This window comes from Agrobacterium sp. 10MFCol1.1, from assembly GCF_000381165.1.
GTDB classification, from domain to species: domain Bacteria; phylum Pseudomonadota; class Alphaproteobacteria; order Rhizobiales; family Rhizobiaceae; genus Agrobacterium; species Agrobacterium tumefaciens.
On sequence record NZ_KB906072.1, the window covers coordinates 166,714 to 278,909 of the forward strand.

Sequence of the window (112,196 nt, forward strand, 5' to 3'; positions counted from 1 at the left end):
GCATGGCGATGACATTGATAGTAAGCCCGGCCACCGAAAACGGCTTGTAGACGCCGGTGATCGAGATCAACCGCCCGGCCGACAGGGAACCCATGACGATGCCGCCGGTGACGGCGATGAAGAACAGGCCAGCATGGGATGGGGAAAGCCCGGTCGTGGTCTGCAGGAACAGAGCGTAATAATTGACCATGCCGATGCCAATGCCGCCGCTGGTCAATGAAACGATCATCAACAGCGGAAAGGTGCTGTCCTTGAAGAGCCTAAGCGGCACCACGGGTTCCGGCGCGCGACGTTCCACTTGCACCCAGAGGAATGCGGCGATGACGGCGAAAGCGATAATACCGAGGCTGGGACCGGCGATGAGCGAACCGAACAATTCGCTGCTGTCGGCCCAGAAGACGACGCTTGCGATGGTCGCTGCCAGCAAGACGGCGCCGAGATAGTCGATCTTCGGCTGACGCGCGGGACGGCGGTAGGGCAGCAGGAAAATCAGGCCGGTGATGACGATAAGCCCGAGTGGCAGGTTGATTAGGAAGATCGACCGCCAGCCGAACAGATCGCTCATCGTGCCGCCGAGAATGGGCCCGACGCTGCCCGACGCCATGATGGTGAGGCTGGAATAGCTCTGGTAACGGGCTCTTTCACGCGGTTCGAACAGATCGGCATTGACGGAGAAGATCGAAACCATGATGCCGCCGCCGCCAAGGCCCTGAAGCACGCGGGCCGCGATCAGGCTATCCATTGACCAGGCCAGCCCGCAGGCGAGCGAGCCGAGCGTGAAGATGATAACCGCCGCGATCATCACGTATTTTCGCCCGAACAGGTCTCCGAGCTTGCCATAAACAGGCATGACCGCGCTGGTGGCCAGAAGATAGGCCGAACCGATCCAGCCGAAACGCTCTAGCGCGCCGAACTCGCCGACGATGGTGGGCAGCGCTGTCGAGACGATCTGGTTGTCGAGGGTAGCCATGAACATGGCCAGCATCAGAAACAGGAAAACGATGAGCCTACGCCGGTGATCCGACACAAGCGGCGCCACGGGGGCAACGGACATATCCATGAAAAATCTCGTTGAGTTTCGGCAATTTTGCTGCGACAATTTGTGTGCTATTAGCATATATATGTCAATGGCAAGTTTTTGACATCCATGATATTGGCGCTAAATGTGATCGCAAATCGGGATTGAAAGGAACGGCTGAGCGTGTCGACTGAGGAAGACTGGAACGAGGATCTGCCCGAAGACATCAAGCGCATCGGCAATACGATGACGCGTATGCGCATCATGATCGGACGGCGCATCATCGGGCGCATGGCGCTTGCCAAGGTGGCTCCGGGTCTGGAACTCTCCCATATCGACGTTCTCGATATATTGCGCCGCGCGGACGGCGATGTCACCGTTGGTGCGATTGCCGAGGGCATGCGTATCGACCCCTCGCGCGGTAGCCGGGTGGTGGCGGATATGGTCGGGCGCGGCCTGTTGAAACGCGGCGTCTCGCAGGAAGATGCCCGCCGCAGCATCGTCGAGATCACACCACTTGGCACCAGTCTGCTTCAGGAAATGCGCCGGACCAAGATGAGCGTCATCCAGGACGTGATGGATGGATGGCCGGAGGAGGATGTCGAGACATTCGCCCGGCTTTTCGATCGGTTCATCGACCGTTTCGAGGCCCGGCTGTCACCGGATACGGACCTCCTGACGGATCAGAAAAAATCATAGTTGACCCTGACATCCACAACTTCACTTTAAAAGGACGAGACCTTAACGTGCCGCCATCGAAAAGGTAAAAGGGTGACTTCGATGTTGACGATCTATGGTGTCTACCGTTCCCGCGCCACGCGCACGCTCTGGCTTGCCGGGGAACTGGGCATGGAATTCAAGCACGTGCCTGTCGTGCAGGCCCGCCGCGTTGCCGATCCCCTGGCCGCAGACGCGCCGCTCAACACGCTGTCCCCCGCGTTTCTGGCCATCAATCCGATGGGCACCATCCCCTGCATCGAAGATGACGGCATGGTGCTTTATGAATCCATGGCCATCAACCTTTATCTCGTCCGCAAATATGGCGGACCGCTCGCACCGGTCGACCTGAAGGAAGATGCGGCGATGCTGCAATGGTCGTTCTTTGCCGCGACCGAAATCGAGACCAATTCGCTGAAGATTTCCTCCGCCATCGCCGAAGGGCTTTCGGAAAGCGATGCCGGCAAAGCGGTGATCGATGTCGCCGCGCGCCTCTTGAGGCGGCCCTTCCGGGTGCTGGAGCAACATCTTGCCAGCCACGATTATCTGGTAGGCGACCGTTTCACCGTCGCCGATCTCAACGTGGCGGAAATCGTCCGTTACGCGCAGGGCCACCAGCCGCTGTTTGACGCCCATCCGGCGCTGAAAGCCTGGCTGGAGCGCTGCCAGGCCCGCACGGCATTCAAGTCCATGTGGGACAGCCGGGCCGCCGAGGCGGCGTGAACGAAGGCACTAGCTAGGGGATAGTTGGCAGACCTCTCTTCGCACTCGACGTCATCCTCGGGACAAGCACGAGGATGACGAAGCAAGCTTTTTAGCACATCACCCCTTCTCACCCGCCAGCGCCCGCTGCACGGCCGGGCGCTCGTTCATGCGCCTGAAGTGATCATGCACCTTCGGGAAGCGGGCGATATCCACGCCGTCGCTTTCCAGCCAGCCGGACATGACGAATAGATAGGGATCGGAGACCGAATAGGCGGTGCCCAAGACCCACGGGCCGTGCAGCATGCCGTGCTCGATCAGTTCGAAACAATCGGTCATGGTCTGCGACACCTTCGCTTTCATATCCGCCAGGGAACTATCCTCGCTCGCCCAGCGGCTGCCGCGCCGGCCATGCGCATGGGCGACATGCACCATGGAGGAAATGAAGGCGTTGAAGGCTTGCATCAGGGCGAATTCGAAGGGATCGTCGAGTGGGGCGAGTTTCTTCTCCGGAGCCATCTGCGCAATGAAGACGAGGATGGCAGGCGTTTCCGTCAGCACCCCGCTTGCCGTTGCCAGCGCTGGCACGCGGCCTTTCGGGTTGATCTTCAGGAATGCCTCGGAGCGCTGCTCGCCCTCGGCGAAGTTGACGCGATGGGCCGTGTAAGGCAGGCCGGATTCCTCAAGCACGATATGGCTGGCGCGGGAGCAGGAACCGGGGGAGAAAAACAGTGTGAACATGGATATGCAACCTCCAGGGCAATGAGGGGCGCCCACCTCCTCGCGGGCAGACGCCAGCCCCTGCGGCGGCGATCTGGCAGACCATCACATGCAAGGGCAAACCATCATCCTGCCGGCAGCGGGCCGCGTCAAAGGTTATTTCTGAAGCGTGTCGCGTTTAACCGAAGGCATACCGCGCGCCTTATTTTTTGTCTTAAGCCGCTGCGCAGTTTTACAGGAGATGCCTCTAGAGGCCGACAACCCGGATATCGCCGACGTGGATGCCGTTCCAGTTGCGCATCTGCCGGTTTGCCATGGCAAGCAGCGCCTCGTTCTCGGCGCCATCGAAATATTTCGCCAGCATTGCGGCAATCATCGCTTCCGCCGCACGCGTCGTGCCGTCTTCGCATTTCACCGCCATGGCGATGCCCTTTTCCGGCAGTGCGGCCACGAACACGCCTTCCGCGCCGGTCTTGGCGAAAATCCTGCCCGGCGCGATCTGCATCAGCCTGGTGCAGGTGCGACCGGTGCCCGCCACATAAAAGGGTTCCGCCATGCAGGCGTCAAAGAGCCGGCGGGAGGCTTGCGCGCGCCCGGCCTCCAGCCCCCTGCCCGTCGCCATCTTGGCAAAACCATGCGCCAGACCCTTGAGCGGCACGGCATAAGTGGGGATCGAGCAGCCGTCCACGCCGCAATTGTCATGGCCAAGCGTCGCACCCGTCAGGCTTTCCATCGTCGCGCGGATTTCCCGCTGCAGGGGGTGGTCGTAACCGACATAGCCCTTGGGGTCGGTGCCTGTATGGCAGCAGGCGCAGATGAAGCCGGAGTGCTTGCCGGAGCAGTTATTGTGAAGCGCCGTCGGCTTTTCCAGCGTGCGGGCCTGATGGATGATGGTCTTCTGGTCGGAAGACCAGTGCGCGCCGCATTCCAGCGTATCCACATCCCTGCCTGCCCTTGCGAGCATGGAGGCGGCGAGCGCCGCGTGTTCGTCCTCGCCGGAATGGGAAGAGCAGGCAAGCGCCAGCTCGCGATTGCCAAATCCATAGGCATCCGCCGCGCCGCTTTCCACCAGCGGCAGCGCCTGCATGGCCTTGCAGGCAGAACGCGGGAAAACGCCACGCTCGACATCACCAGCTGAAAACACGACGCCACCATCGCCATCCACCACCACCGCAAGACCCTGGTGGCGGCTTTCGACCAGACTGCCCCTGAGGACTTCGACGGTAACGGAATTGTTCATTTTTGCGGCCTCAAAAAGTTCTGATTTTATGTCGTTGATAGCGCAATTGATTTTTCGATGCACGAGGCTATCAGTGAAATTTGCAAAACGTCTGCTGCTGGCGATTGCCATCATCTATCTGCTGCCAGCTCTGGCATCGGCGGGGTTGTGGGCCATGAGGGATCACCCGCAGGGCTGGCGTGACGCGCGCTGGTCTTCCTCCGGCACCCTGCCGCAAGCAGGTGCCGACCGGCAGGCGGCGGTTTACGTTTTTTCCGCCATGACCGGTGGCTTTAAAGGCTCCGTCGCCAGCCATGCCTGGATCGTGCTGAAAAAGCCGGGCGCGACGGCCTACGATCGCTACGACAAGGTGGGCTGGGGAATGCCGATACGCCACAATGGCTATCCGGCGGATGCCTATTGGTATTCCAACACGCCGCGTCAGGTGGTGGCCATTCATGGGGCGGCAGCGGAAAAACTGATCCCGAAGATCGAACAGGCGATTGCCGACTATCCCTATGGCAAACCGGGCGGCTATCGTATCTATCCCGGTCCCAACTCCAACACTTTCGTTGCCCATGTGCTGCGCAGCGTGCCGGAGCTCGGTGTGGTTCTGCCATCAGACGCGGTGGGCCGCGACTATCTGCCCAACGGCGCGTTTTACCACGTCGCCGACGACTGGAAGGATGCTAGCCTCTCGCTTGGCGGGTTGTTCGGTATTTCGGCGGGCGCACGCAGTGGCTTCGAGGTCAATTTCCTCGGCCTGGTCGCGGGCTTCGATTTCAGCCGGCCCGGTGTGAAGATACCGGGACTTGGCTATTTCGGAGTGGCGGGTATCCGCGCGTAAAGTCGGGTCAGGTCTCAGCGGCGTGTGCTGCGCGTTTGGCGCGGATGCTCTGGGCAATAAAAACACGCGACAGGCCGTGATAGAGCGGCTCCCGGGAGAAAAGCCGGGAGGTTAGATATCCCAGCATCGATGCCACCATGATGGGGATGACGCCGTCATGATTGCCGGTCATTTCGAGGATGATCACGAAAGCCGTCATGGGGGCCTGCACCACGCCCGCGAAATATCCCGCCATGCCGACAATGGCGCCAAGGCCGATGCTCGTACCCAGCAAAGTCGCCATCGTACTGCCAAAGCCCGCGCCAACGGACAGCGACGGCGCGAATATACCGCCCGGAATGCCCGACATCATCGCCAGAAACGTGGCCGCCAGCTTTTCGATGAAGAAGAAGGCCGGTGCGGCCTGGCCCTCGATTGCGGCGCGCGCCTGTTCGTAACCCGTTCCGAAGGTCGCGCCATCAGTTGCAATACCGATGACGGCGGAGGCAAGGCCGCAGGCGGCGGCAACCGCCAGCATCCGCCTTGACGGCATGGCCTGGGCGAAGCGCCGGATGCGCGCGGACAGGCGCAGCGCGCCCGCGCTGAACAGCGCGCCGAACGCACCGCCGCCAATGCCGCAGACCAGTACAAGCAGCCAGTCCATCATGGTTTTCGCCATGACGGAACTGGTGCCAAAGTAAGTATAGCTGCCGACCAGCGCCAGCGAGGCAAGGCCGGACAGGATGACGGCGGTAAGGACGAGGCCGTTTGCCCGGGATTCGTAGGTCTTGCTCATTTCCTCGATGGCAAACACGATGCCGGCCAGCGGTGTGTTGAACGCTGCGGCAATACCCGCCGCTGATCCGGCAAGAATAAGACCCTTTGCCTGTGCCATGCCGCCCCAGCGCGCCGCCTGAAGCATGATCGAGGCCCCGACCTGCACGGTTGGCCCCTCTCTCCCGATTGACGCACCGGACAAAAGCCCGACGACCGTCAGCAAGACCTTGCCGAAAGCGAGTTTCAGCGACAGGAGCCGCGAACGATCCGCGTCGTCACGCAGGTGCCGCGCGGCGATGGCCTGGGGAATGCCGCTGCCGCCGGCATTGGGAAAAACCGTCAGCGCCAGCCAGGCGCACAGCGTGAAACCGAGCGGCGTGATAATGAGCGGCAGCAGAAACGCCCATTCGCCGGCAGATGTTGCCGCAAAGAAAAGATGCTGGGCGCGATCCGCCGCCCAGGCAAACCCGACGCTGATGATGCCGACTGCAAGCGCGCCGATCCAGAAAACCGCCCTCGGCTTCCACACCCGCCATGAACCCCACACAACACGGGAACGGCGGAGCATCTTCAGCTTTTTGTAGTCGACGGGCATGGGGATCCAGATCGGTGGTTTCAGTTATTGTCGGGCGGGAGGCCCTTTTATCGGCCTGCCAGCCGGCGATTGCAAGTTTTGCATTTGACTCGTTGCGACAGATGGCAGAAGCTGCGCATCGCAAATGCAACGCATGGAGAGAAAAGATGAAAACCGCAACTTTGCCTTCGCTGCGTGTAACGGCGGATTTCCGCGAGGCGGCAGAAAGCGTTCTGAAAGACGGCGAGACGCTATCGTCATTTGTCGAGGATTCGGTCCGCAGGCAGGTGGAAATCCGCAAATCGCAGGCGGAATTCATTGCGCGCGGGCTGGCGTCGCTCGAACAAGCGGAGCGCACCGGTGTCTATTATAGCACCGACGATGTTCTTTCGATGATGCAAAGAAAACTCGATGCTGCGAAAGCCGCGAAACGGAAATGACATATCAGCTTCGTTATACCGAAGAAGCACTGGCGGATTTCGATCGCATCTATGATTTTCTGATCGCATACGACATCAATGTGGCCGAGAAGGCCATTCACGCCATAAGAGCAGGATTAGACATTCTCAGCGAATTTCCCTTCAGTTGCCGTAAGGCATCTTCTGAAAACGGGCTGATACGTGAACTCCTCGTGCCGTTCGGGTCTTCCGGCTATATCGTGCTGTTCCGCATCGACGGCCCGGAAACAGTCACCATTGCCGCCGTTCGCCACCAGCGTGAGGATGATTACCATTGACCCTCACCGGTCGCTGACAGCCGAGCGCGGGTTTACCCACGGCTCCTGATTGGAGCGCGGCAGCGGGGTTTTGCCAAGGATGTGGTCCGCCGCCTTTTCGCCCGTCATGATCGACGGGCCATTCAGATTACCATAGGTCACATGCGGGAAGATCGAGCTGTCGGCGACCCGCAGCCCCTCCACGCCGATCACCCGGCATTCGGGATCAACGACCGCCATGGGGTCGTTCCTGTCGCCCATCCGGCAGGTGCCGCAGGGGTGATAGGCGCTTTCCAGATGTTCGCGCAGGAAGGCGTCGATCTGGTCGTCCGTCTCCACCTTTTCGCCCGGTTGGATTTCCGGCCCGCGAAAATCGTCGAAGGCTTTCTGGCCGAAAATCTCGCGCGTGAGGCGCACGCAATGGCGGAATTTTTCCCAGTCTTCCGGGTGGCTCATATAGTTGAAGCGGATGACCGGGTCGTCATGCGGATCGGCGGAACGCAGCGTGACATTGCCGCGCGACTTCGACAGGTTGTAGCCAACATGTGCCTGAAAACCATGGCTTTTCGCAGCAGCCTTGCCATCATAGGAGATGGCTACGGGCAGAAAATGGTACTGGATGTCAGGCTGTTTCAGGCCAGGCGCTGAACGCAGGAAGGCGCAGGCCTCGAACTGGTTGGAGGCCCCTAACCCGCCTTTCGACAGCAGCCATTGCGCACCCGCGACCCCCTGCCAGAACCAGGGTAGCCAGGAGTAAAGCGACACCGGCTTGGTGGAGACCTGCTGGAAATAAAACTCCATATGGTCCTGAAGGTTTGCACCCACACCCGGCCGATCCGCCTTAACCTCTATGCCCATGTCCTTCAGATGAGCGGCAGGCCCGATGCCCGAAAGCATCAGCAATTTCGGCGAATTGAAAGACGATGCCGAGACGATGACCTCACGATCGGCCCTGATGGTTTCCACCCCGCCCCTACGCTCGATTTCGACGCCGACGGCACGGCCGCTCTCGATGACGACCTTGCGAGCGAAGCCGTTGACCAGCGTGACATTACCGCGCTTCAGCGCCGGCTTCAGATAGGCATTGGCGGCGGACCAGCGGCGGCCATTATGGATGGTCTGCTCCATCAGGCCGAAACCTTCCTGTTTGGAGCCGTTATAGTCGTCTGTCAGCTCGAAGCCTGCCTGCGCACCAGCCTGAATGAAGGCGTGGAACAGCGGATTGCTGACCGGCCCGCGCTGAACATGCAGCGGCCCATCCGTGCCGCGCCACCCCTCTTCGCCGCCATGGCTGTGTTCCATGCGTTTGAAATAAGGCAGCACATCCGCATAGGCCCAGCCATGCGCGCCCAATTCCTCCCAGCGGTTGAAATCCTCGGCATGGCCGCGCACGTAAACAAGGCCGTTAATGGAGGACGAACCGCCGATGACCTTGCCGCGTGGGGCGGTGATGCGGCGATTGTCGAGGTTCGGTTCGGGTTCGGAGAGATAGCCCCAATTGTAGCGCTTCATACTCATCGGCCAGGCGAGTGCGGCCGGCATCTGGATGAAAGGCCCGAAATCCGAGCCGCCAGCCTCAATGACAATCACCGAATAACGGCCGTCTTCCGACAGGCGATAGGCGATGGCGGAGCCTGCGGAACCGGAACCGACGATGACGTAATCTGCGTGCATGATTTGCTCTCTCTTCAATGAGCGTTGGTTCCGATTGACGGGCTGAGGGTGGGGTCCCCCCACCAAATCTCAATAAGGCGCGTCCACCTTGCCCGTGCTCACATAAACCGTCTTCAGCTCGCTATAATGCTCCAGCGCCGCCGCCGAATTCTCGCGCCCGAAACCAGACTGCTTGGAGCCGCCGAATGGGATTTCCACCGGGCAGAGATTGTAGGTATTGATCCACAGCGTGCCCGCCTCCAGCTGGTCGACCACGCGATGAGCGCGGGCCAGATCGGCGGTGAAGACGCCGCCGGCAAGGCCGAATTCGGTGGCGTTGGCGCGGGCCAGAACCTCATCCTCATCATCGAAATCCAGCACGCACATGACCGGGCCGAAGATTTCCTCGCGCGCGATGGTCATGTCATCGGTCACATCGGCAAACACGGTCGGCTGCACATAGGCGCCCTCGCCTGCAACATTGTTGGGAATGCCGCCGCCGGTTACTAGCGTCGCACCCTCCGCCTTGCCCTTTTCGATATAGCCAAGCACCTTTTCCTGCTGGGCTTTGGAGACCAGCGGGCCGAGATGGGTGGCGTAATCCAGGGGGTCGCCGAGGATCATCGCCTCAGTGCGGCGCTTCAGGTTTTCGAGGAAGCGGTCCTTTGCCTTTTTCTGCACGAAAACGCGGGTACCGTTGGAGCAGACCTGACCGGAAGAATAGAAATTGCCGAGCATCGCCCCGCCCACAGCGCTTTCGATATCGGCATCGTCAAACACGATCAGCGGCGATTTTCCACCGAGTTCCATCGTCACATGCTTGAGATGCCCGGCGGCGGCGGCGGCCACCTTGCGACCGGTGGGCACCGAGCCGGTGAGCGAGACCTTGGCGACATCCGGGTGGTTGACCAGAAGCGGGCCGGTATCGCGATCACCCTGAATGACGTTGAACAGGCCCTTGGGCAGCCCTGCCTCGATCAGGATTTCGGCGATCTTCAAAGCGCCGAGCGGGGTGTTTTCCGATGGCTTGAAGACCATGGCGTTGCCGGCAACGAGCGCCGGGGCCGCCTTCCAGCAGGCGATCTGCTGTGGATAGTTCCATGCGCCGATGCCGACACAGACGCCGAGCGGCACGCGCTTGGTATAGGCGAAATCGCCGCCGAGCGGGATGTAGTTGCCGTTCAGCGCGGAAGGCGCGATACCGCCGAAAAATTCGAAGGCATCGGCACCTGAGGTCGGATCGGCGACAATGGTTTCCTGGATCGGCTTGCCGGTATCCAGCGTCTCGAGCAAGGAGAGCGCCTCGTTGCGTTCACGCATGATATCGGCGGCGCGTTTCAATATACGCCCGCGCGCCATGGGGCTCATTGCCGCCCATTCCTTCTGGGCGCGTTTGGCCGATGCAATGGCGCGCTCGACAATCGCGGGCGTTGCCGCATGCAGCCTTGCAATGACTTCGCCGGTGGCCGGAAAGACGCTTTCGAAAAGCGTGCCGGCATTGTCTTCGACATAGTCGCCGTCAATGAAATGCGAGGCTTTGGGCTGCGCCCTGAGAGACGTCGCGATAGTCATGTCGAATACTCCTAGAGAATGCGGACGGACGGCTTCGGGCGCTGTCCATCAGGATATGGTTTGAGCTGCAAGTCGAAATAGTCTTCGACAAGGGCCGGCGCGGAGGCGAGCCCAAGCGGGGCCGAACGCAGGCTGTGCCTGATATACAGCCCGTCGATAAGGGCTGCCGCACCTTCCGCAATCCGCGCGGCGTCATCGGGCGGGCATAGCCGGTTTAGGCTTGCCATGAGGTTCGAGCGCAGGCGACGGGAATAGAGCACCAGCAGGCGGCGGGTTTCTTCCGAGCGCTGCGCCTCCACATAAAAGGCAAGCCATGCCGCCACCGTCTCGGGCGTGAACTGGTCGCTCTGGAAAGAGACGTGAACGATGGCGCTCAGCCGTTCGCGCGGGCCATTGGCGCGGGTCAGCGCCGCCACCGCATCGCGCCTCAGATCCCGCAGCAGGCTGCGGATGGTTTCCAGAAGAAGCTGCTGCTTGCTGCCGAAATAATGATGCGCAAGCGCCGGCGATACGCCCGCTTCCCGGGCAATATCCGACATTGTCACATTCAGCGAACCATGGTGGCCTATGGTGCGTAACGCCGCATCCACAAGCGCCTTGCGGCGCAAAGGCTCCATTCCGATCTTGGGCATAAGGGTCTCCTTGATGGCGGGCAAAATATACTTGATTGATCAATCAATCAATAAAAAACGCGCCATTTCATGTCGCTGATTTGCCATGGATCAAAGAAAACCGGGCAAGGCCGGATAAGACTAGCCGCTCCCATGCTGAGGAGCCGCTCACAGGGGAAAAACTAAACCGTGATATACTGCAAATTGGGAATGGAACACGTTTCGTGCTAATATGCAGAGTGATACAAATTTCGCTGGAAGCGGCGCCAGACGAAAACTGAAAAAACGCCCGCAAGACCGCGATCCCCATGAGGTCCCGACACGGACCGGAGATGCCTTCGCAACGGTTGAACAAGGGAGTGATATCATGCCAATGGTGACAGTATCGATTTCCCCGGAACAGGCAGCAAGAATGCGCGAGGCCGTGAATAGCGGCGCCTACGCATCCGGCAGCGAGGTCGTAAGGGCCGCGCTGAGACTATGGGCGGCCTCTGCTGCCGCAACCGGCGCAGATACAGAGGCTGCAGCACCTGTCGAGGCGGATCGTGAACGCCTGAATGTCGCGGAACTTTACGCCGCTCACACCGGCCATGTGCGCCGGGCCTGAGGGCCTGCTGGATACCCCTGGCTATTGAGGGGCCCGTGATAAAACCTTCATTAAAGCTTCACAGTCGTGAAAGCTTTTGTTGACCTGTAATCTGCGATTGTCTGCTGAAAAGAGACAAGTTCCCGTGTGTGCATTTGACTTGTCATGCCACCAACGGGGAACTGGCAATAGCGGAGAACAGAAATGCCGGCCGTAACGCTGGAGAACGATGTCATAAGGCGGTTTGCCTCCGGGCACATGTTTCCCATGGCGAAGCTTGTGCTTGAAACCGCATTTCAGCCGATCGTCGAGGCGACGACGGGCACGATTTTCGGATATGAATCACTGATGCGCGGCCATGACCGGCTTGGGTTTTCCAATCCGCTCGCGCTTCTCGACCAGGCTGCCGAGGATGGCGAGCTGAAGGCCTTCGAGCAGATGCTGGCGAGCCGGGCGCTCGCTAAATTCTCCACCCTGGCGGATTTTTCCACCACCACCCTCTTTCTCAATCTCGATGTAAGGCTTATCCCGCACGGGGACGCCATTCTCGACAAGCTCGTTGGCCATCTGGCGCGGGCGGGCATTCCGGCCTCCTCCATATGCTTTGAACTTTCCGAACGTTTCGACAATACCAGCGTGCCGGAGTTCAAGGCGCTGATCGCCCGCATGCGCAAGGAAGGTTTCAAGCTGGCGATCGACGATTTCGGCGCCGGTCACGGCGAGATGAAGCTTTTATGCGACTATCCGCTTGATTACCTGAAGATCGACCGGCATTTCATCAGCGGTGTCGATCATCTTCCGCGCAAGCAGCATCTCGTGCGCAACATCGTCAACATCGCTCATGTTCTCGGCGTCCGGGTCATTGCGGAAGGCATCGAGACCGAAGCGGAATTTCTCACCTGCCGCGAATATGGCGTCGATCTGGTGCAGGGCTGGCTGATCGCCAGGCCGACGGTTTTCACCAGCGAACTTCCCGAGAGCTTTCCGCACCTCAACCGCGTGGGCGTGGCGCGGCGCAACAGCCAGTCGCTGGACGAAATCCTCATCCGTCGCGAAATAGAGCGTCTTCCCACCGTCTATGAGCATGACAGCGTCGACAGCGTCTTCGAATTGTTCCGCAGAAACCCGCAGCAGGCGTTTTTCCCGGTGCTCAACGCCAATGGCGAACCGCGCGGCGTCATCAACGAATATCACCTCAAGGAATACATCTACCGGCCTTTCGGGCGCGATCTCCTCAAGAACAAGATCTACGAGCGCACCATTTCCCACTTCGTCGATCCTGCGCCGATCGTGGGTCTCGACGCCGATGCCGATCAACTGATGAACATGTTCGCCAGCATGGGCGGCAGCGCCTGCATCATCCTGACCGAAAACATGCGTTACGCCGGCATCGTCTCAGCCGCATCGCTCATCAAGGTCATCAATGAAAAACAGCTCAAGATGGCGCAGGACCAGAACCCGCTGACGGCGCTGCCGGGCAACCGCGCCATCGGCGGCTTCATCGCCGACAGCTGCGGCGATGGCGATGAGACCCGTTTCTTCTGCTATTGCGATTTCGACAATTTCAAACCCTTCAACGATAAATACGGCTTCAATGCCGGCGACCACGCCATCACTCTGTTTTCCGCACTGATGCGTCGCTACTTTTTCGCCGGCGACTGCTTTCTCGGCCATATCGGCGGCGACGACTTCTTCGTCGGCGTGCGTGACTGGGCGGTGGAGGAACTGACGGAAATCCTCGAGCGGCTGCTCAGCGATTTTCACGGTGAAGTGGCCGAACTCTATTCGCCAGAGGACCGTCAGGCTGGTCGCATGGTCGGGCTGGACCGTCGCGGCAATGAGCGGGATTTTGCCCTGCTGCGTTGCTCCATCGGCGTTCTCACATTGCCAAAAGGTTTGATCATCGCCAATCCCGAGCGCATCGGCAGCGAGATCGCCGGCATCAAGACAGCCGCGAAAGAAAACGAAGGCGGCCTCGTCATCCGGGTGTTCGGGGAGACAAAATGACATCAGCGACAAAGGGCCTCCTTCCCTAAGCGGTACATCTGTCCTAAATCTTCAGGTAACGCCGACAAATGAGGAATTGCCCCTGGCCATGCCCGAAAATGTGACCCTGCCCAAAAAAATGCGCTTCATCGACCTTCCCTCCCATGGTGGACCGGAGGTGATGCAGCTTTCGCAAGCACCTTTGCCAACCCCCGCCAGAGGCGAAATCCTGGTGAGGGTCGAGGCGGCCGGCGTCAACCGCCCCGATGTCGCGCAGAGACAGGGCGCCTATCCGCCGCCGAAGGACGCAAGCCCGATCCTCGGCCTCGAAATTGCCGGAGAAGTGGTGGCGCTCGGCGAAGGCGTCAGCGAATTCAAACCTGGCGACAAGGTCTGCGCGCTCGCCAATGGCGGCGGTTATGCGCAATACTGCACCGTGCCGGCCGGTCAGGCCCTGCCCTTCCCCAAGGGGTACGACGCCGTCAAGGCCGCCGCGCTGCCGGAAACATTCTTCACCGTCTGGGCCAACCTCTTCCAGATGGCGGGCCTGACCGAAGGTGAAAGCGTGCTCATCCACGGCGGCACCAGCGGTATCGGCACAACCGCCATCCAGCTCGCCAAAGCCTTCGGCGCTGATGTCTATGCGACGGCGGGTTCTGCGGAAAAATGCGAGGCCTGCGTCAAGCTTGGTGCCAAACGGGCCATCAATTACCGCGACGAGGATTTCACCGCCGTCATCAAGGCCGAGACCGATGGCAAGGGTGTCGATGTGGTTCTCGACATGATCGGTGCGGCCTATTTCGAAAAGAACATTGCCGCACTCGCCAAGGATGGCTGTCTGTCCATCATCGCCTTTCTGGGCGGCGCCGTGGCTGAAAAGGTTGATCTGCGGCCAATCATGGTCAAACGCCTGACCGTCACCGGCTCCACCATGCGGCCACGTACCGCTGACGAGAAACGCGCCATCCGTGATGAGCTTATCGAACAGGTCTGGCCGCTCATCGAAAGCGGCAAGGTTGCGCCTGTCATCAACAAGGTCTTCACGCTGGACGAAGTTGTGGAGGCCCACCGGCTGATGGAAACCAGCAATCATATTGGCAAGATCGTGATGCGGGTGTCCTGATCAGACCTCTTGCATTAATGACGAATCGTACTACCTTCTAGTTATGTTCAACGTATCGGAAGGAGGTGATCCAATGTCTAATGAGATTTCGGTCTCTGATGCAGGCAATGGAAAGGGTGGGTTTTCGACGGGGCAGCCCTCGGCGTAAAAACCTCTTGCCTTCGGAACGTTGAGAAACAGTCCCGGGTCTGTAAACAGGACCAAGCTCATGGAAGGGTCGCCTCTGGCGACCCTTTTCCGTTTCTGGGGTGATCGGCGCGTTTACCCGGTTCCCTCATCTCTGTGCTTTTCACAGAGATCCAGCCAGACCAAGTCTTTGGGCTGAATGGAGTTTCACCGCCGCGCAGACGCGCGCCGGCTGGCAACCTGTGACGATCACAGGAATGACGGTGTGTACGCTAGCGTTGCAGACATCTTATACATCCGTCGGACGCGCGTCTGCGCGGCGGAAAGGTTCTTTTCAACCTACGGAGTTGGGTTGGCTGGATACCGGCTCAAGGCCAGTATGACCGGGAACCGCCAGCTGCCAATCGCAGCCGCATCTCCCCTACTTCTTGCCAAACACCTTCCACCGGGTCGGGCGAAACCGCAGTTCGGCACCTACCGCCACGGCGGCGTTGAGGGGCACCTCGATTTCTAGGTGATAGGGGTCATGGCCGTTATTGGCGATGTCGATTTCGGCGATACGGGTGCCGGCGAGGCGGCGACAGGTGGTAACCTTGCCGTAAAGCGCGTTTTTCTCGTCGGTCAGCACCACATCTTCCGGACGGAAGAACAGCTCGCCCTCACCTGCGCCACTTTCGGCGACGCCGATGCTCTCGCCCTGAAACACCACCTGGCCGTCGCGGATTGTCACCGGCAGGCTGGAGGATTCGCCGATGAAGGAGAAGACGAACGGGGAATTGGGCGTGTCGTAGACGTCATCCGCCGTGCCGACCTGTTCTATCTTGCCCTGGCTCATGACAACGACGCGGTCGGCCAGTTCCAGTGCTTCTTCCTGATCGTGGGTAACGAAGACGGTGGTGTGGCCCGTGCGGTCGTGGAATTCGCGCAGCCAGCGGCGCAGTTCCTTGCGCACCTTGGCATCGAGTGCGCCGAAGGGTTCATCGAGCAGCAGCACTTTCGGCTCGATGGCAACTGCGCGAGCCAGCGCCACGCGCTGGCGCTGGCCGCCGGAAAGCTGGGTCGGGTAGCGCTTTTCGAGGCCGGTCAGATGCACCATGTCCAGAAGCTCCGAAACTCGCCTGCGGATTTCCGCTTTCGGCGGGCGGGAGGCGGAAGGGCGCACCTTCAGGCCGAAGGCGATGTTGTCGGCAACCGTCATGTGGCGGAACAGGGCGTAGTGCTGAAACACAAAACCGACATTGCGCTCCTGCACCGAGCGGTGCGAGGCATCCTCATCGCCGAAGAAGATGCGGCCTTGGGTCGGCTGCTCCAGGCCGGCGATGAGGCGCAGCAGCGTCGTCTTGCCGGAACCGGAGGGACCGAGCAGCGCGATCAGCTCGCCGGAACGAATGTCGAGCGACACGTCGTTCAGCGCCGGAAAGCGATCAAACTGCTTGGTGATGCCGGAAACTTTCACTTCCATGAATATGCCTTTCAATGCTTACCGGCTGCGTTGCCCGCGCCAAAGCGTATTTCGAGAATGGTTTTGAGAACGAGCGTCACGAGCGCCAGAGCAGCCAGCAGCGTCGCCACCGCGAAGGCCGCGCCGATATTGTACTCATTATAGAGTATCTCGACATGCAGCGGCATGGTGTTGGTCTCGCCGCGAATATGGCCTGATACGACAGAGACGGCGCCGAACTCGCCCATGGCGCGGGCATTGCAGAGCAGCACCCCGTAGAGCAGTCCCCATTTGATATTCGGCAGTGTGACATACCAGAAGGTCTGCCAGCCGGTTGCGCCAAGCGAGATCGCCGCCTCCTCATCGCCATTGCCCTGCTCCTGCATCAGCGGGATCAGTTCACGCGCGACGAAGGGAAAGGTGACGAAGATGGTGGCAAGCACGATGCCCGGAACAGCAAAGAGGATTTCGATGCCATAACTCTTCAGCCATGGCCCGAGCACGCTGTGCGAAGAGAACAAGATGACATAGACCAGACCCGATATGACCGGCGAGATCGAGAACGGCAGGTCGATCAGCGTTATCAGGAATGCCTTGCCCTTGAACTCGAATTTCGCAATCGCCCAGGCGGCAGCGACACCGAAGATAAGGTTGAGCGGCACCGAAATGGCAGCGACAAGCAGTGTCAGACGGATGGCAGAGAGAGCATCCGGCTCGACGATCGCTTCCCAGAAGGCATCGGCGCCTTTGCGAAATGCCTCGAAGAACACCGATACCAGCGGCAGCACGAGGAAAGCCGCAAGGAACAGGAAAGCAATGGCAATCAGCACCAGCCGGGCAGGCAGGCTCTCGCTGGCGGGATCGCGGAACGGTCGGGACGAGGTGCGGGAAGCATCAGACATAACCGTACCTCTTGCGGCTCCAGGCCTGAATGAGATTGATGAGGAACAGCATGGCGAAGGAAATGATCAGCATGATGGTAGCGATGGCCGTCGCGCCCGCATAATTGAACTCCTCCAGCCGGATGACGATGAGGAGCGGTGCGATTTCCGAGACGTAGGGAATATTGCCGGCGATGAAGATGACCGAGCCGTACTCTCCGATACCGCGCGCGAAGGCGAGTGCGAAGCCCGTCAGGATGGCGGGCGTGAGGCTTGGCAGCAGCACCCGGCTGATGGTCTGGAAACGGTTGGCGCCGAGCGTTGCCGCCACCTCCTCCACCTGCCGGTCTATTTCTTCCATGACCGGCTGCACGGTGCGGACCACGAATGGCAGGCCGATGAAGATCAGCGCGATGACGATACCGGTCGGCGTAAACGCGATCTTGATGCCGAAGGGTTCGAATAGCGAGCCAACCCAGCCGCGATTGGCATAAAGCGTGGTGAGCGCGATGCCGGCAACCGCCGTCGGCAGGGCAAAGGGCAGATCCACGATGGCATCAACGAAACGCCGGCCGGGAAAACGATACCGCGTGAGAACCCAGGCGACGATGACGCCAAAAACAGCGTTCACCAGTGCGGCGATGAAGGCGGTGCCGAAACTGACGCGCAGCGCATTCAGTGTACGGCTATCGACAGCGATCGCAATAAAATCTGCAAAACCAAGTTTCGCCGTGGACCAGATGAGGCCGCCGAGCGGAATAAGAATGATGAGAAACAGATAGGCGACCGTGTAACCGAACGTCAGGCCGAAGCCTGGTATCACGCTCGATTGACGCCACTTCCACCTGTTTCCGGATGTATTATTGCTCATCAACGCTCCGGATAATCTTTAGTTTGGCACATTTCCGGACAGAAAACCGGGGTCCACTTTTCCTGGAAATGCTCTCTGGGAGCCGGTGTTCCCCGGCCTCGTTATAAAGGATCGACCGGCACGGTGTCCGGTCGATCGATTTGTCGTTTTTCAAGTTCCCTTAAGCGGGGTGGGCGGATTTGTCTTCAGCCCATCATCCGCTTACTTGGCGGGCTTGTAAATCTGGTCGAAGATGCCGCCGTCACCGAAATGTTCAGGCTGCGCCTTGGCCCAACCGCCAAACTGCGGATCGTCGATGGTGACGAGCTTGATGTCGGGCAGCTGCTTCAGCAGATCCTTGGAGACAACTGCGGGGTTCGAAGGACGATAGAAGTGCTTCGCCGCAATGTTCTGACCTTCGTCGGAATAGAGATATTGCAGATAGGCTTCCGCCGCCTTGCGGGTGCCCTTGGCGTCGACGTTCGCGTCAACCACGGCGACCGGCGGCTCGGCGAGGATCGAGATCGGCGGCACGATAATGTCGAAGGCATCCGCGCCGAATTCCTGACCGGCCAGATAGGCTTCGTTTTCCCAGGCCAGCAGCACGTCGCCGATCTGGCGCTGCGCAAATGTGACCGTGGAGCCGCGGGCACCGGTATCGAGCACCGGAGCGCGCTTGTAGAGTTCGCCGACATAGGCCTTGATCTTGTCCTGATCGCCCTTGAACTCTTCATTCGCCCACGCCCAGGCGGCAAGGTAATTCCAGCGTGCGCCACCAGAGGTCTTGGGGTTCGGGGTAACGATCTGCACGTCGCCCTTTACCAGATCGCCCCAGTTATGGATGCCCTTCGGGTTGCCCTTGCGGACGAGGAACACGATGGTGGAGGTGTAGGGCGAGGAATTATGCGGCAGGCGGCCGCGCCAGTCCTTGTTGATCTTGCCGGAATTCTGGACGATGGCATCGATATCGCTCTGCAGCGCCAGCGTCACCACATCGGCTTCCAGACCGTCGATGACCGAGCGAGCCTGCTTGCCGGAGCCGCCATGCGACTGCTGGATCGTGACATCCTCACCGGTATCGGCCTTCCACTTCTTGGCGAAGGCTTCGTTGAAATCCTTGTAGAGTTCGCGGGTCGGATCATAGGACACGTTAAGCAGCTTGGTCTGCGCGGCAGCCGAGCCGACACCTCCCAGAGCCAGCGATAGACCGAGAGCGAAAACGCTCAAACCGGACAGAAGCTTGGACATCGGTATTCCCTCCTGATGAAGATGGCTTAACTCTACTGGACCGGTAGAGTTGGTCAATGAGGCCGAATACGATCGAAAAAGTGTTTCCCGAGAGCGTTTCCACGGGCAACAAATACAGCGCAGCATAGGCGAAAGGCGCAACAAGCGTCGTGTAAAACTTTGCTGAATGCAAAACCGTTTCACATTTTTGACGATTTTTTAGCGTTACGGCGAAAAATATTCAGGGGTTTTAGACGATTTTTTCGTCAGGCCGTCAAAAGTTCGGGCACTTCCACACCTGAAACGGCATCCGCAACGGTGGTGTTGAAAAGGATATTGCGGGTGGCATCGGCCACGCGGGCGAAGACGTGGCGTATCTCGCACTGCTTTTCGCCATCGCAATCCTCGCACCGGCGATAGGCGGTCTGCGACAGGCAGGGCAAGGGAGCCAGCGGCCCGTCGATGAGGCGCAGCACCTCGCCGAAGGTGATATCGGCAGCCGGGCGCGCCAGCAAATAACCGCCCTGCTTGCCGCGCCTGCTTTCGACGATGCGTTCCTTCTTCATTTCGAGAAGGATCTGTTCAAGGAATTTTTTCGGAATGGCCTGTTCGCGGGCAATATCGGAAATTTGCACAGGACAGCCGCCGTCGGCCTTTGCCAGCGAAAGAAGCGCCCTCAGCGCATATTTTGCCTTCTGCGAAATCATCGTGAAACCAGTAGAACACAAGCCCGGATACCCGGCAATTCCGGCTTAGCGCAGAAGTTGTCACAATTCAAATCCAAGCTGCAAAGAAGGTGAACGGGCATCTTTTGCTCATAGATCGTGCGCGTGAGGCATTTTTGCTCTGAAGTGCAGCGCACAAAGACTGTCATTTCTGTTCCAGAGGCCCGATTTCAACAATAATCGGCCATGGAAATCCCGGACGTGACAATGACGATCAATTCAGCAAATGCCTCTGCCGATACCGCATCCCTCGACGCCACGCTTGCCGGGCTCGATCTTGCGGGACGACTTTCCTTTATCGCCGGTCTTGGCGGCCGTGCCGTCTTCACCACCAGCCTCGGCATCGAGGACCAGGTCATCACGGCGGCCATCGGCACCCACCGGTTGCCGATCGACGTCGTGACGCTGGAAACCGGCCGGCTCTTCAAGGAAACCGTCGATCTCATCGAGGAAACCGAGGAGCGCTTCGGCATCGACATCCGTCGCTTCCGGCCCGAACAGGACGATATCGACGCCTATGCCGAAAAATACGGCCTCAACGGTTTTTACGAAAGCATCGAGGCCCGTCACGCCTGCTGTCATGTCAGAAAGCTGATCCCGCTCGGCAAGGCGCTGGAAGGTGCCACCTTCTGGATCACCGGGCTCCGCCGCGGCCAGTCGGGCAATCGTGCGACCACACCTTTTGCCGAGTTCGACGCTGAGCGTAATCTGATCAAGGTCAATGCCTTGGCGGACTGGGACATCGACCAGATCAAGGCCTATGTCGCTTCTGAAAACATTCCCGTCAATCCGTTGCATGCGCGTGGTTACCCCTCCATCGGCTGCGAGCCGTGTACACGCGCTATCAAGCCCGGCGAGCCTGAGCGCGCCGGACGATGGTGGTGGGAAAACGACGAGAAGCGCGAATGCGGTCTTCACGTCGCCGGTGCGGACCAGACATCCGCCATTTCCGCCATCCCACAACGATAATCATTCAGACCAGTTCCGGAGTTTAAAATGTCCAACGCAGTCCACGAGACGGACAGCAAGAATACTGTCGCATCCAAGCCGCCGCTCGATCCGCATCTGAAGGCGCTTGAAAACGAAGCCATTCATATCTTCCGTGAAGTCGCCGCCGAATTCGACAATCCCGTGATGCTCTATTCCATCGGCAAGGATTCATCCGTGCTGCTGCATTTGGCGCGCAAGGCATTCTTCCCAGGCCGCGTGCCCTTCCCGCTGCTGCACGTCAATACGGGCTGGAAATTCAAGGAAATGATCGAATTCCGCGACAAGATCGTCAAGGAATATGACCTCGATCTCATCTCCTATACAAACCCGCGCGGCGCGAGCGAAAACGTGACGCCCTTCACCCACGGTTCGGCGCTCTACACCGACATCATGAAGACGGAAGCGCTGCGCCAGGCGCTGGACGCCGGTCAGTTCGATGCCGCCTTCGGCGGTGCGCGCCGCGACGAGGAAGCAAGCCGCGCCAAGGAGCGCATCTATTCCTTCCGCACGCCGGACCACAAATGGGACCCGCGCAACCAGCGCCCTGAGCTGTGGAACATCTATAACGGCATGGTCCGCAAGGGCGAAAGCGTGCGCGCCTTCCCGCTCTCCAACTGGACCGAAGTCGATATCTGGCGTTACATCGAGGCGGAAAATATTCCGCTGGTGCCGCTCTATTATGCTGCCGAACGCCCCTATATCGAGCGTGACGGCATGATGATCCTTGCCGAAGACGAGCGGCTGGAGCTGCTGCCCGGCGAAGAGATCCAGCACGGCTCGATCCGCTTCCGCACGCTCGGCTGCTTCCCGCTGACCGGCGCGATCCACTCCGAGGCGGCGACGCTTCAGGAGGTCATCGCCGAGCTGGAAATCGCCACCGTTTCCGAGCGGCAGGGCCGCGCCATCGATCGAGACCAGTCCGGCTCGATGGAGAAGAAGAAGCGCGAGGGCTATTTCTGATGACCGCCGCTGCTACCAACACCGCCTCCACGGCCACCATTCTGCCCTTTGCCGAACATTCGAAGGCGACGCGTGATACGCGCCCGCTTCGTCTCATCACCTGCGGCAGCGTGGATGATGGCAAATCGACCCTGATCGGCCGTCTCCTGTGGGACACCAAGGCCGTCAAGGAAGATCAGGCCGCCACCCTGCACCGCGATAGCGGCAAGCAGAACGATCTCGGCCTGCCCGATTTCGCGCTGCTGCTCGACGGGTTGCAGGCAGAGCGCGAACAGGGCATCACCATCGATGTCGCTTATCGCTATTTCTCGACCGACCGGCGCGCCTTCATCGTGGCCGACACGCCCGGCCATGAGCAGTATACCCGCAACATGGCGACCGGCGCTTCCACGGCCGATCTCGCCGTGCTTTTGGTCGACGCGCGCACCGGTATTCTGGAACAGACACGCCGACACGCCACCATCGCGGCGCTGATGGGCATCCGGCAATTCGTGCTGGCCATCAACAAGATCGACCTGACGAATTACGACAAGGCAGGTTTTGAGCTGATCGCCCACGAATTCCGCGATTTCGCCTCCGACCTCGGCATCAAGCAGATCACAGCCATTCCAATGTCGGCGCTGAAGGGCGAAAACGTCGTGCTATCAGGCAAGGCCTCCATGCCCTGGTATGAAGGCCCGACGCTGGTCGAAACGCTGGAGCTTGCCACGGTGCGCTCGGCGCAATCGGGTGGTTTCCGCTTCCCTGTACAGCGCGTGTCGCGCCCCGGCGAAAGTTTCCGCGGTTATCAGGGCACGGTTGCCGGCGGCTCGGTCAAGCCGGGCGATAGCGTTGTCGTGCTGCCGTCGGGCATGGTCGCGAATGTCAAGCAGATCGTCACTTTCGATCTGGTGCGTAACGCCGCCGTTGCTGGTGACGCGGTCACGCTCGTTCTCGACCGTCAGGTGGACGTCTCGCGCGGCGACATGATCGTGTCCATCGAGGCACAACCGCAGACAGGGCTTGCCTTCGACGCGCAGATCGTGGCGTTGCAGCCGGGTGGCATCGAGGCTGGCAAACGTTACTGGCTGAAAAGCGGCAGCCGCCGCCAGCGCGTCAGCGTGCAGCCAGTCAGCCAGCTCAACCTGAAAGAAGGCGAATGGCAGGCGCACGAGACATCGCTGCCGATGAACGCCATCGGCAAGGTGCGGCTCTCCTTCGACGAGACGGCGATCTTCGATGCCTATGAGCAGAACCGGGCAACCGGCTCCTTCATCCTGATCGACCCCGACACCAACAACACGGTGGCGGGTGGCATGATTGCCGGCAAACGCAGCGTTGGCGCAACGGAAGAACAGGGTGACCGCGTCATTCTCTCCCTGCCCGCCCATCTGGCCGAGAAGCTTCTGGCAAGCGAACTGCTGGCCAAGCACCGCGACGAGATCGACATCCGCCGCACGGATGGCGCGACAGCCTCACGGCTGATCAGCGATCTGGACTGACAGACACGCGCACACAACAAAAAGGCGACCGCCCAAGCGGTCGCCTTTTTGTTTGAAAGCCTTTGGATCAGGCCTCGTTTAAAACACGAACATGTAAAGCAGGATGATCACAAAAATCGGAACACCCATCGCCCACAGTGCAATACCTTTTAGCATGTTATCCTCCATCGTTGTTGTGGTGGGATAACGGTTGAGGCGTGGTTGCGTTCCCTGCGACTGCGCTGACGACGGGTTCATCGCAGTCGATAACGTCAAACGCATCAAGTTTTCGACGCTTGGCAGAGCCCAGAAGATGGCCAGCGTCATGGCGCCGTGTTCAGGCCCGGTTAATGACCGACACCTCACTCTCTCAGCAATGGAACTGCGTGGTTCAGCGCACGTTAGTGTCCGTCATTGGGAGATGAAGATTATGAAAATTCTGACTGCAGCGATCTGCCTGGTTTCGGTGGGCATCCTAAGCGGCTGTGTCGATGATCGGGGCTACCGTAGCGGCGGATATTATACGACAGGCGTGTACTACCGCACCTATGAACGCGATCGCCACTACCGTGACTATGACCGTCGTGACTGGCGCGACCGGAGGGATTGGCGTGATCGTCGCGACTGGCGCGGTGATTACCGCTACCGATGATCGACTGGACCTACATTCAAGACCATTGGGATTGGGCGGGGCACATTCTAGAGGCCGTCATCATGGCGGCGGTTGTCGCCGTTCTGTTTCGCCTGCTCGTTAGCTGGCGGATCGCGTGGATAATCGGGCTGGCCTTCGCCGCCGGTCATTTTCATGGCCGGGAAAAGCGGGACTACGAGGTGTCCGTAGAAATGCCTCCTCCCCATCTGGAAGGTTATTACTTCTGGAATTGGTCCTGGGATGGTTTAACCGACTTCTGGCCGACGGCTCTTGTTTGCGTTTTGCTCATTCTCCCGTTGGCGAGGAGGAGAAATTGACCTTCCGTGCAATCACCAAAGTCGTGATTTGCAGCCGCGGACGCCGAATGCGTTTACCCGTCCGGTTTTAAACGGTCAGGTCTCCGTACGATGCCTTGATCCAAGGATCTTCAGAAGTGTTGGGATCATTTGAAAGCCCCGGGAAATATTGGGCTTAAGCTGGTCGGAGTGAGAGGATTCGAACCTCCGACCCCGTCGTCCCGAACGACGTGCGCTACCAGACTGCGCTACACTCCGTGACCAGCGGCGCTTCTATAGACCAGCCTCCAGCATTCGACAAGCGGCATATTGCATTTTTTGTGACAAGTTTTCAACGCGCTGCCAAGGGCGGCAGCCAAGTGCCTGCCGCACCGGGCGGCGTGTGGGAAAACGTTACAAAAAAGCAATTGTGGCAGGAAATTTTCGTCAAGCGGCACAGCTCCCCTGCCCGTCGCCGCCAAATCTGCTAGGGGAACGTAATGACCGGCGGGAAGCCGGACACGGCACAAAGGACATTTCACCATGCTATTTCGCAGCGTAACGCTCGCAGGGCTCGCCATTGCGCTCTCCGCCTGCACGACATCGACGGGCTCTGCCCCTTCCTTCACCCAGAAGAGCCCCGTTGAAACGCGGTGGGTCGGTCAGTCCGCAGGTATTTTCTTTGCAAAATTCGGCCCGCCGCTGAGCGACACGGAAACCGGCAGCTCGACCATCTATAACTGGCGCGGCGGTTACAAAAAGGCCACCATTCCGGCCAAGTTCGAAGAAGGCAAGGACGGCAAGAAGGGTCGCCAGATTTCGCCCGCCCGCACCGCCTCGCTCTCCTGCACGGTTCAGCTCACCGTCTCCAGCGACTACACGATCACTTCGGTACGCACGGTTTCCGACCGCCCCGGCGTCAACGGCCCGAGCTATTGCGCGGAATTCCTCGCCGCAAACTGAGTTTTCGTCCAGCAGACGAAACGAGCCAAGGCCTGCCCTAACCGGCGGGCCTTTTCACTTTTTTGCGATTATTGTCATTTTTCCTGAATTTTTTTCACACGGATCAGCGCAACCTGATCCGCCAAGCGCGGCAAACGCCGAATTGACGGCGTTTTCGCGATATTCGCGCTTGAGACACTTTCAACCGTTTGAAAGCACCGTCTAATCCTCGCAACCACAAAAATGACAATCCGCAAAATGGCAAAAACTGCCAATGCGACCTTATGTCCCGGCAAAATCCCCGCAAAAGCGCTTGAACTGGAGTGAATAGGTCAGGGTTGTGCCGGTTTCGGCTTTGCTGTAACGGGGCGGCTGGGAGGAGTGTTTTTAACACAAAACAAGAATCAGGTATGGCCGTGACTCCCATCGATCAAGACAAATCCCAGCTCACTGATCTTTCCTCAGACGCGCTTCCCTCCCATGCGCTTCCAATGAACCGCAGACAGGTTCTCGGCACTGCGCTCGCAGGGCTTGCAGCGACAGCGCTGCCGACATCCTCGCTTCTCGCCAATACGGCTACCAAGAAGGTCGACGTGCTTCTGATCGGTGGCGGCATCATGAGCGCGACGCTCGGCGTGTGGCTGCGTGAACTAGAACCAACCTGGTCGATGCAGATGCTCGAGCGGCTGGACGGCGTGGCGCTTGAAAGCTCCAACGGCTGGAACAATGCCGGCACCGGCCATTCCGCGCTTGCCGAGCTGAACTACACGCCGGAAGACGACAACGGCAACATCAAGATCAGCCAAGCCGTCAACATCAACGAATCCTTCCAGATTTCCCGGCAGTTCTGGGCATGGCAGGTGCGTAACGGCGTTTTGAAGAACCCGCGCTCCTTCATCAACCACACGCCGCATATGAGTTTCGTCTGGGGCGATGAAAACATCGCCTATCTCGAAAAGCGCTACGAGGCGCTGAAGGCAAGCCCGCTTTTTGCCGGCATGGAATATTCCAGCGACCCCGAGCAGCTTAAGAAATGGGTGCCGCTGATGATGGAAGGCCGCGATCCTTCCCAGAAGATCGGCGCGACCTGGTCGCCGCTCGGCACCGACATGGAATTCGGCGAGATCACCCGCCAGTTCGTTTCGCATCTGCAAAGCGACCGAAATTTCGACCTGCAAGTCAACAGCGAGGTTTCCGATATCCAGCGCAATGCCGATGGCAGCTGGCGCGTGACCTATAGCAACCTGAAGACCGATGCTGAGCAGACCGTGGATGCGAAATTCGTGTTCATCGGCGCCGGCGGCGGTGCGCTGCATCTGTTGCAGATGTCTGGTATTCCGGAAGGCGACAATTACGCCGGTTTCCCGGTTGGTGGCTCGTTCCTGATCAACGACAATCCTGACGTGACGATGCAGCATCTGGCCAAGGCCTACGGCAAGGCCTCGGTCGGCTCGCCGCCCATGTCGGTTCCACACCTGGATACCCGCGTGCTTGGTGGCAAGCGCGTCATCCTGTTTGGACCATTCGCCACCTTCTCCACCAAGTTCCTGAAGGAAGGCTCCTATTTCGATCTCGTCTCCTCCGTCACGACAAGCAATGCCTGGCCGATGGTGCGCGTCGGCATCGATGAATATCCGCTGGTGGAATATCTCGCCGGCCAGCTGATGATGTCGGACGACGACCGATTTGCCGCGTTGAAGGAATATTTCCCGAACGCGAAGCAGGGCGAATGGCGCCTGTGGCAGGCGGGCCAGCGCGTGCAGATCATCAAGCGCGACGAGGAAAAGGGCGGTGTACTCAGGCTCGGCACGGAAATCGTTGCCGCGCAGGATGGCAGCGTCGCCGGTCTGCTCGGCGCCTCCCCTGGCGCCTCCACGGCCGCACCGATCATGCTGAGCGTTCTGGAAAAGGTCTTCAAGGACAAGGTGGCAACACCGGAATGGCAGGCCAAGATCCGCCAGATCGTTCCGAGCTACGGCACCAAGCTCAATGACGACCCGGAAAAAGTGCAGCAGGAATGGGCCTATACGGCCGAGCACCTGCAATTGCCGACCCCGCCGCAGATCGATCTTGGCGTGCTGAAGGGCGCGGGAGCGGCACCTGCTGGCGCGCCGGTGAAGAAGGTTCCGGATATCGCGCTTTAAGGCTTAGCCGCGATTTTAAGTTTGGACGCCGCGTGTCTTTGGATGCGCGGCGTTTCTGTTTAAGCAGGCCTTTAACACACACGCGTCATCCTGGCCTCTTCGCGAGGATCCATGGATTTCAACGGCTTGTGGATCCTCGGGTCAAGGCTGATGATGACGGAGGACAGATTTTCGCGCGTTACAACATCCGGGATCGCAGCGAAATGGTACTGCTGATAGATGCACGCCGGCACCTGTGCACGCTGTTCTGATTTTGGAAGTGATGGCTGGGGCGCCAGGATTCGAACCTGGGAATGCCGGTACCAAAAACCGGTGCCTTACCGCTTGGCGACGCCCCAACAGGGCAGCTTGGGCGAAACGCCGCTGCCTGAACCGGGCCTGATTAGCAAAGCCTGCCCGACGCGGCAATGACCTGACGGCTTATTTTTTCACAAAATCCAAGCTTTTTGGATGCCGTGCCTGACATGGCATGTTAGGGCTTGGCGATTGCGCGGCTGAGGCTGCGGCTCTGCGTGGCATGGCATATTTCAGGAGGCCTTGATGGCGGACCCGGCATTCGATCTCGATTTCAGGCCGGCCTATGGCGAGGCGGTTCCCGTTGCCCCGCTCATCCAGCGCATCACCGTCAACAATCCTTCCGCGTTTACCTTCCATGGCACCAACTCCTATATCGTCGGCGACCGGTCCGTTGCCGTCATCGATCCCGGCCCGGAGGATGAGGGGCATTTTCAGGCGCTGATGGCGGCGCTTGATGGACGCGAGGTCACCCATATCTTCGTCAGCCACACCCATCGCGATCACTCGCCGCTTGCGCAGCGGCTGCGGCAGGCGACCGGCGCTATCACGGTTGCGGAAGGCCCGCACCGCGCCGCCCGGCCACTGCATGTGGGTGAGACCAATCCCTTTGCCGAAAGTTCCGATACGGCTTTCGTGCCGGATGTGGCACTTGGCGACGGGCAGAGCCTTTCCGGCGACGGCTGGGCGCTGACGGCGCTGCACACGCCGGGGCACACCGCCAACCACGCCGCTTTCGCACTGGAAGGCAGCGGCATCGTCTTTTCCGCCGATCACGTCATGGCCTGGGCCACCACCATCGTCGCACCGCCTGATGGGTCGATGAGCGATTACATGGCCTCGCTGGAGCGCCTGCTCGCCCGCGACGACCGGCTGTTCCTGCCCGGCCATGGCGGCCCGGTCAACGATCCCGCAGCCTTCATGCGCGGGCTTCGCGCCCACCGCCGCATGCGGGAACGGGCGGTTCTGAAGCGCATCCGGGAAGGCGACCGGCGGATCGCCGATATGGTGAAGGTGATCTATGCCAGCACCGACAAACGCCTGCACGGGGCTGCGGCACTTTCCGTACTGGCCCATATCGAAGACCTGATCGAAAAGGGCGAGGTGCGGACCGAGGGTGCGCCTTCGTTGCTGGGGGAATATTTTCCGGCGTGAGGCAGGCGTCTGGGCGCAACGCTCATATCGGCGTCATCATATCCGGTTCAAACATTTCAACCACCGTCGCATTTTCCCCGTCGTTCCGGCATTGAGCCGGAATGACGAAGAAGGAAACTAAGCCTCAATTGTCGTTCAGGCCCTGCATTTCCGCGTCCAGCGCATCGAGATAGGCTTCTGCGATTGCTGCACCCATGCCGAGATCGTGCGGGCCGTAACGGGAGGCAACGCGCACATCGACGATCGTGGTTTCCGCCTCCTCTTTCAGGCGGATGAGGATGTCGAAACGCAGGCCCCAGATGCGCGTGCGCTTTTCGCCCTGCATCAGCACCACGCCGCTGCCGTTAAAGAAGGTGGGCTGCGGTGCCTCGACCGGCCGTGCCATGGGAACCGGCACGATGGAGGGGAGGTCCTCTACCGGCGCTTCCTCGGTGGGCTGCGACTTGTCCTGTTCGGGAACGCCGACGGAGGGCGGCTCCACCGTGCCGATGACGCCTTTGGTATGGGTGATGCGGATGCTCTGGGCGGCGGCCATTTTTTTGGCGGCGGTGTAGATGCGGTCTATCGCACCTTCATAACGGCGTCCGGCAAGGCTTGCATAGGCCACGGCCTGCGCGTCCCGGTCCGCTTTTGCAACAGTGGCCGGTCTTGCCAGCCATTGCTGATTGGCAACGGGCGGCACCAGCCATTCCGGCGCATCGGCAAGATCGGTGGAGATGTCGTAAATCTTTGGCTGCTGCCAGTACAGAAATGCGCCGTAACCGACGACGCCGAGCGGCAACGCCGACAACAGCAGCGCGGCAAGCGCAGAAAGGCCGCCGCGCGCACCCGTGGTCCATAGCCGTTCAAGACCAACCAACGCCAGAAGCATCGCCACCAAAGCGATTCCAGCGGCTATCATCAGCAGGCCGACGAGATCGGGCGTCGTCAACGGTCCGAAACGGTGGATGCCGGCGGCGACAAGAAAAAGCGCCAGCGCCGCCATACCGAGATAGCGGGAAAGATAGGCTGCAACTGAAAAAGGCCGGACGAAACGCACAGTCATGGAAGCGGATATCCGTTAGATCGCATTGGCGTAAAAGCGTTGCACCCGAAATCTGGCAAGGGAATCACCTGCATATGATGTCATAGACCGGATTTGCGGTTAGGAAAACAAGGACGGGTCTGATCTGCGGGTAAAGTGCGTAAACCCGCCTTTGTCGCGCCGGACTTGATCCGGCATCCAGCCACGGTGCGTCTGCATGGTGAAAGAAGCCTCCCACGATCAAGGACTTGATCGCAATGGACCCCGGATCTGGTCCGGGGTGACGGAGTGGGAACGCAACGGCCTCAGCAAACGCAAACGCTCTTCAAGCCTCCGACATCGTTTTGAGCGCGTGAAAGGCCACGTCCACGATAGAGCGGAATATTTTTCCGCATTATCTCCCTTTAAGAGAATAATGCATCGGCAGTGCAACAAATACGCAAGCTCATCCCTTATTTGCTGAGGAAATCGGCGTATTCTTCGTCCCTTCCTTCGAGAATGCGTGTAAAAAGTGCATTATCCTCGTTTTCTTGCATAAAAAAGAGACAAGCCATGTCACAGGCAACGACGCCAGCCCGCTCATCCGGGTCAAAACCCTTTTATCGCAACTTCGGCTTTCAGGTTCTGATCGCCATGGTCATCGGCCTGCTGCTCGGGCTCGTTGCGCGCAATATCGGTCCTGATGCCGCCGGCAGCCCGAACTGGCTTTCCGTGACGTTGCAGACCATCGGCAGCATTTTCGTGCAGCTGTTGCGCGCGCTGGTGCCGCCGCTGATTTTCACGGCCATCGTCGCCTCCATCGCCAATCTCAAGAACCTCTCCAATGCGGCAAAGCTCGTCTGGCAGACGCTTCTGTGGTTCGCCATCACGGCGCTGATCGCCGTGGTCATTGGCATCGTCCTTGGCCTCGTCATTCAGCCGGGCGTGAACACCGCGATTGCCAATACCGCAGCGGCAGCACCCTCCTCCACCGGTTCCTGGCTCGACTTCCTGAAGGGTCTCGTCCCTGCCAACGTGTTCGGCCTCGAGGCCTCGACCAAGGTCAATAACGGTTCCGCCAGCACCTCGCTGAACTTCAACGTGTTGCAGCTGCTCGTGGTGTCGATTGCCTTTGGTGTCGCGGCGCTGAAAGCGGGCAAGGCGGCGGAGCCGTTCCTTGCCTTCAACCAGTCGCTGCTTGCCATCGTGCGCAAGATCCTGTGGTGGGTCATCCGCCTCACGCCCATTGGCACCATCGGCCTGCTCGGTCGCGCCGTTGACCAATATGGCTGGACGACGCTTTCGCAGCTTGGCTGGTATGCGGCGGCCGTTTATATCGGTCTGGCGCTGGTTCTCTTCGTGGTCTATCCGGCGCTGCTTCTCGCCCATGGCCTGAAGCCATCACGCTTCTTTGCAGGCGCATGGCCAGCAATCCAGCTCGCCTTCGTGTCGCGCTCCTCTATCGGCACCCTGCCCGTCACCGAAACCGTGACGGAAAAAAGCCTCGGCGTGCCGCGCGAATATGCCGCCTTCGCCGTGCCGCTCGGCGCCACCACCAAGATGGACGGCTGCGCCGCCATCTATCCGGCGATTTCGGCGATCTTCATCGCCCAGTTCTTCCAGGTGCCGCTCGGCATTCAGGACTATGTGCTGATCGTGTTCGTCTCGGTGCTTGGCTCGGCCGCAACGGCGGGCCTGACGGGTGCCGTGGTGATGCTGACGCTGACGCTCTCCACGCTCGGTCTCCCGCTCGAAGGTGTTGGCCTGCTGCTCGCCATCGACCCGATCCTCGACATGGGCCGCACGGCCGTCAACGTCGCCGGTCAGGCGCTGGTGCCCACCATCGTCGCCAAACGTGAAGGCATTCTGGACGAGGCAGTCTATAACAACGCCAAGGACATCGAGGCACTCGATGACCGCGACGCGGTTCCTGCCTGAACAAAGAACGACTGAAAGTGGTGCCGCCGGGGTGGTACCTTCATATCTCAATGATGGGCGTCGCTATCACTTTAGCGACGCCCAAATTGACAATAATCCCAAAAATATTGAAGTATAAATTTGCGAATCATCAATTTTAACTGCAATTATCCTAATATAATTATGGGAAACAAAATTGCACCGAGAAAAATATGAAAAAATCGTTTATAATTCTCCTGAGTATTTTCTCCTTCATTGCATTCCCTAATTTGACCGCAGCAGCGGGAACAACTGTTGATTCCGTATCCTATTCGTGCGCCAACAACGAAGTCCTACGTGTAGTTTACGTCAGCGGCGCCGATGGAAAAAGCTTCGCGATCCTGCAGCAGATGGAAGAAATGATACCTATGGCGGAAACAATATCGGCGTCCGGAGCGGTTTATAACGCAATCGACCCGAACTATAGCTACACTTTGCGCACGAAAGGCAGCAACGCCTCGCTTGAAGATAGCAGGGGCACGATACTGGACGGCTGCTCAGAGTAATAATGCAAAACAAGAACGGGTGGCGGCCGCGGACATCCCTGGCGTGAAAAGAAGATTGCGGCATCAGGCAATAGACGATGCAACTTTCCAGTCTTCACCCGCTTTTCCCGATCATGAATCAGGCGTATCAATCGCGGCAATAAAAGTGCCGCCCGGCTGTCATGTTCTAGGGAGAAACAAAATGCGCGTTTCCATCGTCTTAGGTTCGCTCGCCGCTCTACTGGCGCTCACCGCCTGCCAGACGCTGACGCCGGAAGAGCGCCGGGCGCGGGATGAGGCGACATGCCGGGGTTATGGTTTCCGCCCCGGCACCGACCCCATGGCGGGTTGCCTTCTCGATCTGGAAATGGATCGTCGCGCCGACAACCGCGCCTGGCAGGCGCAGATGAACCGCGACATGTTCTATCGTCCGGTGGTGGTGGAGCGGCGGATCATCGTCCAACCAAACCCCTGACCGGAATGAAGGCGACATTGCTGGCGGTTTCACCCTGCCTTGCCCTTGCGGCAAGTGTCGCCTGCGCGGCGGCAAGACGCGCGATGGGCACGCGGAAGGGCGAGCAGGACACGTAGTCGAGATCCGCATCCTCGCAGAAATGGATCGAGGCCGGGTCGCCGCCATGTTCGCCGCAGATGCCGAGTTTCAGCTCCGGACGCGTCTGGCGGCCGCGCTCGGCGGCAATGCGGATCAGCTCTCCCACACCGTCGAAATCGAGCGAGATGAACGGATCGCGTTCAATAATACCCTTGCGCTGATAGGTATTGATGAAACGTGCCGCGTCGTCACGGGAAATGCCGAAGGTCGTCTGCGTCAGATCGTTGGTGCCGAAGGAGAAGAACTCCGCAGCTTCCGCAATCACATGCGCGCGCAGCGCCGCACGCGGCAACTCGATCATGGTGCCGGTCAGATATTCGAGCGTCATGCCGGTCTCTTCCGCCACCTCGGCGGCCACAGTGTCGATGACGGCCTTGACGTAATCGAGTTCGGACCGGAGGCCGACCAGCGGCACCATGATCTCAGGCACGACAGGCGCACCGGTGATGCGCGCCGCCGCAACCGCAGCCTCAAAAATGGCGCGCGCCTGCATTTCGGCAATTTCGGGATAGGAAATGGCAAGCCGGCAGCCGCGATGGCCGAGCATGGGGTTGAATTCGTGCAGCGCATCCAGCCGCTGGCGGAATACGGTCTGCGGCATGCCCATGGCGGCGGCAACCTCTACGATCTCGCCATCGCTCTTCGGCAGGAATTCGTGCAGCGGCGGATCAAGCAGGCGGATCGTCACCGGCAGGCCGTGCATGATCTGGAAAAGCTCGGTGAAATCCGAACGCTGCATCGGCAAAAGCCGGTCAAGCGCTGCCCGCCTGCCCTTTTCGCTTTCGGCGAGAATCATCTCGCGCATCACATGAATGCGGTCGCCTTCAAAGAACATATGCTCGGTGCGGCAAAGACCTATACCTTCTGCACCGAAGGCACGCGCGGCGCGGGCATCGGCCGGTGTATCAGCATTGGTGCGCACTGTCATACGGCGCAGATTATCGGCCCATTGCATCAGCTTCCCGAAGTCGCCTGACAGTTCAGGCTGCATCATCGGCACTTCACCTTTCATCACCCGGCCGGAAGAGCCGTCGATGGTGATGACATCGCCGCGTTTCAGCATGCAGCCAACGCCGATCAGCACCTTGTTGCGCATATCGACGCGCATCGAACCCGCACCGGTAACGCAGGGAATGCCCATGCCGCGCGCTACCACGGCGGCGTGGCTGGTCATGCCGCCGCGCGTGGTCAGAATGCCCTCGGCGGCATGCATGCCGTGAATATCTTCCGGACTGGTTTCGATGCGGACCAGAATGACGCTTCGGCCTTCAGCTTCCGCAGCGACCGCTTCTTCCGAGGTAAAGACGATCTCGCCGGTTGCCGCACCCGGGGAGGCAGGCAGGCCGGAGCCGATGATGGGCCGGGAAATACCGGGATCGATGGTGGGGTGCAGCAATTGGTCGAGCGATGACGGCTCGATGCGGCAGACGGCTTCTTCCTGCGAAATCAGCCCATCCTCGACCATATCGACGGCGATCTTCATGGCGGCGCGTGTGGTGCGCTTGCCGGAACGGGTCTGGAGCATCCAGAGCTTGCCGCGCTCGATGGTAAATTCCAGATCCTGCATGTCGCGATAGTGGGTCTCCAGCCGCTTGCAGATCACCATGAACTCGGCGAAAGCCTCCGGCATCAGCTTTTCCATGGAGGGTTTGTCGGAACCCGACGCCAGCCTCGCAGCCTCGGTGATGGATTGCGGCGTGCGGATGCCCGCAACCACGTCTTCGCCTTGAGCATTGACGAGGAACTCACCGTAAAGCTCCGCCTCTCCGGTGGAGGGATTGCGGGTGAAGGCAACGCCGGTTGCCGATGACGAGCCGAGATTACCAAAGACCATGGCCTGGACGTTGACCGCCGTGCCCCAATCGCCGGGAATATTGTGCAGGTGCCGGTAGGTCACGGCGCGATGGTTCGTCCAGCTGGCAAAGACTGCACCGATCGCGCCCCAGAGCTGAACATGGCAATCCTGCGGGAAAGCCTCTCCCAACTCGTCCTCGATCAGTTGCTTGTAAAGCGCAACGACATGCTGCCACTCGACCGCCGACATATCGGTATCGTATTCATGGCCGAGCCGGCCTTTCTCGTCTTCGAGAATTTCCTCGAACAGCTCATGGTCGAGACCCATGACGACATCGGCATACATCTGGATGAAGCGGCGATAGCTGTCCCAGGCGAAACGGGCGTCGCCCGCATCGTGGCCCAGCGCCTGCACCGTGCGGTCGTTGAGGCCGAGATTGAGCACCGTGTCCATCATGCCCGGCATGGAGGCACGCGCGCCTGATCGGACCGACAACAGCAGCGGCGTCTGGCTGCCGCCGAATGTCTTGCCGGTCACGGCTTCCATGCCGTGAAGGCCGGCCATGACCTGCAGCTTCAGCTCTTCGGGGAGATCGCGGCCGTTCTTGTGATAAAGGGCGCAGGCATCGGTTATGATGGTGAGGCCGGGGGGAACGGGAAGGCCGAGACTTGCCATTTCGGCAAGGTTTGCACCCTTGCCGCCCAATATAGCAACGTCACCTGCCCGGCCTTCGGCAGCACCGTTGCCGAAGGTATAAACCCACTTTTTCATTCCACGCTCTCCACCCAGAAGCGTTGTCATTTTTCTATCATCTACAGCATTGGCAGCATGTTGGAAACGCCACAACGTCCAGTTTACATCGCAGTGCAGCATAATTGCGGCGAATTGCGCGCCAGAATTGCCGCAAAAGCAAAATAACAGCGTTACTGACGCATTCGTGTAGTGCGCAGAAACGGAGTGTTCCCTAAGCCATCCACATCGCCCAAAAAGAGATTATTCATGCAATTTACTCGCCGCCACACGTTGAAATTTGCCGGAATTTCTTGCGCCGCCACCGCCCTTGCCGGTGCTCTTAGAGCAGAAGGCGACCCACCCGCAGCAAGTGCAGGCACCGCCCTTCCCTTTGCGCTGACCACGCCGATGCATGTCAGTCAGGCGGCGCTTCGGGTGCGCGATCTCGATCCGATGATCGATTATTACCGTTCCGTGCTCGGGTTGAATGAGGTTGCGCGCAACGCACGGGGCGTGACGCTCGGCGCCGGCAACGTTCCCCTGCTTGATCTCGTTCACAAGCCAACGGCGGATTATGAAAGCCCCACCTCAGCCGGCCTGTTCCACATCGCCTACCTGATGCCCACCCGCAAGGATCTGGCGCGGTGGCTGGTACATGCGGCCTTGAGGCAGGTGCCGCTCACGGGCTTTGCCGACCATAATGTCAGTGAAGCGGTCTATCTCAACGATCCCGAAGGCAACGGCATCGAGGTTTACAGCGACCGGCCGAAGGACACATGGGTCTGGAGCGGCAGCGTGGTTAAAATGGGGACCGAACCGCTCGATGTCGATGATCTCGTAACGCTGACCGACACCAAAAAGAGCGATTACGAGGCCGCACCTTCCGGCATGCGCATCGGGCATATCCACCTGCGGGTCGGCGAGATTGCCACCGCACGCGCCTTTTACGAGGAATCCGTTGGTCTCAAACCGACGCAGGATGCCCGTTCGGATGCCTCCTTCCTGTCATCGGGCGGATATCACCACCATCTGGCCGTCAACACATGGAACAGCCGGGGGGCGAAAGAGCGCAACGCCACCGAAACCGGCCTCGACTGGTTCTCTCTTGCCATCAAAAATCCCACGGACCTTGAAGCGCAGAAAACGCGGCTGCGGGCGGCCGGGTATGTGCTGGTGGAGATGGAAAACAAGGTTGTGGAAGCGATTGATCCGTGGGGCACGCGGCTGCGGTTGGTGCCGGTGTAAGAGGGCGGCAAGTCGGCTGGTTTCCTGTGACTGGTACAGGAACGAGGGACGCGAGGCACAACACCAAAAAAAAGCCTTGCGAGGCCACGGCAGCGACCTCGCAAGGCTTTCCATCCGGTACAGGAAACCGGATGGGGGGTCTGGAAAGAGCCCGAATTCCTTTCAAAAAGACATAGCAAAATGCCGCGCATTGTCGCCCACCCGAATGGGTGATGCGGCCAGATAAATTCGCGATGGACAAGGCTTAAGGGGCAGACCCGGAACGGGAAACTCAGACGGCTTCGCGCAGTTGCTCGGCAGTCTGCAAATCCACGGAAACCAGTTGCGACACGCCCTGTTCGGCCATGGTGACGCCGAAGAGGCGGTTCATGCGCGCCATGGTGATGGGATTGTGGGTGATGATGACGAAACGCGTTTCGGTGGAGGCAACCATTTCGTCCATCAGATTGCAGTAACGCTCGACATTATGGTCGTCGAGCGGCGCGTCCACCTCGTCCAGCACGCAGATCGGTGCGGGATTGGTGAGGAAGACCGCAAAGATCAGCGCCATGGCCGTCAGCGCCTGTTCACCGCCTGAAAGCAGCGTCATGGTCTGTGGCTTCTTGCCCGGAGGACGGGCGAGAATTTCCAGGCCGGCTTCCAGCGGATCGTCGGATTCGATCAGCTGCAATTCCGCCGTGCCGCCACCAAACAGATGGGTGAAAAGCCGCTGGAACTGCGAATTGACCACATCGAAGGCCGCAATCAACCGTTCACGGCCTTCGCGGTTGAGGTTCTGGATACCGGCGCGCAGCTTGCGCACCGCGTCGATGATATCGTCGCGTTCCTTGATGAGGGCCGCGAGCTTGGCGGAAAGCTCCGCCTGCTCTTCCTCGGCACGCAGGTTGACGGCGCCCAGTCTTTCACGCTCTATCTTCAGCCGGTCGAGATCGCGCTCGACATCGCGAATATCGGGCTTCGGCTGGTCGGGACCAAGGCCGGTCAGGCGCAACGCCATATGCGGCTCGGTATTCAGCGTTTCGCGGATGCGATGTTCGGTTTCCTGCCGCTTCTCGCGGGCGGAAACAAGCCGCTCTTCGGCGCGGCCGCGCTTTTCACGGGCTTCTGCCAGTTCGGAAAGGGCGGTGGTGGCAACGCGGTCGGCGGCGCGTTGCAGGTTTTCCGCCTCAGCCAGCCGGTCCGCGGCCAAGCGGCGGGCGTCTTCGGTTTTCTGAAGCTCGGTCAGGAGGTTGCGGCGTTTCTCGTCGAACTCTTCCGGCGCAATGTCCAGTTCGGCGATTTCCTCGCGCGCCTCTTCCTCACGCTCGCGCAGGGTGGCGATGTGATCGGCGGCACTGGCGGCCCGCGATGCCCAGGTGGACCGCTCCTGCGCGATTGCCTGAAGCCGGCGCTGGCGGCTTTCCGCCTCGCGGCTCACCCCCTCGTGGCGGGCGCGCGCTTCTGCCAGCAGGCCACGGTCAGTGGCGACTTCCAGCTGGCTTTCACGCAGGCGCAGATCAAGGGCGGAAAGATCCGGTGCATCTTCCATTTCGATGCGAGCGTTTTCTTCCTGAACGACGATCTCGTCGATCTGCGCGCCGATCTGATTCAGCGCTTCCGAGACGATATCCCGGCGGCGCAGAAGATCGCCAGAGGCGCGTTCGGCTGATGTCAGCGCCTCTCGTGCCTCGGCAAGATGACGCGTCACCAGCCGGCTTCTGTCGCGCACTTCCGAAAGCCGCAACTCGGCGCTTCTGATGTCGTCGGTCCTGATGGAGAGCTGTTCTTCGGCCTCCTCCAGACTGAAACGGGCCTCTTCCAGTTCCGTCTCGATTTCGGCAAGCCGGTTCTTTTGTGCCAGACGAAGGGCGGCGGCTCCCGGCGCATCAGCGCTGGCGATGTGGCCATCCCAGCGAAACAGCGCGCCCTCGCGCGTCACCAGCCGCTGACCGGCCTTCAGCGACGGCATCAGGCGCAAGGCTTCCGCAGTGTCGGCTGCAACGCCGATCTGGGCGAGACCGCGCCTTAATGCGTCCGGCGCCTGCGCATAGTTCAAAAGCGGCTTGACGCCCTGCGGCAAAGCAGGATCGCCCGCACCATCGCCGTTGCCGGCCCAATAGGCGGGAGCAGCGGGATCAAGGGCACTTTCGAGGTCGTCGCCAAGGGCTGCACCAAGCGCTGCCTCAAAACCACGTTCCACCGTCATTTCTTCCGCCACCGGCGTGAAGCTGCCATTGGCGGCAGCACTGGCCGCCAGGATTTTGGTGATGGTGCGCGCTTCCGTATCCAGAGCGTTCAGCCGGTTTCTCGCCGTTTCCAGCGGGCCGCGCGCCAGCGCTTCGGCGGACCGCGCCTCGGCAACGGCGGCTTCGGCTTCCTCTGCCACGATCAGAGCATCTTCCACCGCGATCTCGGCTGCCTCGACCGCCTCGCGGCGCTCCGAAGGATCGGGAAGGCCGGAGAGTTTTTCATCGACGGCATCGATCTCGGAGGATGCCTCCTGCGACTGGCGTTCCAGCCGGAGTTTACGATCGGAAAGCTCGCGGATCGCCCGTTCCAGCTGCTGGCGCCCGGCGGCGGCCTCGGCGCGCTCGGCGGTGATGGCAGTGAAAACGGTTTCGCTTTCAGTCAGTTTAGCGGCAGCTGCCTCAAAGGCTTCGCGCATCTCTTCGGCATGGCGGCCGGAATCAGCGAGGATTTCGAGAAGGTCTGCTTCTTCCTCATCGAGCCGCGCAAGGATCTGGGCGTTATCAGAGACAAGCCGTTCTTCGCGAACGATGTCTTCGCCAAGCTGCGACAAACGGCGCGCCAGCTCATCACGGCGGCGCAGCAGGCGGTTCGCCTCGTCATCCAGCTGGGTGCGGGCAATCTGCACACGTTGCAGGGCGGCAGCGACACGCGCTTCATCCTCGCGCAATTCCGGCAGCTTCAGGCTGGCAATGCCCTGCTGTTTGGCCGCCTCCATCTGCGCCTGCGCCTTTTCGGCAACGATGTTCGTGGCCTGATTAAGCGCGCTTTCCGCTTCGCCTTCGGCTTCCTTGGCTTCTACCCAGCGGATATGCAGCAGGGTCGCCTCGCGGGCGCGGATATCCGCCGACAGCATCTTGAAACGGTTGGCCTGCCGCGCCTGGCGTTTCAGGCTTTCGATCTGGCTTTCAAGCTGGGCGGTCACATCCTCCAGCCGCTCCAGATTGGTTTCGGCAGCGCGCAGGCGAAGCTCCGCTTCATGGCGGCGGGAATGCAGGCCGGAAATGCCGGCCGCCTCTTCCAGAAGCTGGCGGCGGGCCTGCGGCTTGGCATTGATGAGTTCACCGATACGCCCCTGCCCCACCATCGAGGGCGAACGCGCGCCGGTGGAGGCATCGGCAAACAGAAGCTGCACATCCTTGGCGCGCGCTTCCTTGCCGTTGATGCGATAGACCGAGCCGTTTTCGCGCTCGATGCGGCGCGTCACCTGAATTTCATCGGCATCGTTGAAGGCGGCGGGCGCGGTGCGATCGGAATTGTCGAGATAAAGGCCGACCTCGGCGGTGTTGCGGGCCGGGCGATTGCCGGAACCGGAGAAGATGACGTCATCCATGCCGGATGCGCGCATGTTCTTATAGGAGTTTTCGCCCATCACCCAGCGAAGCGCTTCGACCAGATTGGACTTGCCGCAACCATTGGGACCGACGACACCGGTCAGACCCGGCTCGATGATGAATTCCGAGGGTTCAACGAAGGATTTGAAACCGACGACGCGGAGCTTGTTGAACTTCATGCCGCTCCGCTCCGCCTGAAATAACGGCAATAAAAAACGGGCGAACGGAAATATCCGCCGCCCGTTCCTTTAAGGGTTCGGCGATCAGAGCAGCTTGTCGATGACAGCCGACATGGTTTCAACCGACATGTCTCCCGCGTATTTCTTGCCGTTGATGATGAAAGTCGGCGTGGAGTTGACGCCGAATTCCGTCGCACCGCGTTGCATCGTTGCGTTCACATCATCCAGAAGCTTCTGGTTCGTCAAGCAGGCCTCGAAAGACTCCTGTGAGAAACCGGCCATTTTCGACAATTGCAGCAGCGCCGCACGGGCATCCTGGGCTGTTGCCCAGCTCTGCTGCTGCTTGAACAGCATGGAAACGAACGGGAAATACTGTCCTTCCGGTGCGCAGCGCGCCAGCATGAAGGCAGCGGCGGCACGCGGATCGAACGGGAATTCGCGGATGACGAAATAGGCCTTGCCGGTATCGATGTATTTCTTCTTGATCTCGTCAAAGGTCTTGTTGTGGAAATTGGCGCAATGCGGGCAGGTCATCGACATATATTCGACGATCTTGACGGGAGCGTTCGCATCGCCGAGCGCCGCTTCCGGCAGCGGACCGGGCTTCAACACCGCAGCCATATCCACGTCACCGGTGGATTCAGGCAATTCCTGCGCCTGGGCAACGCCCGGCGTGAAGGCAAACGGCAGGGCCGTGGCAAGGGCAGCAAGTGCAACGCCGCCGAGAAGGCTGCGACGGGAAATGGTCAGTTCGGAAAAATGCATGAAAGCACCTGTTGGTAATAGACTCTATTGTCTGTTGATTCCGATATAGCGACGGCCTGTTCATCACAAGCGGGGTTTTGAACTCTTCTTGTCAAAGAATTGTGACCAGTCAAGGACCGTGCGCGACATCAAATCGTCCCGCCCCGCGGCTTCTTCTTCTGCATCACCGCCGTGCCGAGCCTTTCCACTGCCTTGCGCAGCGCTTCGCTCTCTATGCCGTCCATCATGTCGTCGAGACGTTTTGCCGCATCACCGCGCAGCGGCGGCGGCTTTCGCCGGCGGGGAACGGGCTGCGATACCGGCTTCTGCACGATCCTGATCTGGCGTACCGCCGGAAAGCCAAAAAAGCCGTTGATGCGGGCGATGAGCTCGCCCTGTGCGTGGGTGAGGAACAGAGCCCGCGCGCCTTCGCAGGCAATCGTCAGCACGCCCGGCTGGTAGCCGCCGCGATCCGGCCCTTCGTCGCGACGCGGCCAGGTAATCTTTTCCGGCCGCGTGCAATCGGCGAAGTCATCGCCGGCGATCTCGTCCCACGAGCCGAGCAGCGCCGTGTTGATGCCCGCCCGTTTCGACAGGAGGGGATCCATGATGCCATTGGCTATTTCGGCAATCTGGATGACGCCTTTGCGTGGATATCGCATTTTTCACTCGGGTTTCAGGACCGGACAGTCCGGAGCTTCTTGATAGGTCGGTATGAATGGCCCAACTATAGGCCGAATCGAAGAGAAACGGCAAACCATGCTTCAAAAAACCGCCCCGTCATCGCACGCGCAGATGCTGCTCGCATGGTACGACCGCCACCATCGCGAGTTGCCTTGGCGCACCTCGCCGGCCATGGCGGCACAAGGAAAACGTGCCGATCCCTATCATGTCTGGCTTTCCGAAGTGATGTTGCAGCAGACGACGGTGCAGGCGGTTAAACCCTATTTCCTGAAGTTCCTCGCAACGTGGCCTCATGTCAGCGATCTGGCGGCGGCACCGGTTGAGGATGTGATGGCTGCATGGGCGGGACTTGGTTATTACGCCCGCGCCCGCAACCTGAAAAAATGTGCGGAAGCCGTGGCGAAAGACCATGGCGGCGTCTTTCCCGATACCGAAGAGGGCCTGAAGAAGCTGCCCGGCATCGGCGACTATACATCTGCTGCCGTGGCGGCCATTGCGTTCAACCGGCAGGCGGCGGTGATGGACGGTAATGTGGAGCGCGTCATCTCCCGCCTTTTCGCCATAGATGCACCCCTGCCCGGCTCGAAACCCGCCATGAAGGCGAAGGTGGCGGAGCTTACGCCTTCCGACCGGCCGGGCGATTTTGCGCAGGCGATGATGGATCTCGGTGCGACGATCTGCACGCCGAAGCGCCCTGCCTGCGCGCTCTGTCCGTTCAATGGCGGCTGTCTGGCGCTTGCCCACGACGAGCCGGAGCGGTTTCCGGTCAAGGCCGCGAAAAAGGCAAAACCGGTGCGGCTGGGAGCCGCCTTCGTGGCGGTGAATGCAAGCGGCGAAATTCTGCTGCGGCGGCGCATAGAAAGCGGCCTTCTCGGTGGCATGACGGAGGTGCCGACAACGGCATGGACCGCCCGCGTGGATGGCGGCACCGACACGAGCCACGCGCCTTTTGCCGCGTCTTGGCAAGCGGCGGGCGTCATCGTGCATGTCTTCACACATTTCGAGCTGCGGCTCACCGTCTATCGGGCACAGGTGCCGGATGGGCTTGAAACTGGCGCGGATGACGGATGGTGGGAGCCGGTTACAAATCTTGACGCGCAAGCCTTGCCGACGGTGATGAAAAAAGTCATCGCACAGGCTATTCCATCCGCATTCGATGAAAGCAGGAAGTTTCGATGACCAAGATTGAGCATATCGTATTCGACATCGGCAAGGTACTGATCCACTACGATCCGCATATTCCCTATAGCCGCCTCATTCCCGATGCCGACGAGCGCAAATGGTTCTTCGAGAATGTCTGCACCCATGACTGGAACCTCGAACAGGATCGCGGACGCGGCTGGGAAGACGCCGAGGCGCTGCTGATGGAGCAGTTTCCCGAGCGGGAAGAGCATATCCGCGCCTTCCGCAAGTTCTGGCATGAGATGGTCTCGCATTCCTATGACGACAGCGTCGCGATCATGACCGGCCTGATCGACAACGGCCACGACGTGACGATGCTGACCAACTTCGCCTCCGATACCTTCCGCGAAGCGCAGAAGATGTTCCCCTTCCTCGCCCTGCCGCGCGGCGTGACGGTTTCTGGCGATGTGAAGCTGCTGAAACCGGATGTGGCGATCTACGAGCTGCACGCGAAGGAATTTGGCCTCGACCCTGCCGCAAGCATCTTCATTGACGATACGCTTGTGAATGTCGAAGGCGCCAAGGCCGCCGGCTGGCAGGCGGTGCATTTTACCGGAGCGGAAAAGCTGAAGCAGGATCTGCAATCCTACGGCGTGGATGTCTGACAGACCATCAGATCCAAAAAGAAAATTGGCGCAGGCGGAAATGGCGGTCTCCTGCCTGCGCCAGTCCTGCCGCAAGCGGCATGGGACAGCAATGTTTTCGTGAACTTTCCGAACCGGATTTTCACAACCATTGCTTTGCGTAGGACACTATGACCGTTCTCTTGCGCGAAACTTGTCTGGCTAAATTTAGATATTCAAAAATACCAACGCCCGACACCGAAGTGCCGGGCGTTGGTCGTTCTCCATCCGGGACTGAAGGTACTAAACCGGACGGAGACGTATGCTAAAAATGGCGGGCGGTGGATCGTTGCCTTCAGCCTTTTGGGCTTTAGACTGTCAGGCCTTTGCCAGTTCACTGCGGATGATTGTTCTCAGATCATCGATAGGCTTCAGCTGGTCGCCATCCTCGAAGTGCCAGAACGTCCATCCGTTGCATGCGTCGAGACCCTGCACCTTTGCACCAAGACGGTGAATGGAGCCGGCAGTCCCGCCGGATGCAATCGTACCATCGGCACGAATAATGGCGCTATAACGGCGCTTTGCATCGGTCAGCACCTGGCCGGGACGGACGAGACCGCTTTCCACCAGGGTGTTGAAGGCGACACGCGGTTCGGCCCTCTTGCCGGTCATGACGGTCAGCTCCGCCTTGCCGAGCGGCTCGACGGCAGCGATGCGGGCAGAGGCCGCGTCGATGTAATCCTGTTCGCGCTCGATACCAACGAAGTGGCGGCCGAGACGTTTTGCAACCGCACCCGTGGTGCCGGAGCCGAAGAACGGGTCGAGCACGATGTCGCCAGGCTTGGTGGAGGCCATGATGATGCGTGCGAGCAATGCTTCCGGCTTCTGGGTCGGATGCACCTTCTTGCCGTCGTCACCTTTCAGCCGCTCATGACCGCTGCAAATCGGGAACAGCCAGTCGGAGCGCATCTGCACGTCGTCGTTGGAGGCCTTCAGCGCTTCGTAATTGAAGGTATAGCCCTTGGCTTTCGGATCGCGGCTCGCCCAGATCATGGTCTCATGGGCGTTCTGGAAACGGCGGCCCTTGAAGTTGGGCATGGGATTGGTCTTGCGCCAGACGATATCGTTCAGGATCCAGAAATCGAGGTTCTGGAGCATGGAACCGACGCGGAAGATGTTGTGGTAGGAGCCGATGACCCAGATGGTACCATTCGGCTTCAGCACGCGGCGGCAGGCCAGCAGCCAGGCGCGGGTGAAGGCATCATAGGCCTCGAAGGAGGAGAACTGGTCCCACTCGTCATCGACCGCATCAACCAGCGACTGATCTGGCCGGTGAAGCGTACCGCCAAGCTGGAGGTTGTAGGGCGGATCGGCGAAAATCGCATCCACCGACTGGCTCGGGAGGGCATCCAAGGCAGCGACACAATCACCTTTGATTATGCTGTCTTTCCAGGCGTCACTCTCGCCCGCACGATCAAAACCGGCACGCCGAAAATCGGCCAGCGGAAAAACTGCTGCCATTGGTACTCGCTCCATACGCTTACTCTCTACTGATGCTTATGGTTACCGAAGATGGTTATCAAAGCCTGAACAAGTCACGGAAAATGCGAAATAAATGGCTGTTGCGGCCGACACGCGCAATTTGCTGGCGCGGGCGGGGAACCCGAAGTGGCGTAAAAACGTTGTGCACAACGGGTTGTCCTGTTCCGCATGTCGGTGCTGGCAATACCGGCAACTCAGGGGGTAATCCGCAATGACGTCCGTAACGCGAGTGGCTTCTTTTTCAGTGCATGCCTTTTCCGCGGCTCTTCTTCTGGCGGCGCTGCCGTCAAGCTTGGGGGCGCAGGAGCCGGCACCGCTATACAACGTCGTCACCGACGCTGTGCTGTTCGATGGCGGCCCCTCGCTCGGCAACAGCGACAGGGTGCGGTGGGATTTTTACAAGGCTGACCGGGCCGGCGTGCGCAGTGACGTCAATGCCGGCGGCTCCTACGACGCCACCTTCGAAGCGAAGCTGCCGGCGGGCAAATATGTCGGCGTGGTAGCGCTGGGCAACATCCGTCGCGAAATACCCTTCGAGGTGAAGGAGGGAAGCCTAACGAGGCCAAAGGCGAATTTCGACGCGGCAGAACTGACGGTGGTGCCAAAACGCAGCCCCGGCGGCGATGTGGAAAGCCAGGCGAAAACCGAAATCACCAAAGACGATTTCAAGGACAGCGTCTACGGGCAGAACACGACCTTCGTGCCGGCGGGCGAACTCCTCCTCACCGGCAGCATCGGCCCTGCGCGTGCGCAGGAAACGCTTGCCATCAAGGCGGGCGAGACGATCAGCCACGACCTTGTCATCCCGAGCGGCGTGGTCGTTGCCAAAGCGGCCTATACGGACGGTGGCAAGGCTGTGGAAACGGACGATATCCGTTTCGAAGCGCTTTCAGCCAAGGAGACGCTTGATGGCACGCGCCAGACCATCAACGGTGTTTACGGCACCGGCAAAACCATGGAAATGCCTGCCGGCGATTTCGTGATGCGCGCGCGTCTTGGCAAGGTCACGGTGGAACAGCCCTTCACCGTAACTGCAGGAAAACGCATCGAGATCAACCTCAACCTCGATGCAGGTGTTCTGGCAATCACGGCACCGGGTGCGGAGCGGATCGACATCGTCGAAACGACCAAGGATCTCCAGGGCACGCAAAAGGAAATTTCCGGCCGTTACGGCAACCGGCATCAGGAGACCCTGCATCCCGGCGATTATTCGGTGAAGGTGAGCTACGACAAGAAATCCGGGCGCGAGCCGAAGGAGATCAAGGCGACGGTCAAGGCCGCCGAGAGAACCGAGACGAATGTGCCGGAGTAGCAGTAAGCCGCTGCCCGGCCGGGTGCGGCGGCGGCTCGCCAATCTTCACGCCGGTAAATCCTGATGCCGCGATGCGATCGCACAGCCTAATCCACTGGCAGCCGCGACAGGCCTCTCGGATGTCTCCGGCGGCAAAGGCCAGACGCATTTTCTCCAGCATCTCCGGCGTTGCCCGCAGCCGCTTTCCGGCGGTAATTGTCTCGTTCAAAAGCGTTGAAACCGAAAGCCGGGCCGCCTCGTCCCTCTGGACCACGCCCTCGTTGAAACAGTGGGCATGGCTTTCGCACAACAGGCCAACGCAGATATCGTCCGGCCCATCGACCAGCTCGATATCCTCTTCGCCGGCGTTCAGCCGAGCGGCGACACGGTCGTAGTTTTCGACAAAACCGGAGGTATATCCCTTCCCCACATAGGTCAGCATGCAGAGAAGGTGATGGGGACGAAGGCGGACCGTCACAGGGCACGTTTCCGATCAAGGAAAAAGATCGGCGGACAAAGGAAAAATCCGCTCCGTGATTTCGCCGTATCAGCAGCCATACATGCTCCCTTCACGCACCGCGGATCGTCATCGCGGGCGGATATCGATAACCGACTTTTCCGGCGGAGTCCAAACGAGCGCAGCCAATCGTTTCCGGCCTATCCGACGATGGCGAAGGCGTCGTGCACCGAGCCTGAAGGGGTGCGGATTGCCTTGCGACCGATCCATTGCACGTGCCCGTCGAGAATTCGCACCGCCTCCTCGGCACGGCCGCCGCGCAATGCGTCGAGGATTGCGCGGTGATCGGTATCGGTGCGGCGCTCCCATCCTGCCCGCCAGGCGGAAAACAGGAACCGGGCGCTCGCGGCATGCAGGCCGTCGATCGCCTCCATCAGGCGCGGCATGTTGCAAGGCGCCGTGATGAGGCGGTGGAAGCGGCGATTGGCCTCTTCCCAATGCTGCACATCGACCGCGCTATCGCCTTCGAGCGTGGCGGCCTCCGCCTGGTCGAGAATGGCTGAAGTCATGTTTGGAATGGCGTGGCGCAGCGCCAGAACCTCAAGCGCGGCGCGCATTTCCGCGACTTCGCGCACATCGGCGAGGCCGAAATCCGCGACCCGCACGCCGCGGCGCGGAATGCTGGCGGCCAAGCCCTGCGCCTCCAGCCTGCGGAACGCTTCGCGCACCGGCACATGCGATGCGCCGAATTCGGCGGCAATGTGATCCTGCCTCAGACGTTCACCCGGCGACAGCTCACCGCGCACGATGCGGTCAGCCAGAGTGCGGCTGATGCGTGCGGCAATGGTATCTTCGGGTCTGGTTTTCGCTGTCTTGGGCATAACATCCCATAACGCATCCGGCGCTGATCTGTGTAGCGGTTTTTGCACGCAGGAAACGCGCAAAGCCAAATCCCAGCTATGAGCCGGGCGCGACCGACCCTTGCGGGCCAGCCGGTTGAGCTTGACGCGGACTTGGTCTAAAAGCCCGGGCATCACTTTTTTCCAAGGCAAATCCGATACAGGGAGCGCCCATGAGCGGCTTCGACCTCATTATTTTCGACTGTGACGGCGTTCTGGTCGATTCCGAAATCATCGCCGCACAGGTGGAGTCCCGCCTTCTGACCGAGGCCGGGTATCCGATCTCCGTCGAGGAAATGGGCGAGCGTTTCGCCGGCATGACCTGGAAGAACATCCTCCTGCAGGTGGAAAGCGAAGCCAGCATCCCGTTTTCCGCATCGCTGCTCGACAAGTCGGAAAAGCTGCTCGACGCGCGGCTGGAACGCGACGTGAAGATCATCGAGGGCGTCAAGTTCGCTCTGTCGCGCCTGACGACACCGCGTTGCATCTGCTCGAATTCCTCCAGCCACCGCCTCGACATGATGCTGACGAAGGTGGGCCTGAAGCCCTATTTCGCACCGCATATCTACTCCGCCAAGGATCTCGGAGCCGACCGCGTCAAGCCGAAGCCGGATATCTTCCTGCATGGCGCAGCCCAGTTCGGCGTTTCACCGGATCGCGCCGTGGTAATCGAGGATTCCGTGCACGGCGTGCATGGTGCAAAGGCAGCCGGCATGCGCGTCATCGGCTTCACCGGCGCATCCCACACCTATTCGAGCCATGCCGACCGGTTGACGGATGCGGGCGCGGAAACGGTGATTTCACGCATGCAGGACCTGCCCGCCGTTATTGCAGCGATGGCGGAATGGGAAGGCGCTTTTTAATCTCTGGCTTTGTCACAAACGCCACTTCGTCATGCTCGGGCCTGTCCCGAGCATCTGCAACGACTTGATTCCACGATACGTGTTCGGATCCTCGGGACAGGCCCGAGGATGACGTTGCGTATGAACCGTGGTTTGTTTGCGATCTGCCCGAAAGCCCGCAGAAGCAGCCTCCGGTTTTTACATTTCGCCCGTCAAATCACCGGCGCTTGGTCTTGGCCTTTGCGCCCTGCTCGGCAAAACCGATATAGACACTGACCGACCTCGGTGCGCCGCCCGGTCCGTTGGGAATGGCGACATGATCGTTGTTGAAGATGAACTGCGTGCCGGCACCGCCTGCAGCAACGTCGATGGCGAAATTGGTCGTTTCGCCGTAAATCTCGCCGTCGCCGTCCTTAACGGTGACGCGGATCGGTACGGTCACGCGGCCGGGCTTCGACATCGGGCCGGGAACGAGACGGCCCTGGGCCAGCACGTTTACCGTCAGGGTGGTTTCGTTCGCGGTGCAAGAGCGCGTCGTGTCTGACAGCGAAACCTGATAGGCGAGTTTCTGCGGATCGTCCTTTGCGCCACCGGCATAGACGCGGTGGACGGCATTGGCATCGAGAACCGTGACCGTCGGGCAGTTGGCCTGCACCACCGGAGCAACGGCATTTGCCTGCGCCGCCGGAGGGTTGACGGCAAGCGAATCTGACGGATTGGAGGAATTGCATCCTGCAACAACGGCCAGAAGCGACATCGCGGCGGACAAACGCAAGAAATTCCCTGACACTCTTCTAATTCCCTCTCCATTGTCCCGGAACCGAACCGGAGACGCTGTTTATTGACCTTTCACGCAGGTTGGCGATGGTCTATAGCAGCGACGCCGGAAAAAATCGATTGGCATGTTTGGTTTTGCTTGAATTTTCAAAAAAGCCCTTCATTACCTCGCCAATCGCCTCATTCCGGCGGGATGCTGCTGATAAAGAGCCGGTAACGGCAACGGACAGACCGGTAAACGACAAGGGACTATCTCGTGAAATATGTATCGACCAGGGGTGCGGCCCCTTCGCTTGGTTTCTGCGACGCGCTTCTGGCGGGCCTTGGCCGTGATGGCGGGCTTTACGTGCCGCGCGAATGGCCCTCCATGTCGAAAAAGGAAATCCGCAACCTGCGCGGCAAGTCCTATCAGGACATCGCGTTTGAGGTTCTCTACCGTTTCACCGGCGGTGAAATTCCGGCCGACAAGTTCAGGGCGATGATCGACGACGCCTATGCGACATTCCGCCATCCGGCCGTAGCACCCCTGACGCAGACCGGGCCGAACACCTTCGTGCTGGAGCTTTTCCACGGCACCACGCTTGCCTTCAAGGACGTGGCGATGCAGCTTCTCGCCCGCCTGATGGATTATACGCTGGCTGAGCGCGGCGAGCGCGCCACCATCGTCGGCGCCACCTCCGGCGACACGGGCGGCGCAGCCATCGACGCCTTTGCCGGGCGCGAGCGCACCGACATCTTCATCCTTTTCCCCAATGGCAAGGTCTCTCCGGTGCAGCAGCGCCAGATGACGACCTCCACCGCCTCCAACGTGCATGCGCTGGCGATCAACGGCAATTTCGACGATTGCCAGAACCTCGTCAAAGAAATGTTCAACGACGCGAAGTTCCGCGACGGCGTCAAGCTTTCGGGCGTCAACTCCATCAACTGGGCGCGCATCATGGCGCAGGTGGTCTATTATTTCACGGCGTCCCTGTCGCTCGGCGGTCCCGACCGGAAGATTTCCTTCACCGTTCCAACGGGCAATTTCGGTGATATCTTCGCCGGTTACGTCGCCAAGAAGATGGGCCTGCCGATCGACAAGCTTGTCATCGCCACCAACGACAACGACATTCTGGCGCGCACGCTGAAGACAGGCCGTTACGAGATGCGCGGCGTCACGCCCACCACCTCGCCCTCGATGGACATCCAGATCTCATCCAATTTCGAGCGGCTGCTGTTTGAAGCCTATGGCCGCGATTCCGCTGCGGTAAAGGCATCGATGGATGGCCTCAAGCAATCCGGCGCGTTTGAAATCCCGCCGCATGCGCTGAAATTCATCAAGAAGGATTTCCGCGCCGGCCGTGCCACCGAAAAGCAGGTGGCGGCGACGATCCGCAATACGCTTGAGAAAACCGGTTACCTGATCGATCCGCATACGGCGACCGGCGTTTTTGTGGCGGAAAAACACGAAAAGGCATCAAGCCCGATGGTGGTCCTGTCCACTGCCCATCCGGCTAAATTCCCGGCCGCCGTAAAATCCGCTTGCGCAATCGACCCGGCGCTTCCAGTATGGCTAGCTGACATTATGAACCGGGAGGAGCGTTTCGACATTCTGGACGCAGAGCTGAAGACGGTGGAAACCTTCATCGGCAGCCACGCACGCGCCGGCAAATAGAGACGCGGAAAGACTTGATATGAGAGTTAATGTGACCCGGCTTTCGTCCGGGTTGACCGTTGTCACGGAAAGAATGCCGCATCTCGAAAGCGTTGCTCTTGGGGTGTGGATCAAATCCGGGTCCCGCAACGAGACGACTGCCGAGCACGGCATCGCCCATCTTCTCGAGCATATGGCCTTCAAGGGTACGGCGCGCCGCACCGCCCGGCAGATCGCCGAAGAGATCGAAAATGTCGGCGGCGAAGTCAACGCCGCGACATCGACGGAAACAACTTCATACTACGCCCGCGTCCTGAAAGACCACGTTCCGCTCGCCGTCGATATTCTTGCAGACATTCTGACGGAGTCGCTGTTCGACGAAGACGAGCTGGAGCGGGAGAAAAACGTCATCCTCCAGGAAATCGGTGCCGCCACCGATACGCCTGACGATGTGATTTTCGACAATTTTTCCGGCGTCGCCTATCGCGACCAGACCATCGGCCGCCCGATCCTCGGCACTCCGGAAACCGTGCAATCCTTCACCAGCGCCCAGATCAGGCATTATCTCGCCCGCAACTATACGACGGATCGCATCTTCGTCGTTGCAGCGGGTGCTGTCGACCACCAGAGCTTCGTGAAGCAGGTGGAAGAACGCTTTGCCTCGCTGCCGCAGCTGCCGGTCACCACGCCGGTTCTCGAAAAGGCGATCTATACCGGCGGGGAAATCCGCGAGACCCGTGACCTCATGGACGCGCAGGTGCTTCTCGGCTTCGAGGGCAAGGCCTATCACGCCCGCGATTTCTACTGTTCGCAAATTCTCGCCAATATTCTTGGGGGCGGCATGTCATCGCGCCTGTTCCAGGAAGTGCGAGAGTCCCGCGGCCTTTGTTATTCCGTTTATGCCTTCCATTGGGGTTTTTCCGACACCGGCATTTTCGGCGTGCATGCGGCGACCGGCGGCAACGACCTGCCGGAACTGATGCCCGTCATCGTCGACGAGTTGCGCAAATCTTCCCAGACCATTCATCAGGAAGAAATCGACCGCGCCCGCGCACAAATCCGCGCGCAACTGCTGATGGGTCAGGAAAGCCCGGCAGCCCGTGCCGGCCAGATGGCACGGCAGATGATGCTTTACGGCCGGCCTATCCCCAATGAGGAGATGATGGAGCGCCTGAACGACATCACGCGGGAACGCCTGACCGATCTTGCAGGACGGCTGTTTTTCGATACAGTTCCGACATTGTCTGCAATTGGCCCGCTCGAACAGCTGCCGCCTCTTTCAGACATTACTGCCGCGCTTTCCGCGCAGCAGCCCGCAAGGATAAAGGCGAACGGCTGAGGGTTGCGGTTTCTTTCCGTACAGGGATGGTGAATGCTGCGTTTTCTTTCCCGACATAACGACACCCCGGAACTGCGCAGCGCCAACCATCTTCTCAGACTGCCGCGCTATGGCGATTTCAAGCAGTGGCACGTTCTGCGCTCGGAAAGCCGTCAGTTTCTCCAGCCATGGGAACCCACCTGGCGCCCGGACGAACTGACGGAAGGCTCCTTCCGCACGCGTGTGGTGCGCAACGGCCAGGAGTTTTCCTCCGGCACCGCCGTGTCGTTTCTGCTATTCGAGAAGGAGACGTTGCTCGTTGGCGGCATCACCATCGGTTATATCAGGAGGGGTGCTGCACAAAGCTGCATGATTGGATATTGGGTGGGCGAACGCTACGCCGCGCAAGGCCATATGTCTGCCGCATTAAAATTGGTAATACCCTATATCTTCAACGGACTTCAGTTGCACCGTATCGAGGCAGCCTGTATTCCGGAAAACTTCAAAAGCATCCGGCTTCTCGAAAATGCCGGGTTCCAGCGGGAAGGCCTCTTGCGGGAATATCTGAAAATCAACGGCCAATGGCGGGATCATACGATGTTTTCCCTTCTTGCCGACAAGCAAAGCTCCAGTGGAACGAAGTACGATACATGACTTACACTCACTCTGCGCCGTGCCTGTCGAAACGTCTGGCGGCAATTGCACTGGCTGCGCCGTTCTTCCTGTTTTTCCTGCTTTTTTCGTCTCTTTCCTACGCCTTCGAGCCGGTGAAGATTTCCCGTGACGATACGGCGCTCGATCTCACCGCGACAACCGATATCTATGCCAATCAGGGTGAAGCCTTTCAGGTCTCGACCGCGCCCGGTCCGGATGGCATCCGCCGCCGTATCGAGGTGCGCGCCAGCTCCACCGACCATCAGGGCGACTGGGCCGTCTTCGCGCTCGCCAACGTCTCGGAAGAGCAGCTGGAGCGCGTTATCGTCGCACCGCATTTCCGTCTGGTGAATTCCAAGCTGTTCTGGCCCGATCTCGGCTCGCAGCGCATCATCGCGATCACACCGAGCGAAGGCTTTGCGCTTGACCGGCAGCCAAGCCCGGATGCCGACGTCTTCCGCATCACGCTCAATCCCGGCTCCGTCATCACCTTCGTCGCCGAGCTGTCGACCCCGCAATTGCCGCAGATCTATCTGTGGGAACCGGAAGCCTACAAGGATACGATCAACGCCTTCACGCTCTATCGCGGCATCGTTCTCGGCATTGCCGGCCTGCTGGCCGTGCTCCTGACCATCCTGTTCGTCGTCAAGGGAACCTCGGTTCTGCCGGCGTCGGCAGCGCTCGCCTGGGCGGTGCTCGCCTATATCTGCGTCGATTTCGGCTTCCTTGAAAAACTCATCACCGTCACATCCAGCGATCAGCGAATATGGAGGGCGGGCGCAGAAGTGGCTCTCGCCTCCAGCTTCGTGGTCTTCCTGTTCACCTATCTCAATCTAAACCGCTGGCACGCGCATCTGGGTTATGCGACCTTTGCCTGGGTGGTGGGGCTGGCGCTGCTGTTCGGCGTCGCGATTTACGATCCTTCGGTCGCCTCCGGTATCGCGCGCGTCTCCTTCGCGCTGACGGCGACGGCCGGCATCGCACTCATCATCTATCTTGGCTTCAACCGTTACGACCGGGCGATTTTGCTCGTTCCGTCCTGGGCGCTCATCCTCGTCTGGCTGTTCGGCAGCTGGCTGACGGTGACCGGACAATTGGACAACGACATCGTGCAGCCGGCGCTTGGCGGCGGGCTGGTGCTGATCGTGCTTCTGATCGGCTTCACAGTCATCCAGCACGCCTTTGCCGGCAGCGCCTATCAGCAGGGCCTGTTTTCCGATCTCGAACGGCAATCTCTCGCACTGACGGGCAGCGGCGATACCGTGTGGGACTGGGACGTGACGCGCGACCGCATCGTCACCACACCTGATATTTCCAACCGTCTGGGGCTGGAGCCCGGCACGATGCATGGTGCTGCGCGCAACTGGCTGCCGCGCCTGCATCCTGACGATCGCGACCGGTTCAAGGCAACGCTCGACGTGCTGCTCGACCATCGCAAGGGCCGCCTCAATCACGAATTCCGCATTCGCGCTGAAGACGGACATTTCCATTGGCTGCAAATCCGCGCCCGCCCGGTTCTCGGCTCCAACGGCGAAATCATCCGCTGCGTCGGCACCATCACCGACATCACCGAGCAGAAGAACTCGGTGGAGCGGCTGTTGCAGGATGCGATGAATGACAATCTGACCGGGCTACCAAACCGGCAGGTCTTCCTCGACCGCCTGCAATCGATCCTCAACCTCTCTCCTGAAAGCGACGGCGTGCGCCCGACGGTGATGGCGATCGATATCGACCGTTACAAGCTGGTCAACGATACGCTCGGCATTGCTGCAGGCGACAATATTCTCATCGCGCTGACACGGCGTCTGCGCCGCCTGTTGAAACCGCAGGATACGCTGGCGCGTCTCGGCGGCGATGAATTCGGCCTGATCCTGACCTCGGAGCGCGATCCGCAGCGGGTGGCCGATTTCGCCGATGCGGTGAACAAGGCAATCATGGTGCCGATCAATTTCGCCAATCGCGAAATCATCCTCACCGCCTCCATCGGCCTCGTTTCATGGATCGACCAGCAGGAAAGTGCCGCAGGTCTCTTGAGCGATGCGGAACTGGCGATGTACCGCGCCAAGCGCGCTGGCGGAAACCGCGTCGAGCCGTTCCGTCCCGCTTTCCGCACGTCCGGCACCGACCGCCTGCAAATGGAAAGCGATCTTCGCCGCGCCATCGAGCGCAAGGAGCTGTCGCTCGCCTATCAGCCCATCGTCAAGCTTGACGATGGCGCGCTGGCCGGTTTCGAGGCGCTGATGCGGTGGGAACACCCCAAGCGCGGCAACATTCCGCCAAGCGAATTCATACCCATCGCGGAAGCCTCCGGTCTGATCGAACCGCTCGGCATGTTCGCGCTGGAAAGGGCAGCGACCGACCTGATGGACTGGCAGCATTCCATCGAGAAGATGCCGATCTTCATCTCCGTCAATATTTCCAGCGCGCAATTGCTGAATAACGAACTGTATAACGACGTGCGCGGCATGCTGACGCGAACGCGCTGTAATCCGCAGCAGCTGAAGCTGGAGCTGACGGAATCCGTGGTGATGGAAAACCCGGAACAGGCGCGGCTGGTGCTTTCCAAGCTGAAGGAAACGGGCATCAGCCTCGCCATGGACGATTTCGGCACCGGCTATTCGTCACTTGCCTATCTCACCCGCTTCCCCTTCGACACGATCAAGCTCGACAAGGCACTGGTGGCAAATACCAGCGACAAGCGCAACGTGCTGCTGCGCTCCGTTATCGCCATGGCGCGCGCTCTCGATATGCAGGTGGTGGCGGAAGGCATTGAAACGCCTGAGGATGCGGCGGAACTCTCACGCATGAACTGCCATTTCGGCCAGAGCTTCCTGTTTGGCACACCGGTTTCCGGCGATGCGGCGCTGAAGCTTCTGCGGGAGCGGTTCCAGCCGACGAAGCGAGCTTCGTAAGAGGTATTGGAATATGGGTGGTAAAGGGCTACTCCATCCACCGCCGTCATTCCGGCATTGAGCCGGAATGACGGGAGAAGGAAACGGCGCGTTTCCTGACTATGACTTCTCGTGTCTCGTATTCACTGCGCCATCGAGAACTGCTGCATCTGCTGTTGAGGCATCGCGTCGATCCTGCCGTGTAGCAGGTCGTGGATGAATTCCATCTTGCTCACAACAGGCGGGGCCAGCACGAAGGGATAAAGGTCCGCCTCCCCCATGCTGCGCTGGATCGAGTTGATGGCGACGCTGAGCGGAATCCAGGCCTTGACCAGTTGTGCGGCGCTACGGGCATTATAGGGATCGAAAGTGACCTCCGCCGCCATTTCCTCATGTCCGTCGGGGTCTATCGCCACACCAAAGGCGCGCGCGGTTTCCAGCGTATCGACGATGTGAAGATAATGCGCGAAACACTCGGCAAAATCCTCCCAGGGATGCACGGAGGCATAGGCGCTTATGAAGGTTTCCTGCCAGTTGGGGCGCGGCCCCTGCTCGTAATTGCGCTGTAGGGCCGCGGCATAGTCTTCGCGCTCATCGCCAAATACCGCGCGGCAGGCCTCCAGCCGGTTCTCATCACGAACCAGCTTGTTCCAGATGAAATGCCCAACCTCATGGCGGAAATGGCCAAGCATGGTGCGATACGGCTCGTTCATGTTGGTGCGCACCTGCTCGCGCGTCGCATCATCCACCTCTGCCGCGCGAATGGCGATCAGGCCCTCGTCGTGGCCGGTCATGGCGGGAATGACGGATCCGTCAGGTGCGACCTCGTCGACCAGAAAGTCGAAGACTAGCCCGCCGACAGGATCGGCATCGCGGTTGGGATGCGGCAGGCCGAGACGCAATATCGAATAGAACAAATGCCGCTGCGCCTGGCTGATGCCGCGCCATTGTTCGATACCCTCATCCGTCGCGATATTTGGCACGAGACGGTTATGGCTGCAGGCCGGGCAAAAGGCGTTCTGGCTTTCCGCCGGCACGGACCAGTTGCAGATGTCGTTCACCTCATTGGCGCAGAACCGCACCTGTCTTTCCGGCTGGGCCACGAGTTGCCAGTTCGGCTCACCCGCAGGCGCCATCGCTTCCATGGAAAGGCGCTCCGGCACGAAGGCCAGACGATGGCCGCAAGAGACGCAGAAACGATTGTCGAAGTGGACCGGCTGGCCACAGGAAGCGCAGGAAAAAAGCTTCATTCATGAAACCCTTGCGGTGGATGAATTGGGTGAAGGCGAATATATGAGACCAAGGTGAAAGGCGTAACACACCCGCCCTTCAAGCCTCCAGACGACAAGAGCGCATGTGCGATAACACATGCGCTCCAAAGCACCGCATCAAAGACACGGGAGCCCGTCAGGTGGCATTACATACGATCAACGACACCCTTGACCGCATCCTTGGCTTTGCCGACGTTCTTCTGTACCTTGCCTTCGGTTTCCTGAGCGGCACCCTTGGCGCGCAGCTCGTTGTTGCCGGTTGCTTCGCCGACGTTTTTCTTGACCTTGCCAGCAACTTCCTTGGCTGTACCGGCGATCTTGTCTGATGTGCTACCCATGTTACTGCTCCCTAGTTGAGCCGTACTGTCTGTGCGGCTTTCGGGATTGTTAACGTCAGGGATTGGGATTGGTTCCAGCAGTCGACAAAAGGAGCATCACGAAAAAATCAGGCGTGGCCGGCTTCCGCAGAAAGCATGCGAGCATCCACACCCATAAGCGCAAGCGCCCGCTCGTATTTGTTGTCCAGTCCACGGTCGAAAATCAGCTCTTCCGCCGCCGGGCAATTCAACCATCCATTATTGGCGATCTCGTTTTCCAGCTGACCCGGACCCCAGCCGGCATAACCGAGCATCATGGTGGCCTTTTGCGGGCCGCGACCATTGGAAATGGCGCGCACGATATCCAGCGTCGCCGTCAAGGAAATATCGTCGCTGACCGGAATGCTCGATTCACTTAAATAATCATCGGAATGCAGCACGAAACCCCGGCCGGATTCGACCGGGCCGCCGCACTGGATCGGAAATTCCCGGGTGCGGTTGGGCAGCATGATGGCGTCGTTGCTGTCCACCAGCTTCAGATGCAGCAGAATATCCGTGAAGGTGATCTGTTGCGGCCGGTTGATGATGAAACCCATGGCTCCGGCATCCGAATGGGCGCAGATATAGACCACCGAACGGGCAAAATTGCCATTGTCCAGCCCCGGCATCGCAATGAGGAACTGGCTGTCAAAAAAGCCACGTTCGCGTTTGTCCATCAGGGTTGAAAAGCTCACCGGCGCCTCCAGCTTGCCGAATTCCATCATTGAACGGGAAAGCGGCGTTCGCACTTCGACAAAGCACAGGATGCGGCATCGCGCCCGATCAATCAACCGAAAATGATGAACCGCACGAATTCGTAACTGGTCCATCAGGCGATGTTGGGTTAGACGGAAAGAATGAGCGTCAGGACATTCTTTCGATTTTCACATCTTCGCCTCGCCGTTGCCTTCGCCGCCCTTCTCGGTGGCGGGCAAGTAGCGCAGGCTGAAATTACCGACTGGGCGAGAAGTGAAGGCGGCCAGATGCGTGTGGCAAGCCTTGCCATGGATGCGGACGGCGTGGTGCGCGGCGTGTTGCAGATCGAGCCTAAAGACGGCTGGATAACCTATTGGCGCGAACCAGGCGAAGCTGGAATACCGCCCAAGATCACGCTTGATCCGGCAAGCGGTGTAAGCCTGACATCGATGGCCTATCCTGTTCCCAAGCTCATCGAGAACGGCGATATCACCGATATCGGCTACGATCACGCCGTCAGCATTCCCTTTCAGTTGAAAGCCGTGGACGCCAAAGCGGGAGGCAATATCGACCTCACCGCCTTCATCGGCGTCTGCCAGAATATCTGCATTCCCTTTGAGGCGACGTTTTCGATCAGCCGCGGCAATGCGGGCGATGACGACCACGAAGAGCGGCGATTGCTGGAAGAGGCGCGCGAGACGCTGCCAGAGGCTGCCTCCGACGATTTCAAGGTTGTCGATTTCCACATCACGCCCGACAAGACCATGCTTGGCGTGCAATTGCAGCTGCCGGAAAACGCGCCGAAGGAGACCGAGATATTCATCGCCGGCCCCTCCGGTTTTGCCTATTATGAGCCGCAGAACCTGGTGCGAGACAAGCGCAAGCTCTCCTTCTACATGAACATCAAGGGCTTGCCAAAAACCTATCAGGTGCAGGGCAACAGCTGGCCCATTCTTGTCAAATCCGGCGATCGGACCATGGAGACCATGCTCAATTTTCCAAAGCCCTGACCGTTCAGGCGGCATATCCCGAACGGCTGTCTCAGCCATGTAATTTCCCGCGAAAACCGTATGACAGTTTTCTTTTCCTTGCTCTATAGTCGCGCGAACCAAACGGCCATAGGAGCATGGACATGACTATCAAGATCGGCGAAAAACTGCCTTCCGCAACCTTCAAGGAAAAGACCGCCGATGGCCCGGTGGAAACCACCACCGATGCGCTTTTTGGCGGCAAGACGGTGGTTCTTTTCGCCGTACCCGGCGCTTTCACTCCCACCTGCTCGCTGAACCACCTGCCGGGCTACCTCGAAAACCGCGACGCCATTCTCGCAAAGGGCGTGGATGACATCGCCGTCGTTTCCGTCAACGACTGGCACGTCATGGGCGCATGGGCACAATCGTCCGGCGGCCAGGGCAAAATTCACTTCCTCGCCGACTGGGACGCCGCCTTCACCAAGGCGCTCGGCCTCGATGCCGACCTCTCCGGCGGTGGCCTCGGCGTGCGCTCCAAGCGCTATTCGATGCTGGTGAAAGACGGCGTGGTTACATCGCTCAACGTGGAAGAAAATCCCGGCCAGGCGACGGTCTCGGCCGCTGCAGCGATGATCGAGCAGCTTTAAGCCACCTCTCTGTCGTCGCGAATGAAGTACAGTATCCATTAAAGGGCGGTAAAACCGCCCTTTTTTTTCACACGTTCATATCAAACACCAGAAGCCCGGCCAGACCGCCATCGGTCAGCGAGACCAGACGTTGACCGACTTCCATGTGTTGCGGGTGCGCCAGATATTCGTCGCGGGCTTCCGGGCTGTCCAACGTCACGATGAAGCCATCGACGAAACCGCCATTCAGGCCTTCCGGCGAAACGTTCTGGCCGTATTTCACGTCTATTATGCCGGGTATCACGTCCTTGAGGGCCGCAATTGCCTCAAACACCGCGTGTTTTTCAGAGGATGCCGTTGCAGCCTTGAACCGTAGAAATACACAATGCAGGATCATCTGAATGTCTCTCCTCCGCTGGAACATCGTCCAACTGTTTGACGACAAGATAGATCGGGTTTCAGTTTTCACAATCCCTTATCACGGTTGGCCCGGATAAGGGCCGCATGGAAGAAATCAGACTTCCGTTACCGGCGTTTGAAAGGCTCCATGCCCTTGCGTGCCAATTCGTCGGCGCGCTCGTTTTCCGGGTGGCCGGCATGGCCCTTGACCCAGTGCAGCGTCACTTTATGGCGCTCCTGCGCCGCCTCCAGCGCCTGCCACAGCTCCACATTCTTGACCGGCTTGTTATCGGCGGTTTTCCAGCCCTTCTTTTTCCAGCCGAAAATCCACTTGGTGATGCCATCCTTGACATAGGCGCTGTCGGTATAGAGATCGACCTCGCAGGGACTTTTCAGCGCGTTGAGCGCCGAGATGGCCGCCAGCAGTTCCATGCGGTTGTTGGTGGTATCAGCCTCGCCGCCGGACAATTCCTTTTCGGTCTCGCCATATCGCAGCACGGCACCCCAGCCGCCCGGACCGGGATTGCCGGAGCAGGCGCCGTCGGTGAAGATATCGACATGTTTCATTCGCCAACCAGCCCGTATTCGGCGACATGACTGATGGAGCGGTGGAACCGCAGCTTGCGCAGATATTCCAGCGGGTCTTTCTTCACCACCAGCGCGCCCGCCGGCGTCGTCAGCCAGTCATAGAGGCGGGTCAGGAAGAAGCGCAGCGCCGAGCCGCGTGCCAGAAGCGGCAAGGCATCCAGTTCCGCCTCGCTCAACGGACGCACCGACTGGTAACCTTCCAGCAGCGCCTTGCCCTTGGTGACGTTATAAGCGCCATCCTTCTCGAAGCACCAGGCATTGAGGCAGATCGACACGTCATAGGCGAGCAGGTCGTTGCAGGCGAAGTAAAAATCGATGAGGCCGGAAAGCTCGTCACCGAGGAAGAACACGTTGTCCTGAAACAGGTCCGCATGGATGACGCCCGCGGGCAAATCCTTCGGCCAATGGGCGGCGAGATAATCGATTTCCGGGCGGATCTCTTGCTTCAGGCCCTTTTCCACCTCGTCGGCGCGGTCTTCAGACTTGTCCCACAGCACCTTCCAGCCATCGACGGAGAGTGCATTGGGGCGCTTGATCTCGAACCCCTCACCGGCCAGATGCATGGCGGCCAGCGCCTTGCCGACTTCCCGGCAATGTTTCGCTTCCGGTTTTCGCAGCCACATGCCTTCAAGGAAGGAGATCAGCGCCGCTGGGCGACCGGACAATTCGCCCAGCAGTTCCCCGTCCTTGCGCGGCAGCGGCAAGGGGCAGGACAGACCCTTGGCGGCCAGATGCTGCATGAGACCGAGGAAGAACGGCAGATCGGATTTTTCCACGCGCTTTTCGTAAAGCGTCAGGATCAGCGGATCCTTCGTCGTATGCAGCAGGAAATTGGAGTTTTCGACGCCTTCGGCAATGCCCTTATAGGATGTGAGGCTGCCAACGTCGTATTGTATGAGGAAATTCCTCAGATCATCTTCAGTGATGTCCGTATAAACTGCCAATTTCAAATCTCTTGATGAAGGATGGAGTGAAAATCTGAAGAGGGGATGACATATGCGCGGTGGGAACCACTCACATATCTCGCCATCCCGGTCTAGGCGCCAGTGGCGGCTTTCGGTGGCAGGGCATTGCTGGCATTGCCATTCACGAAAGCCATGTCGTCCGTCGTCAGCTCAATGCTGCGCAGTTCGCGGTTGACGAGGAAATGTTCCGTTTCCTCCACCGTGACGGCCAGATCGAGCGTCGTATCGAAACGCGCCTTGAAGGCTTCGATGATCTCATCAACGATGACCTCCGGCGCAGAAGCGCCCGCCGAAAGACCGACGGTGCGGATATCGCCGATCGCATCCCAGTCGATTTCCGCCGCACGCTGCACCAGAACCGAATGTTTGGCGCCAGCGCGCAGCGCCACTTCCACCAGCCGCTTCGAGTTTGACGAATTGGGCGCGCCGACCACGATGAAGAGATCGCAGCCGGGGGCCGCCTGCTTCACCGCATCCTGACGGTTGGTGGTGGCGTAACAAATGCTGTCGGCGGCGGGCGCCTGAATGGCCGGAAAACGTTCCTGCAACCGGGCAATAACGCCTGCGGTATCATCGACAGACAGCGTTGTCTGGGTAACGAAACCGAGGTTTTCTCGGTCCACCGGTTCATAGGTGCCGGCATCCTCCACCGTCTCGACCAGCGAAACGGTACCTTCGGGCAGCTGGCCCATGGTGCCGATGACCTCAGGGTGACCGGCATGGCCGATCAACACGACATGGCGGCCGAGGCGCTGGTGGCGCATGGCCTGCTTATGGACCTTGGAGACGAGCGGGCATGTGGCATCGAGATAAAACAGGTTGCGCGCCTGCGCATCCTCCGGCACGGATTTGGGCACACCATGGGCGGAAAAGACCACCGGCTGCTCGCGATGCTCGGTGGGGATTTCGTGCAGTTCCTCGACGAAAATCGCGCCCTTGGCTTCCAGCCCCTCGACCACGTATCGGTTATGGACGATTTCGTGGCGGACATAGACCGGCGCGCCATAGGCTTTCAGCGCCAGCACGACGATCTGGATCGCCCGGTCCACGCCCGCGCAAAAGCCGCGCGGTCCGCACAGCCTTATCGTCAAAGGGGGTTTGGAAACGGCGATGTTCATTCGTGCTCCTTGGCGTGCTCCTTGCCCTTGCCCGGTAGCCAGCCTTACCGGACAGGGCGCGCGTTATTCACCTTGCGCCTTACCGTTCCGGAAATAGGCAAAACCGGCGACGATGACAAGGGCCGCCGCCAGACCATACCACGTTATCGCATATTGCAGGTGATTGTTGGGCAAATCTATCAGCGTCACGCCGCCCTGTGGCCAGCCGCCGGGGTTCGGCGCATCGTCGGCATCCACGAACAGGTTGACCAGCCTGTTGGGCGGGATATCGGTGCTCGACGCCATGGCCGCCAGATCCTTCCAGTAGAAGATGTTCTTGGCGATATCGTTATCCGGCAGCAGGGAAGACGGTTTTGCAACTAGCGGCGCGCGCGCCAGCCCCTTGATCTCCACCTCGCCAGCGATCTGCCCTTCAGGCCGCTTCGTTGCCTCCTTCATCTCAAACGGCACGAAGCCGCGATTGACGAAGAGGATGCGGCCATCGGCAAGCGACAGCGGAGTATAGATGTAATAGCCGGTTCTGCCCTGGTGGGTGGCGAAGAAATGCCGCTCGCGGGCATGATCGAAAACGCCGGAAACGTTGACCCTGCGATATTCAATTTCGCCGCCGCTTTTGGCGATGACCTCGATCTGCGAGAGCGTGGCCGGACTTGCGTTGCGCCGCGCCTCGATATCGGCAATCAGCGCTTCTTTCCAGTAAAGCCGCTTCACCTGCCATGTGCCTAGCCCGAGAAGGATGGCAAGTGCCAAAAGGACGAGCGGCGCGGCAAACCAGATGCGTCTTTCCGCCGCCTTCATGTGGGACACCTCATTCACGATCAAGCCTGCCTTCGCTTGCATTGTTGCGGTATTGCAGCGCAATCATGATGCCCTTCATCTTGCGCAGCAGCACGAGGGAGACGATCACCGCAAAAGGCAACCAGAGCATGACGTGCACCCAGACGGGCGGCGCAAAACGCTGATCGAACCAAAGCGCCAGCCCGACGACAAGGAAACCGACGATCAGCATGACAAAGACGGCCGGGCCTTCACCCGCATCGGCAAAGCCGTAATCCAGCCCGCAGGCACTGCATGCGGGTTTCGGGGTCAGGAAGCCGTCGAACAGCCTGCCATTGCCGCAACGCGGGCAGCAGCCCTTCAGCCCGACTTTTATTGGGTCCACCGGCGCAAAGCCGCCGTTTCCGGGTTCAGACATGATGGCCTCCCGCCTTGGGCCGGTTAAACCTCCGTCCGGCCCGCCTGTTTAAACACAAAGGGCGGCAGATGCCGCCCTCCGAGTCAGAAAACAAACCGCATCACTCCGCCAGCGGCGCGCCCCAGCCGCCCCAGATGTAGATCGCGAAGAACAGGAACAGCCAGACGACGTCAACGAAGTGCCAGTACCAGGCAGCTGCTTCGAAGCCGAAATGCTGTTTCGGCGTGAAGCCGCCGGCAATGGCGCGCAGCAGGCAGACCAGCAGGAAAACCGTGCCGACGAAAACGTGGAAACCGTGGAAGCCGGTCGCCATGAAGAAGGTCGCGCCATAGATCGAGTTCTTGAAGTCGAACGGGGCGTGCATGTATTCGTAAACCTGCACGGTCGAGAACAGGACGCCGAGCGCAACGGTGAGGACGAGACCGGTGATCAGCCCCTTGCGGTCATTGTGCAGCAGGGCATGGTGCGCCCATGTCACGCAGGTGCCCGACAAAAGCAGGATGACGGTGTTGTAGAGCGGCAGGTGCCAGGGATCGATGACCTCGATGCCCTTTGGCGGCCACTGACCGCCGGTATATTCGAGGCGCGACGCCTGAATGGCCTCGTGCGGATAAAGGCTGGCATCGAAATAGGCCCAGAACCACGCGACGAAGAACATCACCTCAGAGGCGATGAACATGATCATGCCGTAACGCAGGTGAAGCGAAACGACGCGGGTGTGGCTACCCTCATTGGCTTCCTTGATCGTGTCTGCCCACCATGCGTACATGGTGTAAAGCACGATGACGAGACCGATATAAAACAGCCAGGGATTGGCCAGTTCCATGCCGAACAGCTTGAAGGAGCCAGCCGACAGGTAACGCATGTAACAGACGCCGCCGAAGGTCAGAATGAAGGCGCCGATCGAGGCCAGAAGCGGCCAGGGGCTTGGATCTATGATGTGGTAGTCGTGGTTCTTCTGATGCGTATCTGCCATGTGTGACAATCCCCTGGTATCTCTTCCCAGACCCGACCCTGCTCAAAAGGCCCGAGTCTCCTCTCACAATTTGCTTTCGCCAGATTCAGTCTTTACCGGCAAGGACGCAACCGGTTTTTCGGTTTTGGCCGGATAAAACGTATAGGACAGCGTCAAAGTATGAATGTTCTTCGTTTCGCGCGCCGTGGCGATATCCGGATCGATGAAAAATACCACCGGCATTTCGAGCGTTTCGCCCGGCTGAAGCGTCGTTTCGGTGAAGCAGAAACACTCCACCTTGTTGAAATAAGCGCCTGCTTCCATGGGCGTGACGTTAAAGACCGCCGTGCCCGTGGTTGCCACCGCTGAGCGGTTCGTCGCCTTGAAATTGATCTGCACCGTCTCGCCGATTTTCGGCGTGACCAGCTTGTCGACCGGGCGGAAATCCCAGTTGAGGCCATTCGACGTATTGGCGTCGAAGGTGACGTTGATAGTCTTGTCGAGAATGACGTCGGAATATTGCTCGACGCGCTGGGTCGTGCCGTTATAGCCAGTGACGCGGCAGAACAGGCTGTAGAGCGGAACGGCGGCATAGGCCATGCCGATCATAGCGCAGAAAAACACGAGACAGAGCACGAGGATGGAGCGATTGCTCACCCGCTGCGTGCCGGCCGTTGCCTTGTCTGCCCCGATATTTGCCCCAGTATTCGCCATGTCCCCCTCCTCTCCTCCGATCATGCCCTCACTGTCAGGCCGTCAATGCGAGCCGATCTTGATGATGGTGATGACGTAAAACAGCACCACCAGACCGGCGAGCAAGACGCCGAGCGCGACGTTGCGCCCGCGCCTCGATTTTTTCTGCGCCGCGCTCAGTTCCACGGTTTCCATCAAAAAACTCCCGAAATCACGGCTTTCAGTGCCGGAGCGAAATGATCGGCCAAAAGGCCGGAGAAGATGGCGAAGAGGTAAAGCACCGAATAGGCGAACATCTTCTTGGCGGGCAGCATTTTTTCGTCACCGTCAGGCATGCGCCGGACATCGAGCGAACAGTAAACGAAGATCACACTCAGCACGGCGGCGAAAATGCCATAACCGAGGCTCGCCAGACCGGTGAAATACGGCGCGACCGCAACTGCAGCCGTCAGCACTGCGTAAACGATCATCTGGTTCTTGGTGGAGCGCTCGCCCGCCACGTTCGGCATCATCGGAATGCCGACGGAGCCGTAGTCGCGCATCTTGAACAGCGCCAGCGCCCAGAAATGGGCCGGTGTCCACAAGAAGATGATGAGGAAGAGGATGACGCTATCAAGCGAGACGCCGCCGGTGACGCAGGCCCAGCCAAGCATGGGCGGGAAAGCGCCGGCAGCACCACCAATGACGATGTTCTGCGGTGTCGAGCGTTTCAGCCACATCGTATAAACGACGGCGTAGAAGAAAATGGTGAAGGCGAGCAGTCCGGCGGAGAACCAGTTGACCGCAAGCCCGAGGATGACCACCGAAAAGGCCGAGAGCGTCAGCCCGAAGGCCAGGGCCTCGCCAGGTGCTACGCGGCCGGACGGGATCGGCCGCTTGGCGGTGCGGCTCATCACGGCGTCGATATCTGCATCGTACCACATGTTGAGCGCGCCGGATGCGCCGGCACCGACGGCAATACAGAGAATGGCGATGAGGCCGAGGACCGGGTTGATGTGGCCCGGCGCCAGCACGAGGCCCGCAAACGCCGTGAAGACGACGAGCGACATGACGCGCGGTTTCAGCAACTCGAAATAATCGCGCGCGCCGGCTTCCGAAAGTTCGGAGCTTTCCAGGCCAAGCATTTCGCGATTGTCGATGACGGTCATTTCGTATCCTGTTTTTCTTCAGATGCCGCTTGCCGCGGCATCCCTTGCACCAGCCCGAAAACAGAGTGTCGTTTTCGGCGTGCACGGTGCGTCAATTCATTGGTCCGAACGTTCCGGCACGAGCAGCACCGGGGTCAAAGACCCGATGCCATGCGCCTGGCATATCGCCACGCCCGTTCCGTCGCCCTGCTGCGTCTGCCCATTCATAGTGGCAGTACTTGGCTTTTATCATGTCGCACGAAAAGCTTCGCTTGGACAAAATGCCTCACGCAGCAACAGACTCCGTCCGCCTCAAGGGAAACGGCGCGGATAAGCCCACACCATCCCCTCTTTTCAGCTTCCGGAGTTCGCAAGCCCTGCCCGCGCACTCCGGTCCGGCATTCAGCGAATGCGCGGAAGCTGTTCCCACTGGTGGTATGGCGGCGGAGAGGACAGCTGCCATTCGAGCGTCGTCGCACCTTCACCCCAGGGATTGTTGCCAGCGATCCGCTTCTTGGCGAAGGCTTCCCAAACACCGAAGAGGAAGATCAACACGGCAACGGCCGAGATATAGGAACCATAGGAAGACACCAGGTTCCAGCCGGCATAGGCATCGGGATAATCGATGTAACGACGCGGCATGCCGGCAAGGCCGAGGAAGTGCTGCGGGAAGAAGATCAGGTTCACGCCAACGAACATCACCCAGAAGTGCAGCTTGCCGATGAACTCGTTGTACATGTAGCCGGTGATCTTCGGGAACCAGTAATACCAGCCGGCGAAGATCGCGAAGACCGCGCCGAGCGATAGAACGTAATGGAAGTGCGCCACGACGTAGTAGGTGTCGTGCAGCGAACGGTCGAGACCGGCATTGGCGAGCTGGACGCCGGTAACACCGCCGACCGTGAACAGGAAGATGAAGCCGATTGCCCAGACCATCGGGGTCGAGAAGGTCAGCGAACCGCCCCACATCGTCGCGATCCACGAGAAGATCTTGATACCCGTCGGCACCGCGATGACCATGGTTGCGAAGACGAAATAACGCTGCGCTTCCAGCGAAAGGCCGACCGTGTACATGTGGTGCGCCCACACGATGAAGCCGACAGCGCCGATGGCGACCATGGCGTATGCCATGCCGAGATAGCCGAAGACCGGCTTCTTGGAGAAGGTGGACACGATGTGGCTGATGATGCCGAAGCCGGGCAGGATCAGGATGTACACTTCCGGGTGGCCGAAGAACCAGAACAGGTGCTGGTAGAGGATCGGATCACCGCCGCCTTCCGGCGAGAAGAATGCCGTGCCGAAGTTACGGTCGGTCAGAAGCATGGTGATGCCACCAGCCAGAACCGGCAGGGAAAGCAGCAGCAGGAATGCGGTGACCAGAACCGACCAGGCAAAAAGCGGCATCTTGTGCAGCGTCATGCCCGGAGCGCGCATGTTGAGGATGGTGGTGATGAAGTTGATGGCGCCAAGGATCGAGGACGCGCCGGCAACGTGCAGCGAGAAGATCGCAAGATCCACTGCCGGTCCCGGCATGCCGTTGGTCGAAAGCGGCGGATACATGGTCCAGCCGCCACCCACGCCGTAACCGCCCGCCGGACCTTCGACGAAAAGCGACAGGAGCAGCAGAATGAACGCCGGAACGATCAGCCAGAAGGAAATATTGTTGAGGCGCGGGAAAGCCATGTCAGGAGCGCCGATCATGATCGGGATCATCCAGTTGGCAAAGCCGCCAATCATCGCCGGCATGACCATGAAGAAGATCATGATGAGCGCGTGCGCTGTCGTGAACACGTTGAACATGTGCTTGCCGCCGTCGATGGCAGCGTCACCCTCGAAGCCGTAGACCATGGAGGCCAGACCGTGGAAGATCTGGATGCCCGGCTCCTGCAGCTCCATACGCATGACAACCGAAAGCCCGCCACCGATGATGCCCGCCATGATGGCGAAGATCAGGTAGAGCGTGCCGATGTCCTTATGGTTGGTCGACAGGAACCAGCGGGCGAAAAAGCCCGGCTTGTGGGAATGATCATGCGAATGATCATCATGCGCGTGCCCATCATGAGCGGATTGACCATGCGAGTGATGATCGTCGTGTGCGGAAGGTCCAGCCATTGTCGTCACTCCAGGTCTCAGTTGGTTTCGTTGGCGGCAACGTCGACCGTGCGCGGAGCGCCATCGACGGAGGCCATCAGTGCCCGGTTCGCGCCGTTCAGATCTGAAGCGGCGGCGGCGTGCCAGGCATTGTACTGTTGTTCGGAAACCACCCGAATGGCGATCGGCATGAAGGCGTGGTCCTTGCCGCAAAGCTCGGAACACTGGCCGTAATAAAGGCCTTCCTTCTCCGGCTTGAACCAAGTTTCGTTGAGGCGGCCCGGAACGGCGTCGATCTTAACACCGAAAGCGGGCATGGCGAAGGCGTGAATGACATCCGTAGGCGCCGCCGTCACCAGAAGGCGAACGGTCTTGCCGACCGGAACGACCATTTCATTGTCTACCGCGAGAAGACGCGGGTAGCGGGCCTTGTCCTCCTTGCCTGCAGCTGCACGATCCTGCTCTTTCAGCAGATAGCTGTCGAAGGCGAGCGGCTCGGCGCCCTCGGCAGCCTTGTATTCGTAGTTCCAGAGCCATTGCGTCGCAGTCGCCTTCAGCGTCAGATCAGGGTTTTCCGGCTGCGTCAGCTGCGCGTTCAGAAGATTGAACGACGGGAAAGCGAGGAACAGGAGAATGAGAACCGGCGCAAGCGTCCACACCACTTCGATCGCGGTGTTGTGGCTGGTCTTGGACGGCACCGGATTTTTCGCTGCACGGAATTTCAAGGCGACGATAATGAGCAGCGCAAGAACGAAAAGCGTAACCGGAACAATGAACCAGAGCGTATATTGTTCAAACCAGCGTATTTCGTGCATGATCGGCGTGGCGGCCTCCTGCATGCCCATTTGCCAATGCACCGGCTGATCGGCGTGGGCGCCGACAGCCGTGAGCAGACAGGTCATCCCCGCCAATGCTGCGTAAATCCTATTCGTCACGGTACCCTCTCCCTCACGCGTCTGATCTTGATCAATTACAGACGCAGAATCCATGCTTATGGTACTAACTTCAAACCACAGTTTGTCCTCTGCCGCAATATGCGTAAGGACACGGATGTCAGCCAATTTCACCATTGTTCGTCGCAGCCGAGTTTCCCATGCCCCGTATCCTGCAAGATATTTCAGGCGCGCTTGGCAATGGTCAAAATCCGGCGCAGCCCCTGCTGGCAGCGCTTTTGCATCAGGCTTCAGCCACCAGGCGCCGGCTGCCGCACGGTCAAATCAGGCGCCTGCACCCGGCAACAGGTCCTATTTCCGCCCAACTCGGCTGGAATTGAGGTACCAAGGCTTTTTTTTCCGGATTATGGCGTCAAAATAGCCGCACTGATTCGAATCCCAGAGGTATCCATGCGTCTTTCCCCGCTCGCGCGCACTTTTCTTGCCGCCGCCGGTCTTGCCATCATCGCTCCCGCCGCAGCGGCGCTGGCGCAACAGCAGCCGCCCGGAACGCCGAAGTCGACGCATGGAGCATGGTCGGTGATCTGCGACAAGCCGGCAGGCGCATCCGAAGATCAATGCGCCCTGATGCAGAACGTGATTGCCGACGACCGCCCGGAAGTGGGGCTTTCGGTGGTGGTCCTGAAAACCGCGGACCGCAAGTCGCGCATCCTGCGTATCCTCGCACCGCTTGGCGTGCTTCTGAAGGACGGCATGGAGCTTTATATCGACAACAACAATATTGGCCGCGCCTATTTCACCCGCTGCTTCTCCGAAGGCTGCTATGTCGAGGTCGATATTGACGACGAGCTACTGAAGGTTCTGCGCGCCGGCAAGAACGCGGTTTTCGCGCTGCGTGAATCCGTCGATCAGGATCGTGTCGGTATTCCGATCGAGCTCACCGGCTTTGCCGAAGGCTACGACGCGCTTCCCTGAAGCCTCGTGTAAAGAGACAGCCTTGCGTCTGTCGGCTCCAGTGCCTAAATCGAAGGAACGATAAAGACTGGAGCCTCCCATGACCAACGACCTTGTAAATCTCTTCGATTGCGACGAGACGCAGTTGCGCAAGCTGGTCGCGGAAGCGCTCACCGGCGCAGACGATGGCGAGTTGTTCATCGAACATGCGCAGGCCGAATCGCTGACCTTCGATAACGGCCGCCTGAAGGGCGGCTCCTTCAATACCGACCAGGGTTTTGGCCTGCGCGCCGTTGCCGGCGAGACGGTTGGATATGCCCACGCGGGCGAGCTGTCGCAGGCTGCGCTGAAGCGGGCGTCGGATGCTGTCGGCGCCGTGACCAGAGGTTATTCCGGTTCCTATGCCGCAGCCCCCCAGCGCACTAACAAAAAGCTCTATGGCGACGAAAACCCGATCGGCAGCCCGAGCTTCGAGGAGAAGGTGAAACTTCTCACCGATATCGATGCCTATTTGCGCGACAAAGACGCGAATGTCCGACAGGTGACGGCGACGATTTCCGCAAGCTGGCAGGTAGTGGATATTCTGCGCGCCGATGGCCATCGCGTCAGCGATGTCAGGCCCATGACCCGTATCAATATTTCCGTGGTCGCAGGTGAAGGCGACCGGCAGGAAAGCGGCTCCTACGGCATTGGCGGCCGCGTCGGCTTTGGCGATTTCATCACCACGGAGAACTGGCAGCGCGGTGCGGACGAGGCACTGCGCCAGGCGCTCGTCAACCTGACCGCCGTCGATGCGCCGGCCGGCACCATGGATGTGGTTCTCGGCTCCGGCTGGCCCGGCGTCATGCTGCATGAGGCTGTGGGCCATGGCCTCGAAGGCGATTTCAACCGCAAGAAAACCTCGGCCTTTGCCGGCCTGATGGGCGAGATGGTGGCAGCCCCGGGTGTGACTGTGGTGGATGACGGCACCATCGACAGCCGCCGTGGTTCACTCACCGTCGACGACGAGGGAACACCGTCGGCCTATAATGTGCTGATCGAGAACGGCAGGCTGGTGGGATACATGCAGGACCGCCAGAACGCCCGGCTGATGGGTGCAAAGGCGACAGGCAATGGCCGCCGGCAGGGTTATGCCTATGTGCCGATGCCGCGCATGACCAACACCTACATGCTGTCAGGAGACAAGACGCCCGAGGAGATCATCTTCTCCGTCAAGAAGGGCATCTATGCCGTTTCCTTCGGTGGCGGTCAGGTGGATATCACATCAGGCAAGTTCGTGTTCGGCTGCACCGAGGCTTATCTCATCGAGAACGGCAAGATCGGCGCGCCGGTGAAGGGTGCAATGCTGATCGGCAACGGGCCGGACGCAATGAAGCGCGTCTCGATGATCGGCAACGATTCGAAACTGGACACCGGCATCGGCAATTGCGGCAAGGCCGGGCAATGGGTGCCGGTTGGCGTCGGCCAGCCGCATCTGCGCATGGACCAGATCACCGTCGGCGGCACGAAGGCGTAGTTCCGGCCTCGAGCCGGAATCCAGCCTACCCGCGTCCGCTTGGCGAGATGAGCCGTTTCAGCCCAAGGACTTGGGCTGACTAGGTGCCAGATCATGTCCGGCATGAGGTGAGAAAAGTTGTGACAGGCCGAAAAGTTGAACCTGCTTCAGCCCACAACTCCGCACATGGCTGCCATGATGAGGATTCCTCTGGCAAGTCACCCGGAAGACGATAATATCGCCCCATTACCGCAGGCCACGCCTCCCATAGCCGGGCCTGCGCGGCAAAGGAGACCATGACCATCATACGAAATGCCCTCGTCCCGGAACTAGCCGTCAGCGACTGGCAGAAAAGCCGCGCTTTTTATTGCGACCTGATCGGTTTTCATGTGGTTTATGAGCGCGCCGAAGAGGGCTTTGCCTATCTGGCGCTGGGTGATGCGCAGCTGATGATCGACCAGATCGGTGCGACCCGGACCTTCGTGGCGGAAAATGCAGCGCTTGAATTTCCGCTGGGCCGCGGCATGAATCTGCAACTTGCCGTTCCTTCCCTGCTGCCCATCCTCGCGCGGCTTGAGCGGGCCGCAATCGATCTTGTCCTGCCGTCAGAGGAAAAATGGTACAGGCGCGGCACAGTCGAGGTCGGTAACCGGCAATTCATCGTTGCCGATCCGGACGGTTACCTGCTCCGCCCGTTCGAAAGCCTCGGCGAACGCCCCTTCCGGTTCGGTTGAGCCGCCATGCTGCCTTTTCTCCCGCATGCAGTCGTTTTCGACATGGATGGATTGCTGATCGAAAGCGAGACGCTTTATCGCGATTCCTTTCTGGCCGCGTCAGATGAGGGCGGCCACGGAATGCGGGTCGAGACCTATCAGAAGGTCTGCGGCAGCCCGTGGGATGTCATTACCGGCACCATTTTCGCCGATTATGGCGCGGATTTTCCGATCGACAGCTTCCGTGACGCCTGGCTCCGGCATCTTGCCGTGATGATGGCGGAAGGCGTGGCGCTGAAACCCGGCGTCGTCGAAATCCTCGATCTTCTCGACAGGCTCGATATACGCCGCGCCATCGCCACCTCCTCGCGGCACGATTCCGTCACGCGTCATCTCGGCCCCTATGACCTGCTCAAACGTTTCGATACCATCGTCGCCCGCGGCGACTATTCGGAGCCGAAGCCGTCGCCCATGCCATATCTTACTGCCGCAAAACGTCTCGGCATCGATCCGGGCCGTTGCCTGGCGCTGGAGGATTCCTGGCACGGCGTGCGCTCCGCCTCATCGGCGGGCATGATGACGATCATGGTGCCGGATGTCGCGCCGCCGACCGAGGAAATGCGGGAAAAATGCATTGCCGTTTCAACCGACCTTCATGCGGTTGCCGGCCTCCTGCAACAGGCGCCGTTATCAGAGGCATGAAGGCGCGGCGCATGCCTTTAGCCATTGGTCTTTATGGTGCCTCACATATAGGCTGGCAGGCCGATCCTGCTCGAATGCATTTGTCGGCACATTCATAAACGGAGCGGCGATGATATTGCTCGCTCTTTGCGCATTTCAGATTACCCTGCGGCAGGTCATGACACCGGTGGCCGCCATTCTCGCAGCTCTGCTCTCTATCGTTTCGCTCTCATAATCGCGGCAGCGGCAGAGCCGCAGCGCTAGGGTCGCGTCCCTCCCCACAAACTGTCAAACCGACGGTGTAAAACGCCACTTGCGCTCTATCGATGCTTCGATGTCGAGACCGTTATAATGGGCGAGCAGCAGCACATGTCCGAGGAGATCGGCGGTTTCGTCGGCCAGATCCCGTTTCATCTCCTCTTCGCTTCTGTCTTTGCTGCGCCCACGCCCCGTCATCCGGTTCCAGGCCTGCGTGACCTCACCAACCTCCTCCTGAAGCTTCAGCATATACCAGTCGGGATCGCGGACGATCCCATTTTCCTCGGCGTATTTCTGTGAGGCAGCTTCAAACTGGCGCATCAATACAGCAAGCATTTGTTCATCCTTTGTTCGTGAGATACAACTCTGATCACGATTCTCCGGCGGCGTCGATTCGAAAGCGTATCGTGCGATAATCAGCTGAAATTTCCGCGACAGGTGCCTGCTTGCGGGATAAAGAGGTATTCGAAACCCATGCAGTCACTCACGCCTCTCCTCGATTTTTTCTCGGCTCTCATCACCGCGCATAGTCCGACGCTGCTCGCCATGTTTGCGGGCGCCGCCTTTCTCGCCGGACTTGCCCGAGGCTTTTCCGGCTTTGGTGCGGCCCTCATCTTCATTCCGCTGGCAAGCGCCATTGTCGGCCCGCGCATCGCCTCGGTGGTTCTTCTTGTGGTGGACGGCGTTTTGACGCTCGGCATGATACCGCCGGCCTGGCGCATGGCCGACCGGCGTGAAGTCTTCACCATGGCAGCCGGTGCGCTTGTCGGTGTCCCGGTTGGAACGCTGCTGCTTTCCGGCGGGGATCCGCTCACCCTGCGCTGGATCATTTCCATCGTGGTTGTCGTGCTGCTGTTATTTCTCGTTTCCGGCTGGCGTTACAGCGGCCGGCCGAAAACGCCGCTCACCCTGTTCACCGGGCTTGTTGCCGGGCTGTTTTCAGGTGCGGCGCAACTGGGCGGTCCACCCATCGTCGCCTATTGGCTTGGCGGCGCCCTCAAGGGTGCTTTCGTGCGCGCCAATGTCATTCTCTATTTCGCGATTTCCACCGTGATATCCGCCACCAGCTATTTTTTTGGTGGCCTGTTCACTGCCGACGTCTTTGTTTTTTTCCTGCTGGCCCTGCCGTTTTACGGGGCGGGTCTTTATGGCGGTGCACGGCTGCACGGGCTTGCCGACGAGGCGGCGTTCAGGCGCATCTGCTACGGCCTGATCGCCATTTCCGCCGTCATCGGCCTGCCGCTATTTGATTCGGCACTGAAATAGGCAGGCAAGGACGGCCTGCCCCCTGCAGCTTTCAAGGATACATGCGGACCTTGGACCACGGTTCATCCGGCGTCTCGCGGCGGAATTCGACACGGTCGTGCAGGCGGAACTTGCGGTCGTGCCAGAACTCGATGCTGACCGGGCGAATGCGGAAACCGGACCAGTAGGAGGGGCGCGGAATATCGCCGATCGCATATTTCGCGGTGTATTCGGCAACCGCCTTTTCCAGCGCAAACCGGCCTTCCAGCGGCCGCGACTGCTTCGACGCCCAGGCGCCGATGCGGCTTCCGCGCGGACGCGAGGCGTAATAGCTATCCGCTTCCGCGTCGGTAACGATCTCCACCTCGCCGCGCAGACGCACCTGCCGGCGCAGGCTTTTCCAGTGGAAACACATGGCCGCTTTTTTCTGGCCCAGGATCTCGCGCCCCTTCTGGCTTTCGAAATTCGTATAGAAAACGAAGCCACGATCGTCGACGTCCTTCAGCAGCACCATGCGCACATTCGGCAGGCCGTTTTCATCGACGGTTGCGAGTGCTACCGCGTTCGGATCGTTGATTTCGGAGGCCGTCGCGTCCTTCAGCCATTCGGCAAAAAGCGTGAACGGTTCATTTTCTTCAGTGAAGTCACTGGATGTTAACCCCGTTTCCGACATATTGACTAAAATGCTCCCGAGCTGATTTGGACCCCAGAGATGATCTCTGGCGAAAGATGGTGACCGTCATAGCAAAGTCGAACAGTCGAACAAAGGGCCTCCTTTCATCGATAGCGGAAGTTTCCGCCATCGTGTCAATGCTTGTGGTGCTGAGCGGATGCGTTAGCCTTGACCTGTTCGGCGGCGACAAGGTCGATCGCTCGCTTTCCACCGCCTCTGTTCCCAACCAGCCCAATAATAACCCGCAGACCGACGACGCGACCATCCGCAATGCGGTCACATCGGCGGATCTCACCAAACTCGCGGAACAGCCCCTGCCCTGGGCCAATGCCGCAACCGGCAGCGCCGGTGTCGTCACAACCATTCACGAAGACAAGTCCAGCGGTTTCGTCTGCCGCGATTTCAAGACGACGCGCCACTCTTTCGAAGGTGTGGCGAGTTATGCCGGACAGGCCTGCCTGTCGGAAACCGGCGAATGGTTACTGACCCGCTTCGAACAGAAATAAACTGTTTACCCTGGCGCGCGGAATTAATCCGGCCGCATGGCGGCGCGCATTCCCCGTAAACAACTGCTTAGCAACTTATTGCCACAGTCGACGTTGTTTGAACCGAGGGCATGCATGCGAATGATCGCACGCATCCCTTTTCGGAGGGGTTTGTTTCAGGATTGCGCCATGAGCGGCTGCACGTGCCTGAGCCAACGTAACTGGTGTTTCGCATGCGCGATCCGTATTCTATCCTCGGCTTAAAACGTGACGCCCGTCACGAAGACATCAAGGCTGCCTGGCGCACGAAGGCAAAAACCGTCCATCCGGACGCCAATCGCGATGACCCTGACGCGTCGGCGCGATTCGCAGAGGTCGGGCAGGCCTACGATCTTCTGAAAGACCCCAAAAAGCGCGATCTTTACGACCAGGCCCGCAAGGCGGCCGAGAAAAAGCAGCGCGGCGAAACAATCATGCAGCAGCGGGAGGCGGCGCGCGAGGCCGCCGAGCGCGCCAGGGCCGCTGAGAAGCTGATGGAGGAACTGGCCCGTGCGGATGCCCGCAACAGGGCGCAAACCGGCCAGAAAGCCGATGCAAAACCCGAAACGGCCGAAGATATCGTCGAGCGGATTTTCGGCGCCGACGCGCAGAACGACCCCAAGGTGCAGCAGGCAGCCGAAGCGGCGAAAGCCGCAGCCACGGGCGTTAAAGGCGATGCGCCCAGTGCTGGCGAAACCACGCAGACGTCTGCAAGCGAAACCGCAGCTGCCTCTCTCGCCGCCAATCTCTTCAGCGCTCTCGTGCGCCGCTTCCGCCCCCCGCAGACGCCGCCGGAAAAGGCACCTGACATCACGGCGGAAGCCACCGTTACGGTCGCCGAACTTCTGGAGCGCAAATGGATCACCGTATCCCTTGCCGACGAACGCGAGGTACGCTTCCAGCTTGAACCCGGCATGACGGACGGTCATGTGGTGCGACTAAAGGGCCAGGGGCTGAAGCTGCCGAACATTGCGCGCGGCGATCTGGCCGTCACGTTGCTGGCAGCGCGCGACGACGGCTTTTCCCTTCGCGGCTTCGATATTCATACGACCCTGCCAATCTCTCTCAGTGACGCGGTTCTGGGTTGCGAGACGAGTATCTGGACGCCGCTTGGCGAGGAAACCGTCACCATTCCTGCCTGGTCCGGCTCCGATCGCGAGCTGCGGCTTGCCGAAAAGGGGCTTGCGGACGGCAAGGGTGGATATGGCGATCTCGTCATCGAATTGCGCATCATCCTGCTCGAAAAGCCGGACGAGAAGGTGACTGACCTCATGCGCCACATGCGCGAAGGCCTTTATTTGTAAAAGTTTTGCGAATAGGCGGGACAACGCACCCTTTGTTACGTTCCCTAACAGTAGATGATCCTCGGCAATCTTGAACAGGATTGCAGCCTATGCCATAGGCAGGATCAATCGAAAGTATCAGGGAGCATACAATGGCTCAGGCATCCGGCCTTATGGCTGGCAAACGCGGCATCATCTTGGGTGTCGCCAATAATCGTTCAATCGCTTGGGGCATTGCCAAGGCTTGCGCGGACGCGGGCGCGGAAATCGCGCTCACCTGGCAGGGCGACGCGCTGAAGAAGCGTGTTGAACCGCTGGCGCAGGAACTGGGCGCCTTCATGGCCGGCCACTGTGACGTGACCGACCTCGAGACGATCGATGCGGTTTTTGCCGGGCTGGAAAAGCATTGGGGCAAGATCGATTTCGTCGTGCACGCCATCGCCTTTTCCGACAAGGACGAGCTGACCGGCCGTTATCTCGACACCAGCCGCGACAACTTCAACCGCACCATGGACATTTCCGTCTTCTCGCTGGCCGCCGTTGCCAAGCGGGCAGAGCCGATCATGAATGATGGCGGTTCGATCATCACGCTCACCTATTACGGCGCCGAGAAGGTCATGCCGAACTACAACGTCATGGGCGTGGCCAAGGCTGCACTCGAGGCCAGCGTGCGTTATCTCGCGGTAGACCTCGGCAGTCGCGGCATCCGCGTCAACGCGGTTTCGGCTGGCCCTATCAAGACGCTTGCGGCTTCCGGTATTGGCGATTTCCGTTACATTCTGAAATGGAACGAATACAACGCGCCGCTTAAGCGCACCGTTTCCATCGAAGAAGTCGGCAAGTCGGCGCTTTACCTGCTGTCCGACCTTTCGACGGCTGTCACCGGCGAAATCCACCATGTGGATTCCGGTTATCACACCATCGGCATGAAGGCCGTTGACGCGCCGGATATCTCGGTGGTCAAGGACTGAGCCGACCGAACTTTGAAACAGGGGTATCGCCTTGCTCGTCTATGTGATCCGGCACGGACAAACGGACTGGAATGCGATACGCCGGCTTCAGGGCCAGAAAGACATTCCGCTCAATGATTTCGGCCGCGCGCAAGCGGTCGGCAACGGCAAGGTTCTGGCGCAAATTCTCGGCGACTCCGCGCGTGATTTCGATTACGTGGCAAGCCCGCTCGGGCGCACGCGCGAGACCATGGAGCTGATGCGCGGGGCGATGGGGCTCGATCCCCACGCATACCGCACCGATGACCGCCTCGTCGAAGTTTCCTTCGGCGACTGGGAAGGCCAGACCCTGCCGGAACTGAAAAAAGAATTTCCTGACCGGGTGAAGGCGCGCAAGGCCAACAAGTGGGACTTCATTCCCCCAGGTCAGCATGCCGAAAGCTATGAAATCCTGTCCTGGCGTATTGGCGCATGGCTTTCCTCAGTCGAGGTGCCGACGGTATGTGTCTGCCACGGCGGCGTGATCCGCTCGATCTTCCGCCTGGTTTCCGGCATGGACAAGGATGAAGCCTCTACGACGCAGATCCCGCAGGACCGGATTTTGAAGGTCGAGATCGACAGGAACAGTGCTGAGTGGATTTCGTGAGGGTACCGATCCTCTTCTGTCATTCCGGCCTCGAGCCGGAACCCGGCCAGCCCAAATCTTTAGGCTGAAAAACCAATCCCGCCACGCAGGCTCGTCGGCTGGATGTCGGATCAAGTCCGGCATAATGGAAATTCTGGAGCTTCCCGACCGGGATTAGAGAGGTCCGCCTCGACAACAGGCAGACCCGAAACCGCAGTTTACTGCACGACCTCGAGATCATCGACCACGCGTTTTCCGTCCACTTCCGTGTAGAAAACAACGACCTTCACGCCTGCCTTCAGGCCTTCGAAATTGAACTCTTCCGGCACACGGTAATTCTTGCCGTCGTTCAAGGTAATGGTCAGCGCATTCACGTCTATCTTGCTGATCGTTCCCTCGACATCGACGCTCTGGGCGTAGCTGTTGATAGGCATAAGCAAGTTGGCGGTGGCCAGAAGGGCGGCAATCATCATACGCATCGATCTAGCTTTCGTGAATTTGCGTGAAAACCTTACATGCATGAAGAATTGCCTTTCGAATGTGGCGGAAATTGCCCGCAACCATGACATTTTCGGCCCAATTGATGAACGGATTTTGGATCGCGTTCAAGTCGTTAGTGATTTTTACACCGCATTTCCCGGCAATATTGGAAAACCGCGAAACAGCGTGGAAAACACCAGCACCTTTACACTTTTGTCATCTGGAAAACCCTGCGCCGTTTCCGCCGAATCATTCATCCGGCCAGTCGTCAGCCATCGTCACGCCTGTCGTTTTCCGGGCTGCTCGGCGTCGTGAACGCTGCGTCACCTTCTTATCGGACTTGCGATGAAAGAAAGGCTTTTGCCTTGGTCCGATTTTCTACTATGACAAATCCGCTTGTTTTAAACGGCCCCTGTCCGCAGGCGCGCCCTCGTTTTCCGGTCTAGAGAAATATGTCGCATAACAGCTTCGGTCATCTTTTTCGCGTTACCACCTGGGGCGAAAGCCATGGGCCCGCTTTGGGCTGCGTGGTGGACGGCTGCCCGCCCGGTATTCGCTTCACGCTTGCCGAGGTGCAGCACTGGATGGACAAGCGCAAGCCCGGCCAAAGCCGCTTCGTCACCCAGCGCCGTGAAGATGACATTGTCAAAGTCCTGTCCGGCGTGATGCTGGATGAGGACGGCGAGACGATGATAACCACCGGCACGCCGATCTCCATGCTGATCGAAAATACCGACCAGCGCTCCAAGGATTACGGCGAGATTGCCCGCAGCTTCCGCCCCGGCCATGCCGACTTCACCTATGACCTGAAATACGGCATTCGCGATTATCGCGGCGGCGGACGCTCTTCCGCCCGCGAGACGGCGGCGCGTGTTGCCGCAGGCGCAATCGCCCGCAAGGTGGTACCGAGCCTCAACGTGCGCGGTGCGCTGGTGCAGATCGGCAAACACAAGATCAACCGTGACAATTGGGATTGGGACCAGGTCGATCAGAACCCATTCTTCTGCCCCGATCCGGCCATGGTGCCGGTGTGGGAAGAATATCTTGACGGCATCCGCAAGGCGGGATCGTCGATCGGCGCGGTCGTCGAAGTCGTGGCGGAAGGTGTTCCGGCCGGCATCGGCGCGCCGATCTACGCCAAGCTCGATCAGGATATTGCCTCCAGCCTGATGTCGATCAACGCCGTCAAGGGCGTGGAGATTGGCGAGGGATTTGCCTCGGCCGAGCTTTCCGGCGAGGAGAATGCCGACGAGATGCGCATGGGCAATGACGGCAAACCGATTTTCCTGTCGAACCATGCCGGCGGCATTCTGGGCGGCATCGCGACTGGCGAGCCCGTCATCGCCCGCTTCGCCATCAAGCCCACCTCCTCCATTCTGACGGAGCGCCAGTCCATCGACACCGACGGTCGCAATGTGGATGTGCGCACCAAGGGCCGCCACGACCCCTGCGTCGGCATCCGCGCCGTGCCGATCGGCGAGGCGATGGTGGCCTGCACCGTTGCCGACCATTATTTGAGAGATCGTGGCCAGACCGGCCGGTTGAAGTGAGGTAAATCCGAAATGGCCTATGATCAGAAACGTGTCGTCGACGCTATCCGCGCTTTCGAAGCTGGCGAGATCGTTGTCGTGACCGACGACGACGACCGTGAAAACGAAGGCGATCTGATTATTTCGGCGGTTCATTGCACGCCGGAAAAAATGGCGCTGATCGTGCGCCACACATCCGGCATCGTTTGCGCGCCCATGCCGCGTGACGAGGCAAAGAGGCTGAACCTCAACGCCATGGTGGCGGAGAACGACAGCGCCCACACCACCGCCTTCACCGTCAGCGTCGATTTCAAGCATGGCACGACGACCGGTATTTCGGCGGATGACCGCACCTTGACGGTGCGCAATCTCGCCAACCCGAATGTCGGCGCGTCGGATTTCACACGGCCAGGCCACATTTTCCCGCTGATTTCCCGCGAAGGCGGCGTGCTGATGCGTTCCGGCCATACCGAAGCGGCCGTCGATCTCTGCCGGCTCGCCGGCCTGCCGCCCATCGGCGTCATCAGCGAGCTGGTCAATGACGATGGCACCGTGATGCGCGGTCCGCAGGTTCTGGATTTCGCCGAAAAACACGGCATGAAGCATGTTTCGGTCGCCGATCTGATCGCCTATCGCCAGCGCAAGGAAACGCTGGTGGAGATGGAATCCTCCTTCACCATCCAAACCCCGTTCGGACCGGCCAAGGCGCATACCTACTCCCTGCCATGGGACCGGATGCAGCATATGGCGGTGATTTTCGGCGATATCCGCGATGGCGTCGATATTCCCGTCCGCCTGCACCCTGAAAACGTTGCTGACGACGTGTTCGGCGACCGCCAGCCGGTGCAGCACTATATGCAGAAGATCGCCGAAGAAGGCCGCGGCGTCATCGTCTATCTACGCGAAGGTTCTGTCGGCGTCGGCCAGGTGGACGGACGGCGCAAGGCGCGTGATCCCGACGAAGCGCACGCACAGGCCCGCTCCCGCGAAAATGAGTGGCTGGAAATCGGCCTCGGCGCGCAGATTCTCAAAGATCTCGGCATCAGCTCGATCAAGCTGATGACGACCCGCGAGCGCCACTATGTCGGGCTGGAAGGCTTCGGGATCAAGATTTCGGCAACGGATATCGGGTGATTTAGGGACGTCGCGAGGGCGCTTCGATTTGGCGTCCTCTCCTCCCGTCCGGCGTCATCCTCTGTCTTGTGCCGAGGATCTGCAGACGCATCCTATACATTTTCCGTTGCAGATGCTCGGGACGGGCCCGAGCATGACGGAAGAAACAGTCGCCGGCTCAAGGCGCAATTACACTTCCCGCCACCCCTCCAGATAATTCACACTCTCCACTCCCGTAAACTTCGCAAGCCGCGACAATTCCGCGTCTAGTTTCTCGAGCCTTCCTGCTGAGGCGCGCACGTCCGGTTCCAGCCACAGGCGGCGCACATCCAGCGTGCTGCGCTTGCGGTCTGCCTTCATGTCGATACGGCCGATCAGCCGGTCGCCTTCCAGAAGCGGGAAGACGTAATAGCCATATTGCCGTTTCGGCTCGGGTACGAAGACCTCGATACGGTAATAGAAGCCAAACAGCCGCTCCGTGCGGTTGCGGTCGCGCAACAGCGGATCGAAGGGGCTCAGCACACGGACGCGGGACGACGGCTCCGGCAGGTTGGCGACATCGGCGCTGAAATCCGCAAAAGCATAGGACGGACGGGCAGCACCGCCATCGCTCGCGAGAAGCGAGACCTCGCACAGTTGGTCACGGTGGCTCTTGACCCAGTCCCTCGCCTCCTGCGGGGTAACGAGATCAAAAAAGGCGGCGATTTCGCCATGGGTGGCAAAACCCAGCCGGGTGAGCGCCTGCCGGCAGGCCCAGTCGACGAATTGCGTATGCTCCACTTCGCTTTCGTGGTGCTCGCCGGGAATGACCCGCTCCGCCAGATCATAGACCTTCTGGAAATTCACGCGGCCGGATATGGCAAGCTTACCGGTGTGCCACAGATATTCGAGTGCGGTCTTGGAAGGATGCCAGTTCCACCAGCCGCCGGACTGATGCCCCTCCTCCTTCAACTCACGCGCCAGAACAGGACCCGTGGCGGCGATGCGCTCCAGTGTCTCGGCGAAAGCCGCATCGAACCCCTCACCATGCCATTTGCGCCAGCGCTCCTGAATGATCGGCTCGCGGCGGCGGAAGCGGTGCTTCCAATAGGGGTAAAATTCGGTCGGCACGATGGAGGCATCATGCGTCCAGTGCTCGAACAGCGCGCGGTCCTTTTCCAGCAGTGCTGTCAGATGTTCGCGCCTGTAGGTCTGGTTTCGGGAGAATATTATCTGATGATGGGCGCGCTCCACCGTGCCGATACTGTCCACCTGCACGAAACCGATATCGGTAATGAGCTGCAGCAGGCCATCCTTGGAAAGCGCCTTTCCGGGCGGAGAGCAAAGCCCCTGCCGCGCCAAAAAAATCCGCCTTGCCGCTTCGTTTGAAACCTTGATCGTCATAAAGCAGAAGGTATGACGGCTTTTTCAGGATTGCAATGTTCTTTTTTTGTTCTTTGTTTCACTTCTGTTGATGACACGATATAGAACCGGAAAGCGATAGAGGGATGCATCAATCTTGGAAATCCGTTTCGACACCGCAGGCGTCGCCTTCGAGGGCAGGCAGGCTTTACAGCCCGTGTCCCTGACATTGACTGAACGGCGTATCGGCGTCATCGGCCTCAACGGCTCGGGCAAGACCACCTTTGCGCGGCTGATCAATGGTCTGACAAAGCCGACGCGCGGCAAGGTGTCGGTGAACGGTCTCGACACCGTCAAAGATGCGAGAGCGGTATTGCAGGCAGTCGGTTTCATCTTCCAGAATCCGCAGAACCAGATCATCCTGCCGATCATACGCGACGATGTCGCCTTCGGCCTCAAGCGACTCGGTATCGGCAAGACGGAGACAGAAACGCGGGTCAAGGCCGTGCTTGCCCGGCTCGGTATCGCTCATCTGGAAGAACGGCGCGCGCACGAGCTTTCCGGCGGCGAATTGCAGCTGGCGGCGCTGGCCGCCCTGCTGGTCACTGAACCGCAAATCCTCATTCTCGATGAACCGACCAATCAGCTCGACCTCAAAAACCGCGCGATCGTTGAAAAGACAATGGCTGCGCTGTCGCAGGCGCTTGTCGTCATCACCCACGATCTGCCGCTGCTTTCCGGCTTCGATCGCGTACTGGTTTTTCACGAAGGCGAGCTTGTTGCAGACGCCAACCCCGAAGAGGCGGTGGCACGTTATCTGGAGGTTGCGTCGCGATGAAGTCCCTTCATGTCGAAGGCACGGGCTGGCTCTACCGCGTCTCACCGCGCCTCAAGCTCGTGACGCTGATGGTTTTCAGCATTGCGCTGTTTCTCACCCGCGATCTACTTTTGCTGGGATGCGCCGTCGTTGTGGCCGCCGCCATTCTGCGCGAGACACGGCTGCAATTCCGCGAGATCGGCCTGCGGCTACGCCCGGTGATGCTGACCATTCTCCTCGTTGCCGCCTTCAGCTATCTGCTGCTTCCGGTACACGATGCGAGTGTCAATCTTTTGCGGCTGACTGCACTGGCGCTTCTCGCCACCGCCGTCACCATCACCGTCAGCATTTCGCAATTCATGGACGAAATCGCGCTTGCCGCCGCCCCGCTGGAGAGGCTGGGGCTGGTCAAGGCGGCCGATATCGGGCTCGCGGTCGGGCTCGTCGTGCGGTTCGTGCCGGAGATCGTCAACCGTTACCATGCCGTGCGCGATGCCCACCGCGCGCGCGGCCTCCCCGTTCGGCTGGCCACGATCATCGTGCCGCTCGTCATTATGACGTTGAAGGATGCGGATGCCATTGCCGACGCCATTGACGCGCGCGGTTTCAGAGGCCAAAGCTGACGGCAAAACAACCATCCGGAGTTCCCGAGCCATGACGACCCGCGACCTTGTGCTGATCTCGCTGTTTTCCGCCATCATCATCGCACTCGGACTTTTGCCGCCGATCACGCTTGGTTTCATTCCGGTGCCCATCACCGCGCAGTCACTTGGCGTCATGCTGGCCGGTGTCGTGCTGGGGGCGAAACGCGGCACGCTCGCGGTTCTTCTGACCATCCTCATCGCCGCCATCGGCCTGCCAGTCCTCTCAGGCGGACGCGGCGGCCTTTCCATCTTCACCACGCCGACCACGGGCTTCCTGATCGGCTGGATTGCTGCCGCTTTCGTCACCGGCACGCTCTCGGAAAAACTCGTCAATCGCGGCCAGTCGGCTCTGACGCAGGGTATCGGTTTCTTCATCGCCAGCCTCGTCGGCGGCGTGGTCGTGCTTTATGCCTTCGGCATCTCCTATCTGGCGCTGGTGGTCGGGCTCGGGTTTGAAAAGGCGTTCATGGGTTCGCTCGCCTTCATTCCCGGTGATGCGTTGAAGGCCGTGCTTGCCGCACTTGCCGGCCGCGCTGTGATGGTCGGCTATCCGCTTTTGCCGCAGCGCGCTTGATCAGCTTATTTCGGGAGGATTAGAGAATGGCGACCCGTCTTTACGAACATCCGATCTTCCTTGAACACATCACGCCGGAAGGCCATCCCGAGCGGCCGGATCGGCTGCGATCTCTGAACATTGCGCTCGAACATCCGAATTTCGAGCGGCTGGTCCGCAAGCAAGCGCCGCAGGCCAACGAAGATGCCGTGCTTCTGGCGCATCCGGAGGAGCATCTGCTGTCCGTCATGCGCCAGATTCCCGAGGAAGATGGCGAGATCAACCGCGTCGAGGCCGACACCTATGTCTCGCCGAAAAGCCTGCAGGCGGCGCTGACCGGTATAGGCGCTGCTATGGTGGCGGTAGATGACGTGTTTACGGGTGCCGCCGACAACGTCTTCGTTGCGTCCCGCCCGCCCGGCCACCATGCGGAAACCGCAAAGGCCATGGGGTTCTGTCTCTTCAACAATGCGGCAATCGCCGCCCGTCACGCCCAGAAGGTGCACGGCGCAGAGCGCGTCGCCATCATCGACTGGGACGTGCATCACGGCAACGGTACGCAGGATATCTTCTGGAACGACACGTCAGTGCTGTTCTGTTCCACCCACCAGATGCCGCTTTACCCGTGGAGCGGCGATAAAAACGAAACCGGCGTGAAGAACAATGTCGTCAACGCGCCACTTTCCCCCAATACCGGCAGCGAGTATTTTCGCGAGGCGTTCAAATCCCGAGTCCTGCCGGCGATTGCCGATTTTTCGCCCGATCTCATCATCATCTCCGCCGGTTTCGACGCGCATCACCGCGATCCGCTTGCGCAGATCAATCTGGTGGGCGAGGATTTCGACTGGGCGACGGGGCGGCTGCTGGAAATGGCGGACAAATACGCCTCGAACCGGGTCGTCAGCCTGCTTGAAGGCGGTTATGATCTGGAAGGGCTGGCGGAATCGGCGGCCATGCATATTTTGAGAATGATGAAGGGTTGAAAATGACGGAAAATGCCAACACAGCCGATGTCAGCGGTTATTCCTTCGAAAAGGCCGTCGCCGAGCTGGAAAGCATTGTCGCACGCCTGGAGCGCGGAGACGTGGCGCTGGACGAGTCGATCGCCATCTACGAGCGCGGCGAAGCCCTGAAAAAACATTGCGAGACGCTGTTGAACGCCGCCGAAAAGCGTATCGAGAAGATCCGTCTCGACCGCGCCGGAAAACCGCAGGGCGTGGAGCCGCTGGACGGGGAATAAACACGTCCTGTTGAACGGGGGCGACACAGCGTTCAACATTACGGCGCTCCCACGTCGTATCGTTCGTGGTAAGCTTGCGTGTAACGATACGAGGAGCTTCGGATGTCCTTCTTTCCCGGCAACGATCCTGTCGCGGGTGATGCTTTCGCCTGCGACGCCATCGAAAACCTCATCATTCCGCGCACCAGCGATATTGGCGGCTTCGCAGTGCGGCGGGCGCTGCCGACGCGGCAGCGGCGTCTTGTCGGCCCCTTCATCTTTTTCGACCGCATGGGTCCGGCCATCCTGAAGGCGGGCGAGGCGCTGGATGTCAAGCCGCATCCGCATATCGGGCTTTCCACCGTTACCTATCTGTTTGACGGCGAAATCAAGCATCGCGACAGCCTCGGCACCGAACTGGTCATCCGGCCCGGCGACATCAACCTGATGACGGCGGGGCGCGGAATCGTGCATTCGGAGCGCACGCCGGAAAACCTGCGCGGCCATCCGCTTTCCATGTCCGGCCTGCAGACCTGGCTTGCCCTCCCCGATCATATGGAGGAAATCGCCCCGGCCTTTTCCCATACCGCCCGGGAAGACATGCCTCTGATCGATATCAAGGGCGCATCCGGCCGGGTCGTTATCGGTGATTTCGAAGGCCTCACTTCCCCCGTTTCGGCTTTTACCGACACGCTTTACGTTGACCTGACGCTGGAACCGGGTGTGAAATTCCCGTTCTCCGCCGACCATGAGGAACGGGCGATCTACATTCTTTCCGGCTCTCTGGATGTCGCGGGTGACGTTTTTGCCGCCGACCAGTTGCTCGTCTTCCGGCCCGGCGACGACATCACATTGCAGAGCGGCAGCGGCGGCTGTCACATCATGATCTTCGGCGGTGCGGCACTCAACCAGCGCCGTTACATCTGGTGGAACTTTGTTTCGTCATCAAAAGAACGCATAGAGCAGGCCAAACAGGAGTGGAGAACCGGACGCTTCTATATCGTTCCCGGCGACGAAGAAGAGTTTGTCCCTTTGCCGGAGGGTTGAAATTCTATAGAAGTGAACGACATGCAGGGCTCAACTGCCGGCTTTCCATATGAAAGACGCACTGGTGCCCACCGCTGACACGAGAAAAGGCCGAACGATTGACCGGAATGCCACAGACCCCATTGCTTGACCGGGTGAATTTTCCATCCGATCTCAAGGAGATCGACGATCGCGACCTGCCGGAACTGGCAAGGGAGTTGCGCGACGAGATGATCGACGCGGTGTCGAGAACCGGCGGGCATCTGGGTGCCGGTCTGGGCGTGGTGGAGCTGACGATTGCCATCCACAAGGTGTTCAACACGCCGGAAGACCGGTTGATCTTCGATGTCGGCCACCAATGTTATCCGCACAAGATCCTGACCGGCCGTCGCGAGCGCATCCGCACGCTGCGCCAGGAAGGCGGGCTTTCCGGTTTCACGCGTCGGGCCGAGAGCGAATATGACGATTTCGGCGCCGGCCATTCCTCCACCTCCATTTCCGCCGGTCTCGGCATGGCGGTGGCTGCGGGGCTGGATCAGAGCGACCGCAAGGTTATCGCCGTCATCGGTGATGGCTCCATGTCTGCGGGCATGGCGTTTGAGGCGCTCAACAATGCCGGTGCGCTCGACGCGCGGCTGATCGTCATCCTCAACGACAACGACATGTCGATTGCGCCGCCGACGGGCGCGATGAGCGCTTATCTCGCGCGGCTCGCCTCCGGCCGCACCTATATGGGCTTTCGCGATTTCGGCAAGAAACTCACCGCCTATCTCGGCAAGACCATCGACCGCGCCATTACCCGCGCCGTGACCCATGCGCGCGGTTACGTAACCGGCGGCACGCTGTTCGAGGAGCTTGGCTTCTATCACATCGGGCCGATCGACGGTCATTCCTTCGATCACCTGCTGCCGGTGCTGCGCAATGTGCGCGACAACCAGAAAGGCCCTGTTCTCATCCATGTGGTGACGCAGAAGGGCAAGGGTTATGCGCCAGCAGAAGCGGCAGCGGACAAATATCACGGCGTCAACAAGTTCGATGTCATTACCGGCGCACAGGCGAAAGCCAAGCCGAATGCGCCGAGCTATACCAGCGTGTTTGCCGAAGCGCTTATCCAGGAAGCGACCCTCGACGACAAGATCATCGGCGTCACCGCCGCCATGCCTAATGGTACCGGGCTGGACAAGATGGCCGAGCTTTTCCCGGCCCGCACCTTCGATGTCGGCATTGCCGAGCAGCACGCCGTCACCTTCGCGGCGGGGCTTGCGGCTGACGGTTACAAGCCGTTCTGCGCGCTTTATTCCACCTTCCTGCAACGCGGTTACGACCAGCTGGTGCATGATGTGGCGATCCAGAGCTTGCCCGTGCGCTTCCCCATCGACCGCGCCGGTTTCGTCGGCGCAGACGGACCGACCCATGCCGGCTCTTTCGACACCACATTCCTTGCCACCCTGCCCGGCATGGTGGTTATGGCGGCGTCCGACGAGGCCGAGCTGAAACACATGGTTCGCACAGCCGCAGCCTATGATGAAGGCCCGATTTCCTTCCGTTATCCGCGCGGCGAAGGCGTGGGCGTCGAGATGCCCGCGCGCGGTGAGATTTTGCAGATCGGCAAGGGCCGCATCATCAAGGAGGGCACCAAGGTCGCACTCCTTTCCTTCGGCACACGCCTTGCCGAATGCCTGGCGGCTGCCGAAGACCTCGATGCCGCCGGACTTTCGACCACGGTTGCCGATGCGCGTTTCGCCAAGCCGCTCGACCTCGACCTCATCCGCCAGCTTGCGGCTCATCATGAGGTTCTGGTGACAATCGAGGAAGGCTCTGTCGGCGGTTTCGGTGCACATGTGCTGCATTTCATGGCAAGCGCAGGCTTGCTCGACCATGGCCCGAAGGTTCGGACCCTGACGCTGCCCGACCATTGGGTGGAGCAGGCCAAGCCCGAGACCATGTATGCCAATGCCGGCCTCGACCGCGCCGGCATCGTTTCCACCGTGTTCAATGCGCTCGGCCAGCGTCAGGCCGGCGTCGGTTTCGCCGGCTGACAGCATTACCGGGACAGAAGGCGGGACGACCTGCCTCTGCCTCAGGATGCGGCGCCATCGAGAAAACCGACGACATTTTCAATCTGCCCCTCGGCATTTAGGCTGACGACATCGGTTCCGCCGGCGACATCTTCTCCGTCAGGCGAAATGAGACGCCATGAAAAACGGGTGAAGTTGCCGTGGCCATCCGGGGTGCCTGTGAGCACAAAGCGATATCCCGGAAATTTCTGCCGCGCCGCCTCGATCATCGCGGCAATCCCCTGCTGCCCCTCACCCTGCATCAAAGGATCTGTATAGCACGCCATTTCAGTCCAGCCTTGGCTGACGAGGCGCTGGCGGCGTTCATCGTTCTCCTCGTTCCAGACAGCGAGGTAGGTTTCGGCGATTTTGAGATGTTGCGTCATGATTGCGCTCCTTTTGGTTGACGGCCTGAGCATGCCGGGGGCTGTGACGCAGAACAATTACCTGCGAGGTAATCGCATTGCCGATATCTTCTGCTAGGCTGCGGGGCATGACACATCATCAAGAACATGTCGGCCAAGTGCTTAAGGAATGGCGGGCGCGCCGCAGATTGAGCCAGCTCGATCTGGCGTCCGATGCCGAGACATCGGCGCGCCATCTGAGTTTTGTGGAAAGCGGACGATCATCGCCCAGCCGTGAAATGCTGGCGAGGCTGGCAGAGCAGCTTTCCATGCCAGCCCGCGCCGCCAACCGGCTGATGCTGGCGGCAGGCTATGCGCCGATCCATTCCGAACGATCACTGGATGCGCCTGATATGACGGCCGTTCGTAAGGCCGTCGAAACCGTGGTGCAGGGCCACATGCCCTTCCCGGCACTTGCCGTCGACCGCCACTGGAATCTGGTGCTTGCCAATGATGCGATCAAATCGCTTCTCGCCGGCATATCCGAAGACCTGCTTCACCCGCCCCTCAATGTATTGCGGCTGAGCCTTCATCCTGATGGCTTGAGTTCACGCATCGTCAATCTTGCCGAATGGCGGCATCACCTGCTGGATCGCCTACGCCGCCAAGTCGAAGAGACCGGAGACGAGACGCTTTCCCGGCTGCATGCGGAACTTTCCGCCTATCCCGCGCCCGCAGCTCCACGGCATTCCGCCGGGCCCGATCCGTTGGCGATACCGCTCGAACTAAGTGATCCGTTGTCCGGGGGCGTGCTGCGCTTCATTTCGACCACCACGGTTTTCGGAACCGCCACTGATGTGACGTTGTCCGAGCTGGTGCTGGAATGTTTCTACCCGGCCGACGCCGAGACCCGCGCCGCCCTGATGAACGGCACAAAAAAGGAGTAACTATCCATGCACACCACCTATCTCATCGGCTTCAAGGTCCGTGCCGATCAGCGCGAACGTTTTCTAGGATTGCTGAATGATCTGCTCGACGCCATGCGACACGAGAACACCTTTGTGAACGCAACCCTGCATCGGGACGGCGAAAACGAAAACCACTTCCTGCTGCATGAGACCTGGAGCGATCATCAGGATGTCCTCGACGTGCAGGTTCATCGTCCCTATCGGCAGGCGTGGCACGATGCCTTGCCCGAGCTTCTAGATGCCCCGCGCGACATTTCCGTCTGGCACCCCATGCGGGCCGATCACGCCGCGTGAGACTATCATCGTCCCACCAACGCATAGTGCATCAGTGTCGCTGCGAAATGGATATTAGATGAGCGAATGCCCTGCATTTTTCAGCAGAACGAAAGCTTTTTCCAGATCGTTCGATTTCACAAGCAGGTGGTCGCCATCGAAAGTCGAAACCACGAATATACCGATCTCATTGGTCGAGAGCGGGTCGATAACGGACAAGACGATGCCCGTTTCATCGAAGGCAAATGGCCCCTGTAGCTTTAGACAGGACCAACCCGTATCAGATCTGACATGCCCAGGTATACGATCTTCCCGGCAGACGATGGAGAGCTCATCATCGGTCCGGGTGATACTGACGAAGCCACCGCCATCGGCCCAGGCCGGAATGGCTTCAGATGCCTCAAGTCGGGCCACCCCATATGCACCATCCAGAACTTTCAACTTGATGCTAGGTGCCATCTCGAAATCACCTTTGTTGGGAAACTGCGACAGAACGCGTGGTTGAGTGCTCGCGCCGTAAATCTAGCAACAAAAAGGGGGCTTCACAGCCCCCTGATTCACGCTTGATGATCGTGACCGTCAGGATCAGAACTCCGTCCAGTCCTGATCCTTGGCAGCCGGCGCTTCCGCTTTGCCGCCAAAGGCGCGGGCGAGGCTTTGGCCAAGGGCGCGGGCGGGTGAAGCGACCGGCCTTGCGGTTGTGGAGGCAGGCTTCACTGCGGCTTTTCTGACTGGTGCGGCGGGTGCGGACTGGTAGACAGGCTTCACCGAGGACTGGCGAGGAGCAGAATATCCGCCGGCGCCGGCAACGGCACCGCGAACGCCGCCCACCTTGAACTGGCCGAGCAGGCTATTGAGCGCTTCCGCTTCACGGGCGAGCGAATGGCTGGCAGCGGTCTGCTGCTCAACCATTGCGGCATTCTGCTGCGTGCCCTGATCCATGGTGTTCACGGCCGTGTTGATTTCTTGCAGACCAGTCGCCTGTTCGCGGGCAGCGACGACGATGGCGCTGACATGGGTGTTGATCTCCTCGACTTCCGCCACGATGAGTTCGAGCGCCTTGCCGGTCTCGTCGACGAGGTTGACGCCGTTTTCCACCTGCTGGCTGGAAGCGCCGATCAGCGTCTTGATTTCCTTTGCGGCATTGGCGGAACGCTGGGCGAGTTCACGCACTTCCTGCGCGACGACGGCAAACCCCTTGCCCGCATCACCCGCACGGGCGGCTTCGACGCCTGCGTTCAGCGCAAGCAGGTTGGTCTGGAAAGCGATATCGTCGATGACGCCGATGATATTGCCGATTTCGCCTGATGATTTTTCGATCTCGCGCATGGCGGCAACCGCCTTGCGGACCACGATGCCGGATTTTTCCGCTCCGCTGCGGGCGCGCTGAACCAGATTGCCAGCGTCCTCAGCACCCCTTGCGCTATCACGCACCGTGGTGGTGACTTCTTCCAGTGCTGCGGCGGTTTCCTCAATGGAAGCGGCCTGCTGTTCGGTGCGGCGCGACAGGTCGTCGGCAGCAGAGAGCATTTCCGAAGCCCCGGCATTGATTGCAGCGGCATTCTCGCCAACTGCGCGCATGGCCTGCTGCAGCTTTTCGACAGCGCTGTTGAAGTCGATACGGATGGGGTCGATATAGGAGGCGAACGGCGTTTCGATACGGTAGGCGAGATCGCCTTCCGCCAGAGCCGAAAGACCCTTGCCAAGCTCGTCACGCGCAAGGGCGTTGGCGGCTTCGTCCTGGGCCTTCTCTTCTTCGTTGCGGCGGCGCTCGGTCTCGGTTGCGGATCGCATGCGCTCGGTTTCGCCGGCAAGGCGGGATTTTTCCAGCCCGGCTTCCTTGAAGACGAGAACGGCCTTCGCCATTTTGCCGACTTCATCCTTGCGGTCGAGAGCCGGAACTTCCGTGGTCATGTCACCATCGGCAAGCCTGCTCATAGCCGCCGTCATACCGACGATCGGCGTGACGATGGAGCGCGACAGGGCCCAGATGAGGGCCACGGCCAGAAGACCGGCAACCGCGCCGCCACCCAGAAGTGCGAGCTTGAGGTTGAGTGCGGCAGCGTCCTGCTGTGCGGCGTAGCTTGCCGACAAGCCGTTCAGCTGGTCCTTGATCTTGGCGGCGGAGGCGCGGAAACCGTCGAGCTGACCCTTGGCCTGATTGCGACCGATCTCGATGATTTCGGAAATCGGTGCTTCGGTCGTCTTGCGGGCGGCAAGCTGCGGTTCCGCCAGTTCCTTGAAGAACACGGTGGCGGATGCCTGCATGTCATCGATGGATTTCAGAATGTCCGGCTGGCCGGCGGCAAGCGCACGGGCTTCACCAAGCTTCTTCAGCATCAGATCGCGCTGGGCGAAAACATCGTTGTAGGTGCTGTCGCTGCGAAACAGCAGAAAGCCGCGCTGGTTGACGGCCTGTTCCAGCATTGCGGCCGTCGCACCGTCAACCGCATGCAGGATTTTGTTGGCCTTGTTGTTCTGGACCGTGACGTGCTCGCTCCCCAGCGTCTGCCAGAAGACCACCGCCGAGGCGAGCAGGCAAACGCCCATCAAGACGCAGAAGGTGACAATGAGCTTAATGTTGATGGGGAAATTTTTTAGCGACATCGCAAACTCTCTCGGCGACCTGATGCCACGGAGCAAGCGTCTGCGCTGCAACGGTCGCAATTTTGGAAATGGGAGGAGATGCCGTCATGGCAGGTTCCGACTGGCCGCACGGGCCTTGCAGACAAAGTGCAATACAAGCCTTTATATTGGATTAATCGCATATGCTGTTAAAGACCACGAAACGACCCTGCGCTGCGGCAAATGGTGCCGTTGCGAAGCCTTGCGCGCGATAAATCGCTTGCATCTGCGGGGTTTGGCGGTCATTGACACGGGACCATGTCCAAAACACCTGAAAATGAACGGCTTGACCAGCTTCTTGTTTCGCTCGGCCACTTTGCCAGCCGCTCGCGTGCGCGCGATGCGATTGCGCGCGGCACCGTGAGCGTCAACGGGAAAACGGCCACAAAGCCCAGCCAAACCGTTGCCGGAAACGTCAAGATCGCCATTACCGATCCGGCGCAGGCCTATGTTTCCCGCGCCGCCCTCAAGCTCACCGCCGCGCTCGATCACTTCGGGCTCGATCCGAAGGGCCATGAATGCCTCGACGTCGGCGCCTCCACCGGCGGCTTCACCGAGGTATTGCTTCATCGCGGCGCAAAACACGTCACCTCCATCGATGTCGGCCACGGGCAGATGCATCCACGGATCGAGAACGATCCGCGCGTGACCAATCTGGAAGGGCTGAATGCGCGCTTCCTGACAACCGACGACATTGATGACCGGTCCGTGGACTTCATCGTCTCCGACGTGTCCTTCATCTCCATAAAGCTCGCCCTTGCCCCGGCACTCGCACTTGCTGCCTCCGGCGCGCAAGCGGTTCTGCTGGTCAAGCCGCAATTCGAGGCAGGCCGTGATGCCATCAGCAAGGCCGGGCTGTTGAAAGAGCCGGAAACGGCGCCTGCCGTTGCTGCCGAACTGGAACGCTGGCTCGTTGAAGACATGGGCTGGAAGAGCCTCGGTCTCATCCCCTCGCCGATTTCCGGCGGCGATGGCAATATCGAATTTCTTCTCGGAGGCGAAAAGCCATGAGCACGCAGACCGTCAGCATCAAGAGCCTTGGCGCCCAGGGCGACGGCATTGCGCACTGTCCCGACGGCCCGGTCTATGTGCCCTTCGCCCTGCCCGGCGAAACGGTGGCGATCGCCAAGGTCAAGGATACCGGCACCATCATCTCGATTGCGGAAGCCTCCACGGATCGCCGCGAACCCGTGTGCCGCCACTTCGGCCCCGAGGGCGTTAACGGCACCTGCGGCGGCTGTTCGCTGCAGCATTTTGCCGACCAGCCCTACCACGCCTTCAAGCGGGAGCTGGTGGTTTCGGCGCTGAGATCGAAAGGCCTGACGCCGCCAGTAGACGATCTCGTCATCTGTCGCCCCGGCGAGCGCCGCCGCGCGGTGTTTGCCGCCCGCAAGACGGAAAAGGGCCTGCTGCTCGGCTTCAGCCAGGCAAACAGCCATCACATCGTCGCCATCGAGGAATGTCCCGTCACCTCGCCCGGTATCGTCGCGCGGCTGGACGCCGTGCGCGCAATCGGCCTTTCCCTTGCGTCGAATGCCGAACCGTTCCGCATGACCGTTCTTGAAACGCTTTCGGGCCTCGACATTTCCGTCGAAGGCATCAAATCTGTCGGCGACAAACAGCGGCGCACATTGACGGAAACGGTGCTGGCCATGCGTGGCATCGCCCGTGTCGCGCTATCAGGCGAAATCCTGATCGAACCGCAAAAGCCGATCATCGAATTCGGCGGCATTCCGGTTTCCCCACCGGCCGGCGGTTTCACGCAGGCAACCAAACAGGCCGAAGACGCCATGGCGGAACTGGTGCTTGCCCATGTTGGCAAATCCAAACGCATCGCCGATCTCTTCTGCGGTTCCGGCACGTTTGCGCTGCGGCTTGCGCGCGTCGGCCGCGTGCATGCGGTTGAGGCAGAGGACAAGCCGCTGAAAGCGCTCGATTTCGCCGCGCGCAACACGCAGGGCCTGAAACCCGTCAGCATCGAAAAGCGTGATCTTTTCCGCCGGCCGTTGATGACGAGCGAAATGAAGAATTACGATGCCGTGGTGTTCGATCCGCCGCGCGCCGGTGCGGAAGTCCAGTGCAAGGAACTTGCGCGCAGCGCGGTGAAGAAAATCGTAGCCGTCAGCTGCAATCCGCTGACGCTTGCGCGCGACCTCGCCATTCTGGTGGAGGGCGGCTATCGCGTCACGCGCGTCACGCCGGTCGACCAGTTCTTGTGGTCGCCGCATGTGGAAGCGGTGGCGACGCTGGAGAAATAATCACCAGGCGGTGTCGACCGTGCCGTTGCCGACCACGCCCGAGCAACGGCAGGCGCCGCCAACGCGGCCCTGCTCGATGGGGCAGACATAGGGCCGACGACGATTGGCGCTGTCCGGTGGAGTGATGACGCAAACGAAACGCGCGCGGCGCTGGCGATCGCGGGAATTGCCGGAGTAATAATTCGGGCTGTCGTCTTGCGTGGACTGCGCCAGAATGACGTTGTTGCTCGAACCCGGCAAAGGCACGGTCGCCGCCGCCTCTGCGACAGTCGCAGCGGAGAGGAGGACGGTCAGGGCGAAAACAAAGTGACGCATGGCGGGTGGCCTTCGAAGGATGACGTTGCGTTATCTAACCCAAGCCATATTACCCGGTTCCTTAACCGCAAGGAATTCCTGCCGGAACGCTTAACGCCGCATGAATGCCTCGAAAGCAGCCCGCGCCTCGGCACTCTGCAATTGCGCGGTGAAATGGCGGGCTTCCTCATCGATGCGGGCCAGCACATCCGCCGGATTGCCGCGCACGAGATCGCGGGCAATCTTCAGCGCCTGCTGCGGCTTGGCGGCAAGCCGCGTTGCAAGCGCCAGCGTTTCGCTTTCGACATGTTCCGGCGCCACGACTTTCCAGATCATTCCGGCCTGCAAGGCCTGTTCGGCGGTAAAACCTTCGCCCATGGCCAGCAGGGCAAAGGCCCGCTGATGGCCGATGAGCTTTGGCGCAAGCAGGCTGGACGCAGCTTCCGGCACCAGCGCCAGATCCACAAACGGCGTCTTGAACAGGCTGCGGTTGGAGGCAACGGTCAGATCGCAATGCAGGTTCAGCGTCGTGCCGATGCCGATGGCCAACCCATCGACGCCCGAAACCAGCGGCTTTTCGAAGGTTGCCAGCGCCTTCAGAAGATCGAGCACCGCGAGCTTGCCCTTTGCGCCAGACATGGCGAAGGCAAGAAAATCGGCCATGTCATTGCCGGCGGAAAAGCAACCTTCCGTACCCAGAAACGCGACGACACGGATATCCGGGTCTGCATTGGCGGCCTTCAGAGCCTCTGCCATGCGCAGATACATTGCATCGGTGATGGCATTTTTCTTTTCCGGCCGGTTGAAGCGGATGGTCATAACGTCAGGCGCATGACTGACCCGCTCGACGAGAATATGGTCGTCCGACATGGTTTTCTCCTTAACCCAGCACGGCGCGGGCGGCGGCAAGGCTTGCTGCACCGGCAATGACGCGATCCCTCAGCGCTGCCGTTTCCGCCAGCAGGTTTTCCGCCGCAAACCGGCAGAGCGATGCGCGATGCGCTCCCTTGCCGTCATCCACCTGGGCCAGGGCGCCCTTGGCAAGATAGGCTCCGGTGAGCGCCAGCCCGAAGAGGCGCTGATAGGGCGTGGCACCGGCGAGCGCGGTTTCGGTTTCCCCCGCTTTCAGGCGTTCCAGCAACCAGTCGGTCGCCGTTTCGAGATCGGTGAGACTCGTTTCGAGATAACGGGCAGTCTCGCCGAGATCACTGCGGTTCGAGGCAGCAGTTCGGGCGACGATTTCACGCAATTCTGCGATGAAACCGCGCACCTGTGCGCCATCGGAAAGCGGCAGCTTGCGCACCACCAGGTCGATCGCCTGAATGCCGTTGGTGCCTTCGTAGATCGGCGCGATGCGGGCATCGCGCAGGTAACGCGCCGCACCGGTTTCCTCGATGAAACCCATGCCGCCATGCACCTGAATGCCCATGGAAGCGACATCGACACCGGCATCGGTGGAGAAGGACTTGGCGATTGGCGTTAAAAGAGCTGCGCGCTCCTGCCAGTGAGCGCGTTCAGCCACGTCCTCGGCGGCATGCGCCATATCGATGGCGTGGGCGCAGTTGAAGGAGATGGCGCGCGCCCCTTGCGTCAGCGCTTTCATCGTCAACAGCGTACGGGCGATATCGGGATGCTCGATGATAGGGCTCATGCCCGAACCCTGCCAGCCGGGCGCCTTGCCCTGCGTGCGTTCCCTGGCGTATTCGATTGCCTTCTGTGTCGCCGCTTCGCAGATCGCCACGCCCTGCATGCCAACGGCAAGGCGGGCGTTGTTCATCATGGTGAACATGCAGGCGAGACCCTTGTTCTCCTCGCCGATCAGCCAGCCCAAGGCACCCTTCTCTTCGCCAAACTTTCCGTCCCCGAAGATCATCGTGCAGGTGGGCGAACCGTGAATGCCGAGCTTGTGCTCCAGCGAATGGCAGAAGACGTCGTTGCGACTGCCCGGCGTGCCATCGTCTTCGGGCAGGAATTTCGGCACGAGGAACAGCGAAATTCCGCGCGTGCCGGCCGGCGCATCCGGCAGGCGGGCAAGAACCAGGTGGATGATATTGTCCGCGGCGTCATGTTCGCCCCAGGTGATGAAAATCTTCTGCCCGAAAATGCGGTAGGTGCCGTCACCATTACGCTCGGCACGGGTTTTCAGCACGCCAAGGTCCGATCCCGCATGCGGTTCGGTGAGGTTCATCGTGCCGGTCCATTCGCCGGAGACGAGTTTGGGAAGATAGATGCGCTTCAGGTCGTTGCTACCGTGGGCAACGAGAGCTTCCACCGCGCCCATGGTGAGCGTCGGCGCAAGCGCGAAAGCCATGGAACCGGAATTCCACATTTCGAGTGCGGCGACATTCAGCATATGCGGCAGGTTCTGGCCGCCGAATTCTTCCGGTGCGGTGAGGCTGTTCCAGCCGGCCTCAGCCCAGCGCCGGTAAAGATCGGCCCAGCCGTCCGGCGTTGAGACCTTGCCGTCGCTCAGCCGCGCGCCCTGTCGGTCGCCTATATCGGCAAGCGGCGCGACCTGCTCGGTGGCGAAACGACCGGCCTCCTGTAATATGGCATCGACCACATCTTCACCGAGGTCTCCCAGAGCACCCCTGGACAACGCGTCTTGCAGACCCGCCACATGTTTGAGTGTAAAGGCGATATCATCCACCGGCGCGGTATACATGCTGCCTCCTCCCGAAGCTCTTGCCTATCGTGCTGTTGCTTTCGGGCTAAATGATTTTTACGTAAACGTCAATTTGAAAATTCCCGCCTTTTCAGCGGGATTGTTATAAAACTGTCATATGAATTTGCTCAGCATGCGCTGACAGGTGCCGTGCCACCGCTGCCGTTTCCGTTTTGGGGCGACGGACGCCTCCCCTCCCATTCCGCCGGTCAGGACTGCCACGATGGATCTCATAACGCCCGCTATCCCCGGCCTTGTCTGGGCCTATCAATTCCACCCCGGAACGGCGCCATGCCGGCGGCTTGCGCCCGATGCGGGCTTTGGCGAGATGGCGCAATGCGAGGGCTTCTTCTGGCTGCACCTCAATCTCGCGGATCAGCGGGTGGCGGGCTTTCTCGAAACGATCGATGGTCTCGATCCGGCAGCGCTGGCAAGCCTCACCACCCATGAAACCCATCCGTCCATCACGGTGGATGAAAAGTCACTTTATGGGACGCTGGTCGATTTCCAGCGCGAGTTCGATCAGGAAACGCGTGATTTTGGTTGGCTGCATTTCGCGGTCAGCGACCGTTTCATCATTACCACCCGTCTGCAACCGTTGCGCTCAGTGGACCGGCTGAAAGCGGCAGTCGACAAGAATTCCAACCGCTACCTCACGCCGGCCCATGTCTTCGAAGGCCTCGTCGCGGAGTTCCAGCGTTCGCTGATCAGCCTGGTGATGGAAACGACCGAAGAGCTGAATGCCATCGAGGACCTGGTCTATGACAGTGAAAACCGCGACGAGCGGCGGCGGCTTGCGCCGCTCAGGCGCACGGTCGTTCGCCTCCACCGGCATCTGCGCACGGTGCTCACCCTGATGCGGCGGGCGTCTGCCGCCGATGAGGACGAAATGCCTGACGGTTTCGAGGATGTCGCCTCGCGGCTGATGGGCCGCCTCGAGGCCGTCGATCACGATGTCTACGCCCTCCAGGAACGCGCAAGGCTGCTGCACGAGGAAATCGATTCCAAGCTCTCGTCCGAAACCAACCGGCATCTTTATATCCTGTCGCTGATGACGGCATTCCTGCTGCCGCCATCGCTGGTCACCGGCTTCTTCGGCATGAACACGGATGAGTTGCCATTTACGGTCGGCACCGGCGGCACGATGGCGGCCAGCATCTTCATCGTGATTTCGGTTATGCTTGCCTGGTTCGTGCTGAAGCGGGCGCGCATTCTGTGAAAACAAAAAGCCGCCCGTATCCGGGCGGCTCGTAATAACTATCAGGCTGGTCAATCGCTACTCCGTCTTGCCGGATGAAGGCCGGAGTGACGGAGTAGTGCTATCAGCTGTAAGGCGAATAGCAGGGCTGGCGTGGGCCATTGTAGGGCTGGAACGTGTTGCTATAGGCATCGTAGGACCGATACCGGCCATAGCACCAGTTCACATGCGCCTGGCTCATGCCGGCACGACGGACCGGACGATATTCGCGGTAGACCGGACGCGGGCGATATTCAGGAACCGGACGGTAGACTTCGCGCGGCTGCGAAAGTGCGCCGCCGATGATCGCGCCCGTCGCAAAGGCTGCGAGCGGGAACCAGTAGCCGTCGTGGTGACGATAACCCGGGCGGTAGTCGCGATAACCGCGATGGCCGCCGTACCAGCCGCGGCGTTCGCCGCCCCAGCCGCCACGATTGTCACGATCGCGCCAGTATTGCACATTGACGATATTCTTGCCGGCATCGTTACCCAGGGTCTCGACACTCTTCGGCGCCATCAGCAATGGCATTGCCTCAGCGGGAACAATCGCTCCTGCAACCACGATTGCAGAAAGACCGACAGCCAGGATATTCTTCACATAGCTTCTCATCTGACTTCCTCCATTCACGACGGTCGACAGGCCGTTGCACGTGAATAATAACACCTTTTTCTTTTTATCCAGCCAGTTTGTCGGTGCTGGCTGGAACATCACAGGTTGCAGGCTAGGCGCTTTCGCCTGAACCCAGCATTAACGGCGTTGTCACGCTTCGGTTACCGAAACTCGGCACTCGAAAGCAAAAGCCCGGATCAGATCCGGGCTTTCGAAAGGCGTGCTTAACGGCTGTATGGAGATACGCATACACGACGCGGACCGCTGTTCGGCTGGTAGCTGTTATCGTAGGCGCGGTAAGAGCGCCAACGGTTCTGGCACCAGGCAACATGGCTACCGCCATAGGCCGGTCTCGGCTGCGCCATGGCACCGCCAATGATTGCGCCAGTGGCGAAGGCCGCCAGCGGGAACCACATTCCGTTGTGATAGCGGTAGCCCGGACGGCGGTCGCGATAGCCGCGATGGCCGTTATAATATCCGTCCCGCGACGGGCGCGGACGATACATGCGGTCGCCATATCTGCGGTCACCTCGGCGGTCCCATTCACGGTACTGCACCGGCACTACATTCTCGGTTGAGATCGCCGGCTTTGCCATCGGAACAGGCGCCTGGAACGCCTGCGACGGCGTGAAGCTTGTCAGGAACAGGACAACCGCCGTAGCGACGCTCGTCGTGCGGAAATTCATCATGATCTTTCCTCCGTTTGCTGTGGCGCGTTGAACCGCGCTTTCTAACTACTCGGTCTTGTCGGAGGTAGGGGCAGCCCCATTGAAACACCCGAAAAGAATTCGATGACGTGCAAACGAGTTTTAAGACCTTTGGTTCCGGTTCAAAAATAGATTCCCGCATAAGACGCAGGATTTCGTGCGCTCAGGCTTCCACCTTCACGTCGGTAAACGGCCGCGAGCAGCAGGCGAGAATATAGCCTTCATCGATTTCGTCATCGAGAATGCCGCCATTGTGGTTCATCTCCACCTCGCCGGAGAGCTTCAGCACCCGGCAGGTCCCGCAAATTCCAGATTCGCAGGCGGCACCAATGCGCACACCGGCGGCGCGCGCCGTCATCAGAACGGTCTGGCCGGGCTGGCACGGCACTTCCTTGCCGGAAAGCGTAAACCCCACCATCGAGAGTGCTTCGCCATCCGCCACGGTGTGAATACTCTCGCCCACAGCAACCGGGGCGGCTGGCGAAAAGCTTTCCTGGTGGTAACGGCTCATGTCGAAGCCGGAAGCATCCAGCATGGAGCGGATGGCGGCCATGAAAGGCTCCGGTCCACAACAGAACACCGTGCGATCCATGAAATCAGGCGACAGAAGCGCAATCTTGGCCTTGTCGACCATGCCCTTCAAGCCGGACCAGAGATCAGTGCGGCCGCAATTTTCCACGATGAAACCGAGCGACAGTTTCGGCATGAAGCGGGCAAGATATTCCAGCTCGTGACGGAACACGATATCGGATGGCGAGCGCGAGCAATTGATGAAGGCGATGTCACTCTGCGGCGCGCGGTCGCTCATGTCGCGCACCATCGACATCATCGGCGTCACGCCGGAGCCGGCCGAGATGAACAGGTATTTGTCGCCGGGATGCCGGACATAAGAGAAATCGCCGAGCGGGCCGAGCGCCCGGATTTTCATGCCGGGCTTCAGATTGTCGAACATCCAGCGCGTGCCGATGCTGGTGGCCTGCGCCTTGACCGTGACCGACAGCGCATAGGGCCGCGACGGGCTGGAGGACAATGTGTAGGTGCGGTAGAGCGGCTCCTTGCCTACCGGCAATTCCAGCGTCACGAACTGGCCCGGCAGATAACGGAACCAGTTCTGATCCTCCGACCGGAACAGGAATGTCATCACGTCAGGCGTCTCGGGCGTCACCGAAATGCATTCCAGCAGGTGGAGCTTGTCGCTCCACGGCTTCATCTCGTCTATGTGCTTGTAGGTCACAGCCATATTCATCTTCGCGTTACGCTACTGCCGAAAGGCGGGCCTTGTCGCCCGACAGCCGGTCAACCATGAAATCGGCATACCAGTTGACGAACTGCATCACGCCGCCCTCGTCTTCCATGGAATAGGGGCCGGGCTGGTAAGCGGGCGAGCGGATGCCGAAGGCGTTTTCCTCGACGATGCGGCGGTCCTGATCGTTGGTTTCGTTCCAGACGTGCGTGAGGTCCTCGAGATCGTAATCCACGCCTTCAACCGCATCCTTGTGCACCAGCCATTTGGTAGTGACCATGGTCTCATTGGCGTTGAGCGGCAGCACGCGGAAGGAAATGGTGTGGTCGCCGAGGAAGTGGTTCCAGGTCGTCGGATAATGGAACAGAAGCAGCGCGCCGATATGGCTGATGCTGACGTCATCGGAAAGCGGCCGGCGCACGGCGCGTTTTCCCGACATGGTGTAGCTTTCCGCCTCGCCGATCAGCGGCATGCGGGCAACACGGAACTGGCCTTTCGGATCGATCTTGAAGCGGCTCGGCAGGCCGGCAGCCTCGCAGCGTGCCCAGTGGCCACCGATCTCGGGATCGCTTGCACCACCGTCCGTACCCGTAACGCTCGGGTTTTCAGGATAGGTGCGGCAGAGTTCCGGATGGTTGGCGGCGCAATGGTAGCACTCGCGGTTGTTTTCCCAGACGAGCTTCCAGTTACCCTTTTCGATGATCGTGCTTTCATGCGCGACCTTGGCTTCCCAGATGCGATGCGGCGCCATGTAGCTTTCGACCTCGGCGCGCATCGGCGCGAAATCGGCGGGCTGGTCTGCCAGGCAGATGAAGACGTAACCGGCAACGGTTTCGCAGTGGACCGGCTTCAGGCCGAATTCAGCCTTGTCGAAATCATCGCCCATATGGCGGGCAAACAGCAGCTTGCCGTCCAGATCGTAGGTCCACTGGTGATACGGACAGACGAGACGTGCGGACTGGCCCTTATGAGAAGAGCAGACGCGGGAACCGCGATGGCGACAGGAATTATGGAGGGCGCGAATCTGTCCATCGCGACCGCGAATGATGACGACGGAATAGGCGCCGACCTGAACGGTGATGTAGTTACCGGCCTTCGGCACTTCGCAATCATGGCCGACAAACAGCCAGTCGCGGTACCAGATGGTTTCCATGTCCAGATTGAAATAATCCGGGTCCGTGTAGAAAGACTGTTCCAGGCTGAAGCCTTCGCGGCGGTTCTTCAGCTGACGCAGTACGGTATCACGCAATTCCATGGCCAAATCCTCGATCAAACCGCCCTGCCCCACACCATTTATCGGACTGCGGAAGTGTGATCCCATCTAAACATCAGCGTTCATTTGCGGTAGCGCAGACAGCGACATCGGCTTCCGCATTGGCGACAAATTGCGACATGCGCCAATGGCCGTTGCACGCCATTCCGCTGCGAAATCCGGCAGCTATTCCCCGCCGGAAACAACGTCGCAATATGACGCATGATGTCGCGCGGCCCCCTCTCTACCCGTTAAAAAACGGGGGGTGTGGCGCAACGGAGTTTTAACATGCCCTAAACTATATTGCCTGATCGACAACAACGAGGGCGTTCCGGGTGGAGAAGGCGACACGCATACGTTATTTCGATGCCGGCAAACATTCGGTTACGCCGATACGTTCAAAGACCGCGCATTCGGATTTCCTGCGAACCGGGCGCATCAGCCGCTACGAAGAACGCTGGCTGCCGAGGGAACGCGTCTATTACAGCCATGAAGAAGTGGCGGCGATGACCGGACGCAAGCTCGAGGCTGCTGCCGATGCCACCCATAGCCGTCTCAATGGCTTTCACCAGTCCATCCGTTTTCCCAAGATGGTTTTCCACCATCTGCTGGATGAGCGGCCGCATCTCGGCTATTGCCATGTCACGGCAGCGAAAACCAGTTTCGACGCAGAGCGCCATGTGCTCTGGTCGTTCTATTTCGCGAATTTCTTCGCCGAGTTGAGCGGGGCCGAGAACTTCTTCGAAAACATCGATGCGCGCTATTCGCGGATGTATTTCGCAGTCGCCATCAACGCACTTCCAAACAAGAACGTCGCCATCGATACCTCCTTCCATCGCGGCGGCCTGCTGTTCCAGACCCACGACCCGCGCGTAGCGCTCAAAAACGTGCTTATGCTCGGCGCCCGCTCGGACGAGATGCGCAAGATCATCAAGGCAATATAAAAGCCACGATAGCGCTTTCCATAAGGCCCTGAAATACGCTATTGACGCCCTGAAAGGCAGCATCATGGCGCGTCATATCGATATCGAAAACGAGCGGGAAACCGCCTTGCAGGCGGCCGTCGAGGAGCTTTCCCGCGGCCAGCCAATCGCCCTGCCCACGGAAACCGTCTACGGCCTTGCTGCGGACGCCACCGATCCGGCGGCCATTGCCCGCATTTACGAAACGAAAGGCAGGCCGCAGTTTAATCCACTGATCTGCCATATGGCCGATATCGCCATGGCCGAACGTTATGCGGTTTTCGATCCCGTGTCGCGGCGCCTCGCCGAAGCCTTCTGGCCCGGCCCGTTGACGCTGGTTCTGCCACTGAAACCGGCAAGCGGCATTCACTCACTCGCAACGGCCGGGCTCGATACCGTCGGCATTCGCGTTCCGCAGGGTTTTGCCGGTGATCTGATCCGCCGGTTCGACAAACCTCTTGCTGCGCCCAGTGCCAATAGTTCCGGCAAGATCAGCCCCACCAGTGCGGCCCATGTCGAGGCCGATCTCGGTAACAGGATCAACCTCATTCTTGATGGCGGTGCTGCCTCCGTCGGTGTCGAATCCACCATCGTCAAAGTGGAAGACGACGGGCGGGTGCGGCTGCTTCGTCCCGGCGGCATCGTCACCGAGGAGATCGAGCGCATCACCGGCACCCAGCTCGAACGGCCGGAAAAGGCATCAGCCGCCATCGAGGCACCCGGAATGCTCGCCTCGCATTATGCGCCCGGTGCAGCCGTTCGCCTCGACGCGACATCCGTTTCTGCCAACGAGGCACTGATCCGGTTCGGCGGCATCGCGGTTGAGGGACAAGAGACGGCCCGTACCGTTCTCGACCTCAGCCCTTCCGGCGACCTTGCCGAGGCGGCCGCCAATCTGTTCGATTATCTCAAAGCAGCCGACGCGAGCGGTGCCGCGACAATCGCGGTCACAACCATTCCCGGCCACGGTCTTGGAGAGGCGATCAATGACCGCCTTTCCCGCGCCGCCGCGCCGCGAGGCTGACGGTACTTCACCATTTCGCCCACCGTTTCAAATGACAGCGAGACGCCAATGACAATCGCAGCCCCCTCCTCCGACATCCTCGACCGCTTCACTGCCATTGTCGGCGAAAAAAACGCGGTGCGCGACGCTGTGGAAATGGCGCCGCGTCTTGTGGAGAATCGCGGGCTTTACCATGGTGCGTCACCGCTGCTGCTCAAGCCCGGCACTGTCGAGGAGGTTGCAGCCATCCTGAAGCTCGCCAGCGAGACCGGCACGCCCATCGTGCCGCAGACCGGCAATACTGGCCTTGTGGGTGGCCAGACGCCGCGTGCTGACGGAACCGACATCATCCTCTCGCTCGAGCGCATGAACCGTATCCGCGACATCGATCCGGTCGCCAATACCATCGTTGCGGATGCCGGCTGCATTCTCGACGACATCCACAAGGCCGCATCGACCGTGGAGCGGATGTTCCCGCTGTCGCTCGGTTCGCAGGGATCGTGCCGCATCGGCGGTAATCTGGCCACCAATGCCGGCGGCACGGCGGTTCTCGCTTATGGCAATATGCGCCAGCTTTGCCTGGGGCTTGAAGTGGTGCTGCCGACAGGTGAAATCTGGGACGGGCTTCGCCGGCTGAAAAAGGACAATACGGGTTACGATCTGCGCGATCTCTTCATCGGTTCGGAAGGCACGCTCGGCGTTATCACCGGTGCGGTGCTGAAGCTTTTCCCCGTGCCGCTCGGCCATCAGGTGGGTTTTGCCGGTCTTCGATCCACCGACGATGCGTTGAAGCTGTTCGAAATGGCCTCAAACCTCTGCGGCACAGCGCTGACCGGTTTTGAGCTGATGCCGCGCATCGGCGTGGAATTCACCGCCAAACATATTCCCGGCGTGCGCGATCCGCTACAAACGCCGCATGACTGGTACGCGCTCATCGATATCTCCACCTCCGATTCGGCTGAGACGGCTGAAACAATGATGCAATCGCTGTTGGAGCGCGGTTTTTCCGCTGGGCTGGTCGAGGATGCGGTGATCGCTTCATCGGAAGCGCAGCGTCAGGCGCTCTGGCATATGCGCGAAAGCATGTCGGATGCGCAAAAGCCGGAAGGCGGCTCTATCAAACACGACGTTTCCGTTCCGGTGTCGAAGATACCGGAATTCATGGCAACGGCGGAAAAGGCCGTTCTTGCCGCCATTCCCGGCGCCCGCGTCTGCGCCTTCGGCCATCTGGGCGATGGCAACATCCACTACAATATTTCCCAGCCGGTTGGTGCGGACAAAGCTGAATTCATCGGTCGCTGGCGGGATATGAACGAGATCGTGCACGGCATCGTGCTGTCGCTCGGCGGCTCGATTTCGGCCGAACATGGCATCGGCCAGTTGAAGCGCGACGAGCTGGCCGCGATCAGGCCTGGCATTGAAATGGACCTGATGCGACGCATCAAACACGCCTTTGACCCCGCGGGCATCATGAACCCCGGCAAGGTGATCACCGCCCGCTAGGGACAGCAGCTTCATCATCGTTGCAGGTTAGTTGGAAGTTCTCGCCGTCCAGGCGGGAACCAGTTCCGCATTCAGGCGGCGCGGCTTTTGCGCGTGCACGAGCTGTGTCAGGCCCATGCCGGATTTTGCGATCGCCACCGCATGTTTCTTCGGCATCAGGTAGCCGCATTCCAAGGGAGGACGGCGGCGCACTATCCGGCTGAAAAAGGGCCGCTTGTGATACCGGGACGGCGAGAAACGCGCGGGCTCGGCACAGACAGCCACATATTCGAGAATCTCTTCGATCCAGCCGCTCTGCGGACGCGCACCCGGTTCGACCAGCAGGATCCAATGCCCGCGCGCCGAGCGCATGACGTCCTCAATATCCCACTGCGCATAAAAACGGCAGCCAGCGGCATCGGCGACGCGCGACGATCCATCGCGCGAACCGTGATCGAGGATCACAACGTCGCTTACCAGCCCTTCCACGGCCCCGGTTACAAGCGCAGACAGCGTATGCGCCAGTTCCGGTTCCTGATCCCGGCATTCCATTATGACTGTCAACATATGCATAGCTCTAACGCATCGCACAATAAATTGCCACTGCACTGGATGTCAGAAAATCCGCGACCGTTCAGGCTTAACTCTAACCCACCTTCAGGTGGGATTGACACAAACAAGACCCCGGCCGCGGGTCTGCCAGCTATCGATTTTGCATTTTTTGTTCTTGTAATGTTCTCGCTTCTGCGGTAGGAATTTAATCATTCGAAGAGGCAATGAAACGCCGGTTCGAGTGGAAACGGTTTAGGGCGTTGGCTTGCCTTGAGAGGCGTGCGGCACCCTGGGAGCATCCAGATGAGAGACCATACGCTTTCGGGGCAGGCTGCTTTCCAGCCGAGCCATACGCCTGACATTGCCAATGCGTTGGCCGATGCGTCGGGCCTGCGCATCGAGATCGACCGTCGTCGCGGGCGTGGTGCCGGACTTAACCCGGGCGGGCGCTTTGAGGCCCTGCAGCGGGAGGTTTTCGACGATGGCTGGCAGACCCTCGAGGAGCTGCCGGAGTTCCGCACCGAAGTGCAGGTGGAAAAGCCGCGCAGCATCATCAGCCGCAACGAATCGCCTGACATCCCTTTCGACCGTTCCATCAATCCCTATCGCGGCTGCGAACATGGCTGCATCTACTGTTTCGCCCGTCCGACGCACAGCTATATGGGGCTTTCTGCGGGGCTGGATTTCGAGGCGAAGCTTTTCGCCAAGCCGGATGCGGCAAAGCTGCTCGAAAGGGAGCTGGCGAAGCCCGGCTACAAGCCTCGCGTCATTGCCATCGGCACCAATACCGACCCCTATCAGCCGATCGAGCGCGAATGGCGCATCATGCGGCAGATACTGGAAGTGCTGGCAAAGGCCGACCATCCCGTCGCCATCGTCACCAAATCGGCCCTGATCAAGCGGGATATCGATATTCTCGCGCCCATGGCCAAGAAGGGTCTAGTCAAGGTTGGTATTTCCGTGACGACGCTGGACCGCAAGCTGGCACGCAGCATGGAACCGCGCGCCGCCACGCCCGAAAAGCGGCTGGAAGCGGTCAAGGCGCTGACGGATGCCGGCATTCCCGTGGCGGTGATGATGGCACCCGTCATTCCCGCACTCAACGATCATGAGATCGAACGCATTCTCGAAGCCGGCAAGGCCGCTGGCGCAACGGAGGCCTCCTATGTGCTGCTGCGCCTGCCGCTGGAGGTCAGCCCCCTCTTCCGCGACTGGCTGCTGCGCAACTATCCGGACCGCTACCGGCATGTCATGTCGCTGGTGCGCTCCATGCGCGACGGCAAGGATTACGATGCGGAATTCGGAAAACGCATGAAGGGTGCTGGTCCCTATGCATGGCAGATAGGCAGGCGTTTCGAAATGGCGACGAAACGGCTTGGCCTCATCCGCCGCGGCATTCACCTGCGCGACGATATCTTCGTGCCGCCGGGAGGTGCCGGCGTGCAATTGTCGCTGCTTTGAAAATATGAGGCCCGCTTGGCCGATCAAAGGCGCATTACGATGCGCGCAACGATACCCAGCGGTGCAGACACATAAAGAGTGGCAGCCCTTTCCTGTTGACGGGGCCATGCTCTTGACGAAATGCCCGGCGGGTTTTCCCTGGCCCGTCGGACATCACCCCCGGAACCCGCCGCCTCGCGTGCGATCGTTTTTCCTCCGCCGCCCCGTTGGAGGATCAAAGGTCATGACGACCTAAGGGGCACGGTTGGCCACGCCCCTTGACCCGGCTGGCCGCGCCCGTCATCGCCCGCTTCCGGGGGCTTGCAGGAGATCGGGTGTGTGTGCAAGTTTCTGCCGCATGAAACGCCGCACCACACCCGATTCTCCTGCCCTCTTTGATCTCGCCGATACGGGCCCCGATTTCTCCTTCGAACTTGAGGCGAGGAAGAAGGGGCTTTGGCCCGTGGCCGGCACGGATGAGGCAGGCCGGGGGCCTCTCGCGGGACCAGTGGTTGCGGCAGCTGTCATTCTCGATCCCGACAATATTCCTGGTGGTCTTGACGATTCCAAGAAACTGACCAAGCTGAAACGGGAAAGCCTGTTTCTGCAAATCATGGAAACATCGATCGTTTCCGTCGCCTCCTCCGGCCCCGGCCTTATCGACACCATGAATATCCTGCGCGCCAGCCTCGACGCGATGCGTCGCGCCGTACTCGGCCTCGAAATCTCCCCGGCCCTCGTGCTGGCAGATGGCCGCGACAAGCCGCCGGGCATCACCTGCGAGTCGAAGGCCGTCATCAAGGGCGATTCCCGCTCCCTCTCAATCGCCGCCGCTTCGATCATCGCCAAGGTGACCCGTGACCGGATGATGGAACGGGCCGGTGTAGTGCACAGCTCCTATGGTTTCGAAGGCCATGCGGGTTACGGCACACCAGCCCACCTGCGCGCCATAGAAAGCCATGGGCCCTGCCCGCTGCACCGGATGAGTTTCAGGCCGCTGAAGCAGGACTGATCGAAAACCACGATCCTGAAGCGGAGAATGCGGTCTCACCCGGGATTTCAGCGCCCTGCCATGAGGTGACGATCTCCGTCTCCACTGGTAGAATTCTATCTCAATGCGTGGACTTGACGGGCTTTGGGAGAAGAGATTTGGATTTCATGAAACTGTTGAAGTCGCTCGAAGAACTCCTCTACGAGCTGGTTTCATGGCTCCTCTTCTATCCGCTGACAATGTGGCGATCGGTCGTCGCACCGCTCAGCATGATGCGCTACGCCGATAGCGAACTCGCGGATCGGCTCGAGGACCAGTATGACGACACACTGAGTCCGCCCCTCTTCCTCCTGATCACTCTGCTATTTTCGCAGGGGCTCTCCGCCTCCCTTCCGACCATTTACGATCCCACATTGGCCGCCCGGGAGCTTGGTTCGGGTTCGAACCTGCTCATAGCGCGTGGCGTTATATTCGGGATTTATCCGCTGTGTATGGCCGTCACGCTTCTGCGGTGGAAACGGGTGAGGATCACCCGAAACTCCCTGCGTCCGCCGTTCTTCAGCCAATGTTACGTGGCTGCGCCGTTTACATTTGTCCTGGTTCTGGGTTTCGATTTTGCATCCATGCCTCTGGAACATGGCCTTACGGTCGGGCTCGCCATTATCGCGCTCGCCACGATCTGGTATGCGCAGGCTCAGATACGATGGCTGATGCAGGATCTCGGCTTGGGTATCGCGAAAGCAGGCCTGGCTTTCAGTGGCGCATTTCTGGTTGCCACCGCAGCAGCTTTTGTACTGGCGGTGCTGATAGCGCTCGAGGCCAAGACAATCTATCCCGCGATCACTTAACAAGCCTCGACAAATTGGCAGCCACGAATTGCCGGCCAGCATCCAATCCACAAAGCCGATGCTTTTTCTCCAAAGGTCGACAGACATCGATAGACACGCTGCAAGCCGGCACCACAGTGTGCACCCGCGAGCTTGCCAACACCGCCCCTGGCTGAGGCATAAAACAAAAAACCCCTCGCGGCGGGCGCCGGAGGGGTTTTGAATAGTCCGAGATGAAATTAGTTCAGCTTCGACTTCACTTCGCCAATGGTGTTGGCGAAAAGTTTGGCCTTTGCGGCAGCGGTGGTCTTTTCGGCAATGAGCTTCTCGGAAGCTGCAATGGCGATGTCCACGGCGGCGGCACGAACGGCGC

The 112,196-nt window shown here is 59.9% G+C and carries 113 protein-coding genes and 2 tRNA genes (2 of these 115 only partly in view); 60 read left to right on the forward strand and 55 right to left on the reverse strand.

What is annotated here, in order from left to right:
• Positions 1 to 1,060, reverse strand: the 5' portion of a protein-coding gene (locus F617_RS0100925) for an MDR family MFS transporter (RefSeq protein ID WP_019564151.1). It extends 473 nt beyond the left edge of the window; only the first 1,060 of its 1,533 coding nucleotides appear in the window; it begins with the start codon at positions 1,058 to 1,060; its stop codon lies off the left edge, out of view.
• Positions 1,061 to 1,201: 141 nt separating this feature from the next.
• Between F617_RS0100925 and F617_RS0100930 the strand changes: the two genes are divergently transcribed.
• Positions 1,202 to 1,717, forward strand: a complete 516-nt coding sequence (locus tag F617_RS0100930) for a MarR family winged helix-turn-helix transcriptional regulator (protein ID WP_003511890.1) — start codon at positions 1,202 to 1,204, stop codon at positions 1,715 to 1,717.
• Between the two features lie 81 nt (positions 1,718 to 1,798).
• Entirely contained in the window at positions 1,799 to 2,458 is a 660-nt protein-coding gene (locus tag F617_RS0100935; protein ID WP_003511889.1) for a glutathione S-transferase family protein, read from the forward strand.
• Between the two features lie 99 nt (positions 2,459 to 2,557).
• Here F617_RS0100935 and F617_RS0100940 read toward each other — a convergent pair whose 3' ends face one another.
• The gene (locus F617_RS0100940) at positions 2,558 to 3,178 is read right to left on the reverse strand and encodes a glutathione S-transferase family protein (protein ID WP_019564152.1); all 621 of its coding nucleotides are present in this window, start codon (positions 3,176 to 3,178) and stop codon (positions 2,558 to 2,560) included.
• Between the two features lie 226 nt (positions 3,179 to 3,404).
• Positions 3,405 to 4,397 (reverse strand): asparaginase, encoded by a 993-nt coding sequence (locus F617_RS0100945; protein ID WP_013635650.1) that lies wholly within the window; start codon positions 4,395 to 4,397, stop codon positions 3,405 to 3,407.
• A gap of 73 nt (positions 4,398 to 4,470) precedes the next feature.
• On the opposite strand from F617_RS0100945, the gene F617_RS0100950 reads away from it, so the two are divergent.
• Positions 4,471 to 5,223 (forward strand): DUF3750 domain-containing protein, encoded by a 753-nt coding sequence (locus F617_RS0100950; RefSeq protein WP_003511884.1) that lies wholly within the window; start codon positions 4,471 to 4,473, stop codon positions 5,221 to 5,223.
• 7 nt (positions 5,224 to 5,230) lie between these two features.
• On the opposite strand, the gene F617_RS0100955 is transcribed toward F617_RS0100950, so the two are convergent.
• Complete coding sequence (locus tag F617_RS0100955; RefSeq protein ID WP_019564153.1) at positions 5,231 to 6,574, reverse strand: chloride channel protein; 1,344 nt, start codon at positions 6,572 to 6,574, stop codon at positions 5,231 to 5,233.
• A gap of 146 nt (positions 6,575 to 6,720) precedes the next feature.
• Here F617_RS0100955 and F617_RS0100960 point away from each other — a divergent pair, with 146 nt between their 5' ends.
• Positions 6,721 to 6,993: a YlcI/YnfO family protein gene (locus F617_RS0100960; protein WP_003511882.1), complete on the forward strand. Its 273-nt coding sequence runs from the start codon at positions 6,721 to 6,723 to the stop codon at positions 6,991 to 6,993.
• Positions 6,990 to 7,289 (forward strand): type II toxin-antitoxin system RelE/ParE family toxin, encoded by a 300-nt coding sequence (locus tag F617_RS0100965; RefSeq protein WP_019564154.1) that lies wholly within the window; start codon positions 6,990 to 6,992, stop codon positions 7,287 to 7,289. Before F617_RS0100960 ends, F617_RS0100965 begins: the two co-directional genes overlap by 4 nt.
• A 3-nt stretch (positions 7,290 to 7,292) precedes the next feature.
• Here F617_RS0100965 and betA read toward each other — a convergent pair whose 3' ends face one another.
• The 3 genes from betA to betI form a co-directional block, all read right to left on the reverse strand.
• Entirely contained in the window at positions 7,293 to 8,942 is a 1,650-nt protein-coding gene (betA, locus tag F617_RS0100970) for a choline dehydrogenase (protein WP_019564155.1), read from the reverse strand.
• 69 nt (positions 8,943 to 9,011) lie between these two features.
• Entirely contained in the window at positions 9,012 to 10,493 is a 1,482-nt protein-coding gene (gene betB / locus F617_RS0100975) for a betaine-aldehyde dehydrogenase (protein WP_019564156.1), read from the reverse strand.
• Positions 10,494 to 10,504: 11 nt separating this feature from the next.
• On the reverse strand, positions 10,505 to 11,125 hold the full coding sequence (gene betI / locus F617_RS0100980) for a transcriptional regulator BetI (protein ID WP_003511878.1): 621 nt from the start codon (positions 11,123 to 11,125) through the stop codon (positions 10,505 to 10,507).
• A gap of 346 nt (positions 11,126 to 11,471) precedes the next feature.
• Between betI and F617_RS0100985 the strand changes: the two genes are divergently transcribed.
• The 3 genes from F617_RS0100985 (at position 11,472) to F617_RS0100995 (ending at position 14,799) form a co-directional block, all read left to right on the forward strand.
• Positions 11,472 to 11,711 (forward strand): type II toxin-antitoxin system ParD family antitoxin, encoded by a 240-nt coding sequence (locus tag F617_RS0100985; RefSeq protein ID WP_025592709.1) that lies wholly within the window; start codon positions 11,472 to 11,474, stop codon positions 11,709 to 11,711.
• 183 nt (positions 11,712 to 11,894) lie between these two features.
• Complete coding sequence (locus tag F617_RS0100990; protein ID WP_013635646.1) at positions 11,895 to 13,697, forward strand: GGDEF domain-containing protein; 1,803 nt, start codon at positions 11,895 to 11,897, stop codon at positions 13,695 to 13,697.
• An 88-nt stretch (positions 13,698 to 13,785) separates the two neighbouring features.
• The gene (locus tag F617_RS0100995) at positions 13,786 to 14,799 is read left to right on the forward strand and encodes an NAD(P)H-quinone oxidoreductase (protein WP_019564158.1); all 1,014 of its coding nucleotides are present in this window, start codon (positions 13,786 to 13,788) and stop codon (positions 14,797 to 14,799) included.
• Positions 14,800 to 15,346: 547 nt separating this feature from the next.
• On the opposite strand, the gene F617_RS0101000 is transcribed toward F617_RS0100995, so the two are convergent.
• The 5 genes from F617_RS0101000 to F617_RS0101020 form a co-directional block, all read right to left on the reverse strand.
• A complete protein-coding gene (locus tag F617_RS0101000; protein WP_019564159.1) occupies positions 15,347 to 16,387 on the reverse strand; it encodes a sulfate/molybdate ABC transporter ATP-binding protein in 1,041 nt (346 codons plus the stop codon).
• A gap of 11 nt (positions 16,388 to 16,398) precedes the next feature.
• Entirely contained in the window at positions 16,399 to 17,268 is an 870-nt protein-coding gene (gene cysW / locus F617_RS0101005) for a sulfate ABC transporter permease subunit CysW (protein WP_019564160.1), read from the reverse strand.
• The gene (cysT, locus tag F617_RS0101010; protein WP_013635645.1) at positions 17,261 to 18,118 is read right to left on the reverse strand and encodes a sulfate ABC transporter permease subunit CysT; all 858 of its coding nucleotides are present in this window, start codon (positions 18,116 to 18,118) and stop codon (positions 17,261 to 17,263) included. The genes cysW and cysT overlap by 8 nt, the downstream gene beginning before the upstream one ends.
• A gap of 201 nt (positions 18,119 to 18,319) precedes the next feature.
• Positions 18,320 to 19,345 carry a sulfate ABC transporter substrate-binding protein gene (locus F617_RS0101015; RefSeq protein ID WP_003511869.1) on the reverse strand — a complete coding sequence of 342 codons (1,026 nt, stop codon included), beginning with the start codon at positions 19,343 to 19,345 and terminating at the stop codon, positions 18,320 to 18,322.
• 245 nt (positions 19,346 to 19,590) lie between these two features.
• Complete coding sequence (locus F617_RS0101020; RefSeq protein WP_003511868.1) at positions 19,591 to 20,031, reverse strand: Rrf2 family transcriptional regulator; 441 nt, start codon at positions 20,029 to 20,031, stop codon at positions 19,591 to 19,593.
• Between the two features lie 204 nt (positions 20,032 to 20,235).
• Here F617_RS0101020 and F617_RS0101025 point away from each other — a divergent pair, with 204 nt between their 5' ends.
• From F617_RS0101025 to cysN, 3 genes are read left to right on the forward strand one after another with little or no spacing between them, the layout of a single operon-like run.
• Positions 20,236 to 21,018 (forward strand): phosphoadenylyl-sulfate reductase, encoded by a 783-nt coding sequence (locus F617_RS0101025; protein WP_013635643.1) that lies wholly within the window; start codon positions 20,236 to 20,238, stop codon positions 21,016 to 21,018.
• A 27-nt stretch (positions 21,019 to 21,045) separates the two neighbouring features.
• A complete protein-coding gene (gene cysD, locus F617_RS0101030; protein ID WP_003511863.1) occupies positions 21,046 to 21,999 on the forward strand; it encodes a sulfate adenylyltransferase subunit CysD in 954 nt (317 codons plus the stop codon).
• A complete protein-coding gene (gene cysN / locus F617_RS0101035; protein ID WP_003511861.1) occupies positions 21,999 to 23,480 on the forward strand; it encodes a sulfate adenylyltransferase subunit CysN in 1,482 nt (493 codons plus the stop codon). Before cysD ends, cysN begins: the two co-directional genes overlap by 1 nt.
• Positions 23,481 to 23,558: 78 nt before the next feature.
• Here the strand turns inward: cysN and F617_RS27625 are convergent, their stop codons facing one another.
• Entirely contained in the window at positions 23,559 to 23,786 is a 228-nt protein-coding gene (locus tag F617_RS27625) for a hypothetical protein (RefSeq protein ID WP_019564161.1), read from the reverse strand.
• Between the two features lie 103 nt (positions 23,787 to 23,889).
• On the opposite strand from F617_RS27625, the gene F617_RS0101045 reads away from it, so the two are divergent.
• Both F617_RS0101045 and F617_RS0101050 read left to right on the forward strand, forming a co-directional pair.
• Entirely contained in the window at positions 23,890 to 24,111 is a 222-nt protein-coding gene (locus tag F617_RS0101045; protein ID WP_003511857.1) for a hypothetical protein, read from the forward strand.
• Positions 24,108 to 24,428, forward strand: a complete 321-nt coding sequence (locus F617_RS0101050; RefSeq protein WP_019564162.1) for a hypothetical protein — start codon at positions 24,108 to 24,110, stop codon at positions 24,426 to 24,428. The genes F617_RS0101045 and F617_RS0101050 overlap by 4 nt, the downstream gene beginning before the upstream one ends.
• 160 nt (positions 24,429 to 24,588) lie before the next feature.
• Here F617_RS0101050 and F617_RS0101055 read toward each other — a convergent pair.
• Positions 24,589 to 24,665 (reverse strand) — tRNA-Pro (locus F617_RS0101055).
• Positions 24,666 to 24,929: 264 nt separating this feature from the next.
• Here F617_RS0101055 and F617_RS0101065 point away from each other — a divergent pair.
• Entirely contained in the window at positions 24,930 to 25,349 is a 420-nt protein-coding gene (locus F617_RS0101065) for a hypothetical protein (protein WP_003511854.1), read from the forward strand.
• Positions 25,350 to 25,738: 389 nt separating this feature from the next.
• The gene (gene mqo / locus F617_RS0101070) at positions 25,739 to 27,472 is read left to right on the forward strand and encodes a malate dehydrogenase (quinone) (protein WP_019564163.1); all 1,734 of its coding nucleotides are present in this window, start codon (positions 25,739 to 25,741) and stop codon (positions 27,470 to 27,472) included.
• A gap of 263 nt (positions 27,473 to 27,735) precedes the next feature.
• Here mqo and F617_RS0101075 read toward each other — a convergent pair.
• Positions 27,736 to 27,810: transfer RNA gene (locus F617_RS0101075), tRNA-Gln, on the reverse strand.
• A gap of 202 nt (positions 27,811 to 28,012) precedes the next feature.
• Between F617_RS0101075 and F617_RS0101080 the strand changes: the two genes are divergently transcribed.
• Positions 28,013 to 28,921 carry an MBL fold metallo-hydrolase gene (locus F617_RS0101080; RefSeq protein WP_019564164.1) on the forward strand — a complete coding sequence of 303 codons (909 nt, stop codon included), beginning with the start codon at positions 28,013 to 28,015 and terminating at the stop codon, positions 28,919 to 28,921.
• 124 nt (positions 28,922 to 29,045) lie between these two features.
• Here F617_RS0101080 and F617_RS0101085 read toward each other — a convergent pair whose 3' ends face one another.
• A complete protein-coding gene (locus F617_RS0101085; protein ID WP_013635638.1) occupies positions 29,046 to 29,966 on the reverse strand; it encodes a DUF1499 domain-containing protein in 921 nt (306 codons plus the stop codon).
• A 531-nt stretch (positions 29,967 to 30,497) separates the two neighbouring features.
• On the opposite strand from F617_RS0101085, the gene F617_RS0101095 reads away from it, so the two are divergent.
• The 3 genes from F617_RS0101095 to F617_RS0101105 all read left to right on the forward strand — a co-directional run bounded on the left by F617_RS0101095 (position 30,498) and on the right by F617_RS0101105 (position 32,840).
• Entirely contained in the window at positions 30,498 to 31,862 is a 1,365-nt protein-coding gene (locus F617_RS0101095) for a dicarboxylate/amino acid:cation symporter (RefSeq protein ID WP_019564166.1), read from the forward strand.
• A 191-nt stretch (positions 31,863 to 32,053) separates the two neighbouring features.
• Entirely contained in the window at positions 32,054 to 32,386 is a 333-nt protein-coding gene (locus tag F617_RS26815; protein ID WP_019564167.1) for an MliC family protein, read from the forward strand.
• Between the two features lie 181 nt (positions 32,387 to 32,567).
• A complete protein-coding gene (locus F617_RS0101105; RefSeq protein WP_003511845.1) occupies positions 32,568 to 32,840 on the forward strand; it encodes a hypothetical protein in 273 nt (90 codons plus the stop codon).
• Here F617_RS0101105 and ppdK read toward each other — a convergent pair.
• The gene (ppdK, locus tag F617_RS0101110) at positions 32,818 to 35,544 is read right to left on the reverse strand and encodes a pyruvate, phosphate dikinase (protein WP_019564168.1); all 2,727 of its coding nucleotides are present in this window, start codon (positions 35,542 to 35,544) and stop codon (positions 32,818 to 32,820) included. The genes F617_RS0101105 and ppdK overlap by 23 nt on opposite strands.
• 228 nt (positions 35,545 to 35,772) lie before the next feature.
• Here ppdK and F617_RS0101115 point away from each other — a divergent pair, with 228 nt between their 5' ends.
• Positions 35,773 to 36,750 (forward strand): VOC family protein, encoded by a 978-nt coding sequence (locus F617_RS0101115; protein WP_019564169.1) that lies wholly within the window; start codon positions 35,773 to 35,775, stop codon positions 36,748 to 36,750.
• Between the two features lie 271 nt (positions 36,751 to 37,021).
• Here F617_RS0101115 and F617_RS0101120 read toward each other — a convergent pair whose 3' ends face one another.
• The 3 genes from F617_RS0101120 to F617_RS0101130 form a co-directional block, all read right to left on the reverse strand.
• Positions 37,022 to 40,489: a chromosome segregation SMC family protein gene (locus tag F617_RS0101120; protein WP_019564170.1), complete on the reverse strand. Its 3,468-nt coding sequence runs from the start codon at positions 40,487 to 40,489 to the stop codon at positions 37,022 to 37,024.
• Between the two features lie 84 nt (positions 40,490 to 40,573).
• Positions 40,574 to 41,254: a DsbA family protein gene (locus F617_RS0101125; RefSeq protein ID WP_003511833.1), complete on the reverse strand. Its 681-nt coding sequence runs from the start codon at positions 41,252 to 41,254 to the stop codon at positions 40,574 to 40,576.
• Positions 41,255 to 41,382: 128 nt separating this feature from the next.
• Entirely contained in the window at positions 41,383 to 41,895 is a 513-nt protein-coding gene (locus F617_RS0101130; RefSeq protein WP_003511832.1) for a DUF721 domain-containing protein, read from the reverse strand.
• Between the two features lie 97 nt (positions 41,896 to 41,992).
• Here F617_RS0101130 and mutY point away from each other — a divergent pair, with 97 nt between their 5' ends.
• Together mutY and F617_RS0101140 are read left to right on the forward strand one after the other, a co-directional pair.
• A complete protein-coding gene (gene mutY / locus F617_RS0101135; protein ID WP_026330609.1) occupies positions 41,993 to 43,096 on the forward strand; it encodes an A/G-specific adenine glycosylase in 1,104 nt (367 codons plus the stop codon).
• Positions 43,093 to 43,704, forward strand: a complete 612-nt coding sequence (locus F617_RS0101140; RefSeq protein WP_019564172.1) for an HAD family phosphatase — start codon at positions 43,093 to 43,095, stop codon at positions 43,702 to 43,704. Before mutY ends, F617_RS0101140 begins: the two co-directional genes overlap by 4 nt.
• Positions 43,705 to 44,040: 336 nt before the next feature.
• Here the strand turns inward: F617_RS0101140 and F617_RS0101145 are convergent, their stop codons facing one another.
• Positions 44,041 to 45,183 (reverse strand): site-specific DNA-methyltransferase, encoded by a 1,143-nt coding sequence (locus F617_RS0101145; RefSeq protein WP_003511827.1) that lies wholly within the window; start codon positions 45,181 to 45,183, stop codon positions 44,041 to 44,043.
• Between the two features lie 232 nt (positions 45,184 to 45,415).
• On the opposite strand from F617_RS0101145, the gene F617_RS0101150 reads away from it, so the two are divergent.
• Positions 45,416 to 46,516 carry a hypothetical protein gene (locus F617_RS0101150; protein WP_026330610.1) on the forward strand — a complete coding sequence of 367 codons (1,101 nt, stop codon included), beginning with the start codon at positions 45,416 to 45,418 and terminating at the stop codon, positions 46,514 to 46,516.
• Here the strand turns inward: F617_RS0101150 and F617_RS0101155 are convergent.
• Together F617_RS0101155 and F617_RS0101160 are read right to left on the reverse strand one after the other, a co-directional pair.
• Entirely contained in the window at positions 46,476 to 46,937 is a 462-nt protein-coding gene (locus F617_RS0101155; RefSeq protein ID WP_026330611.1) for a DUF1284 domain-containing protein, read from the reverse strand. The two genes, F617_RS0101150 and F617_RS0101155, sit on opposite strands and share 41 nt — an antisense overlap.
• Before the next feature lie 215 nt (positions 46,938 to 47,152).
• Positions 47,153 to 47,833 carry a GntR family transcriptional regulator gene (locus tag F617_RS0101160; protein WP_013635630.1) on the reverse strand — a complete coding sequence of 227 codons (681 nt, stop codon included), beginning with the start codon at positions 47,831 to 47,833 and terminating at the stop codon, positions 47,153 to 47,155.
• A gap of 191 nt (positions 47,834 to 48,024) precedes the next feature.
• On the opposite strand from F617_RS0101160, the gene F617_RS0101165 reads away from it, so the two are divergent.
• The gene (locus F617_RS0101165) at positions 48,025 to 48,714 is read left to right on the forward strand and encodes an HAD family hydrolase (RefSeq protein ID WP_013635629.1); all 690 of its coding nucleotides are present in this window, start codon (positions 48,025 to 48,027) and stop codon (positions 48,712 to 48,714) included.
• Positions 48,715 to 48,910: 196 nt separating this feature from the next.
• On the opposite strand, the gene F617_RS0101170 is transcribed toward F617_RS0101165, so the two are convergent.
• Positions 48,911 to 49,450, reverse strand: a complete 540-nt coding sequence (locus tag F617_RS0101170) for a hypothetical protein (protein WP_003511819.1) — start codon at positions 49,448 to 49,450, stop codon at positions 48,911 to 48,913.
• A 276-nt stretch (positions 49,451 to 49,726) separates the two neighbouring features.
• Here F617_RS0101170 and thrC point away from each other — a divergent pair, with 276 nt between their 5' ends.
• From thrC to F617_RS0101190, 4 genes are read left to right on the forward strand one after another with little or no spacing between them, the layout of a single operon-like run.
• The gene (thrC, locus tag F617_RS0101175) at positions 49,727 to 51,124 is read left to right on the forward strand and encodes a threonine synthase (RefSeq protein WP_019564176.1); all 1,398 of its coding nucleotides are present in this window, start codon (positions 49,727 to 49,729) and stop codon (positions 51,122 to 51,124) included.
• 19 nt (positions 51,125 to 51,143) lie between these two features.
• Positions 51,144 to 52,442 carry a pitrilysin family protein gene (locus F617_RS0101180; protein ID WP_003511816.1) on the forward strand — a complete coding sequence of 433 codons (1,299 nt, stop codon included), beginning with the start codon at positions 51,144 to 51,146 and terminating at the stop codon, positions 52,440 to 52,442.
• A gap of 33 nt (positions 52,443 to 52,475) precedes the next feature.
• On the forward strand, positions 52,476 to 53,075 hold the full coding sequence (locus tag F617_RS0101185) for a GNAT family N-acetyltransferase (protein ID WP_003511814.1): 600 nt from the start codon (positions 52,476 to 52,478) through the stop codon (positions 53,073 to 53,075).
• Positions 53,072 to 55,987, forward strand: coding sequence for an EAL domain-containing protein (locus F617_RS0101190; protein WP_003511812.1), 2,916 nt, complete (start codon positions 53,072 to 53,074; stop codon positions 55,985 to 55,987). Before F617_RS0101185 ends, F617_RS0101190 begins: the two co-directional genes overlap by 4 nt.
• A 122-nt stretch (positions 55,988 to 56,109) precedes the next feature.
• On the opposite strand, the gene F617_RS0101195 is transcribed toward F617_RS0101190, so the two are convergent.
• From F617_RS0101195 to F617_RS0101205, 3 genes are all read right to left on the reverse strand, one after another.
• Complete coding sequence (locus F617_RS0101195) at positions 56,110 to 57,216, reverse strand: putative zinc-binding metallopeptidase (protein WP_019564178.1); 1,107 nt, start codon at positions 57,214 to 57,216, stop codon at positions 56,110 to 56,112.
• Positions 57,217 to 57,383: 167 nt separating this feature from the next.
• Entirely contained in the window at positions 57,384 to 57,575 is a 192-nt protein-coding gene (locus F617_RS0101200) for a CsbD family protein (RefSeq protein ID WP_003511808.1), read from the reverse strand.
• Positions 57,576 to 57,682: 107 nt separating this feature from the next.
• Positions 57,683 to 58,288, reverse strand: a complete 606-nt coding sequence (locus F617_RS0101205; RefSeq protein ID WP_003511807.1) for a YqgE/AlgH family protein — start codon at positions 58,286 to 58,288, stop codon at positions 57,683 to 57,685.
• A 162-nt stretch (positions 58,289 to 58,450) separates the two neighbouring features.
• Between F617_RS0101205 and F617_RS0101210 the strand changes: the two genes are divergently transcribed.
• Both F617_RS0101210 and F617_RS0101215 read left to right on the forward strand, forming a co-directional pair.
• Positions 58,451 to 59,299, forward strand: coding sequence for a protein-disulfide reductase DsbD domain-containing protein (locus F617_RS0101210; protein ID WP_019564180.1), 849 nt, complete (start codon positions 58,451 to 58,453; stop codon positions 59,297 to 59,299).
• 122 nt (positions 59,300 to 59,421) lie between these two features.
• Positions 59,422 to 59,907, forward strand: a complete 486-nt coding sequence (locus tag F617_RS0101215; RefSeq protein WP_003511803.1) for a peroxiredoxin — start codon at positions 59,422 to 59,424, stop codon at positions 59,905 to 59,907.
• A 67-nt stretch (positions 59,908 to 59,974) separates the two neighbouring features.
• On the opposite strand, the gene F617_RS0101220 is transcribed toward F617_RS0101215, so the two are convergent.
• From F617_RS0101220 to coxB, 12 genes are all read right to left on the reverse strand, one after another.
• Positions 59,975 to 60,283 carry a Dabb family protein gene (locus F617_RS0101220; protein ID WP_013635620.1) on the reverse strand — a complete coding sequence of 103 codons (309 nt, stop codon included), beginning with the start codon at positions 60,281 to 60,283 and terminating at the stop codon, positions 59,975 to 59,977.
• Between the two features lie 128 nt (positions 60,284 to 60,411).
• Positions 60,412 to 60,852: a ribonuclease HI gene (gene rnhA / locus F617_RS0101225; protein ID WP_003511799.1), complete on the reverse strand. Its 441-nt coding sequence runs from the start codon at positions 60,850 to 60,852 to the stop codon at positions 60,412 to 60,414.
• Positions 60,849 to 61,817 carry a homoserine kinase gene (locus F617_RS0101230; protein ID WP_003511797.1) on the reverse strand — a complete coding sequence of 323 codons (969 nt, stop codon included), beginning with the start codon at positions 61,815 to 61,817 and terminating at the stop codon, positions 60,849 to 60,851. Before F617_RS0101230 ends, rnhA begins: the two co-directional genes overlap by 4 nt.
• Positions 61,818 to 61,909: 92 nt before the next feature.
• Entirely contained in the window at positions 61,910 to 62,956 is a 1,047-nt protein-coding gene (ispH, locus tag F617_RS0101235) for a 4-hydroxy-3-methylbut-2-enyl diphosphate reductase (RefSeq protein WP_019564182.1), read from the reverse strand.
• 63 nt (positions 62,957 to 63,019) lie between these two features.
• Positions 63,020 to 63,754, reverse strand: coding sequence for an SURF1 family protein (locus F617_RS0101240; RefSeq protein ID WP_026330612.1), 735 nt, complete (start codon positions 63,752 to 63,754; stop codon positions 63,020 to 63,022).
• A 10-nt stretch (positions 63,755 to 63,764) separates the two neighbouring features.
• Positions 63,765 to 64,151, reverse strand: coding sequence for a DUF983 domain-containing protein (locus tag F617_RS0101245; protein WP_019564184.1), 387 nt, complete (start codon positions 64,149 to 64,151; stop codon positions 63,765 to 63,767).
• 100 nt (positions 64,152 to 64,251) lie between these two features.
• Positions 64,252 to 65,127 carry a cytochrome c oxidase subunit 3 gene (locus tag F617_RS0101250; protein WP_003511788.1) on the reverse strand — a complete coding sequence of 292 codons (876 nt, stop codon included), beginning with the start codon at positions 65,125 to 65,127 and terminating at the stop codon, positions 64,252 to 64,254.
• A 63-nt stretch (positions 65,128 to 65,190) separates the two neighbouring features.
• A complete protein-coding gene (locus F617_RS0101255; protein ID WP_003511786.1) occupies positions 65,191 to 65,820 on the reverse strand; it encodes a cytochrome c oxidase assembly protein in 630 nt (209 codons plus the stop codon).
• A 42-nt stretch (positions 65,821 to 65,862) separates the two neighbouring features.
• Positions 65,863 to 65,994 (reverse strand): hypothetical protein, encoded by a 132-nt coding sequence (locus F617_RS29020; protein ID WP_013635615.1) that lies wholly within the window; start codon positions 65,992 to 65,994, stop codon positions 65,863 to 65,865.
• Positions 65,994 to 66,947 carry a heme o synthase gene (locus F617_RS0101265; RefSeq protein ID WP_019564185.1) on the reverse strand — a complete coding sequence of 318 codons (954 nt, stop codon included), beginning with the start codon at positions 66,945 to 66,947 and terminating at the stop codon, positions 65,994 to 65,996. Before F617_RS0101265 ends, F617_RS29020 begins: the two co-directional genes overlap by 1 nt.
• A gap of 381 nt (positions 66,948 to 67,328) precedes the next feature.
• Positions 67,329 to 69,038, reverse strand: coding sequence for a cytochrome c oxidase subunit I (gene ctaD / locus F617_RS0101275; protein ID WP_003511781.1), 1,710 nt, complete (start codon positions 69,036 to 69,038; stop codon positions 67,329 to 67,331).
• 17 nt (positions 69,039 to 69,055) lie between these two features.
• On the reverse strand, positions 69,056 to 69,919 hold the full coding sequence (coxB, locus tag F617_RS0101280) for a cytochrome c oxidase subunit II (RefSeq protein ID WP_019564187.1): 864 nt from the start codon (positions 69,917 to 69,919) through the stop codon (positions 69,056 to 69,058).
• A gap of 441 nt (positions 69,920 to 70,360) precedes the next feature.
• Here coxB and F617_RS0101285 point away from each other — a divergent pair, with 441 nt between their 5' ends.
• The 4 genes from F617_RS0101285 to F617_RS0101300 all read left to right on the forward strand — a co-directional run bounded on the left by F617_RS0101285 (position 70,361) and on the right by F617_RS0101300 (position 73,774).
• Positions 70,361 to 70,885, forward strand: a complete 525-nt coding sequence (locus tag F617_RS0101285) for an invasion associated locus B family protein (RefSeq protein ID WP_003511775.1) — start codon at positions 70,361 to 70,363, stop codon at positions 70,883 to 70,885.
• Between the two features lie 79 nt (positions 70,886 to 70,964).
• On the forward strand, positions 70,965 to 72,380 hold the full coding sequence (gene tldD, locus F617_RS0101290) for a metalloprotease TldD (protein ID WP_019564189.1): 1,416 nt from the start codon (positions 70,965 to 70,967) through the stop codon (positions 72,378 to 72,380).
• Positions 72,381 to 72,655: 275 nt separating this feature from the next.
• The gene (locus tag F617_RS0101295) at positions 72,656 to 73,093 is read left to right on the forward strand and encodes a VOC family protein (RefSeq protein ID WP_019564190.1); all 438 of its coding nucleotides are present in this window, start codon (positions 72,656 to 72,658) and stop codon (positions 73,091 to 73,093) included.
• A 6-nt stretch (positions 73,094 to 73,099) separates the two neighbouring features.
• On the forward strand, positions 73,100 to 73,774 hold the full coding sequence (locus F617_RS0101300) for an HAD family phosphatase (RefSeq protein WP_003511772.1): 675 nt from the start codon (positions 73,100 to 73,102) through the stop codon (positions 73,772 to 73,774).
• A 267-nt stretch (positions 73,775 to 74,041) separates the two neighbouring features.
• Here the strand turns inward: F617_RS0101300 and F617_RS0101305 are convergent, their stop codons facing one another.
• Positions 74,042 to 74,347 (reverse strand): MazG nucleotide pyrophosphohydrolase domain-containing protein, encoded by a 306-nt coding sequence (locus F617_RS0101305; protein ID WP_019564191.1) that lies wholly within the window; start codon positions 74,345 to 74,347, stop codon positions 74,042 to 74,044.
• Between the two features lie 138 nt (positions 74,348 to 74,485).
• Here F617_RS0101305 and F617_RS0101310 point away from each other — a divergent pair, with 138 nt between their 5' ends.
• Positions 74,486 to 75,277, forward strand: coding sequence for a sulfite exporter TauE/SafE family protein (locus F617_RS0101310; RefSeq protein ID WP_019564192.1), 792 nt, complete (start codon positions 74,486 to 74,488; stop codon positions 75,275 to 75,277).
• A 31-nt stretch (positions 75,278 to 75,308) separates the two neighbouring features.
• Here the strand turns inward: F617_RS0101310 and pdxH are convergent, their stop codons facing one another.
• On the reverse strand, positions 75,309 to 75,929 hold the full coding sequence (pdxH, locus tag F617_RS0101315; protein WP_003511768.1) for a pyridoxamine 5'-phosphate oxidase: 621 nt from the start codon (positions 75,927 to 75,929) through the stop codon (positions 75,309 to 75,311).
• A gap of 56 nt (positions 75,930 to 75,985) precedes the next feature.
• Between pdxH and F617_RS0101320 the strand changes: the two genes are divergently transcribed.
• From F617_RS0101320 to F617_RS0101335, 4 genes are all read left to right on the forward strand, one after another.
• Positions 75,986 to 76,435, forward strand: coding sequence for an RT0821/Lpp0805 family surface protein (locus F617_RS0101320; RefSeq protein WP_003511767.1), 450 nt, complete (start codon positions 75,986 to 75,988; stop codon positions 76,433 to 76,435).
• Between the two features lie 212 nt (positions 76,436 to 76,647).
• A complete protein-coding gene (locus tag F617_RS0101325; RefSeq protein ID WP_019564193.1) occupies positions 76,648 to 77,757 on the forward strand; it encodes a DnaJ C-terminal domain-containing protein in 1,110 nt (369 codons plus the stop codon).
• 131 nt (positions 77,758 to 77,888) lie between these two features.
• Positions 77,889 to 78,707 carry an enoyl-ACP reductase FabI gene (gene fabI, locus F617_RS0101330; RefSeq protein ID WP_003511762.1) on the forward strand — a complete coding sequence of 273 codons (819 nt, stop codon included), beginning with the start codon at positions 77,889 to 77,891 and terminating at the stop codon, positions 78,705 to 78,707.
• A 31-nt stretch (positions 78,708 to 78,738) separates the two neighbouring features.
• Positions 78,739 to 79,332: a histidine phosphatase family protein gene (locus F617_RS0101335; protein ID WP_003511761.1), complete on the forward strand. Its 594-nt coding sequence runs from the start codon at positions 78,739 to 78,741 to the stop codon at positions 79,330 to 79,332.
• 197 nt (positions 79,333 to 79,529) lie between these two features.
• Here F617_RS0101335 and F617_RS0101340 read toward each other — a convergent pair whose 3' ends face one another.
• Positions 79,530 to 79,790: a DUF1344 domain-containing protein gene (locus F617_RS0101340; RefSeq protein ID WP_003511760.1), complete on the reverse strand. Its 261-nt coding sequence runs from the start codon at positions 79,788 to 79,790 to the stop codon at positions 79,530 to 79,532.
• Positions 79,791 to 79,873: 83 nt separating this feature from the next.
• Between F617_RS0101340 and F617_RS28605 the strand changes: the two genes are divergently transcribed.
• From F617_RS28605 to ribB, 3 genes are all read left to right on the forward strand, one after another.
• Entirely contained in the window at positions 79,874 to 80,140 is a 267-nt protein-coding gene (locus F617_RS28605; protein WP_162715930.1) for a hypothetical protein, read from the forward strand.
• Between the two features lie 103 nt (positions 80,141 to 80,243).
• Complete coding sequence (gene aroC, locus F617_RS0101355; protein WP_003511758.1) at positions 80,244 to 81,341, forward strand: chorismate synthase; 1,098 nt, start codon at positions 80,244 to 80,246, stop codon at positions 81,339 to 81,341.
• Positions 81,342 to 81,353: 12 nt separating this feature from the next.
• A complete protein-coding gene (gene ribB / locus F617_RS0101360) occupies positions 81,354 to 82,454 on the forward strand; it encodes a 3,4-dihydroxy-2-butanone-4-phosphate synthase (protein ID WP_003511757.1) in 1,101 nt (366 codons plus the stop codon).
• Between the two features lie 168 nt (positions 82,455 to 82,622).
• Here ribB and F617_RS0101365 read toward each other — a convergent pair whose 3' ends face one another.
• The gene (locus tag F617_RS0101365) at positions 82,623 to 83,816 is read right to left on the reverse strand and encodes a winged helix-turn-helix domain-containing protein (RefSeq protein ID WP_019564196.1); all 1,194 of its coding nucleotides are present in this window, start codon (positions 83,814 to 83,816) and stop codon (positions 82,623 to 82,625) included.
• A gap of 115 nt (positions 83,817 to 83,931) precedes the next feature.
• Between F617_RS0101365 and F617_RS0101370 the strand changes: the two genes are divergently transcribed.
• From F617_RS0101370 to dxs, 7 genes are all read left to right on the forward strand, one after another.
• Entirely contained in the window at positions 83,932 to 84,612 is a 681-nt protein-coding gene (locus F617_RS0101370) for an energy-coupling factor ABC transporter ATP-binding protein (RefSeq protein ID WP_013635602.1), read from the forward strand.
• Positions 84,609 to 85,214, forward strand: coding sequence for an energy-coupling factor transporter transmembrane protein EcfT (locus F617_RS0101375; RefSeq protein WP_013635601.1), 606 nt, complete (start codon positions 84,609 to 84,611; stop codon positions 85,212 to 85,214). The genes F617_RS0101370 and F617_RS0101375 overlap by 4 nt, the downstream gene beginning before the upstream one ends.
• A 31-nt stretch (positions 85,215 to 85,245) precedes the next feature.
• On the forward strand, positions 85,246 to 85,809 hold the full coding sequence (locus F617_RS0101380) for a biotin transporter BioY (RefSeq protein WP_019564197.1): 564 nt from the start codon (positions 85,246 to 85,248) through the stop codon (positions 85,807 to 85,809).
• Positions 85,810 to 85,835: 26 nt separating this feature from the next.
• On the forward strand, positions 85,836 to 86,771 hold the full coding sequence (locus F617_RS0101385; protein WP_003511750.1) for a histone deacetylase family protein: 936 nt from the start codon (positions 85,836 to 85,838) through the stop codon (positions 86,769 to 86,771).
• 2 nt (positions 86,772 to 86,773) lie between these two features.
• On the forward strand, positions 86,774 to 87,028 hold the full coding sequence (locus F617_RS0101390) for an exodeoxyribonuclease VII small subunit (RefSeq protein ID WP_003503059.1): 255 nt from the start codon (positions 86,774 to 86,776) through the stop codon (positions 87,026 to 87,028).
• A gap of 102 nt (positions 87,029 to 87,130) precedes the next feature.
• Complete coding sequence (locus F617_RS0101395) at positions 87,131 to 88,054, forward strand: pirin family protein (protein WP_019564199.1); 924 nt, start codon at positions 87,131 to 87,133, stop codon at positions 88,052 to 88,054.
• 98 nt (positions 88,055 to 88,152) lie between these two features.
• Complete coding sequence (gene dxs, locus F617_RS0101400) at positions 88,153 to 90,072, forward strand: 1-deoxy-D-xylulose-5-phosphate synthase (RefSeq protein ID WP_026330613.1); 1,920 nt, start codon at positions 88,153 to 88,155, stop codon at positions 90,070 to 90,072.
• Between the two features lie 41 nt (positions 90,073 to 90,113).
• Here the strand turns inward: dxs and F617_RS0101405 are convergent, their stop codons facing one another.
• Entirely contained in the window at positions 90,114 to 90,476 is a 363-nt protein-coding gene (locus F617_RS0101405) for a nuclear transport factor 2 family protein (protein ID WP_019564201.1), read from the reverse strand.
• 107 nt (positions 90,477 to 90,583) lie between these two features.
• On the opposite strand from F617_RS0101405, the gene F617_RS0101415 reads away from it, so the two are divergent.
• Together F617_RS0101415 and F617_RS0101420 are read left to right on the forward strand one after the other, a co-directional pair.
• Positions 90,584 to 91,381: a helix-turn-helix domain-containing protein gene (locus tag F617_RS0101415; RefSeq protein ID WP_019564202.1), complete on the forward strand. Its 798-nt coding sequence runs from the start codon at positions 90,584 to 90,586 to the stop codon at positions 91,379 to 91,381.
• 6 nt (positions 91,382 to 91,387) lie between these two features.
• Positions 91,388 to 91,696 (forward strand): putative quinol monooxygenase, encoded by a 309-nt coding sequence (locus F617_RS0101420; RefSeq protein ID WP_013635594.1) that lies wholly within the window; start codon positions 91,388 to 91,390, stop codon positions 91,694 to 91,696.
• Between the two features lie 54 nt (positions 91,697 to 91,750).
• On the opposite strand, the gene F617_RS0101425 is transcribed toward F617_RS0101420, so the two are convergent.
• The gene (locus F617_RS0101425) at positions 91,751 to 92,134 is read right to left on the reverse strand and encodes an ACT domain-containing protein (protein ID WP_026330614.1); all 384 of its coding nucleotides are present in this window, start codon (positions 92,132 to 92,134) and stop codon (positions 91,751 to 91,753) included.
• A gap of 126 nt (positions 92,135 to 92,260) precedes the next feature.
• Positions 92,261 to 94,282 (reverse strand): methyl-accepting chemotaxis protein, encoded by a 2,022-nt coding sequence (locus tag F617_RS0101430; protein ID WP_019564204.1) that lies wholly within the window; start codon positions 94,280 to 94,282, stop codon positions 92,261 to 92,263.
• A gap of 276 nt (positions 94,283 to 94,558) precedes the next feature.
• On the opposite strand from F617_RS0101430, the gene F617_RS0101435 reads away from it, so the two are divergent.
• Together F617_RS0101435 and F617_RS0101440 are read left to right on the forward strand one after the other, a co-directional pair.
• Positions 94,559 to 95,311 (forward strand): TlyA family RNA methyltransferase, encoded by a 753-nt coding sequence (locus F617_RS0101435; RefSeq protein ID WP_019564205.1) that lies wholly within the window; start codon positions 94,559 to 94,561, stop codon positions 95,309 to 95,311.
• Positions 95,308 to 96,558, forward strand: coding sequence for a class I SAM-dependent RNA methyltransferase (locus F617_RS0101440; protein ID WP_019564206.1), 1,251 nt, complete (start codon positions 95,308 to 95,310; stop codon positions 96,556 to 96,558). Before F617_RS0101435 ends, F617_RS0101440 begins: the two co-directional genes overlap by 4 nt.
• On the opposite strand, the gene F617_RS0101445 is transcribed toward F617_RS0101440, so the two are convergent.
• The 3 genes from F617_RS0101445 to F617_RS0101455 form a co-directional block, all read right to left on the reverse strand.
• A complete protein-coding gene (locus F617_RS0101445; RefSeq protein ID WP_003511727.1) occupies positions 96,559 to 96,873 on the reverse strand; it encodes a hypothetical protein in 315 nt (104 codons plus the stop codon). It abuts the gene before it with no gap.
• Positions 96,874 to 96,963: 90 nt separating this feature from the next.
• Entirely contained in the window at positions 96,964 to 97,722 is a 759-nt protein-coding gene (locus F617_RS0101450; RefSeq protein ID WP_019564207.1) for a crotonase/enoyl-CoA hydratase family protein, read from the reverse strand.
• A 10-nt stretch (positions 97,723 to 97,732) separates the two neighbouring features.
• Positions 97,733 to 99,517: an acyl-CoA dehydrogenase gene (locus F617_RS0101455; RefSeq protein ID WP_019564208.1), complete on the reverse strand. Its 1,785-nt coding sequence runs from the start codon at positions 99,515 to 99,517 to the stop codon at positions 97,733 to 97,735.
• Between the two features lie 223 nt (positions 99,518 to 99,740).
• On the opposite strand from F617_RS0101455, the gene F617_RS0101460 reads away from it, so the two are divergent.
• Entirely contained in the window at positions 99,741 to 100,736 is a 996-nt protein-coding gene (locus F617_RS0101460) for a transporter (protein ID WP_003511722.1), read from the forward strand.
• A 103-nt stretch (positions 100,737 to 100,839) separates the two neighbouring features.
• Here the strand turns inward: F617_RS0101460 and F617_RS0101465 are convergent, their stop codons facing one another.
• From F617_RS0101465 to F617_RS0101480, 4 genes are all read right to left on the reverse strand, one after another.
• Positions 100,840 to 101,364, reverse strand: a complete 525-nt coding sequence (locus tag F617_RS0101465; protein WP_019564209.1) for a BA14K family protein — start codon at positions 101,362 to 101,364, stop codon at positions 100,840 to 100,842.
• A gap of 224 nt (positions 101,365 to 101,588) precedes the next feature.
• Complete coding sequence (locus F617_RS0101470; RefSeq protein WP_003511718.1) at positions 101,589 to 102,053, reverse strand: BA14K family protein; 465 nt, start codon at positions 102,051 to 102,053, stop codon at positions 101,589 to 101,591.
• Between the two features lie 181 nt (positions 102,054 to 102,234).
• A complete protein-coding gene (locus F617_RS0101475) occupies positions 102,235 to 103,317 on the reverse strand; it encodes a hybrid-cluster NAD(P)-dependent oxidoreductase (protein ID WP_026330615.1) in 1,083 nt (360 codons plus the stop codon).
• A gap of 7 nt (positions 103,318 to 103,324) precedes the next feature.
• On the reverse strand, positions 103,325 to 104,569 hold the full coding sequence (locus F617_RS0101480; protein WP_013635586.1) for an aromatic ring-hydroxylating dioxygenase subunit alpha: 1,245 nt from the start codon (positions 104,567 to 104,569) through the stop codon (positions 103,325 to 103,327).
• 332 nt (positions 104,570 to 104,901) lie between these two features.
• Here F617_RS0101480 and F617_RS0101485 point away from each other — a divergent pair, with 332 nt between their 5' ends.
• The 3 genes from F617_RS0101485 to F617_RS0101495 all read left to right on the forward strand — a co-directional run bounded on the left by F617_RS0101485 (position 104,902) and on the right by F617_RS0101495 (position 108,034).
• Positions 104,902 to 105,510, forward strand: a complete 609-nt coding sequence (locus F617_RS0101485; RefSeq protein ID WP_013635584.1) for a DUF6656 family protein — start codon at positions 104,902 to 104,904, stop codon at positions 105,508 to 105,510.
• Between the two features lie 64 nt (positions 105,511 to 105,574).
• Positions 105,575 to 106,552: an L-threonylcarbamoyladenylate synthase gene (locus F617_RS0101490; protein ID WP_019564212.1), complete on the forward strand. Its 978-nt coding sequence runs from the start codon at positions 105,575 to 105,577 to the stop codon at positions 106,550 to 106,552.
• A gap of 48 nt (positions 106,553 to 106,600) precedes the next feature.
• On the forward strand, positions 106,601 to 108,034 hold the full coding sequence (locus tag F617_RS0101495; RefSeq protein ID WP_003511708.1) for an FAD-binding oxidoreductase: 1,434 nt from the start codon (positions 106,601 to 106,603) through the stop codon (positions 108,032 to 108,034).
• A 27-nt stretch (positions 108,035 to 108,061) separates the two neighbouring features.
• Here the strand turns inward: F617_RS0101495 and F617_RS0101500 are convergent, their stop codons facing one another.
• The gene (locus F617_RS0101500; RefSeq protein WP_003511706.1) at positions 108,062 to 108,580 is read right to left on the reverse strand and encodes a hypothetical protein; all 519 of its coding nucleotides are present in this window, start codon (positions 108,578 to 108,580) and stop codon (positions 108,062 to 108,064) included.
• Between the two features lie 288 nt (positions 108,581 to 108,868).
• Here F617_RS0101500 and F617_RS0101505 point away from each other — a divergent pair, with 288 nt between their 5' ends.
• From F617_RS0101505 to F617_RS0101515, 3 genes are all read left to right on the forward strand, one after another.
• On the forward strand, positions 108,869 to 110,026 hold the full coding sequence (locus F617_RS0101505) for a PA0069 family radical SAM protein (RefSeq protein ID WP_003511704.1): 1,158 nt from the start codon (positions 108,869 to 108,871) through the stop codon (positions 110,024 to 110,026).
• Between the two features lie 337 nt (positions 110,027 to 110,363).
• The gene (locus tag F617_RS0101510) at positions 110,364 to 111,017 is read left to right on the forward strand and encodes a ribonuclease HII (RefSeq protein WP_019564214.1); all 654 of its coding nucleotides are present in this window, start codon (positions 110,364 to 110,366) and stop codon (positions 111,015 to 111,017) included.
• Positions 111,018 to 111,154: 137 nt separating this feature from the next.
• Positions 111,155 to 111,844, forward strand: coding sequence for a hypothetical protein (locus tag F617_RS0101515; RefSeq protein ID WP_019564215.1), 690 nt, complete (start codon positions 111,155 to 111,157; stop codon positions 111,842 to 111,844).
• Between the two features lie 218 nt (positions 111,845 to 112,062).
• On the opposite strand, the gene F617_RS0101520 is transcribed toward F617_RS0101515, so the two are convergent.
• Positions 112,063 to 112,196, reverse strand: partial view of a F0F1 ATP synthase subunit B gene (locus tag F617_RS0101520; RefSeq protein WP_003511699.1) — the end only. Its footprint extends 352 nt past the window's final position; 134 of the gene's 486 nt are visible here — the last part of the coding sequence; the start codon falls outside the window, past its right edge — the gene reads right to left on this strand; the stop codon is at positions 112,063 to 112,065.

Coding starts and splice junctions, on each gene's coding strand:
- F617_RS0101155 (WP_026330611.1), bottom strand. CDS start 46,937: ATGCTGACCTATGTGGGGAAGGGATATACCTCCGGTTTTGTCGAAAAC.
- F617_RS0101000 (WP_019564159.1), bottom strand. CDS start 16,387: ATGGAAGTGAAAGTTTCCGGCATCACCAAGCAGTTTGATCGCTTTCCG.
- F617_RS0101200 (WP_003511808.1), bottom strand. CDS start 57,575: ATGGGTAGCACATCAGACAAGATCGCCGGTACAGCCAAGGAAGTTGCT.
- F617_RS0101310 (WP_019564192.1), top strand. CDS start 74,486: ATGCAGTCACTCACGCCTCTCCTCGATTTTTTCTCGGCTCTCATCACC.
- F617_RS0100940 (WP_019564152.1), bottom strand. CDS start 3,178: ATGTTCACACTGTTTTTCTCCCCCGGTTCCTGCTCCCGCGCCAGCCAT.
- mqo (WP_019564163.1), top strand. CDS start 25,739: ATGGCCGTGACTCCCATCGATCAAGACAAATCCCAGCTCACTGATCTT.
- F617_RS26815 (WP_019564167.1), top strand. CDS start 32,054: ATGAAAAAATCGTTTATAATTCTCCTGAGTATTTTCTCCTTCATTGCA.
- pdxH (WP_003511768.1), bottom strand. CDS start 75,929: ATGTCGGAAACGGGGTTAACATCCAGTGACTTCACTGAAGAAAATGAA.
- F617_RS0101220 (WP_013635620.1), bottom strand. CDS start 60,283: ATGATCCTGCATTGTGTATTTCTACGGTTCAAGGCTGCAACGGCATCC.
- F617_RS0101490 (WP_019564212.1), top strand. CDS start 105,575: ATGGCGCGTCATATCGATATCGAAAACGAGCGGGAAACCGCCTTGCAG.
- F617_RS0101285 (WP_003511775.1), top strand. CDS start 70,361: ATGCGTCTTTCCCCGCTCGCGCGCACTTTTCTTGCCGCCGCCGGTCTT.
- F617_RS0101240 (WP_026330612.1), bottom strand. CDS start 63,754: ATGAAGGCGGCGGAAAGACGCATCTGGTTTGCCGCGCCGCTCGTCCTT.
- F617_RS28605 (WP_162715930.1), top strand. CDS start 79,874: ATGACATTTTCGGCCCAATTGATGAACGGATTTTGGATCGCGTTCAAG.
- F617_RS0101125 (WP_003511833.1), bottom strand. CDS start 41,254: ATGCATTTTTCCGAACTGACCATTTCCCGTCGCAGCCTTCTCGGCGGC.
- coxB (WP_019564187.1), bottom strand. CDS start 69,919: ATGACCTGTCTGCTCACGGCTGTCGGCGCCCACGCCGATCAGCCGGTG.
- F617_RS0101250 (WP_003511788.1), bottom strand. CDS start 65,127: ATGGCAGATACGCATCAGAAGAACCACGACTACCACATCATAGATCCA.
- F617_RS0100935 (WP_003511889.1), top strand. CDS start 1,799: ATGTTGACGATCTATGGTGTCTACCGTTCCCGCGCCACGCGCACGCTC.
- F617_RS0101455 (WP_019564208.1), bottom strand. CDS start 99,517: ATGTATACCGCGCCGGTGGATGATATCGCCTTTACACTCAAACATGTG.
- F617_RS0101300 (WP_003511772.1), top strand. CDS start 73,100: ATGCTGCCTTTTCTCCCGCATGCAGTCGTTTTCGACATGGATGGATTG.
- F617_RS0101375 (WP_013635601.1), top strand. CDS start 84,609: ATGAAGTCCCTTCATGTCGAAGGCACGGGCTGGCTCTACCGCGTCTCA.
- F617_RS0101385 (WP_003511750.1), top strand. CDS start 85,836: ATGGCGACCCGTCTTTACGAACATCCGATCTTCCTTGAACACATCACG.
- F617_RS0100960 (WP_003511882.1), top strand. CDS start 6,721: ATGAAAACCGCAACTTTGCCTTCGCTGCGTGTAACGGCGGATTTCCGC.
- F617_RS0101160 (WP_013635630.1), bottom strand. CDS start 47,833: ATGCCCAAGACAGCGAAAACCAGACCCGAAGATACCATTGCCGCACGC.
- F617_RS0101325 (WP_019564193.1), top strand. CDS start 76,648: ATGCGCGATCCGTATTCTATCCTCGGCTTAAAACGTGACGCCCGTCAC.
- F617_RS29020 (WP_013635615.1), bottom strand. CDS start 65,994: ATGGAAACCGTGGAACTGAGCGCGGCGCAGAAAAAATCGAGGCGCGGG.
- F617_RS0101510 (WP_019564214.1), top strand. CDS start 110,364: ATGAAACGCCGCACCACACCCGATTCTCCTGCCCTCTTTGATCTCGCC.
- ribB (WP_003511757.1), top strand. CDS start 81,354: ATGGCCTATGATCAGAAACGTGTCGTCGACGCTATCCGCGCTTTCGAA.
- F617_RS0101435 (WP_019564205.1), top strand. CDS start 94,559: ATGTCCAAAACACCTGAAAATGAACGGCTTGACCAGCTTCTTGTTTCG.
- betA (WP_019564155.1), bottom strand. CDS start 8,942: ATGCACGCAGATTACGTCATCGTCGGTTCCGGTTCCGCAGGCTCCGCC.
- F617_RS0101415 (WP_019564202.1), top strand. CDS start 90,584: ATGACACATCATCAAGAACATGTCGGCCAAGTGCTTAAGGAATGGCGG.
- F617_RS0101445 (WP_003511727.1), bottom strand. CDS start 96,873: ATGCGTCACTTTGTTTTCGCCCTGACCGTCCTCCTCTCCGCTGCGACT.
- F617_RS0101195 (WP_019564178.1), bottom strand. CDS start 57,216: ATGAAGCTTTTTTCCTGCGCTTCCTGTGGCCAGCCGGTCCACTTCGAC.
- F617_RS0101180 (WP_003511816.1), top strand. CDS start 51,144: ATGAGAGTTAATGTGACCCGGCTTTCGTCCGGGTTGACCGTTGTCACG.
- cysN (WP_003511861.1), top strand. CDS start 21,999: ATGACCGCCGCTGCTACCAACACCGCCTCCACGGCCACCATTCTGCCC.
- F617_RS0100985 (WP_025592709.1), top strand. CDS start 11,472: ATGCCAATGGTGACAGTATCGATTTCCCCGGAACAGGCAGCAAGAATG.
- F617_RS0100990 (WP_013635646.1), top strand. CDS start 11,895: ATGCCGGCCGTAACGCTGGAGAACGATGTCATAAGGCGGTTTGCCTCC.
- F617_RS0100945 (WP_013635650.1), bottom strand. CDS start 4,397: ATGAACAATTCCGTTACCGTCGAAGTCCTCAGGGGCAGTCTGGTCGAA.
- F617_RS0101215 (WP_003511803.1), top strand. CDS start 59,422: ATGACTATCAAGATCGGCGAAAAACTGCCTTCCGCAACCTTCAAGGAA.
- F617_RS0101265 (WP_019564185.1), bottom strand. CDS start 66,947: ATGACCGTCATCGACAATCGCGAAATGCTTGGCCTGGAAAGCTCCGAA.
- cysT (WP_013635645.1), bottom strand. CDS start 18,118: ATGAGCAATAATACATCCGGAAACAGGTGGAAGTGGCGTCAATCGAGC.
- F617_RS0101210 (WP_019564180.1), top strand. CDS start 58,451: ATGAGCGTCAGGACATTCTTTCGATTTTCACATCTTCGCCTCGCCGTT.
- F617_RS0101340 (WP_003511760.1), bottom strand. CDS start 79,790: ATGCGTATGATGATTGCCGCCCTTCTGGCCACCGCCAACTTGCTTATG.
- F617_RS27625 (WP_019564161.1), bottom strand. CDS start 23,786: ATGACGCTGGCCATCTTCTGGGCTCTGCCAAGCGTCGAAAACTTGATG.
- F617_RS0100955 (WP_019564153.1), bottom strand. CDS start 6,574: ATGCCCGTCGACTACAAAAAGCTGAAGATGCTCCGCCGTTCCCGTGTT.
- F617_RS0101390 (WP_003503059.1), top strand. CDS start 86,774: ATGACGGAAAATGCCAACACAGCCGATGTCAGCGGTTATTCCTTCGAA.
- F617_RS0101425 (WP_026330614.1), bottom strand. CDS start 92,134: ATGGCACCTAGCATCAAGTTGAAAGTTCTGGATGGTGCATATGGGGTG.
- F617_RS0101475 (WP_026330615.1), bottom strand. CDS start 103,317: ATGAATATGGCTGTGACCTACAAGCACATAGACGAGATGAAGCCGTGG.
- cysW (WP_019564160.1), bottom strand. CDS start 17,268: ATGTCTGATGCTTCCCGCACCTCGTCCCGACCGTTCCGCGATCCCGCC.
- F617_RS0101420 (WP_013635594.1), top strand. CDS start 91,388: ATGCACACCACCTATCTCATCGGCTTCAAGGTCCGTGCCGATCAGCGC.
- mutY (WP_026330609.1), top strand. CDS start 41,993: ATGCTTCAAAAAACCGCCCCGTCATCGCACGCGCAGATGCTGCTCGCA.
- F617_RS0101115 (WP_019564169.1), top strand. CDS start 35,773: ATGCAATTTACTCGCCGCCACACGTTGAAATTTGCCGGAATTTCTTGC.
- F617_RS0100995 (WP_019564158.1), top strand. CDS start 13,786: ATGCCCGAAAATGTGACCCTGCCCAAAAAAATGCGCTTCATCGACCTT.
- F617_RS0101450 (WP_019564207.1), bottom strand. CDS start 97,722: ATGTCGGACGACCATATTCTCGTCGAGCGGGTCAGTCATGCGCCTGAC.
- F617_RS0101190 (WP_003511812.1), top strand. CDS start 53,072: ATGACTTACACTCACTCTGCGCCGTGCCTGTCGAAACGTCTGGCGGCA.
- F617_RS0101045 (WP_003511857.1), top strand. CDS start 23,890: ATGAAAATTCTGACTGCAGCGATCTGCCTGGTTTCGGTGGGCATCCTA.
- F617_RS0101150 (WP_026330610.1), top strand. CDS start 45,416: ATGACGTCCGTAACGCGAGTGGCTTCTTTTTCAGTGCATGCCTTTTCC.
- F617_RS0101095 (WP_019564166.1), top strand. CDS start 30,498: ATGTCACAGGCAACGACGCCAGCCCGCTCATCCGGGTCAAAACCCTTT.
- F617_RS0101480 (WP_013635586.1), bottom strand. CDS start 104,569: ATGGAATTGCGTGATACCGTACTGCGTCAGCTGAAGAACCGCCGCGAA.
- F617_RS0101120 (WP_019564170.1), bottom strand. CDS start 40,489: ATGAAGTTCAACAAGCTCCGCGTCGTCGGTTTCAAATCCTTCGTTGAA.
- F617_RS0101500 (WP_003511706.1), bottom strand. CDS start 108,580: ATGTTGACAGTCATAATGGAATGCCGGGATCAGGAACCGGAACTGGCG.
- F617_RS0101140 (WP_019564172.1), top strand. CDS start 43,093: ATGACCAAGATTGAGCATATCGTATTCGACATCGGCAAGGTACTGATC.
- F617_RS0101130 (WP_003511832.1), bottom strand. CDS start 41,895: ATGCGATATCCACGCAAAGGCGTCATCCAGATTGCCGAAATAGCCAAT.
- tldD (WP_019564189.1), top strand. CDS start 70,965: ATGACCAACGACCTTGTAAATCTCTTCGATTGCGACGAGACGCAGTTG.
- F617_RS0101080 (WP_019564164.1), top strand. CDS start 28,013: ATGGCGGACCCGGCATTCGATCTCGATTTCAGGCCGGCCTATGGCGAG.
- ctaD (WP_003511781.1), bottom strand. CDS start 69,038: ATGGCTGGACCTTCCGCACACGACGATCATCACTCGCATGGTCAATCC.
- F617_RS0101470 (WP_003511718.1), bottom strand. CDS start 102,053: ATGATGAATTTCCGCACGACGAGCGTCGCTACGGCGGTTGTCCTGTTC.
- F617_RS0101430 (WP_019564204.1), bottom strand. CDS start 94,282: ATGTCGCTAAAAAATTTCCCCATCAACATTAAGCTCATTGTCACCTTC.
- F617_RS0101105 (WP_003511845.1), top strand. CDS start 32,568: ATGCGCGTTTCCATCGTCTTAGGTTCGCTCGCCGCTCTACTGGCGCTC.
- F617_RS0101015 (WP_003511869.1), bottom strand. CDS start 19,345: ATGTCCAAGCTTCTGTCCGGTTTGAGCGTTTTCGCTCTCGGTCTATCG.
- F617_RS0100965 (WP_019564154.1), top strand. CDS start 6,990: ATGACATATCAGCTTCGTTATACCGAAGAAGCACTGGCGGATTTCGAT.
- F617_RS0101295 (WP_019564190.1), top strand. CDS start 72,656: ATGACCATCATACGAAATGCCCTCGTCCCGGAACTAGCCGTCAGCGAC.
- F617_RS0101245 (WP_019564184.1), bottom strand. CDS start 64,151: ATGTCTGAACCCGGAAACGGCGGCTTTGCGCCGGTGGACCCAATAAAA.
- fabI (WP_003511762.1), top strand. CDS start 77,889: ATGGCTCAGGCATCCGGCCTTATGGCTGGCAAACGCGGCATCATCTTG.
- F617_RS0101185 (WP_003511814.1), top strand. CDS start 52,476: ATGCTGCGTTTTCTTTCCCGACATAACGACACCCCGGAACTGCGCAGC.
- F617_RS0101440 (WP_019564206.1), top strand. CDS start 95,308: ATGAGCACGCAGACCGTCAGCATCAAGAGCCTTGGCGCCCAGGGCGAC.
- rnhA (WP_003511799.1), bottom strand. CDS start 60,852: ATGAAACATGTCGATATCTTCACCGACGGCGCCTGCTCCGGCAATCCC.
- F617_RS0101495 (WP_003511708.1), top strand. CDS start 106,601: ATGACAATCGCAGCCCCCTCCTCCGACATCCTCGACCGCTTCACTGCC.
- betB (WP_019564156.1), bottom strand. CDS start 10,493: ATGACTATCGCGACGTCTCTCAGGGCGCAGCCCAAAGCCTCGCATTTC.
- F617_RS0101395 (WP_019564199.1), top strand. CDS start 87,131: ATGTCCTTCTTTCCCGGCAACGATCCTGTCGCGGGTGATGCTTTCGCC.
- F617_RS0101305 (WP_019564191.1), bottom strand. CDS start 74,347: ATGCTTGCTGTATTGATGCGCCAGTTTGAAGCTGCCTCACAGAAATAC.
- F617_RS0101405 (WP_019564201.1), bottom strand. CDS start 90,476: ATGACGCAACATCTCAAAATCGCCGAAACCTACCTCGCTGTCTGGAAC.
- F617_RS0101065 (WP_003511854.1), top strand. CDS start 24,930: ATGCTATTTCGCAGCGTAACGCTCGCAGGGCTCGCCATTGCGCTCTCC.
- F617_RS0101365 (WP_019564196.1), bottom strand. CDS start 83,816: ATGACGATCAAGGTTTCAAACGAAGCGGCAAGGCGGATTTTTTTGGCG.
- ppdK (WP_019564168.1), bottom strand. CDS start 35,544: ATGAAAAAGTGGGTTTATACCTTCGGCAACGGTGCTGCCGAAGGCCGG.
- betI (WP_003511878.1), bottom strand. CDS start 11,125: ATGCCCAAGATCGGAATGGAGCCTTTGCGCCGCAAGGCGCTTGTGGAT.
- F617_RS0101505 (WP_003511704.1), top strand. CDS start 108,869: ATGAGAGACCATACGCTTTCGGGGCAGGCTGCTTTCCAGCCGAGCCAT.
- F617_RS0101380 (WP_019564197.1), top strand. CDS start 85,246: ATGACGACCCGCGACCTTGTGCTGATCTCGCTGTTTTCCGCCATCATC.
- F617_RS0101255 (WP_003511786.1), bottom strand. CDS start 65,820: ATGGCGAATACTGGGGCAAATATCGGGGCAGACAAGGCAACGGCCGGC.
- F617_RS0101020 (WP_003511868.1), bottom strand. CDS start 20,031: ATGATTTCGCAGAAGGCAAAATATGCGCTGAGGGCGCTTCTTTCGCTG.
- F617_RS0101165 (WP_013635629.1), top strand. CDS start 48,025: ATGAGCGGCTTCGACCTCATTATTTTCGACTGTGACGGCGTTCTGGTC.
- ispH (WP_019564182.1), bottom strand. CDS start 62,956: ATGAACATCGCCGTTTCCAAACCCCCTTTGACGATAAGGCTGTGCGGA.
- F617_RS0101170 (WP_003511819.1), bottom strand. CDS start 49,450: ATGTCGCTTCTGGCCGTTGTTGCAGGATGCAATTCCTCCAATCCGTCA.
- F617_RS0101025 (WP_013635643.1), top strand. CDS start 20,236: ATGGAAATCCCGGACGTGACAATGACGATCAATTCAGCAAATGCCTCT.
- aroC (WP_003511758.1), top strand. CDS start 80,244: ATGTCGCATAACAGCTTCGGTCATCTTTTTCGCGTTACCACCTGGGGC.
- F617_RS0101085 (WP_013635638.1), bottom strand. CDS start 29,966: ATGACTGTGCGTTTCGTCCGGCCTTTTTCAGTTGCAGCCTATCTTTCC.
- cysD (WP_003511863.1), top strand. CDS start 21,046: ATGTCCAACGCAGTCCACGAGACGGACAGCAAGAATACTGTCGCATCC.
- F617_RS0101050 (WP_019564162.1), top strand. CDS start 24,108: ATGATCGACTGGACCTACATTCAAGACCATTGGGATTGGGCGGGGCAC.
- F617_RS0101320 (WP_003511767.1), top strand. CDS start 75,986: ATGGTGACCGTCATAGCAAAGTCGAACAGTCGAACAAAGGGCCTCCTT.
- F617_RS0101145 (WP_003511827.1), bottom strand. CDS start 45,183: ATGGCAGCAGTTTTTCCGCTGGCCGATTTTCGGCGTGCCGGTTTTGAT.
- F617_RS0101460 (WP_003511722.1), top strand. CDS start 99,741: ATGGATCTCATAACGCCCGCTATCCCCGGCCTTGTCTGGGCCTATCAA.
- F617_RS0101465 (WP_019564209.1), bottom strand. CDS start 101,364: ATGAGAAGCTATGTGAAGAATATCCTGGCTGTCGGTCTTTCTGCAATC.